We start from the raw sequence: 115343 nt of genomic DNA on the forward strand, positions 1-115343 counted from the left end.
CTACGCATCGTCGCCTTGGTGAGCCGTTACCCCACCAACTAGCTAATGCGCCGCGGGTCCATCCATAAGTGGCAGATTGCTCCGCCTTTCCCGATCCGGTCATGCGACCGTTTCGCGTATCCGGTATTAGCATTCGTTTCCGAATGTTATCCCAGTCTTATGGGCAGGTTACCCACGTGTTACTCACCCGTCCGCCGCTAACTTTACCCGAAGGCAAAGTCCGCTCGACTTGCATGTATTAGGCACGCCGCCAGCGTTCGTCCTGAGCCAGGATCAAACTCTCCATGAATGGTGTTTGACTTGTTCATTACTTGTTTTATCGCTTTTCCGTTATTTCTAACGGGGCAGTTTCGCTCGTTGTTCAGTTTTCAAAGAACAATTTGTTTTTCGTTCATCACCGTATTTCTCAGCGGCGACAAGAGATAATATACCATGAACGCCTAATGGATTGCAAGCATTTTTTAAAAGTATTTTATAAAAACAAAATTAATAAGTTTTACATCCCATAATCAAGCTAAAAGCCCTTATAAATCATCCATATTTATAGAGCGTTTATCCTGGAATAAATAATAAAGATCTCGCCAATTTCCAAGGCAAGATCTTTATTGTTAACCCATAACTTCTTTTATATGAAGATGTCTTTCGATGGTCAAGTTGATAATCGTGCCGCCAACAGAAACCCATGGTCTTGTAGGGTGTACGGAATCGCTAAACACAATCTCTCCAACGCGATCATCGCTAAGCTTCACGATGTTGCCATTGTGGAATTGCGTTACCTTCTCCACAAATACCCTGACGTATGCAGGATCCAGCTTTCCGAAGGAATCGCTCTGGATCTGTTCCAGAACGAAATACGGAGAAGCGGCTTTGCGGTAGAAGCGATTTAAAGTCATTGCATGATAGATATCCGCAATGGCGACGATTTTGGCATAAGGATGAATCTTGGTTGAATCGATGGCAAGCGGATAGCCGCTGCCGTCAATACGCTCGTGATGCTGAAGCGCCGTCAGCTTCACTCCCTCGTTTAAAGAGGCAATGTTCTTCAGCAGCTGGTACCCGAATACCGTATGACGCTTCATCTCTTCATTCTCTGCAGTCGTTAAAGCCGATGGTTTTTCCAATATGTCCGCATCAATCTTAACGTTCCCGATATCGTGAAGCAGACCGGCAAGCGCAACCGGCATCCAATCCTTGCGCGGCAGTCCGCACCATTGGGCAATACGATAGGAGGTTAGGCTTACCAGTACACTGTTGTGCAGCAAGTATTCGCGCTCCGAAAATTGTCTCGGCACAAACGTAAGCACTTGATAGCTGCCTTCATACTGCATCATCTTCTCAAGCTGATTCCGGATATCCATTACCGGTATCGGCTGACCGGACCGAATTTCGTTGATAACCCGCTTCAGGACAGCGATCATCTGGTCGTACTCATCGTGCAGCGGAGTAGAAGAGACAGCAGGAGCTGCTGTCTGCGGCTCCTGCTTTACGTTGTCCTGCGTCTTATCCGCTTGATTAGCCGGCTGTTCAATCTGTATCTTGGGAACCATGAACGCCTGCATAATATCCAACTCTCTAGGCGTAACGATGCGCCCCTTCTGCAATAGCACTCCGCCTAGCGGGGTGAGGACATCTTCGCTGATTTTGTCGCCTAACTTCACCTGTGATAAAGCCACTGTTGCCACAACGGTCCCCTCCCGATGTATGCCTATCCTCTATGGTCTGTTTTACTCTTCTGCCGGCTCAGTGCCTGCATTCGGTGCTGTATCTTCCAGTCCTTCGCCTTCTTCAAGCGCCTCGTCAGCTTCTTCGCTGCGTGCTACGCGCGTCACAGTCGACACCGTATCATCCTCACGCGTATTGATCAGCTTGACGCCTTGCGTATTGCGGCCCATTGTCGAAATGCCTTCCATGCTCGTACGGATCAGTGTGCCAAGCGCGGTCATAATCATTAGGTCCTCGTCATTCAGAACAACCTTCAAGCTGACGATTGGTCCGTTCTTGTCAGTAACGTTCAGGGTCTTGATCCCTTTACCGCCCCGGTTCTGGATCCGGTACTCGCTCATTGGCGTACGTTTGCCGTAGCCTTTGGCCGTTACGATAAGCACATCATTCTCCGGATTAACGACATCCATGTCAATGACGGTATCGTCATCGTCCAGCTGAATGCCTTTTACGCCTGTAGCGGAACGTCCCATGGAACGAACATCCTGCTCGGAGAAGCGGATCGACATGCCTTGCGCCGTACCCATTACGATCTCCTGGTTGCCGTCTGTCAGCTTCACGCCGATCAGTTCGTCATCCTCGCGGATCGAAATCGCAATCAGGCCGACCTTCCGTATATTCATATAATCGTCAAGCGGCGTCTTTTTGACGATGCCCTGGCGAGTCGCAAAGAACAGGTAGCTGTCCGCATCGAAGCTTTCTACCGGAATAACCGCATTGATCGTTTCTCCTTGTTCAATCTGAATCAAATTGATAATCGGCGTCCCGCGGGCTGTCCGGCTTAGATCCGGAATCTCGTAAGCCTTCAGTCGGTATACCTTGCCCTTGTTCGTAAAGAACAGCAAGTAATGGTGCGTGTTAGATACGAACAGATGCTCAACGAAATCATGTTCTTTCGTATCCATGCCAACGACGCCTTTACCGCCGCGCTTCTGGCTGCGGTATGTGGTTACCGGAAGACGCTTGATATAGCCGGTATGCGTGATGGAGATGATAACATCCTCGCGAGGAATCAGATCCTCGTCCAGAATCTCCTCGTCGCTCACGGTAATTTCTGTGCGGCGTTCATCGCCGAAACGCTCCTTGATCTCGTCAAGCTCTTCGCTGATGATGTTGAGCACAAGCTGCTCATCGGCCAAGATCGCCTTGTACTCGGCAATCTTCTTCATCAGTTCCGCGTACTCGGCTTCGATCTTGTCGCGTTCCAGACCGGTCAGCCTTTGGAGGCGCATATCAAGAATAGCCTGCGCCTGCTCGTAGCTGAGCGCGAAACGCTCGATCAAGCCTTCGCGGGCGATATCCGCCGTTTGCGAAGCACGGATCAGCGCGATAACTTCGTCCAAATGATCAAGGGCAATACGCAGGCCTTCGAGAATATGGGCCCTTGCTTCCGCTTTTTTCAGATCGTACTCGGTACGACGGCGAATAACTTCGATCTGATGCTGCAAATAGTAATACAGCATTTCGCGAATATTCAACGTCTTAGGCTCGCCGTTAACCAGCGCGAGCATGTTAATCCCGAAGTTGGACTGCATCTGCGTCTGTTTGTACAAGTTGTTCAGCACTACGCTTGGTGTTACGTCGCGGCGAAGCTCGATAACGACCCGCATGCCGTTACGGTCGGACTCATCGCGAAGGTCGGTAATTCCCTCAATTTTTTTCTCGCGGACGAGTTCTGCGATCTTTTCTACGAGACGTGCTTTATTGACTTGATACGGCAGCTCGTAAACGATAATACGGGCTTTGTTACCATTCTCTTCGATCGTTGCGCGAGCGCGCATCGTTACCGTGCCTCGTCCCGTCAGATAAGCCTGACGGATGCCGCTTAGTCCCATAACAATACCGGCCGTCGGGAAATCCGGGCCTTTTACGTAATCAATCAGTTCAACCGGCGTAATCTCCGGATTACGGATCAATGCCTGGATGCCGTCAATAACCTCGGTGAGGTTGTGCGGCGGGATATTGGTTGCCATACCTACCGCGATACCTGTTACCCCGTTAACGAGCAGGTTCGGGAAACGCGACGGCAGAACGGCCGGCTCTTTCTCCTCGCCGTCGTAGTTCGGAACAAAATCAACGGTTTCTTTATTTAAATCGCGGAGCATCTCCATGGCGATTTTCGACAGACGCGCCTCGGTATACCGCATCGCCGCCGCCATATCTCCGTCAATCGAGCCGAAGTTGCCATGCCCGTCCACGAGCATGTACCGCATGGAGAAATCCTGCGCCATCCGTACCATCGCTTCGTAAACCGACGAATCGCCGTGCGGATGGTACTTACCGATTACTTCCCCTACGATCCTCGCAGACTTCTTGTATGGCTTGTCCGAAGACATGCCTAGCTCCGACATTGCGTACAAAATACGACGATGCACCGGCTTAAGACCGTCCCTTACATCCGGCAATGCGCGGCTTACGATAATACTCATCGCATAGTCCATGAATGAATCGCGCATTTCCGTACCGATGTCGCGGTCTTTAATTTGCGAATGCTGTTGTTCTTCCGCCATGTTTTACCTCCCTGACGTCATCAATCTGCAAACCTTGTCAAACATGATAACCATTATATTACTTTCACAAAAAAGGCACGGCTAAACGCCCTGCATCCGTTTCATCTATGAAACCGGCAAATTGCCTAAAAAAATAATGAAAAATAGGCAAATAACTCGTATCTTTTCGTGCCCGGTCCGCCATAAAATAAACAGACCCAAATTACATTATACCACTCATTCCAAAGTCTGTCTTCTTCTTGATGCGCAATCTTCACCGCTTAATACCCGTTCCCAAGGGAAAGGAGCAACAACATTGTCTATTCAATTGGTATACAGCAAATGGGAGAAAACCAACGTACTTCTACACTCGCCAGCTCTCCGTGAATATATACCTTCAACCAAGCTTTTCAACAAGGAAAATCTGCAGCAGATGCTTGCCGAATACGGGATGGTCTACGTCAAGCCGGTAAACGGCACCTTCGGCAAAGGCGTGATGCGCGTAGAACGGCTTAAGCAGGCTGCCAAGGGCTACAAGTATCAACTGAACACCACGATCCGGACTTTTCCTACCCTTGAGCTGCTGCACCAAAGCCTTGTAAAAAGAATTAACGGCAGGCGTTATCTTGTTCAAAGGGGCATCGATCTGCTCCGTCACAAAAAACGGCGCTTCGATATCCGTGTGATGGTACAGCGCAACGAGAATAACCATTGGGAGGCTACCGGCATTATCGGCCGTCTTGCCCATCCTGCCAAGGTAGTGACTAACTACCATAACGGCGGCACCCCGATGTCCTTCGAACGCTTGCTTTCTTCTCATCAATCGCCGACCCAGAAGATGATATACGCCATGCGCCTTAAACAAATCAGCCTGGATATCGCAAAAGAGCTGGAGAAGCACTACCCCGGCATCAAGGAGCTTGGAATCGATATCGCCATTGACCAGCAGCATCGGCCCTGGATTCTTGAAGTAAACACAAAGCCCGATGCCTTTATCTTCCGGAAGCTCGAGGACAAGACGATGTTCCGCAAAATCTATCAGTATGCCGTCTCTTACGGCCGTTACAAAAAGAAATAGCCGCCCGCAAGGACGGCTATATTTTTGTTAAATATCCAGGTTCTTAACGTCTTTCGCAAATTGCTGGATGAAATCACGGCGCGGTTCAACGTTGTCTCCCATCAGCGTGTCGAAAATAACGTCTGCTTCAATCGCGTCTTCGATCGATACCTGAAGCATAGTCCGGCTCTCCGGATCCATCGTTGTCTCCCACAGCTGCGTGGCGTTCATCTCTCCTAGACCTTTATAACGCTGTACGTTTACTTTGGCGCCTTCGCCGAATTCCGCGATAATCTCATCGCGTTCCTTCTCGGACTGCGCGTAACGGATAACCTTATTCCGCTCGATCTTGAAAAGCGGCGGCTGCGCGATATAAATATATCCTGCTTCGATAATCTTCCGCATGTAACGGAAGAAGAAGGTCAGCATCAAAGTCCGGATATGCGCGCCGTCGACGTCGGCATCGGTCATAATAATGACCTTATGGTAACGCGCCTTCGCCAGGTCGAAATCGTCGCCAATGCCTGTGCCAAGCGCTGTAATAATCGCGCGGATCTCGGCATTGCCGAGAATGCGGTCAAGTCTGGCACGCTCAACGTTCAGGATCTTGCCGCGCAGCGGCAGGATCGCCTGGAAATGACGGTCGCGGCCTTGCTTCGCCGATCCGCCGGCGGAGTCGCCTTCGACGATATACAGCTCGCTGATCGAGGCGTCCTTGGAGGAGCAGTCCGCCAGTTTACCTGGCAGGGAGCTTACTTCAAGCGCGCTTTTGCGGCGTGTTAACTCGCGTGCTTTGCGTGCCGCTTCGCGTGCTCTTGCCGCTTGCAGACCCTTTTCAACGATTTTGCGGGAAACCGAAGGATTCTCATCCAGGAACTCCTGCAGCTTCTCGGCAAAGAACGATTCGACAATACCGCGTACTTCGCTGTTGCCAAGCTTCGTCTTCGTTTGCCCTTCGAACTGCGGCTCGGGAATTTTCACCGAAATAATCGCCGTTAAGCCTTCGCGGACGTCATCGCCGGAGAAGTTGGAATCGTTGTCTTTGATTAATCCCGTCTTGCGGGCATAGTCGTTAATAATTCGCGTTAACGCGCTCTTGAAGCCGGATTCGTGCGTACCGCCCTCATGCGTATTGATGTTATTGGCGAACGAATGGATATTCTCGCTGTAACCGTCGTTGTACTGCAGCGATACCTCAACCTGGATATGGTCCTTCGAGCCCTCTACATAGATCGGCTCCTCATGCATGACTTCCTTGTTGCGGTTCAAATGCTTAACGAACTCGATAATGCCGCCGTCGTATTTGAACGTATTCGATGCGCCTGTACGCTCGTCAACCAGTTCAATCTCGAGGCCTTTATTCAGGAATGCCAGCTCGCGGATCCGCGATTGGAGCGTTTCGTATTCGTAAACGGTGGTGTCGGTAAAAATCTCGGGATCCGGTTTGAACTTAACTGTCGTACCGGTCTCATCCGATTCTCCAACAATCTTAACGTCGTACTGCGGTACGCCGCGGCGGTATTCTTGTTGGTAGATATGGCCATGAAGCTTAACGGTAACCGTTACATGCTCGGACAACGCATTAACGACGGATACACCTACACCGTGCAATCCGCCTGATACTTTGTAGCCCTCGCCGCCAAATTTACCGCCTGCGTGAAGAACGGTCATAACGACTTCAAGAGTCGATTTCTTCAGCTTCGCGTTCTCGCCGACCGGAATGCCTCGGCCATTATCGATAACCGTGATGCTGTTGTCCTCGTGGACGCGAACCTGGATTTTCGTGCAATACCCGGCCAGCGCTTCGTCGATACTATTATCGACAACCTCCCACACGAGATGGTGGAGGCCCTTGCCGCTCGTAGAGCCGATGTACATCCCTGGACGCTTCCGTACCGCTTCTAAGCCTTCGAGGACCTGTATCTGACTTTCATCATACGTATTCTGCTGACTCAACTGCTCACTACTCCTCTCATACCTGTTAGCCTAGGCTGCTTCTAGCCATTCGCCGCAAAATGATGGGCCCGTTTCTTCAAAGTAGAGGATGAAATCGGCGAATAATAGATTTTCTGCTTCGTCACAACAATGGATTTGGGCTCTTCTTCACCAATTGTTTCGACATCTTTGCGTTTACGGGCTCCTGCCACAAACTGCTTGGATAGCTTGGAGGATTGCTCTATCGATATATCAAAAATGGCTACCAGCTCGGCAGCCCGGATAATTTTCTCGCCGCCCAAATGGATATACATGTCCTCCGCCTCCCGTTTAAATGCCCGTTATCAGCGCATCACTCGGCCTTCCCGCACATCGTAGATCCCGGCGCCCTGGAGTTTGCTCACATTCACGCTCTCGAGTCCGGTCGTTGTAATAAACGTCTGAACCTTGCTCTGAAACGTCTCGATGAGCTGCGTCTGCCGGTTCTGATCCAGCTCAGACAAGACATCATCAAGCAATAGCAGCGGGTATTCCCCAATTTCCTCGCAGATCAGCTCTATCTCGGCAAGCTTGAGAGACAACGCGGTTGTGCGCTGCTGTCCCTGCGACCCGTACACAGCCGCCTCCTTACCGTTGATAAAGAAAGCCATGTCGTCGCGATGAGGCCCCACGAGCGACATTCCTCTGCGAATCTCCTGATCTTTCACCTGTGATAACTTTAACATAAATTGCTCAAATAAAACAGTTTCATCTTCGGAGGCGCCGCCGTCGAAGGACGGGCGGTACTCAATGGTGAGGCGCTCGCCGCCCGCCGTAATGCCGGAATGAATGTGCTCCGCCCACCGTTGTAATTTATGAATAAAGTGTTTCCTTTTTTTCATAATTTTAACACCGTGCTCGGCAAGCTGCATATTCCAAATATCCAGCATGGCCTGCTGTGAGCCTCCTGGGGAGGCGGTCTTCAGATAATTGTTTCGCTGCGCAAGCACCTTGGTGTATTGCGTCAGGGTATGCAAATAACCGGGCTGTACTTGGCCGATTTCCATATCGAGAAACCGTCTTCGTATGCCCGGCGTTCCTTTTACAATTTCCAGATCCTCTGGCGCAAACATGACGACGTTCAGCGATCCGATGAAATCGCTGAGCTTGCGCTGCTCCAATCCGTTAATCTTTGCCTTCTTGCCTTGCGAGGAATACATCAAATCAAGCTTAACCGTGCCGTAACGCTTCTCCACCTCGCCATGGATGCGGGCCGAATCGGCTTCCCAGCCGATCAGCTCCTTATCCTTGGAAGTGCGGTGCGACTTGGTGAGGGCAAGCGCAAAGATCGCTTCCAGCAAATTCGTCTTCCCCTGCGCGTTAGGTCCGACAAACAAGTTGACCTTATTGTCCGTTTCGAGCTCAAGCTCTTTGTAGTTGCGATAGTTTTGCAATTGAATGCTTTTTAAAAACACGTTCGTTTGTCCTCCCGGCCTGGCCGCTTCTTAAGCATTTATGCCCCGGTCACCGTAAAGACGCCGCAGCCTTCCACTTCAACGCGGTCACCGACGTACAGCTTTCTGCCGCGGCGGTTATCCACAACTCCGTTTACGTGAACTTCGTTTTCCTGCAAGAAAAATTTCGCGTGTCCACCTGTGGATATACAATCAGCCAGTTTTAAACACTGTCCAAGCGTAATGTACTCGTCGCGAATGGCGATTTCCTTCATCACTTGCTCACCTGCCTTTCACCCGTTATTGCATCAGCTTGACTGATCTTAATTCGTTGTTCGATAAGGCAAGATCACATACGTATTGTAGGAATGGTCGGTCGGACGAATAACGATTGGGCTCATTGCCCCGGTAAAGCCGATAAAGATCTGCTCGCTGTCAATGACTTTAAGCACGTCCAGCATATATTTGGAGTTGAACGCAATCTTAAGCGGCTCGCCGTCGAATTGCTTCGCGTCCAGCTGCTCGGTAACACGGCCAAGCTCCGTCGAGCTCGAAGAAATTTCGATCGCGCCGTTATCCAGCGTTGTCAGACGAACGATGTTGGTTTTCTCTTCTCTCGACATCAAATACGCGCGATCGATGGCATCCGTCAAATTTTTCGTATCAAGAACGAGTTCTGTTTTGAACATGCTCGGAATAATTTTAGAAGTATCCGGGTAAGTCCCGTCGAGCACGCGAGTGTAGAACAGGACATTGCCGATCTTGAACAAAACCTGGTTGTCGGCTACGACAATGTCAACGAGCCCGTGCTGATCCGGAACCAGCTTCGACAGCTCGACTAACGTTTTCGCTGCGATTACAACATTGTTGAACCGATAGTCGGCGGCGGTCTCCGCCTGCGCGATACGGCTGGCCAGACGGTGGCGGTCGGTCGCCACAAACTTCAGCTGCTTGTCCTGCAGGCTCCAGAGCACCCCGGTAAGAATAGGTGTCTGCTCATTAACGGAGGCGGCCAGAACCGTCTGGCGGATCATTGCCTTCAGAAGATCGCCAGGCATTTGGAACAGTTCATTTTGCTCGATGGATGGAAGCACGGGGAATTCCTCCGGATCCAGACCAACCATTTGAATATCCGTCGAACCGGAACGGATCAGGGTTTGGAAATGAGCGCCTACTTCAATTTCAACATTGTCAGACGGAAGCTTCTTCACGATTTCGACAAAAAATTTGGCGGGAAGAACGACATTGCCCGGTTTATCCACATTCGCAATAACGAGGTCATCCCGTTCTACAGGGATGAAGCTTTGAATAGATATATCGGTATCACTTGCCGTTAAGGTAACTCCTTGATGGGTAACTTCAATCTTGATGCCGCCGAGAATAGGAATTGTCGGACGGGAAGAAGCCGCTTTTGCAACCTGTTGAATGGCTTCGTTCAGTTCATGTTTGGAAATCGAAAGTTTCATGGTTTCACTCCTAAGTCCGTTTCGGATCGATGGTTGTTGGATTTCGTGGTTTTAAAAAATCGGCGAAGCCGTAATGGGCGTTTTCGCCCTATTTTGATGATGTTTTTTTAAAAAAATATAGTAGTCGTAGTAGTAGGCGGCGTTAATATGTGGATAACCGTCTAAAACACGGATAAAGCAAGCCTATCCACATGTGTATAGCTTGTGCATAGGCTTGCTTGGTTGTTCATATAGAAGTGAATAACTTTTACGTGTGATTTTTGATCTTTTCGGTCAGGTTCTGCAAAATCTTGTACAAGTCCTGGTCTTGCTTGAGCTGCTGCGAAATTTTCTCATGCGCGTGGATGACTGTCGTATGATCACGCCCGCCGAAAGCCTCGCCGATCTTCGGAAGCGAATAATCGGTTAGCTCACGCGAGAGATACATGGCGATTTGCCGCGGATAGGCAACCGCTTTGGTCCGTTTCCGCGCTTTGAACTCCTCGAGACGCAGCCCGTAGAACTCGCCAACCTTTGTCTGGATATCGTTTATGGTAATCATTTTGGGACGGCTGGACGGAATAATATCCTTTAACGCTTCGGCAGCCAGATGGGACGTAATGTCCTGATTAATAAGCGAGGAGTAAGCGACTACGCGGATGAGGGCGCCTTCCAGCTCGCGAATATTCGTATCGATCTGGTTCGCAATGTAGACCATCGCTTCATTCGGAATATCAAGGTTCTCCGCTTTCGCTTTTTTTCGCAAAATCGCGATCCTTGTCTCCAAATCCGGTGCCTGAATATCCGTTATTAATCCCCATTCGAACCGCGAACGCAGTCTTTCCTCCAAAGTCGGAATTTCTTTTGGCGTACGGTCACTGGAGATGACGATTTGCTTCCGCTCTTCATGCAAGGCATTAAAGGTATGGAAGAACTCCTCCTGCGTACCGTCTTTACCGGCCAAAAACTGAATATCGTCAATCAGCAGCACGTCGATATTGCGATATTTGTTGCGGAAGCTCTCGCCTCTATTATCCCGGATCGCATTAATGAACTCGTTCGTGAATTTCTCGGACGAAATGTACATGATCTTCGTGCTTGGATTGTGATCCATGATGTAGTGGCCGATGGCATGCATCAAGTGAGTCTTGCCGAGTCCTACGCCGCCGTATAAAAAGAGCGGATTATAGGCTTTCGCCGGCGCTTCCGCCACGGCAAGCGATGCCGCATGCGCAAAGCGGTTGTTGGCCCCGATGACAAACGTATCAAACGTATATTTCGGGTTAAGCATATGATTGAATGTCTCTTCTTGTATGATTGGTACTTCCGCAGCCTTTGGCAAAGCAGGCGGCGCAAGATCAGCCGGCTTCGCCTCTTCGATCGAAAAGCGTACGTCTACCTGTCTGCCGAGAAACTCAAACAAGGTGTTGCGAATTAATTTGGTATACCGGCCTTCCAGCCATTCAGCCGCAAATGTTGTCGGCGCCGTCACTTCCAGGAGCGAATCGTTCACAAAGGAAGCTTTGGTCGCTTTAAACCAGGTATCGAAACTGGGTTTGCTTAGTTTCGTCTGAATGATTGACAACACTTGCTGCCATAAATCATAGGTATGGCTGTCCACAGACGTCACTCCTTATCAAAAATCGCCGAATAGGCGCAATTAAGCCAAATCATGTCGAATGAATGGTGATTATTACGAAATACCCACAATATGAAGAATAATAGGAACATGAGTTATGAATAGGGGATGAGTTTGTTCACATTGTTATCCACAGGCTGTTGATAAAAGATGCTAAATCGATGAGGTATTCACACCGAAAACATAATAATCATAGCAAAAGATCCCTTGTATTTCAACGAATTGTGAGATTTTATCCACAAATTCAATAGCTTGTGCATAAAAGTTATCTACACCACTACATATTGTTAATATCTTGTTACCATTTCGACAAAGTTCGTCTAAAGTTCCGAAATTTTATGCACATGTTATTAGTTTTCCGACAAGAGTGCTCATTCCATACATTTATCCACAATATTTGGATGGCAGCGGTTTTAATTGACTTTTTGGGCTCGGCGTGGTTTAATAAAAAAAGCGTGTTTCAAAATCAGCTGTTTATAGAGAACAAGCAGATCGGCGCTATGCCGTACTGTTTTGGGTACTTGATATACGGGAGGTGCAGTTCAGATGAGACCTACATTTAAACCGAATGTAAGCAAACGCAGCAAAGTACATGGCTTCCGCAAACGGATGAGCTCGAAAAACGGACGTAAAGTTTTGGCAGCGCGTCGTCAAAAAGGCAGAAAAGTTCTTAGCGCATAAGCAAAAGACCACGTCGGGTGGTCTTTTTTTTTGCCCTGCGGGCGATACTGATAAGTAGGTTCCGCAGGGCAAGCGTACATAAAGGGTTATTAATATGAAGAAAGAACGGTGAGCCTGGTCGTGCAAAGAAAATTGCGTCTGCGTAACCGCGCCGACTTCAATCGGATCTATCGTTACGGCAAATCGTTTGCCAATGGACAGTTTGTTGTGTATTGGTCGAGGCAGCCGGTAGCGGAGCCATTCCGGTTAGGCGTCTCCGCCAGCAAAAAAATCGGTAACGCGGTTGTGCGCAACCGGATGAGGAGAGTTATTAAGGAAATCATCCGCTTGAACGGAGACAAAATCGTGCCGAATACCGATTTTATATTAATAGTAAGAAAACCTGCGGTCGAGATGGAGACGAAGCAGCTGGAGAAGAGCGTTTTCCATGTGCTAAAGAAGGCCGGTTTGCTGAAGAAGGACGCGCGTTATTAGCAATAGTGGCCAGCATTGCCAAGTTGTTTCTTTGTCCTAGTATTTATGGTATAGTTTAGTCAATAAAATAATGCTTAGTATGGAGTGTTCAGAGAGGAGATTTGGTGTTGGTTTTAAAAGGAAACCGCAAGTGGCTGCTCGTACTGGGTATGGTGCTGATGGTTGCTCTGCTATCGGGCTGCGCACCGCATAACGCAACGACGAGTACAGCCGATTTGCAGCACGGCAACTTCTGGGAAAAGAACGTTGTTTATTACTTCGCCCTTACCCTCGACAAGTTCGCAGACTGGTTCAACGGTTCGTATGGACTAGCTATCCTGCTCATTACGATTATTGTTCGTACGGCTATTTTGCCATTAACGCTCAAGCAGTATCGCAGTTCCAAAGCGATGCAGGCGATCCAGCCGCAGATGGCTGAGATTAAGAAGAAATACAAAGACAATCCGCAGAAACAGCAGGAAGAGACCATGAAGCTGTTCCAGGCGAACAAGGTCAATCCTATGGCCGGCTGTTTGCCGCTTCTCGTTCAGATGCCTGTGTTTATGGCGCTTTATAACTCGATCTACTGGAATCCGGAGGTTCGTACGCATGAATTCCTGGGTTTGCAGCTTGGCGAACCGGGACCTTGGTATTTCCTCCCGATCATTGCGGCAGCTACGACATTCGTTCAGTCGAAGATGATGCAGAAGCAGCAAACGCAAACGATGCCGGGCATGGGAGCGATGCTTATGATCTTCCCGGTCCTGATTTTCGTAATGGCGCTCAACTTCCCGTCGGCGCTTCCGCTGTACTGGATATTCAGTAACATTTACACCATTATTCAAAACTACTTCCTGTACGTTCGTTCATCAAACAAGGGTAAGGAGGCCCTCGCGAAATGAAGAAAATCGTAGCATCAGGAAAAACGATTGATGATGCTGTACGGAGCGGTTTGACACACTTAAATGTAACCAAGGATCGCGTCAAGGTGCTTGTCATGGAACAGCCTTCCAAAGGTCTGTTCGGACTCATTGGCGTAAAGGAAGCGAAGGTAGAACTGGAGCTTATTCCCGATCCAACGATTGAAGCAGAGCAATTTCTTCGTGATGTGTCAGAAGCGATGGGACTTACGATCGCTATCGAACGTAAAACAACGAAAGAAGCGACTTATCTGTCCGTTTCGGGCGGAGGAGATATCGGCATGCTGATTGGCCGGCGCGGTCAAACGCTTGACGCGCTGCAGTATTTGGTTAACATTGTGGCAAATCGTTACTCGGACAGCCATCTTCGGATCGTGCTTGATGCGGAGGATTTTCGCGAGCGTCGCCGCAAGACGCTGGAGGAATTATCGGAACGCCTTGCCGGCAGGGTCGTCCGCACGAAGAAAGAGGTCGTGCTGGAGCCGATGTCGTCGCATGAACGCAAAGTGATTCATTCCCAGCTTCAAAACCACCCTAGGGTAAAAACTTACAGCAAGGGCGACGAGCCAAATCGGCGAGTTGTTATTGCTTTAAAGGAAAAGCAGATGTAAAGTTAGATCCATACGTTATTAAATTCGCAGCAATGGCTCTTGTGGTCATTGCTGTTTTTCCATTTGAGAGGTGCATACAAACTGATGGTACACGATACGATTGCGGCGATTTCGACAGCTGTCGGAGAGGGCGGCATTGCCATTATTCGCGTCAGCGGTCCCGATGCAATTGAGGGAACAGCGCGAATATTTCGTTCAAGAACCGATTTGCGGGATGCGGCTACGCATACCGTGCATTACGGTCATATTATAGATCCGAAGAATGGGGAACAGGTGGAAGAGGTTATTGTTACCGTTATGCGCGGTCCCCGTTCGTTCACGGCAGAGGATGTCGTTGAAATTAACGCCCATGGCGGCGTTGTGGCGGTTAAGAAGGTGCTCGATCAGGTGCTCCTGCAGGAAGGTATGCGACTTGCGGAGCCGGGCGAGTTTACGAAGAGAGCTTTCCTGAACGGCCGGATTGATCTGATGCAGGCGGAAGCGGTTATAGACCTCATCCGTTCGAAGTCCGACCGGGCGTTCTCCGTTGCGCGAAAGCAAGCCGAGGGGACTTTGTCGAAGCGGATTAAAGCTCTTCGGCAGACGGTAATCGAGCTGCTTGCTCATATTGAGGTCAATATCGATTATCCCGAGCATGATGTCGAAGATCTGACAAGTGCTTATATCCGCGAACAGAGCGGATCCGCGCTGGAGGAGATCGGCAGGCTGTTAAAAACGGCGAATGAAGGTAAAATATTGCGAGAGGGTATTATGACCGCAATCGTGGGACGCCCGAATGTGGGCAAGTCCTCCTTGCTTAATATGCTGGCACAAGAGAATAAAGCGATTGTGACGGATATTCCCGGTACAACGCGGGATGTTATCGAGGAGTATGTGACGCTTAATCATATTCCCCTTAGACTGCTTGATACGGCGGGAATCCGCGAAACTAGCGATGTCGTGGAACGCATTGGCGTCGAGCGTTCGCATAACGCGCTGGAAGAAGCGGATTTGATCTTGTTTGTGCTTAACAATAATGAGCCTATTCACGAGGATGACCGTGCGCTCCTGGAGAAGGTGAAGGACCGCCAGCTTATTCTTATTATTAATAAATCGGATTTGGAATCGAAGCTCGAGATGGCCGAGATTGAAGCATTAATCGATGAGGAGCGGATTGTCCGCATGTCGGTGCGCGAAGAGGAAGGACTTGACCGGCTCGAGAAGGCGATCAGCAAGTTGTTCTTCGAAGGTCAGCTCGACTCCGGAGATTTGACATATGTCAGCAACGTTCGGCATATTTCGTTGCTGAAGCGGGCGCAGCAGTCGCTTACGGATGCCATCGATGCGTCGAATGCAGGCATTCCGATTGACTTGATCCAGATCGATGTGCGTTCCGCATGGGAATCGCTTGGCGAAATATTAGGCGATGAGGTTGGCGATTCGTTAATCGACCAGATCTTCTCGCAGTTCTGCTTAGGCAAATAAAGTTTAACGATAACGACCGGCAGGGTTAGTATTCCGTGCGCGGTTCGATGAATTGGAGGGATAAAGAAATGACCTATGAAGCTGGGCAATACGAAGTGATTGTAATTGGAGCGGGCCATGCCGGCTGCGAAGCAGCTCTTGCTTCGGCTCGGATGGGGTGCGAAACGCTTTTGCTTACAATCAACCTGGATATGGTGGCCTTCATGCCATGCAACCCGTCAATAGGGGGACCGGCAAAAGGACATGTCGTCCGCGAAATTGATGCGTTAGGCGGAGAAATGGGCCGCAATATCGATAAAACATTTATCCAAATGCGGATGTTGAATACCGGCAAAGGACCGGCTGTTCACGCGCTGCGCGCGCAGGCGGATAAATTCTCTTACCAGCACACGATGAAGAAGACAATCGAGGAGACGGATCATCTGACGCTTCGCCAGGGCATGGCGGAGGATCTGATTGTCGAAGACGGTAAAATTACGGGTATCGTCACCAAGACAGGCGCTATTTACCGGGCAAAAGCAGTTGTGATTACGACGGGCACATACCTGCGCGGCAAAATTATTATGGGCGAGCTGATGTACGAGAGCGGCCCGAATAACCAACAGCCATCGGTGAAGCTGTCAGCAAGCCTGAAGGAGCTTGGCTTCAAGCTTGCGCGCTTCAAAACAGGTACGCCGCCTCGCGTTCATAAAGACACGATTGATTTTTCGAAAACGGAAATTCAGCCAGGCGATGATAATCCTAAGTTTTTCTCTTACGAAACCAAGTCCTCCGATAATGAACAGCTGCCTTGCTGGCTTACCTACACGTCGGAAGCAACGCATAAAATCATTAACGACAATTTGCACCGTGCCCCTATGTTCTCGGGAGCAATTGAAGGTACAGGTCCGCGATATTGCCCTTCTATAGAAGATAAAATCGTCCGCTTCGCGGATAAGCCCAAGCACCAAATCTTCCTGGAACCGGAAGGCAAACATACGTCGGAGTACTACGTACAAGGTCTTTCGACAAGCATGCCTGAGGATGTGCAACTCGGAATTTTGAGATCTATTCCAGGTTTGGAAAATGTTGAGATGATGCGTAACGGCTATGCCATCGAATATGATGCGGTTGTCCCAACGCAGCTCTGGCCGTCTCTGGAGACGAAGCTGGTTGACGGATTATTCACAGCTGGACAAATCAACGGAACTTCCGGTTATGAAGAAGCAGCGGGTCAAGGGATTATCGCGGGTATCAATGCAGCGCGCAAAGTACAGGGGAATGACCCGGTTATTATCGACCGCTCCCAAGGCTATATCGGCGTTATGATTGATGATCTGGTGACGAAAGGGACAAACGACCCTTACCGTCTTCTGACTTCCCGTGCCGAATATCGCCTGCTGCTTCGTCATGATAATGCGGATCTCCGCCTTACCCCGACAGGCTATGAGATTGGACTTATTTCGGAAGAACGTTATCAAGCCTTCCTTAATAAGAAGGAGCTTGTCGCTCAAGAAATTGAACGGCTTGCGACAGTAAAAATTAAACCGGAGGTTGCTCAGCCGGTATTAGATGCGGCGAATTCGGCTCCTATTGCCTTTACAATGGATGCCCTGTCGTTGCTGCGCCGTCCGGAATTATCATACGCGTTGCTCGAGCAGTTTTCTCCTTCGGAGCTTCCGTTGACGGAAGAAATGAAGGAGCAGGTTGAAATTCAAATCAAGTATGCCGGATATATCGAGAAGCAGCTTCATCAAGTTGAACGCTTGAGCAAGATGGAGAAAAAGAAAATTCCGGATGATATCGTGTACAGCGAAGTGCATGGCTTGGCATCGGAAGCCAAACAAAAACTGGCGGATATCCGTCCGTTGTCGATCGGCCAGGCATCCCGGATTGCAGGCGTTACACCGGCGGACATCTCCATTTTACTTGTTTATTTGGAACACTATAACCGGGTAACGGCAGCGAGAGGACAATGATGACAGAGACGCATGTATGGTTTGAAAAGCTGCTGGGGGAGAACGGTATTCCGTTATCCCCGAAGCAGCTCGAACAATTTGATTCCTATCATCGCTTGCTTGTGGAATGGAATGAGAAAATGAATTTGACGGGCATCACCGAAAGGGATGCCGTATTCGAAAAACATTTTTACGATTCGATCTCGTTGTCGTTCTTCGTTGATATGAAAGAGATTGGCAGCATTGCCGATATCGGGTCCGGAGCGGGGTTCCCAAGCATTCCGCTCAAGATCTGTTTTCCGCATCTGAAAGTAGTTATTGTTGATTCGCTTAATAAGCGGATTCAATTCCTGAATCATTTGGTTCAAGAGCTCGGGCTCGACAATGTAAATTGCGTTCATGGCCGTGCCGAGGATATTGCAAGAATGCCGGAGTATAGAGATGCCTTCGATCTTGTAACGGCAAGAGCGGTAGCGAGGTTGAATGTATTAAATGAATTTTGCCTCCCATTCACTCGCAAGAATGGAACCTTTGCCGCAATGAAGGGTTCACAAAGTGTCGAAGAGGTGAAGGAGGCTGCTGTAAGTCTGCGTGAGCTTAAAGGGAAGGTTCATGCGGAGCATGCCTTTAAATTGCCGTTCGAGCAGTCGGAACGCTATATTGTACTTATCAACAAGACAGACGCTACGCCAAAAAAATATCCGCGTAAAGCAGGCACTCCTCTAAAACAGCCGCTTGTATAGGCACATTTCGAACCTCTGTATGTTTCACGTGAAACATACAGAGGTTTATTTGTATCTATCCGAAATATTACGAAGATCAAGCAGGAAAAAACCAGAGGGAAGTCGAAATAATGTAGTAGAGACGGCAGCCCGTTTTGGCATTGTTATTTTAATGGGGTCTGGCACGTTCGCTAGACTCATAAACGAGGTTGTCTACAAGAAACAATATAGATAAAATGGTAGTAACGGGAATTACACCGTTAATGCATAGCAGCACATCTTGGAAACCAACCGATTTAGCGGTAATGGTTTCTTGGTCGGGTGGTAGAGTAGATAATATGAAAGAATCATTTTCCCGTTTGTTCGGTCTAAGTGATCAGCGGAGCGGTCAAGAAGAGGTTCGGCAGATTCCTATTCAAGATATTGATACGAGTCCATTCCAGCCTCGGACAATCTTCGATGATGACCGTATCGATGAGTTGTGCCAAACGATCAAAACGCATGGCGTTATTCAGCCGATTGTTGTTCGCGCACGAAATGGCAGATACGAGATTATAGCAGGCGAACGTCGCTGGCGCGCGGTTACAAAGCTTGGATACGATACAATTCCGGCTATCATCCGCGAGTTTAACGATTCGCAGACGGCGTCTATCGCACTGATTGAAAATCTGCAACGCGAGAATTTGACGGCAATTGAGGAAGCGGTAGCCTACCAGAAGCTGATTGAGCTTCATGAGCTGACGCAGGAGAGCTTGGCTCAGCGTTTGGGCAAAAGCCAATCTACAATTGCAAACAAGCTGAGACTGTTGGGATTAAATGACACTGTCAAAGAAGCGCTTGCTAGTCGTAAAATATCCGAGAGACATGCGAGAGCGTTGCTTTCTCTTGATACGGAAGAGCTTCAGAACCAAGTGCTGGAAGAGATCATTACGAAGGAACTAAACGTTAAACAGACGGAGAATCGTATTGCTTCTCTGAAGGAAGAACCGAAGTCGAAGCAAACGAAGCGTTTTGCGATGCCGAAGAACACGCGTCTTGCTTTCAACACCATTCGTCAGGCTGTACAGATGGTGTCCAGCACAGGGATGGAAATCAAAGCAGACGAAAAAGATCTTGGCGATTTTTATGAAATTACTATTCATATACCGAAAAATTAGCTTTGCGTAAGTCATCCATGATGAACGTAATAGTACTAATCCGGGCCGTCCTCTCTGAGGACGGCGAAACCGTTTATAGCGATACGTTTCACCGTTAGATCATCAGGGCATTAAAAGTTTGGACACAGAGGTGAACAAGTTTGTCTAAAATCATTGCAATAGCCAATCAAAAGGGCGGTGTTGGTAAAACGACAACGTCTGTTAACTTAGGGGCGTGCCTTGCAACACTCGGTAGACGAGTGCTGCTCGTTGACATTGACCCTCAAGGTAACACGACAAGCGGAATTGGCATCAACAAAGCGGATGTAAATAATTGTATTTACGATGTGCTTATTAACGACGTGCATCCAAAAGATGCAATGTTTGAAACGAAAATTGACGGTCTTAAGATTATTCCAGCGACGATTCAACTCGCCGGTGCCGAGATTGAAATGGTACCAACGATTTCGCGCGAGCTTCGTCTAAAGAAAGCATTGTCCCTTGTTAAGGATCAATTCGATTATATTCTAATCGATTGCCCGCCGTCGCTTGGTTTGCTGACGATTAACTCCTTGACAGCGTCCGACTCGGTTATCATTCCAATTCAATGCGAATATTACGCGCTGGAAGGATTAAGCCAGCTCTTAAATACAGTAAGACTTGTACAGAAGCATTTGAACACTTCTCTTCAAATCGAGGGCGTATTGCTTACTATGTTGGATGCTCGGACAAATCTGGGTATTCAGGTTATCGAAGAAGTGAAAAAGTATTTCCAGCAGAAGGTGTATCAAACCATTATTCCGCGTAATGTTCGTTTGAGCGAAGCGCCATCTCACGGCGAGGCTATTATTACGTACGACCCAAGATCCAAAGGTGCTGAAGTATATCTTGAACTTGCTAAGGAAGTGATTATGTATGAGCAAGCGGCTAGGTAGAGGACTTGATGCGCTTATTCCATCGCTTTCGGTAAGCGAAGACGATAAAGTCATTGAAATTCAGTTAACGCAACTGCGTCCGAATCCATACCAACCTCGCAAAACGTTTGATGACGAGTCCATTAAGGAATTGGCAGAGTCGATCAAGCAGCATGGCGTTATTCAGCCGATCATTGTTCGGACGGTATTAAAAGGCTATGAAATCATTGCGGGGGAGAGACGGTTCCGTGCTTCCCAGCTTTGCGGCAATGCAACCATACCTGCCGTGGTTCGGGCATTTTCCGATCAACAGGTCATGGAAATTGCTTTAATTGAGAACCTGCAACGCGAAGATCTTAATGCAATTGAAACGGCCATGGCGTATCAAGGGTTAATGGATAAGTTCAAGCTGACTCAGGAAGAACTATCGATGAAGGTGGGGAAGTCCCGTTCTCATATTGCCAACTTCCTTCGACTGCTTGCTCTGCCTGCTGAGATCAAGGACAATGTTTCACGTGGAACAATCTCGATGGGACATGCTAGGGCATTGGTAGGGATTAAGGACGCAGTGGTCCAGAAGGATATGGCTAATCGAACCGTTAGCTTGGGCTGGAGCGTACGCGACCTGGAAGAAGCGATTCAGAAGCTGGAAGTGAAGGAAACGGCAGAAGCGGTAAAAGCAAAAGCGAAGTCGAAGAAACGGGATCCGTATATCGAGAGCTTGGAAGAGTCGTTAAGAGACCGATTCAAAACAACGGTTAAAATTAAACAACAGAAGGAAAAAGGGAAAATCGAGCTGCAATACTACAATAAGCAGGATCTCGAGCGTCTGCTCGAGCTGCTTCAAAATATGGCGTAATTTAGACAAATTGCTAGCATACCAAAGTTGTAATCTTTGTACTGAAAGATTAAACTAAGGTATGCTATTCTTATGTTCTGTTAGGGTATTTAAGAGAGAGTTTTGATAGTTAAGAAAGAGAGAGGAGGTTGGAACAAGGTGGAAAGAATCATCTATTTGGATCATGCTGCAACATCGTGGCCGAAGCCGCCGGCAGTTCTGGAGGCGATGCAACATGCCATGCTGCATGAAGCAGCAAATCCGGGACGAGGCAGCCATCGGATGGCGGTTAAGGCAAGCCGGGTCTTGTTTGAAACGAGGAAGCAATTAGCGAAGCTGTTTCGGATTAAAAATCCGAATGATATAGCATTTGCCGCCAATACGACAGCTGCATTAAACATGGCGATAAAAGGCTGGGTAAAAAGCGGGGATCATGTAATTGCCACTTCAGTGGAACACAATTCGGTTAGAAGACCGCTTGAGTATTTGAAGCATGCTCTAGGTATTCAGATTACGTATGTAGAAGCAGACGAGGCTGGACGGATACAGGTGGAGCAAATTGCTTCGGCAGTAACCGCTCAGACTTCTTTGATTATCGTTAACCATAGCTCCAATCTGCTTGGCACAATTGCGCCGGTTGCCCAGATTGGCGAATTGGCTAGAAGCAAAGGCATAAAACTTCTTGTTGACGCAGCTCAAAGCGCCGGAATTCTTGAGATTGATGTTGAGGCAATGGGGATTGATATGCTGGCCTTCCCTGGTCACAAAGGGTTGCTTGGTCCACAAGGCACAGGAGGCCTGTACATTCATCCTGGCGTTGATCTCGTTCCTCAACTCCACGGAGGGACTGGAAGCCAATCTGAGGCCCCTGAGCAGCCTAATGTGCGTCCTGACAGATATGAGGCGGGAACGCAAAATACACCCGGCCTGGCAGGGCTCAAAGCGGGTGTCGAATATGTTCTGCATGAGACGGTTCATAACATCCATACTAAGGAATGGGCATTAACCCAGCGGATTATGGATGGGCTTTTATCGGTGGACGGGATTAAGATTCTTGGTCCGAAGCTTGGCGAGCAAAGAACGGGGATTGTCGCATTCGTTGCGGACGGAATCGATCCGTCTGAAATGTCCTTTATACTGGACCAGCATTATCAAATTGCGGTTAGAGCGGGCTTTCATTGCACACCGATGGCCCATGCCTGTGCAGGGACGACCGCGACAGGCGCAGTACGAGCAAGCGTAGGTTGTTTTACAACAGAGCAAGAAGCGGATGCCCTTGTCGCAGCAGTGAAAGAAATACGGAAGCAATATTCTTAGCATAATTTTCTGGGGGCGGAAGTTCGAAATGGATGAGTGGACAAATAACCCGATGAATGGGGTTACGGTTGTACTGGCATTGTTGGTCATCGTGTTATTGATTAGAATTTCAATTGTTGGCAGAAGACTGAAAAAGCTTAGAAAGCAATATGTGGAGGTCATGGGCAACACGGGCGTAACGAATCTGGAAGAGGTCATTATCGATCTGAAGCAGTCTATTACCGCACAAGAGCTTCAAAGCGAAAAGATCTTAAAGCAAATAGAGCAAATGAAGGAAGTGCAGCAGCAGGAAAAAGGCCGCGTTGGAGTACTGCGCTACAATGCATTCGCCGACCAGGGCAGTGATCTCAGCTTTTCGATAGCAGTTGTGAATGCGGCGCAGGATGGGGTAGTGATCTCTGGGCTGCACAGCCGGGAGAATACTTATGTGTACGCCAAGCCGGTAAGCAAAGGCGAATCGAACTATACGCTTACGCCGGAAGAGCGCAAAGCCATAGCTGAAGCGAAGTGATTAATTGGTGCCCGGATGTTCCAAAGCAGCAGCCTGTTCCCTGGAACGGGCAGAAACATGGATGCTGTTCATGATGGAGGAGAATACGCTGGAAGCGATAATGTCTGCCATTTTCATAACCAGATGTAAACGCGTGTTCTGCAGGACAAAATATTCCATAAATCCGCCGACATTAACGATGCCTGTAATATGGATATCGCCAACGGGAGGCAGCTCCTTGTTTACTCCGGCGCCAGGTCTTACCGGGCCAGTTCCTACTTGAATCGAGCCAATGCTGGATACTTGCCCAAGGCAGGCATCAATGCCGATAACAAACGGTTTTTGGTAAGTGCGATTGATCAGATGAAGTGTCTCTTCGAGGTTCATGGCATGTACAGGCTCTTCTAAAGTGCCGTAAAGAGAGAAGTAGGGGCTCTGATATTTGGAAAGGGTCGTGCCGATCAGTGGACCAAGGGAATCGCCTGTTGAACGGTCAGTTCCAACGCATACGATTACGATAGGACGCCCGGCGGACATCTCATCAATCATCAGGGAAAGCCGGTTGACGATCTGGCCAACAGCATTCGCTTCCGTGTATGGAACCTTTAACGGTACATCCTTTAGAAATGATAGTTTCATAGAATCCCCTCCGTAAATGCCAATATGATACTAGTATATGGATGGGACAACCATTTTATACGTCGCGAAGCCAATAGTTTCGTTCTATGAGGTGAGGGAGAGGAGAATTCGCGATGTTGATCGCCTTTGATTCGACGCAGCAGGCGCTGCGCGCCGAGATGCTGCTGGAATACGCGGAGGTTGAAATCGATATATGTCCGACTCCGAAGGAGATTACGGCAGGCTGCGCGTTATCGATTCATTTTCCGGGGGAAGAGCTGGAAACAGTCAAGCATGTGATCGAAACGGAAAACGTAGAAATAAGAGGGGTTTTTAAACCGGTTCAGGACGGGTATGAACAAGTGGACCTCTAGGTATGGCAAGGATGGTGCGGTGGAATGGATATTCAAGCCTACTATAAAGACATTGCAGCATGGATAACAAGCGAGACAACATGGGAAGGTTTTGGACGATCGGTCTTGCGCATAGCGCTTATTATTATCATAGGACAGGTCATCGTCTGGATTGCGAACAAAACGATTGACCGGGTTGTACTAAACCGCTCGGAAAGCCGAATGGTTCTTCAAACCAGAAGAATGACAACCGTAGGCAAGCTGGTCAAAAACATAATCTCCTACGCGGGATATTTCATTATCGGCATGCTTGTGCTGGACGAATTCGGCGTACAGCTTGCGCCGCTGCTGGCTGGAGCCGGCGTCATTGGACTGGCTATCGGCTTTGGCGCACAAAGTCTTGTCAAAGATATTATCACGGGTTTCTTTATTATATTCGAGGATCAATTTGCGGTTGGCGACGTTATTCAGACGGGCAACTTCAAAGGAACCGTTGAAGTAATCGGACTCCGGGCGACCCGGATTCTTAGCTGGACGGGAGAAGTTCATATTATACCGAACGGCATGATCAACGAGGTTACGAATTTCTCGATGCATAATTCCATTGCGTTTATTGATGTATCGATCGGATACGAGGAGGATGCGGAAAAGGCGATCGCCCTTATCCGCCGGGAACTCGAGCGGTTTGAGAACGAAAATCTCGTTAAGCCTCCCGAGGTGCTTGGCATACAGACCATGCTTTCCACCGAGGTCAAGGTGCGCGTAACGGCAGAATGTCTTCCTAATACGCAATCCATCGTAGCAAGGTCATTAAATGCTTATATCAAGAAAGTGCTGGACGGTCACGGAATTGACATTCCGTATCCGCGAATGGTAACGTATCATCGCAATGAAAGGGGCGGCGATCCGAATGGAGCGTAAACAATTCGAGCTGAACGATATCGTTCAAATGAAGAAGCAGCATCCCTGCGGATCCAATGAAATGGAAATTATCCGCATGGGGATGGATATCCGTATCAAATGCGTAGGCTGCAAGCATAGCGTTCTGATTCCTAGAGCAAAGTTCGAGAAGAATATGAAGAAAGTACTGCGTTCCGCCGCGGATTCCGGGCAAAACGAATAGGCTTAATATTTTTTTAAAAAACAGTTGCATTAGGACAGGGCCTGTGATAATATAGTTTTTGCTTGACACAAACGGAGAGGTACCCAAGAGGCCCAAGGGGGCTGACTCGAAATCAGCTAGGCGTGTCAAAGCGTGCGTGGGTTCGAATCCCACCCTCTCCGCCATATTCTGTCCATAACGCTTAGGCGGTTACATAAAGAACAAAGCTCCTACGAGATTGCGTAGGAGCTTTTTTTATCTTCAGATAAAGCAGGTGAGTGGAATGAGTCAGTATGACATTACGATTATCGGAGCAGGAGTCAGCGGCATATTCGCCGCCCACGAACTGGCTTCAAGCGGACTGAAGGTTCTAATGCTGGATAAAGGCAAGAAGCTTGGCGAACGGAGCGACAGTTATATCGGTTTTGGCGGACTTGGCTTGTCGGAGGGCAAATATAATTACACAAATGATTTTGGCGGAGAGTTGGAACGGAAGACCGGTTACGACGCTGCGCTGCGGCTGATGGATGACGTGGATACGATCCTATGCAAGTACGGGGGAGGTGCAGCGGAGCTGTACAGCACCTATGATCCCGAATTGGCTGAACGGGCACGGGAGGCTGGTTTTGGCGTGCTGACGACGAAAACCCGGCATCTGGGAACGAAATTGTCAAAGGCCGTTCTGGAATGCCTGTATGATTACTTGGATTCCCATATCACGATGAGATTTGAGGCAGAGCCCGTCAGGATCCTTCGGAAGGAAGACAAACGGTTCACAATTGAGTTGGAGGATGGAAGCGTTATTGATTCCGGGCAAGTTATTGTAGCTACCGGCAGAAGCGGGAATGAGTGGTTTAACGGTCAATGCGAGAGCCTTGGAATCGGCAGAGGAGAAGCAAGGGTTGATCTTGGGCTTCGGATCGAAATGAAGGGCGACCAGTTGGCTTCGATCCTGCAGCGATCCTTCGAGACCAAGCTTAGCTTCGAGGGCGAAGACTTCACGGCTACGACTTATTGCATGAATCCGCAGGGCAGGGTGGTGCTCAAGCTTCAGGAAGGACTGGCGATGCCGGACGGGCAAAACTTCCGCGAGAAGGGAGAAAACAGCTCCAATCTGAACTTCACGCTATTTGTGCCACACCGGTTTGCGACGCTTGAAGAAGCGGATACATATTTCAAACGGATTGTCGGCGCAATTAACAGAGGGAGAGACCGGATTGCTGCTCAAAGGCTTGGTTCGCTCCGGAGAGGAGCGGAGTACCACTGCTCTGACGGCCAAGCTTCCGATAGGAGCGTTAAGCCTACGCTGGAGGCGGAATTTACGGAACTGAGGGAAGAGGTGCCGGAACGGTATATAGAGGCTACACTGGCGTTTTTGGACGCTTTGGAGAAGCTGTTAGGGGTACCGATTGACGAGGATACCATTCTGTACGCCATTGACGGAAAGCTGTATTCGCCGGCAATCGAGACAAACGAGAGGTTCGAGACGATTATTCGAGGGTTCTACGTTATCGGGGACTGTTCCGGGACTACGCATTCCTTATCTCAGGCAGCGGCAAGCGGAATTTATGTCGGACGGTTGCTGGCCGGTCAATGCTCTTTGGAGAGCTTGTAATTATTAGAATGAAAAAAGGGACTCTTGCGAGTCCCTTTTTCGACGGTGTTGTAAGTTTCGATGAATTCCCAACTTCATACAACGGAAAACCAGGTGCAATCTTCACAGATCGGTACACAATTCCATTAGGTATCGCTTTTCCGATCGCGATTGCTCGTGTGTTACAGAAAAGTTTCTTTAGCACAACGCCTCGCTTCTTAAGTGATGAGCAGTAAAATTCTCTAGTAGTCCTTGCCCCTATACAGGTCCAATGGAACCACACCTCTCTTCACCGTCGATAATTATGATGTCCGTGCAGCAAAGAACTTATGCATGGTGATTTAAAATTAATTGTGGCCCATTCGTTTCCATCTGCGCTCATGATTAGAGGTCTCCGGAAACTTTTCTCCGCGTTTGAGTCGTACCTTCTGCGGATTGGTGATACCCATATGGAAAGAATTATCGCCGGTTTCGATATAGACGCCATCATTTGGAGCGCTGTCGCCAGGGGAAAACAATGTCCATTCGCCCATACTTGCTCACCTCCTTGTCGGAGTAGTATTTACCGGAGAAGGGGCGGACATGAAAGGCAGAAATCGGGAGCTGCGGATGACTTGTCAATGAGTAGGCGATTTGCTATACTGTGTAGATGCGAGTAATAATCTCGCTCCTTGCCCTTTCGGGGGCCGCTTAGTCCAAAAGGAGGTGAAACACAATGCGCAAATATGAAGTGATGTACATCATTCGTCCGGACGTTGAGCAAGAAAACGTTCAAGCCATCGTCGACAAATTCAATGGCATCATTAACAATGGCGGGGAAGTCACGAAGCAAGATGTGATCGGTAAACGCCGTCTTGCGTATGAGATCAATAAGATTCGTGATGGTTACTACGTTCTGGTTCATTTCAACGCGAACAACGAAGTTGTTAATGAGCTTGACCGCATCATGAAAATTACGGATGAAGTTATCCGTTTCTTGATCGTCAGAGACGTTGCTTAATCCACGCTAGATGTTCGATTGGGAGGTCCAGAGGCGATGTTGAATCGTGTAATACTGATTGGCAGATTAACAAGAGACCCCGAATTGCGTTATACGCCTGCGGGTGTAGCAGTTACGCAATTTACGATAGCAGTAGACCGGCCGTTTACGAGCGGTCAGGGCGAGCGCGAAGCGGATTTTATTCCGGTCGTAACTTGGCGGCAGTTGGCTGAGACATGCGCTAACTACTTGCGTAAAGGTCGCTTAACCGCGGTAGAAGGACGCATTCAGGTGCGTAACTACGAGAACAACGAAGGTAAACGCGTCTATGTGACGGAAGTGATTGCCGATAACGTTCGCTTCTTGGAATCTAACCGTGAAGGCGGAGCTTCGCAAGAAAGTGGCGGTTATGCCGGAGGCAACAACAGCGGCGGAGGATCTTTTGGCGGCGGCGGCGGTAACGCTCCTTATGGCGGCGGTAACGGCGGCGGCGGAAGCCGGCCTAGTACTCCACGCAACAACAACAGCCGTGATCCGTTCTCGGATGACGGTCGACCGATCGATATATCAGAAGATGACTTGCCATTTTAATTGAAAGGATGGGTTCGAATGAGCTTCAAGCAAAGAGAAGGCGGAGACGGAGAGCGTCCAGAACGCAAATTCGGCGGCCGCAAAGGCGGACGCAACAAACGCCGTAAAGTATGTTTCTTCACTGTGAACAAAATCACTCACATTGACTATAAAGATACTGATCTGCTCAAAAAGTTCATCAGCGAGCGCGGCAAAATCTTGCCACGTCGTGTAACTGGAACTAGCGCGAAATACCAACGTCTGCTGACTGTTGCTATCAAGCGTGCTCGTACTGTAGCATTGCTGCCGTACACTACGGAGTAGTTCTTTAGGAAGGAAGCCTATTGGGAAACCAATGGGCTTTTTTTCTTTTATTTTATAAAATAGGAATTGATCATTTGGCGGAAGAGGAATACAATAAGATGTAGTGCGAGCATATAAGTCGGCGATGATGTTGGGTCTTCATTGTGAATAATTTCACTTTAATTGTTAGTTGTGGAATAACGGCTTATGCAAGTCAATCATTTGATCGATTACAGATGGAAAGAGGGATGCATTCGTATGTCTGAAACCGTAACGAAATTACCTGAAGAATCCGGTTCTGTGCGTGAACTGGACGTGCTTGAGCAACTGTTGAAGCCGGAAATTCAGCAATCGCTGACTCAATTGGTGGAAAACCTGCCTAAACTGGCAGAACTGGTGACTCTGCTCACTAAAGCTTACGATGTAGCTACTACTGTAGCGAACGACAAAGTTCTTGTGAACGATATGGTTCACGGTTTTGGCGAATTCGTTAAACCAATCGTAGACACGACTAAAGGCATCGCTAACGCAGCTGTTGAAGCTGGCGACCGCGCGCAAGCCGACAACTCTACAATTGGTCTCTTTGGCATTCTGAAAATGCTAAAGGATCCGCAAGTACAAGCAACGCTTCGTTTCGCCCAATCGTTCCTGAACGTATTGGCTGAGCGTAAAAACGGTTAATCATACAAGAGCGGAGGGTAAACATGGCTAAGCAAATTTTAATTCTTGGCGGCGGTTACGGCGGTCTTCTTAGCGCACTGACAGCTCGCAAATACATTTCGGCTGAAGAAGCGGAAATTACATTGATCAACAAAACTCCTTACCACCAAATCATTACCGAGCTTCACCGTCTGGCTGTTAGCGGCGTAAACGAAGGAAACGTAGCTCTTCCTTTGGATAAACTGCTGAAAGGCAAATCGATCAACCTGGTTATCGACACTGTAGATAACATTGATCCTGAGAAAAGACAAGTGAAGCTGGCTGGCAACGGCACAGTTCGATACGATCAGCTGGTTGTCGCTCTTGGCGGCGAAACGGCATTCTTCGGCATTCCTGGCCTGGAAGAAAACAGCCTGACGCTGAAATCGGTTGAAGAAGCGAAAGCCGTTAGCGCGCATATCCAAAACCGCATTGCAGCTTACGCGCAATCGAAAAACAAAGCGGACGCAACAATCGTTGTTGGCGGCGGCGGCCTGACTGGTATCGAGCTGATCGGCGAAATCGTTGACATGCTTCCGAAATGGTGTGAACAGTATGGCGTTGACAAGAGCGAAATCTCCCTGTACAACATCGAAGCTGGTCCAACTATTCTGATGGGCTTCCCGGCCGATCTTCTTGAGCGCGCGAAATCCAGCCTGACTAACCGTGGCGTAAACCTGATCATGGGTGTAGCGGTTACGGAAGTTCAAGGCAACAAAGTTATGCTCAAAGACGGCAGTTCCATCGAAACGAATACGTTCGTATGGACAGGCGGTGTTACAGGCAACCCTGTAGTCGCTAACTGCGGTATCGAAGTAAACCGCGGCCGTGCTTCGGTAACGGAATTCCTGCAATCGACATCCCACTCGGATATCTTCCTGGCTGGCGACAACGCGTTCGTTATGGGTCCAGAAGGCCGTCCATACCCGCCAAGCGCGCAAATCGCATGGCAAATGGGCGAGTGCATCGGTTACAACCTGTTCGCGCAGTTGAAAGGCATTCCGATGAAATCGTTCGAATTCGTTAACTCCGGCGTACTTGCTAGCCTTGGCCGCAAAGATGCAATCGGTACGATTGGCGCTAGCCAGCTGAAGCTGAAAGGCACAGCAGCTACGCTGATGAAAGAGGCAAGTAACGTTCGTTACCTGACTCACGTTAACGGTCTGTTCTCGTTCTTGAAATAATTTTATTGAAAAGCGAAACCGTTCCTTGGTTCGCGCGTAGTAATAATAAAATAAGCATGAACTTGGAGGAGCCTGCCACAGCGGGCTCCTTCTGTCTATTTCAAGGAGTCTGCATAGAAGCAGGCTCCTTTTGTTATGCTGAAAAGAAGGAGGAAGGAGCGAAAATGGAATTTATTCTATATTTGGCCATTATTATCGTATCCACCAAACTGGCTGGTGCTTTATCAGTTAAACTGGGACAACCGGCCGTGCTGGGAAAGCTGGTGGCGGGCATCATTATCGGTCCGGCGGTGCTTGGCTGGGTGAAGCCGGATGATTTTATCGGCCATTTCTCGGAGATTGGCGTACTGCTGCTGATGTTCATAGCCGGGCTTGAGACGGATTTGGAGCAGCTGCGAAGAAATTGGCAGCCATCCTTCGCCGTAGCGATTGGAGGCATTATTCTGCCGTTTCTCGGAGGGTACGGGATTGCGGCAGCGTTCGAATTATCGAACAACGAGGCGTTGTTTCTGGGGCTTCTGCTCTGCGCAACCTCGGTGAGCATATCGGTGCAGACGCTAAAGGAACTGGATAAGATGCAGTCGAGGGAAGGAACAACCATTCTGGGCGCCGCAGTGGTAGACGATGTGCTTGTTGTCATTCTGCTCGCGGTCATGATGGGCTTCTTGGTACCGGCTAGTGATGTATCGTTGGGACTATTGATCGGCAAGAAGTTATTATTCTTTGTTGTTATCGGTCTAGCGGGCTGGCTGCTTGTACCGCGCTTTTTAAAATGGCTTGCACCGCTCAAAGTAACGGAGACGGTCATGAGCGCCGGTCTGATCATATGCTTCGCCTTCTCCTACTTCGCGGATGAGATGGGCATAGCCGGCATTATCGGGGCTTTTGCCGCCGGCATTGCCGTATCGCAGACGCCTTTCAGGCATGAAGTGGAGTCCAAGGTGGAGCCGATTGCGTACACATTATTCGTGCCGGTCTTCTTCGTAAGCATCGGACTGCATATAACCTTTGACGGGGTAGGGGAGCAGCTGCTCTTTATATTGCTTGTAACGCTTGTTGCGGCGGTTACGAAGCTGCTTGGTGGCGGTCTCGGCGCCCGGCTGACGGGCTTTAACAACCGGTCTTCCATAGCGATTGGAGCGGGGATGGTGTCGCGGGGCGAGGTGGCTTTAATTATAGCCGCATCGGGGCTGGAGTCCGGATTATTGCCGGAAAAATACTTTACGTCGGTTATCCTGGTTGTTATTCTGACGACGCTTATTACTCCGCCGCTCCTCAAGCAGGTGTTCAAAGAGAGACAGACGGCATAACAGAGAAAAGGAAAGGGCAGCCTTCGCAGGCTGCCCTTTCCTTGATATAATTTACGCCGTTTCCACTTCGGCTTCATGAGTGCTTTCGTCAGCTTCTTCTTCGATAATAAGCTCGACTTTCTTAATGCGGTGCTTGCCTACTTCACGGATGATAAAACGGAGATTCTCGTATTGCATTTCCTTGCCCGGCTTCGGATCGGTAAATTCCGAGAACAGCCAGCCGCCGACCGTGTCGACATCTTCCTGATCGATTGCAACGCCAGTGATTTCGGATACATGATCAAGCGATACTTTGCCATCAAGCAGGTAGCAGTTATCCGCAAGCTTCTCGATTTCCTTCCGTTCATCGGTATCGAATTCATCCCGAATCTCGCCGACGATTTCTTCCAGAATATCCTCGATGGTAATCATACCGGAAGTACCGCCGTATTCGTCCATCAGAATCGCGATATGAACGCGTTCCTGCTGCATGCGCTTCAGGAGCGTCTTAACCGGCAACACCTCGGAAACGGTCAGTACCGGATGAACCAGCTTCTGAAAATTGAATTCTTTGTTTTCCTGGAATTCAAGGAACAGCTGCTTCGTGTTAATCATGCCAACGATGTTGTCTTTGCTGCCCGTTGCTACAGGGAAGCGGGTATACTGCTCTTTGCGGATGATGTCCATATTCTCCATCATCGAGTTATTCGTATATAAGCAAATCATATCGGTACGAGGAACCATGATTTCTTTGGCGAGCATTTCGTCAAAGGCGAAGATCCGGCTTACGTAACCGTATTCGGTGTTATTGATTTTACCGCTTTGGAAGCTGTCGTTCAGAATGATCTGAATTTCTTCTTCGCTATGCGCTTCTTCATGCTCTTTCACAGCCTTCAATCCGAACATGCGGATCAGGCTTGTTGCGGAACCATTCAGCACCCAGATGAACGGGTACATGATCTTGTGGAAGTAGATAATCGGTTTGGCTACGGCAAAGCTGATAAATTCGGCTTTTTGGATGGCCCATGTCTTCGGAGCGAGTTCACCCATGACCACGTGCAGGAATGTAACGGCAACGAATGCTATAACAAAGGAAATAATATGATTCAAATCGCTGTGTACGCCCAATTTCTCGAATAACGGATGGATTATTCGTTCAACGGTCGGTTCACCTAACCAACCAAGTCCGAGGGCGGTAATCGTAATACCGAGCTGACAAGCCGACAGATAAGCATCAAGGTTGCTTGTCACGCGTTGTACGGCAAGCGCGTTTTTCTTGCCTTCGAGCACCAGCTGATCCACTCGGCTCGCGCGAAGTCGGATAATCGCGAACTCCGTAGCAACGAAGAAGGCGGTCAATACAATTAATACAGCAATCATAAACAAATTAAATCCTATACTACTGTCCATTTGGGTTCTTCACAATCCTTTATGAAATATTATAAGTTCCTATGATCTACTATAACGAACTTCAGCTAGCAGATGCAAACTTGCTATTTTACTTTACGGGCGCAATACCATCCATTATGGCGAAAAATTCGGAGCTAACATTACAATTTTGGCAAATACCTCGTCTTTACAAGGGTCTGTACAGGGGCGTATGATAAGTTCAGATGAGCTTGTAATGATCAAGCCAATCCCTTTAAGTCATAAGGAGGTAAGCGATATGGAAGCTTTTACGCTTACCCGCAAAGAGATGGCGGATTTGCTGCTTGCGATGCAAGGCCAAAATTGTTGTGGTCCTCTACAGGTTCTGCAGCAGGCTTGGAAACAATCGCACCGTGATGCGTATGAATCCGGATCGTCACTGCCGGCTTTCCTGTCGACGGCGCTTCCGCCTGTCCTGGTAAAGCTGATTAAAGGACGCGAGGTAAAAGGATTCTCTTTGCAGGAGATATCCGCGTTGGGCGGATTAATAGATTTTTCGCAAATGTCGATTACGTCGATGCAAAACTGGGTAAAGAGAGATTTCAAGGCTTATTTCGACTGTCCGAAAATCGGCAAGAAATATTCTCTGAACCAGACTGCGCTCTTGTTTATTATCGAAGATCTGAAATCCAGTCTCGATTTCGGTTCTATAAGGAAGCTGTTCGACCGGTTGTTCAATAAGCCGGAAGACGAAACGGACGATCTGATTGGCCCGCTTGAGCTGTATGCGGCATATACCTCGATGTACGATGAACTCGCCGCAAGCGGCTACCGGCTGCTTGATATGGCTCGTCCTTATGCGGATGCGAAGGACAGGGAAGTCATTATGGAGCAGATGCTTCACATCGCTTCGGAGCCGTTCCTGCAAGTTTTGCCGAAGTTAAACGAAGAGCAGACAGAGGCGTTGCGTCACATATTGTTCATCGCGGTCATTTCGATTCACACCTCTTACTTTCATTCGCTGGCCAAACGGTACTGTCACGCCACCCTGTTCCTGAATTCATAAACGATTCATAAACATAGGAAGGTGATTCAAAAAGGCAGCAACGAAAGCCATGCGCTTCCGTACTGCCTCAGCTAATCAGAAATTATGTGATTGCTGTTCCGCCCAATCGCCGATATACGGCAGCTTGAAGCGCTTGCCCTGCAGGGCAAGCAGCATAAGGGCTATCCATAGAATAAAGCCAAGGGGTGTCAGAACCAAGCCAAGAAGCCAGCCGATAACGGGAATGAAACCAAGCACGATATTGAGTACAATAAAGACAACGGAAATCGCGATCGACTGAAGGGCATGAAATTTTACGAACCGGCTCTGTTTCTCCACGACCAGGAATATAATACCGGTGATAAAACCCAGGAAATAAGCAAGCAGTGCTGCCACTTTGGGGTCTATACCTGTTGAGGAACGATCAGGCTCGAAGGAAGCGCTGGACATGAACGGATCTCATCCTTTCTATAATCGACTCTCTCGAGAAGATTGTATTCATGTCCGAAAAGTTATATGTCATTACGTAAGTTATAATGAAGTCACTAGGAAAGATTGGAGTTGAATGACGGATGAATATTGCGTTTTTTCTGCTGCCCAAGCAGGAGGTTATTACGGTAACGCAAGATGCAACGCTCAGGCAAACCCTCGAGAAGATGGAGCATCACCGCTACTCTGCGGTCCCGATTATTAATGAAGAAGGGGGCTACGCGGGTACGGTAACGGAAGGCGATCTGCTCTGGTACATGAAGAACACGCCGGGCGTAAGCTTTGAGAACGCGAATAAGGTGAAGCTGCAGGATGTGCCGCTCCGCATGATGAACCGCTCGGTTCGGATTGACGCGGATATGAAGGATTTGATTGCCCTTGCGAAGGTTCAGAACTTTGTTCCCGTCGTGGACGACCGAGGTCACTTCATCGGCATCGTCCGCAGAAGCGAAATTATCGATTACTGCCAGTCCTTTATTCCGGGTTCCCCATCGGTTGCGATGGAGGCTTGATTGTTCCATTTAGGCATTATGAAATAAGCATATCCAGCAGCTCCAAAAAGGATGGCTTGCGCGGCTATATTTTCAGATAGGTTAGGAGAAAATAGGCCAAGCGCGAGCATGACTTCAGGAGGGGCTTCATGAATAGGAATGAGCACCAAAAAGACGGAGGCCGCAAACGGTACCGTCTTTTTGTTTTATTTTTTGCGATGGCGATCTCGGTAACGGGGCTGGCGGAAGGCGGCACGGCAGCTAAAGCGGAAGCAGCTTCGGAGACGGTCTATGATACGGTAATTGCAGGCGGCAGGGTGATGAATCCGGAAACCGGGCTGGATAAGAAAGGCTGGAATGTCGGCATAAGCGGCGGCCGGATTGCTGTTGTTACATCCAAGCCATTGAAGGGTAAGCATGTTATAAACGCGACTGGTCTTGTCGTGGCGCCTGGTTTTATCGACAATCTGTCCTACAACCCGAACCCGCTTGGCGTCTGGAACAAGATTGCGGACGGGGTCACGACCAATATTGCCATGCATGGCGGAACCTCAGCGCCGCAGGAATGGTATAACTATTATGCAAAAAGCACGACGCCGGTCAACTTCGGAGCTTCGTTCTTCTACACCGAAGCCCGCAACCGTTATGAGCTCAGCCGTTATGACAGCGCGTCGCCGGATCAGATCAAGGAGCTGGTCAAAGAGGCGGAGCAGGCTCTCAATAACGGAGCGCTTGGCATTTCCTTCAGCCTTGAATATGTGCCGGGTATCACCGCCGCCGAGATTTTGCCGATGATGAAGCTTGCCTATGACTACAACGTGCCGGTCTATTTTCATGCCCGTTATTCCGATATGGAGGAACCGGGCACCAATATGGATGCCCTTAACGAGCTGATCGGGTATGCCCGAAAAACAGGAACAGCCGTCCATATTGATCATATCAACAGCACGGGGGGCACTTTCTCGATGAAGAGGTCCTTATCCTTTCTGGAGGCTGCCCGCAGACAAGGGCTCGATATGACCGCCTGCGTTTACCCCTACGATTATTGGGGGACCTACCTGAACTCGACTAGGTTTGACGAGGGCTGGCAATCGAGATTCCGGATTACGTTCCGTGATCTGCAGATTGCGGGTACCAATCACCGTCTAACGGAAGAGACGTTTAGCCGTTACCGCAAGGAAGGCAAGCTGGCGGTAGCTTACGCCATCCCCGAGCAGGACGTCGTAAAGGCGCTCAAGGCGCCTTACGTGATGATCGGAAGCGATGCGATCCTGGAGCCGGGCAACAACAATCATCCGCGCGCCTCCGGGACTTTCGCGAGAACGATCGGACGGTATGTCCGGGAGAAGCATACCCTTACCTTAATGGACGCCCTCTCGAAGATGAGCCTCATGCCGGCCCAAAGGCTTGAGAAGCAAGCCCCGTCACTACGCAAGAAGGGCAGGCTCGCCAAAGGAATGGATGCGGATATTGTCATCTTCGATTACAAGACGATTAAAGACCGCTCCACCGTTGAGCATCCGGAGCGATTATCCGATGGAATCCGCTATGTGCTTGTTGGAGGCCGGCTGGCTCTCGACAACGGCAAGCTGAATAAAGAGGTCCAGGACGGCCAGCCGGTTCGCAGCGAATTCGCGAGGGTAAAGAGCGGAGCGGGGCTGCTCAACTGGGGTGCCCGTCAATATGCGGTGGTTGATTATAAAGGCATGCGGTACGTGGATGTCCGCTCGCTTGAGCAGCAGGGCTACAGGCTGGAATGGGATAAAACGAGCCGCAAGGTCATAGCCCGGCGAAGCAATAGCCAGGCTATTCCCGCGGTCAGCGGTGCCGAGCTGGCTCCCTCGGAAGGGATGCTTATGCTGGAGCGGGGATACCGGCTGGAGGCAGGGAACGCAAAAGCGGCCTTAATCTCGATCGGAACCCGGACGTTTATGCCCTTAACCTTGCTGGACGAGCTTGGGTTTAAAGTAACCGCGGCGGGCGATGCGATATGGAAGGCAAGCTGAACCCGCCGGTAGCAGCAGGGGCAGCGCCGGGGGCGGGATCGGGACTTCGGCGCTTTATCCTCGATAAGCGTGCGGCAAGCGCTAAAGGATGTGCGTGATCTATTTTGCTTTTATGATATAATGAAATTTGAATGTTTGTTTACTGATTATGTACGCAAGAGGTGAACGGCTTGAAAGGTAAGCCCGGTATGAAAGCAGTTCTATGGAGCGGCGCGTCTCTGCTTCTTATTTTGTCATTGGCAGTACCTGTGTTTAACATGCTGACCATTATGCTGCTGATGGTGCCTTACGTCATTTTGTATACGACGCTGTCAACGCGGTCCTTTTTACTGCATCTTGTACCGGTATGGATCATCGCGGCCGTTATCCTTGGGCCGTCGGTTCTTATTATCGCGTTATTCTTCCTGATCCCCGCCATGGTGATGGGGCAGATGTACCGGAAAAGGGCGTCGGCACCGTATATATTAAGACGGACGACGCTGGCGATTCTGTTCTGTCTGCTGGCGGAGCTGCTTATTTTCGAAGGGGTCCTGAACCAATCGTTTATTGACCAAATCGGTGATTTCGTCCGCAGCCTGGTGGCTGACCTCAACTCGGAGCATGTGCTTCCGAAGGAGTGGAACAGCGACTACACGGAATCGATCATCAAGGTTATGATCCATTCGATCCCGCAGGCGATCATCTTGATCTCGTTCGTCTATGCGGTCATTACGCAGTATTTCGCCCGCAAGGCGTTGGTGTCTTCCATCGAGGATATTCCGACCATGCCTAAGGCAAAAGATTGGATGCTTCCGCGCATTCTGGTCTTCTATTACCTGGTCGTTTATATCCTGGAGATGTTCGCAGACAGCGGCAGCAGTTCCTTCTATTCCGTAGCGCTTATGAATTTGGTGCCGCTTATGAAGTACGCGTTCACGATTCAGGCGATCGGATTCTTCTTCTACATTGCGCATCAGCGGAGATGGAACAAGGCGATCCCGGTTATTATCGCGATTCCCCTTCTGTTCTTCCCGTCGCTAAGCTTGATTGGCGTACTTGATGCCGCTTTTCCGATCCGTAAGTCGTTTTCGAAATCATCATAAGCAATAGGAGCGAATAGGAAATGCCGAAGTTTCTTGTCACGCGATGGCATGGCATGCATCAGGTCTGGTCTATCGCATTAATGGTTCTTATGACCGTTGTGCTCACCTGGTTTTGGTGGGTGCTTGGGCTTATCGCGCTTCTTCTCACTATAGCCGTTGCCGTCTATACGGTTCTTGCGGAGAGGGCTTTCCGCAAGGATTTGAAGTCGTATCTGGGGACGTTATCCTACCGGGTGAAAAAGGTCGGCAATGACGTTATCGGAGAGCTTCCGTTTGGCGTTATTCTGTATAACGAAGACCGCACGGTAGAATGGCATAATCCGTATATTGCGCAAATTGCGGGTGAGGAGTCGGTGATCGGGATGCCGCTCACCGAGCTGTTCCCGGCTCTGCAGCAGGTTAAGGACAAGGAAGGAACCGTTGAAGCGACGGTTGACGGGCATGTCTACCAGCTGCTCTTCAAGCAGAAGGAGCGGATACTGTACGTACAGGACATTACGCTCCTCTGGCAGCTCAGCAAGCGGTACGATGAAGAAAAGCTGGCAATGGGCGTCGTGATGATCGACAGCCTGGAGGAAGTAACGCAAGGGATGGACGACCATCAGCGGAGCTCCCTCCAGTCGAAGGTGACGACCGAGATAACCGAGTGGGCGCAGCGGTATCAGCTGTACCTGAAGCGGGTAACCTCGGACAGGTTCCTTCTCATTACCGATCAGAAGACGCTAAGGCAGCTGGAGCAGTCGCGGTTCGTCATTCTCGATGAGGTGCGGGAGATGACAGCCGACCAGAAAATCCCGATTACGCTCAGCATTGGCTTCGCGGCCGGAGCGGAAAGCATCGTCGAGCTTGGCCAATGGGCGCAATCCAGTCTGGACATTGCCCTTGGACGCGGCGGCGACCAGGCTTCGGTGAAGGTCGGCGGGCGCCAATCGTTCTACGGCGGCAAGACAAACGCGGTAGAGAAGCGCACCCGCGTCCGCGCCCGCGTCGTTGCGCACGCGCTTCGCGACCTGATCAAGGAGAGCGGCAACATCGTCATCATGGGTCATAAGATGCCGGATATGGATGCGATAGGGGCGGCAATCGGTATTCTGAAAGCGGCTCTGATGTTTGGCAAGGAAGCCTATATCGTGCTCGAAGGGATTAACCCGGCGATTCAGAAGATGATGGAAATGCTGCGCGAGGACGAGAAGTTCACGAAGCGGTTCATTACGCCGGAGCAGGCGCTTGGCATCACGGACGGCCGGACGCTGGCCGTTGTGGTGGATACGCATAAAGCATCGATGGTGAAAGAGCCGCGCATTCTGTCGCAGACGAATAAAATCGTAGTGGTTGACCATCACCGACGCGGCGAGGAATTTATCTCGAACGCGATTCTGGTCTATATGGAGCCTTACGCCTCTTCAACCTGCGAGCTCGTAACCGAGCTGCTGCAGTATATTCATGACCGGGTGCTGCTGGATGTACGCGAGGCAACGGCGCTACTGGCAGGCATTACGGTGGATACGAAAAACTTCTCGCTCCGGACGGGGGCCCGCACGTTTGACGCGGCATCGTTCCTGCGCCGCAACGGCGCCGATTCGATGATGATCCAACGGATGCTGAAGGAGGATCTTGAGGAGTATGTACGCAAGGCCGAGATTATCAAGCATGCCGAAGTGCACTACGATCATGTAGCCATTGCGGTGACGGAGCCGGGCCGGAAGGTGGCTCAGCTGCTGATCGCGCAATCGGCGGATACGCTGCTAAACATGACGGATATTTATGCCTCGTTTGTTATTGGGGAAAGGCCGGATGGACTTATCGGCATAAGCGCCCGCTCGCTCGGGCATATGAACGTACAAGTCGTCATGGAACGAATGGGCGGCGGCGGCCATCTGACGAATGCAGCGGCTCAATTAGAGGGCACCGTACAGGAAGTGGCGGCCAAGCTCAAAACTGTACTTGCACAAATTGAAGCGGAAGAGGGGTTATTCGAATGAAAGTAATTTTCTTGAAAGACGTGAAGGGTCAAGGCAAAAAAGGCGATGTGAAGGATCTGTCGGAAGGCTACGTACGCAACTTCCTGCTGCCGCAAGGACTTGCGAAGCTGGCATCCGACGGCAACCTGAAGACGCTGGAAGTGCAGAATGCATCGGAAGAGAAACGCAAAGCGAAGGAAAAAGCGGACGCGGTTGAGCTCGGCAAGAAGCTGGAAGAGCTGAAGGTTGTTATCAAGGCTAAGGCTGGCGAAGGCGGCCGGTTGTTCGGAGCGATTACCAGCAAGCAAATCGCAGAGGCACTTGCCGCTCAGGCAGGCGTTAAAATCGACAAACGCAAAATCGAGCTGGAAGATGCGATCCGCACCCTCGGCGTCACTCAAGTACCGGTGAAGCTTCATGTAGACGTTAAATCGAAGCTTAGCGTACAAGTTACCGAAGAATAAGCAAGAGCTCTTATTAAGCGTAATAGAAGCAAGACGACAATGGCGATGTGAGAGCATCGCCATTGTTGTCCAATCAGACAGGCCGATGCTGGAACTTTCCATAGCTTTCGGCGGCCTGCAACTGCTACACTGTTCGTTGTAGCATGAACGGAATCGGAAGCATTTCAGCATTCATTGGAAGGGAGCCTAAAGCATGAGCATGAGTAGTACGGAGCTGATGTTTGATCGCGTTCCGCCGCAAAACCTGGAGGCGGAGCAAGCCGTAATCGGCGCGATCCTGCTTCAGTCGGAGGCGCTGATCACCGCGATGGAGCGGCTGCGCAGCGAAGACTTTTATAGCGTTCCCCATCAACATATATACGAAGCGATGGTTGAGCTTGGGGAGAGCGGGCAGCCGGTCGATCTAATCACGCTGACCGCTTATCTGCAGGACAGGCAGCTGATCGAGGAGATTGGCGGCGTATCCTATCTGGCGAAGCTGGCCAGCGCCGTGCCAACGGCGGCAAACGTCGATTACTACGCGCAGATCGTGGAAGAGAAATCGATGCTTCGAAGGTTGATCCGGACAGCCACGAATATCGTATCGGACGGTTACGCAAGCACGGATGAAGTCGGTATTCTTCTGAGCGACGCGGAGCGTAAGATTCTGGAGATTTCGAACCGCCGTTCAAGCAGCGGCTTCATCTCCATCCGCGATGTTCTGATGGAAGTATTCGAGAAGGTTGAGACGCTCTATAATCAGAAGGGTGCAGGAACAACGGGTATTCCTTCCGGGTTCGTCGATTTGGATAAAATGACGGCCGGCTTCCAGCGCAGTGACTTAATCATTATTGCGGCCCGTCCTTCCGTAGGCAAAACGGCGTTCGCGCTGAACATTGCCCAGAATGTGGGCGTCCGCGCCCGCGAGACCGTCGCGATCTTCTCGCTCGAGATGTCCGCTGCGCAGCTCGTTCAGCGTATGGTCTGCGCCGAGTCGAACGTAGACGCGACCCGGATGCGTACCGGTCAGCTCGAAGGCGACGATTGGGAGAAGCTGACGATGGCGATTGGCGCCTTGTCGGAAGCCAATGTATTTATAGATGATACGCCAGGCATTACGGTTGCGGATATCCGCGCGAAATGCCGTCGGCTGAAAAAAGAAAAAGGTCTCGGCATGATTCTTATTGATTACTTGCAGCTCATTCAAGGCCGCGGTAAAGCGGGCGAGAACCGTCAGCAGGAAGTATCCGAGATTTCACGTACTCTGAAACAGATCGCCCGTGAGCTGGAAGTGCCGGTTATCGCCCTGTCGCAGCTCAGCCGCGGCGTTGAGCAGCGTCAGGACAAGCGCCCGATGATGTCCGACCTTCGGGAATCGGGTTCGATCGAGCAGGATGCCGACATCGTAGGATTCCTGTACCGTGACGATTACTACGACAAGGAATCCGAGAAGAAGAATATCATCGAGATCATTCTTGCCAAACAGCGTAACGGCCCTGTCGGAACGGTTGAACTGGTCTTCCTTAAGCAATTCAATAAATTCGTAAGCTTAGACAGGACCCACGAGGACCCGTCGCAGGCATCATAAGGTTATGTATAATATCCGAACAATTGTATGGGCGACTGTGCAATTGTTCGTTTTTTTGTTTGACTTCTCTATACGAGACTGCTACACTGTTATTGCTGTCTTTTACGCGGTCGGACCATTTTTGAGTAAGAAGCTCCGATCCGGTTAATGCTAAGACGGTAATTTTCGGTGTGCAAAATCACCGGACGGGGGTATGTTTATGTCTACGGTTGTTGTTGTCGGTACGCAGTGGGGAGACGAAGGGAAAGGCAAAATTACCGATTACTTGGCGGACGGAGCCGACGTCGTCGCTCGCTATCAAGGTGGTAACAATGCCGGACACACTATTCTCATTGACAACAAGAAGTATAAATTGACGATGATTCCATCTGGTATTTTTAATCAAAATAAAATTTGCGTCATCGGTAACGGGATGGTTATCAACCCGCAAGCGCTGATCGACGAAATTAACTATATTCATGACAATGGCTTCTCCACGGATAACCTGAAAATAAGTGACCGCGCCCATGTCATTATGCCTTACCATCTCGTGCTGGACGGCCTCGAAGAGGACCGCAAGGGCGACAACAAAATAGGTACGACGCGCAAAGGCATCGGCCCATGCTACATGGACAAAGCTGCGCGCAACGGTATCCGTATCGCCGATCTTATGGATGCGGAAGAATTCACGGAGAAAACACGCCGCCTCGTGGTGGAGAAAAACCAAGTGATTCAGCAGGTATACGGCGGAGAGCCGCTTGATGCCGAAGCAATCATTGCGGAATACTTAGGCTACGCCGAGACGCTTCGTCCTTACGTGACGGATACTTCGGTTGTTCTGAACGATGCGATTGACGCAAACCGCAAAGTGCTGTTCGAAGGCGCGCAAGGCGTTATGCTAGATATCGACCAAGGTACTTATCCGTTCGTTACTTCTTCCAACCCGTCGGCTGGCGGCGTATGCATCGGTTCCGGCGTGGGTCCTTCGAAGATCCAGCAGGTTATCGGCGTAGCGAAGGCTTATACGACGCGTGTTGGCGACGGACCGTTCCCGACGGAGCAAATTAACGAAATCGGCGATCTGATCCGCGACAAAGGTCATGAGTACGGTACGGTTACAGGCCGTCCGCGCCGCGTTGGCTGGTTCGACAGCGTAGTTGTCCGCCATGCACGCCGCGTCAGCGGCATTACCGGTCTGTCCCTTAACTCGCTGGACGTGCTGAGCGGCCTCGAGACCGTGAAGATCTGTACGGCTTACAAATACCGCGGCGAAGTCATCGAGCACTATCCGGCAAGCCTCAAAATGCTGGCGGAATGCGAAGCGGTATACGAAGAGATGCCAGGCTGGAGCGAAGATATTACGGGCGCGAAAACACTGGAGGATTTTCCGGTTAACACGCTGAACTACCTGAACCGCGTATCCGAGCTGACTGGTATTCCGATTGCCATCTTCTCGGTTGGACGCAACCGCGAACAAACGAATATCGTTCGTCCAATCTACGAATAGAACGTAACTTAGAATTCAAAGAAAAGGATAGTCCAAGGCGGAATGGCCGGGACTATCCTTTTTTGTCGTTTTCATAGTTTGCTCGCCCTAATCTTTGACCATAATGATAGATAGCAGAAGGAAAGGGATGAGCGCAAATGTGGTTAAAAGCAGCCGTATGGATCGCGAAAATCGTAGCGGCGGGTCTCATTGTCAGCTTTCTCTCCATATGGACAACCGGCTATATCGTTAATAGTTATGTACAGACGCTGCTGAAGCAGTATAACCTGCCGCTGGAGGTACAGCCGATGGCTTTGTCCGGCGTATGGGGCAAGCTGTGGGGCGCGGAGGAGCCCGTTCAGACGGAGGATACCGAGAAGACGGGCACGGAAGGGGCGGACGGGGATAAGGTCGCGGTAGACGCGTTTGCCGACCAACCGTCCACCGCACCGCTTACGGATATCGGCATTGGCGGAGGCTCGAAGGCGGAGGGCGGCACGACCGGTCAATCGGAGGAAGCGGGCACGAGCACGGGTCAGACCGAGGGCAGCAGCCAGACGGACGATGATGAGGCGCCGTCGATCGACGGTGAAGAAACGGCGATTACAACCGAGGACATGAACAGCATGAAGGGGCAGATGAGCGAGGCCGATAAGGATCAATTATTTGGTCTGCTCATGAGCAAGCTGCCGCAGGAGGCCATGCAGACGATCTCCGGATACATGGAAAACGGGCTGACGGACGAGGAGCTTACGCAGATTCAACAGCTGATGGCACAGTATCTCGACCGGGACCAGTATGAACAAATGATGGCAATTCTGAAAAAATATTAATTTCGGCTCTTGACAAGAATGGTTGCCGCGTTTATTAACCATATGTTAAAGTATTAGGCGAGTGATCCGACAGGACATTCGTCTTTTTTCATGTCGGATTCCGTATTTTATTGCAGTAAAAGTGCGAAAAGGAGACCATCATGACCGTTTTCAGCCCCAAGGATCGTTTCCGGAAGACTTGGAATCTTGTAAACCAGTACTTTCGGCCTAGTGATCCGCAAGACTCGAAAGGCAAGAAGCAGCCTCCTTCGACAGGAGAAGGACCACATACTCCAATGTGGAAGAAAAAGCCTGTCATGCTTACAGCAGGAGTGCTGGTAGTCCTAGCAGCAGCCGGTATCGGCGGTACCGGATACGTACAAGCGAATACAGTCGATTATTACAACGTATATAAAGACGGCAATATCGTGGGTTCCGTCAGCGATCCCGCAGAGGTGGAGCAGCTGATTCAGCAGCGGACCGAAGAGGTAAAGAAAGCAAATCCCGAACTCAATATGGTGCTCGACACCGGCGAAATTACGTACAGCGGGGAAAGCGGCTTTAAAGCGGACCCTGAGACGGAAGAAACGTTAGGCAAGCTGAAGGGTCTGCTGACCTCGCATGCGGAAGGCGTCGAGCTGGTCATCGACGGCAAGGTAGCCGGCGTGGTAAAGAATCAGGAAACGGCCGATGCTATTTTGAACCGGGTACAGAGCAAGTACGCACCGCAGCTTGCGGCAGCGAAGAAGCAGAACGAAGTGAAAACTTTGTCTTACTCGAAGGCGGAGGCTGAGAAGAAGAAGACGGAAGCGTCCAGCGGCAAAAAGCTGACCGGCGTCAAATTCGTAGAAGAGGTTAAGATAGACGAGGTAGAGGTTGATCCAAGCAAGATTATGGACGCTAACGAGCTGTACCTGAAGCTGGTGAAGGGCAGCGTCAAACCAACGAAGTATACGGTTCAGAAAGGCGATTGCATCGGATGCATTGCCGATAAGTTCAATATCTCCGAACAGGTCATTTACGATAACAACGGCTGGATCGAGCAGGATATGATCAAAGAGGGCGACGTCCTGGATCTGACCGTGCTTCAGCCGGAGCTGACGGTGAAGACGGAAGAACGCCAGTCCGAAACGATTACTTACGATGCTCCTGTCGAGATCCGCAAGAGCGATTCCATGAAGCTTGGGGAATCGAAGGTGCTGACGGAAGGCAAGAGCGGCAAGAAGACTCTTACATACCGGGTTGTGAAGCAGAACGGTAAGGTAGTTACGGAAGAGCTCGTAGATAGCCAGGTTATCGTGAAGCCGGTAGCCGAGGTTATCATCCGGGGAACAAAGGTTATTCTTGGCGAAGGGACAGGCCATTTCGCATCGCCGGTATCCGGCTGGTCGCTGTCGAGCAAGTTCGGACAGCGCTGGGGACGGATGCATAAAGGCATCGACATGACCGGCGGTAAAACCATCATGGCGGCGGATAACGGTGTTATCGAGTTTGTTGGCCAGAAGACAGGCTACGGCAATTGCATTATCGTCAACCATAAGAATGGCTACAAAACGTTATACGGACATCTGAAGTCCATCGGCGTGAAGAAAGGCCAGATTGTCGAAAAAGGCGACAGTCTGGGCATTATGGGAAGCACCGGCGAATCGACCGGCGTGCATTTGCATTTCGAAATTACGAAAAACGGCGTACTGCAAAATCCGTTAAAGTACTTATAATATACTTTTTATCCAGGAAGGCTGTCCTTAAGTGGGCAGTCTTCTTTTTTACCTTTTTTACCCCCAATCTCTCGGGAATGAAACATGCCTCGTTAACCTTAATTATGAGTTTTATTGGAAAAGGACTGAACGAACTTTAATTGGGAACTTGACGACGCACTATGTTAAAATAGAAGAGTAAAAATAGGACGAGCGACAGGCGGGTGTAACGATGCACGGGAAAATTTTAGTGGTCGACGACGAACAGCCCATTGCAGATATATTGAAATTCAACTTGGAGAAGGAAGGGCATCAGGTCATTTGCGCGTTTGACGGCGGCGAGGCGGTTCGACTCGCGTTCGAAGAGCAGCCGGACCTGATTTTACTTGATTTGATGCTGCCCGTGAAGGATGGAATGGACGTTTGCCGCGAGGTGCGCACGCGTCTGCATATGCCCATCATCATGCTGACGGCAAAGGATACGGAAATAGATAAGGTGCTGGGTCTTGAGCTTGGCGCCGACGATTACGTAACGAAGCCGTTCAGCACGCGGGAGCTGCTGGCCAGGGTGAAAGCCCATTTGCGCCGGCAGCAGAAAACCTCGGAGGCTGCGGCTTCTTCGCCTGACCATGCGAACGCGGGCGACAACGGCCATGGTGCCGGGGACGAGAAGCAGGGGCTCAAGCTGTTCAACCTGTTTATCGATACCGATATGTATGTCGTCTATAAGGACGGGGAGCCGCTTGACCTGACCCACCGCGAATACGAGCTTGTTTATTACATGGCGCGCAACAGCGGCAAAGTGATGACGCGCGAGCATCTGCTGCAGGCGGTCTGGGGCTTCGAATATTTCGGCGATGTGCGGACCGTGGATGTCACGATTCGCCGTCTTCGCGAGAAGATCGAGGATGATCCAAGCCGTCCGGAATATATTATGACCCGCCGCGGTCTTGGTTACATGATGCGCAATCCGAAGTCGGGAGGGCTCGGCTACGCATGAGCGGGCGGAGGTTTTTTCGCACCATTCAAGTCAAGCTGGTCATTATTTATCTCTTGCTCATTCTTGTCGCAATGCAGCTCATTGGCGTGTACTTCATCAGCACGGTAAAAGCGTCATTGACCGACAACTTCACGACGAATTTGAAGGAGCAGGCCGATATTCTCTCGAAGCTGGCTGCAAAGGAGCTTTACGAAAAGCCCAATAGCGATAGCGAGACGGATACGAGCAGCACGGAGGATTTAAGCCTTGTCGTTCGCAATTTGTTCAGTATCAGCGGGACGGAGGTACAGGTGCTGGATGGCAACGGGCGGGTTGTTGCAACCTCGCTTCAGGTGCCGGAATCGTACATCGGGAAGAAAAACACGTCCCTTGCGGTAAGCCGCGCGCTAACGGGCATTTCCGAAAATGAAGAAGAGATTATCGACGAGAACGGCACCCGCAAAAAAATCATTGCCCTTCCCGTTACGTACAACGATAACGATAAGGTAGTTGGCGCAGTCTACATGCTGGCGTCCATGGACAGCCTGTACGATACGGTGAACCGGGTTAACCAGATCTTTTTCTCCGGCACGCTTATCGCGCTTGGTCTTACCGGTATTCTTGGCATCCTGCTTGCCCATACGATCACGAGTCCGATACAGGGACTGACGCGGCAGGCGGCGGCCGTCGCGGACGGGAAGTTTGATCTGCAGGTGCCGGTGCTTGGGGACGATGAGATAGGGCGGCTAAGCTTGGCCTTTAACGATATGACGATCCGGCTGAAGGAGGCGCTCTCGGTCAACGAAGAGGAGAACGAGAAGCTCGCCTCCATTCTGTCGAATATGAGCGACGGCGTGATCGCGGCCGACGAGAACGGCAAGGTGATCGTCTGGAACCGCCGCTCGCAGGAGATGCTTGACGTGCGTACCTGCGAGGGCTGCAGTCTGCCCGAGCTGCTGGGCATGCCGGTGCAGAAATACTTGGAGCTGCAGAATGGCCGGGAACAGACCGTCATATTGCCGCGCAGCGAAGAAGAAGCGGAAATGGATGACGAAGAGGGGGTTCTCCGCGTCACGTTTACGCCGATTCACCGGCGCGACAAAGGGATTACGGGTACGATTGCCGTCCTGCAGGATGTGACGGAGCAGGAAAAGCTCGAGCAGTCGCGCCGTCAATTCGTCGCGAACGTCTCGCACGAGCTGCGCACGCCGCTCACCACGATCAAGAGTTACGCGGAGGCGCTTAACGACGGGGCGCTGGATGAGCGGGAGCTGTCCGAGCGATTCGTCGGCGTTATCCGCAACGAAACGGAGCGGATGATCCGCTTGGTTACGGACCTTCTGCATTTGTCGCGCCTGGACTCCAATCAGGCGCCGCTGCGGCGGCGGAAGACCAACATCCACGAGATGCTGGACGAAGTGGCCGACCGCTTTTCCTTCCAGCTTCGCCAGAAGTCGATCCTGGCATCGATTGTCGTAGACCGCGATCTCAAGTCGGCATGGCTTGACCGCGACCAGATTGACCAGGTGCTCGATAATCTCATATCGAACGCCATCAAATATACGCTTGAGGGCGGAGCCATTGAGTTAAGCGCCCATAAACAGGATGCCGCTACGATTGCGATTAGCGTAAAGGATACGGGCATCGGTATTCCGAAGAAGGATTTATCCCGTATTTTCGACCGCTTCTACCGGGTGGACAAGGCCCGATCGCGCAATATGGGCGGCACGGGGCTTGGTTTATCCATTGCCCGGGAAATCGTAAAAGCGCACGGCGGCACGATCTCGCTCAAGTCCGAGCTGAACGAAGGCACCACGGTTACCTTTACGCTGCCGGCCCTGCAAGAGGAAGGTGAGACGGCATGATAGAGAAAGCGAAGACGCTTCTGCTCGTAATGCTTGTCGCGCTCAGCTTGATTCAATCGTACTTCCTCGCGTACAGCATGCCAGGTCTTGGCGCAACGGTGAAGACGGGACAGGATTTATCTAATGCCGATCCGCTCGGGAAGAAATCAAGTGTGGAAAGCGTCGTTTTTCCGGAGGAGATTGTCCTTCATTTCGGCGGCAATGAGCATACGGTGCTGTACCCGGGAACAACGTTCTATAATATGATCCTGAAAGACCGGATTCAAGGCCGCGAATTCAAGGGTTTTCAACGCAATCCGGCTAACTTGCTTAATTGGGATGAAGTCAGAAAGAACGATATCGGCGTTGAGCTGCGCTTCCAGAACGGCATTCCGGTAGAGCTCTTGAAGAAGCTGCTCAAGGTGCAGGGAGATTTGCTGTTCCTGGGCGAGACGATCGACCGAATCTGGATCTTCAAGGCGACCGATTCCGAGGAGGTCAGGACCTTCTTCTTCAGCGCCGACGGGCAAAAGGTATACGAATCGACGCAGGCCGATTTGACGGTACGCGACGTTCAGGATTACGTCGGCTTTGGCGAGTACCAGCCGAAGTACCAGATGACCTCCGACGGTATCTATTTGCCGAAGCAGCCGATTCAATCCGTGGAGATGGTCTTCCCTTATGAGACTTACTCTTCGGAGCTGATGCAGCAGAACTTGTTCTTTGACACGGCTACGACCAAGGCGCTCTACGACCGGAGCGGCTCGCAGATTTTTACGGACGGCAAGCGCGGATTGCAGATTGAGCAGAAGGGCAAGTGGATGATTTATACGAACCCTGCCGCCTCGCAGAGCGAGGAAAATCCGCTTAGCGAGAATGTTTTTGCCTCCATTGAATTTATTAACGATCATGGCGGATGGGACGGCGTACACCGTTTCGTTAACCCGGGAATAAATCTAGAGGGCAAGACGGGTAAATACGCGGAGTTCCAGCAGTATGTCGATAACTATCCGGTTATCGAGAGCAAGGATTTCGAATACGGAAGCATGCGGCTTACGCTGCAACAGGGAGTCGTAACGGAGTATAGCCGTTCTCTCATTACGCTTGCCACTCGGTCGAAGACGAGGGAAGCCAGATGGCTGCCGGGCGGTGCCCAGCTGCGCAGCGCGCTGGATCATTATGACCGCCGTTCGGAGGTTGTCCGTTTATTCCCGGCTCTTAAGGCCGAACCGCTTGAAAACAATGAATTAAAATTTATTCCCGTATGGGCGGTTCAGCTCGAAGACGGAACGCAGGAAGCACTCACCGAAGCGTATCCGACAGGCTTTGTTCCGCAGGAGATAAAGGACAGCCTAAGCTCCGCCCATGATTCGGGTGAAGGAACCGGCACGGATAAAGGCGGAAGGGAAGCTTCGGGACAGGAGACGGCATCCAAGGATGGCAATGATCTATTCGGAGGCTCGGATCCGCTGCAAAATTCGATTGCGCCGGATAAAGAAAGCAAGCAATAAGCCGTAACGAACGGAGGCGGAAGATCAGGTGGATTGGGGCAGGGCCAAAAGCGTGCTTATTATCTCGTTTCTGCTGCTCAATATTTTGCTCGGTTATCAGGTATGGTCGAACATCGGCGAGCAGCTGAACGCCAACAAGAATACAGCAGAGCTTCCGAGCGAGACCTACGCCTTCATGAAGCAGAAGGGCATTGAGCTGTCCGCCAATCTGCCGGTCGAAACCCCGAAGCTGCGGGATTTAACGTACATGCTGCGCAGCGGCACCCTTGAGGGGCTGCCGGAGAAAAAGCTTGCTACTCCGGTCGACAGCCGGATTATTTTCTCCGAGAAGGATCTCGTCAAGACGCTGGGCAGCCAGATTGCCGATCTGGACAAGTATAAGTTCGATCCGGCGATGACAAGGGACGGCGTATACGTGCTGTACCGGATGGCGGATAACCGTCCCATGTTCGACGTAAAGCTGGAGCTCTATTACAGCAATCAGAAAATAACCGGCTTCCGCCAGGTTCGGGTAGATCTGACGGGCCCGGGGGAAGCCAAGGAACAGACCGTGCTGCCGGCCTCGAAGGCAATGGCGCCGTTTATCGAGCGGAACCTGCCGGACGGAGCGGTCATTACCGACATCCAGCTGGGCTACCATGGTCAGATGTTCGATACGGAGACGCAGGTAGCGGCGCCTTATTACCGGGTGCTGCTGGAGGACGGGAACGAGTATTACATTCACGCGATTAACGGGGAAGTCGCGCAGGTGAAGGAAGAAGTACCGCTGGACCGCGTTCGTTAGTTTGGGGAAGGGCGCGGTTAGGCAGACGCATAGAATGGTTTTTGTGTTCATGGGAGCAGGGGAAAGGATAGAAGTTAAGCGATGGGACTTACGTTTACGGTATTGGGAAGCGGATCTACGGGCAATGCGACGATAGTAAGCAACGGGGATAAAATGGTGCTGGTGGATGCCGGACTTAGCATGAAAAAAATAGAGGAGCTAATGCGCGAGCAAGGCGTGTCCGGCCATCAGCTGTCCGCTTTGTTCGTTACGCATGAGCATTCCGACCATATTAAAGGACTGGGCGCATTCGCCCGCAAGTACGAGCTGCCGATCTTTGCGAATGAAGGGACCTGGGGCGGAATGGAGCGTCACGTTGGCACCATTGAGCCGGAGAAGCGGGTCATTATGGAGACGGGCGAGTCGCTGCGGTTCGGCACGATGGAGGTCTCCTCCTATCCGATCTCGCATGATGCGGCGGAGCCGGTCGGCTATACGTTTGTCGACAACGGGGAAAAGCTGAGCCTCGCGACCGACCTTGGTTACATGAGCGACAAAGTGAAGCAAGCCATTATTGATTCGGACGTGCTGGTGCTTGAATCGAATCATGATACGGAGATGCTTCGCATGGGCCGTTACCCGTGGAACATCAAACGCCGCATTCTAAGCGATGTCGGGCATTTGTCGAATGTTGCAGCCGGGGAGGCATTATGCGAGCTGTTAACGGATCGGACGAAGCGGGTGTATCTGGCCCATCTCAGTCTGGACCATAACCTGATGGAGTTGGCTATGCTGACGGTGCGGAATGTCATGGAGGATAACGGAATCTTTTTCAAGCAAAACGAGAATCCTCTGCGCGCGACTTATCATGACCGGCCTACGGCATGGGATGAAGTGAAGCGGAAATAAACGACTCCAGCTGGTTGTCCAGCTCGTCCGCTTTGGCGGTCAGCTCTTCGCGGGTGATCAGACCCTTGTCCACAAGCAGCTCAAGCATAGCGCTGAGGGTAAGGACGGTGCGGTAGTGGTCCTCCTTCAGATCGGCTAATTTGGCTGCAATCTCTACTTGTTCCCAGGGGGAGAATGGTTTTGTTTTCATAGATACGGTTCGCTCCTTTTTCGTTATGATGGAGGAGTGCGCAAGTGAATCTATTATTATTGTAGTCTAATCTTCCGAAAACATTCTTAGAATGTAAAAATAGTTTTTGTTCCATTTTCAAAGGCAAGCATAAGCATCGAAAGGAGCGGTAACGATGGGATTATTTGATGACGATTTCTACTCGACCAAAGTATCAAGACGTGCTCGTTCCACTTCTTCGGGGGATGAATTCGCCTTCTCCAATAAAAAGGGAATGCGCAGCTGGTCGAATGTCCGCATCGCATTTGTAGCTTCTTTCACCAGCGCGGTAGCAGCGGTATTGTTGTTTGTGCTTGTCTTTGGCGGCGGGGGCATCGCTCCGGGTTCCCATGCGGCAAGCGTATCGGCTTCCGGAAGCGCCTCGCTGGAGCAAAGAACCATTCAAGCTTCGGCAAAGGTTCGGCCGGCGGTCGTCAGCGTTATTAACGAGCAGACGGTTCCCTATGGACTGGTTCCCGGTGACGGCACCCAGGGTCAAGCAGCCAGCGGAGATGAAGGGCAGGCCGAGGGCTCGAAGCAGGAGGTTGGCGTTGGCTCCGGCGTAATCTTCAAGCTGAAGGACGGCAAGGCCTACATTATTACGAACCATCATGTTATTGCAGGCGCCGAGTCGGTGAAGGTGATGCTCGTGAACGGCGAGAAGCGCGAAGCAAAGCTCGTTGGCAGCGATCAGATTACGGACCTGGCGGTGCTCGAAATGGACGGCAAGGACATTAAGACGGTAGCCGAGATCGGCAAATCGTCGAAGCTGCAGCCGGCCGAATTCGTGCTTGCGATCGGCAATCCGCTTGGACTTGGCGATTCGCTGTCGATGGGGATTGTGAGCAAGACGCATCGGGTCGTACCGGTTTCCCTGAACGAGGATGGCGTGTATGACTGGCAGCAGGAGGTCATTCAGGTGAACGTCTCGATTAACGAAGGCAACAGCGGCGGCCCTCTGATTGATATGGACGGTAAGGTTGTAGGCATTAACAGCATGAAGATTGCCGAAGTAGGCGTCGAGGGATTAGGCTTTGCGATTCCGATCGATAACGCGATGCCGATTATCGACAGCCTGATGGAGAAGGGTTATGTATCTCGTCCTTATCTGGGTGTCTATACGGTGGATCTGGAGCAGTATTTCGCGCAGAAGCAGCAGGAAGATCAAGCGGCTGGCAGCGATGGCAAGACCGATCAGGGTACCGGCGCCGCTTCTGGAAGCGAGGAATCCGGGCTGCCAGAGCTGAATCTCCCCGACGAAGTATTCAACGGAGTTATCGTGCTAGAGGCGGTAGGTCCGGCGAAGGACGCGGGCATGAAGCTGAATGACGTGATCGTGAAGCTGGACGAGAAGAGTATAAGCAGCACCTTGGAGCTGCGGCAATATCTATACCAGAAGAAGCATATTGGCGATGAGATTAAAGTAACCTTCTATCGCGACGGCAAGCTGCAGACGACATCGTTCAAGCTGGCGGAGAAAACGAAGGATGAATAAATCGTAATGGAAGCTGTGCTGACGGGAAACCGTTGGCGCGGCTTTTTTTGCGCCTTTGCGCCATACCCCGACTAAAGTCTAACCTTCGAGCCATCCTCTGGAAGGTTTCTGGCAAATGTCCGCTGGCGTAAACTATACTCAAGAAGCAAGAGAGCAAAGAGGGAGAGAAATCAACCATGCATAGACGATGGGTCAGAAATACGATAGGAGTGGTTCTTGTGGCGATCGGGATTATCGCGTTGTTGCAATACCAATTCGGCGGAGTGAAGAGCAAGGAATATGCCCATACCTTGCAGCTCGAAGATAAAATGCACGAGCTTAGCATCACATCCGAAAGCCTTGGACTTGAAGTGGATTTTGTTCCAAGCACGGACGGAAGCAATTCGATCCATATAGAAGGGAAGGCCAAACCCGAGGTTATTGAACAAATCAAGAACGCGAGAGTGGAGAACGGGAAGATGGATCTGCGCTTGAAGGAGAAATGGCGCTTTGGTTTATTCGATTTCTCCGGCTGGAACGAGAAGCAGGTCGTAACGGTATCGCTGACGGAAGAAGCTATGTCATCTCTTGAATCGTTGAAAGTAAAAAGCGATTCCGGTTCGGTGAGGGTAGATGGCGCAAGGGCGGCTGACAGCCAAGTGGAGACGGATTCGGGAAGCATCCGGCTCGGCAGCTTCGAGGGTGGCACGCTGTCGCTGGATGCCGATTCGGGAAGCATTAAGCTGGAAAGCTTTAAAGGCAGCAGCTTGTCGATCAAGTCGGATTCGGGAAGCATTCACGCGGGGACGGTTGCCGCGGAGCTGAAGGCTTCGTCGGATTCCGGCAGCATTACGATCGATCATCTGAGCGGCAAGGCAGTCGTACGTTCCGATTCAGGAAGCATTCGTATCGTAAAGAATGACACAACCGGCGCGGACGTGAAGAGCGACTCCGGCAGCGTGAGAATCGAGATCCCTTCTACGTACGGCGGCATGTATGATCTGGATTCGGATTCCGGCTCCATTCATAAGCCGGATCGGCAAGGCACCTCGGGAGAAGTTATCAAGGTTCGTACGGACAGCGGCAGTATTCGAATCAGCCAACCGTAACATAGAAAGCCGCACGGGCAGGAGGGATGCCCGTGCGGCTTTTATTTATTTAATAAGATTAGCTGCCACGCGGGGCGTAGAGCATGATGGCAACGCCTGCGATGCAGACGGCGGCTCCGATCCAGTCGTAGAGATCGGGAGCTTTTTTATCGATGAGCCATCCCCATAGAACGGCCAAAATGATAAAGACTCCCCCATAAGCAGCATAGACACGGCCAAATGAGGGGAAATTTTGCAAGGTGGGAATAACGCCGTACGCGATCAGGATGATGCCGCCTAGGATGCCGTACCAGAGCGGCTTAGCTTCTCGCAGCCATAACCAGACCAGATAACCGCCGCCAATCTCGGCTAGGCCGGCAATCACGAACAGAACAATCGCAATAAACACGGATAGACTCCTTCTTCGTATAGACTTGTAATCATTATAAAGGGATGGCGAGCAGAAGGAAATGAGAGGAAGAATTGACCGGATTACTTCACATCGGCAGGCTGGTTTGTTATGCTAGCTGTATAATAAACAACTTTGAAGAGGAAGCGAAATTCGAATGTATTGTGTGTGCAAGCAGCATGTCGAGCTGGCGATTGATAAATTTGTGGACGAATACGAGGACGCGCCGGATATTGTCGATTTGAAGGAAACGGAATTTGCCGATTGGGATCCGCCTCGCAGCTGCGATCTTTGCGGGGAGGCAGCAGCCGAGTTTTTGGTGGTATAGGAAGAGGAGCTAGTTGAAGGGCGCTTGCCGCATCGCGATGCGGGGCGCTTTTTTCATAAGGCAGGCGTTGGCCTTTCGAAGGGGGGTACCCTATGAAGAGATGGATGCTTGCATGCCTCCTGTTGCTTCAAGGATGCGACAACGATGCTGAAGGCAAACGTCATATTCAAGAAGAGGAGAGTGTAAGCGTAATGGAGACGATTGACGAACAGCTGCTTCAAGCCGCCGAGGATGGACAAGCCGATAAAGTCCGGCAACTGATTCAAAACGGCGCAAACCTGGACGTTCAGGATGCAAAAGGACGCACTCCTCTCATGATTGCGACCTACAAGAAGGATTTTGCGGTGGCAGAGGTACTGACTGAAGCGGGAGCGGATGTGAATATACGGGATGAGATGTTAAATTCGCCATTCTTGTATGCCGGAGCCGAAGGATACTTGGATATATTGAGGCTTACGATTGATGCCGGGGCGGATACGAAGATAACGAACCGTTACGGGGGCATAGCCATCATTCCGGCCTCGGAGCATGGTTATGTGGAGGTTGTTCGGGAGCTGCTTGAGCGGACGGATATTAATGCGAATCATGTCAATAATCTGGGTTGGACGGCATTACTCGAAGCCATTATTCTCAATAACGGCAACAAGCGCCAGGTAGAGACCGTGAAGCTGCTGATCGAGCATGGGGCAGATGTCAATCTGGCCGACAACGACGGCGTTACGCCGCTGCAGCATGCCCGCAAGAGAGGGTTTAAAGAAATCGAGCAGCTGCTGGTTAACGCGGGAGCGAAATAGCAAAAAGAGTTCCACGTGGAACGTAAAAGCGACTTAAGTGGCTACCATTGAGGTCGCAGCGCGGGAAGTTGAGCGGTTTTTTTGGTATGCTTAGAGGAGCAGGTATACCATTATACATAAGGGATGAACATTCATGCATATACAGATTGCTTCGGTAGGAAAGCTTAAGGAAAAATATTTGGTGCAGGGCATCGCGGAGTATGCCAAGCGGCTCGGGCCGTACGTGAAGCTGACGCTCACGGAAGTGCCCGACGAGAAAGCGCCGGAGACGATGAGTCCGGCGGAGGAAGCGCAGGTGCGCGAGCGGGAGGGGGAACGGCTTCTGGCGCAGCTGAAGCCGGACGCCCATGTTGTGGCGCTCGCGATTGGCGGCGAGCTCTGGTCCAGCGAGGATCTCGCGGACCAGCTCGATAAGCTGGCCACGTATGGGCGGAGCCACGTGGCTTTTGTCATTGGCGGGAGCACGGGGCTTGCTCCCGCGGTGTTGCAGCGCGCCCAGCAGAAGCTCAGCTTCGGGCGCATGACGCTGCCGCACCAGCTGATGCGGCTGGTGCTGATCGAGCAGATCTACCGCGCGGTAAAGATTAACCGCGGTGAACCGTATCATAAGTGACGGCGAAAAAGTTTTGTTATTATAGGTGATTACCGCTTTTAATAATATGTTAGATATGCCTCGTCTACGCTTGTTTCTCCAGTTCTCATAGCGGTTATATCGAAGGCTTCTTTAAATTTCTTTTGCATATTCAGTATTTTCAAATGCCATCGTTAGACGTGGCAAAGGTATGCTTGCCTTTTTTGCTTCTCTCACAACTTCAAGTACCGCAAAACCTGCTTTACTATTGTTGTATTCCACAAAAAGCCGAGGTAAGCTGCCTTTTGCAAAAATAACCTTGTTAAAAAGTGTGCCGAGAAGTCCAGGTGGAATTTTAGTCAGCAGGAGAGAAATGGCATCAAGCTTTGCACCTCTTGCTTTAAGTACAGGAATCAATTCCCTCATATTCAACCCAACATTGGAAAATGAATCATTATGGTTCATGAGCGCTGAAAAACTTCCCCGTTTTAACACCTCGGCTTCCATCGCTGCATTCATGGCAAAGTGGTTCCATAGCCAGTTTTGCATATCCTTTATCCAACTAATTTTAAAATGGGCACTTTCAAATAGTTCTCTGACCTTGTTATTAATATGCTCAGTGCCTGCCCGTGGTTTTTCTAGAAATACCATTTTCAAAAAGCCGCCCCTAAGCTTATTGTCCGCTATGCCACCTCCTGCTCCGGGGAAGCCAAAGACAACATTGTTCATAGACAATGGTGCGATCGATGATTTCAAATCTTGCCAAATGTTATTGAATAGGAGGATAGGGGCATTTCCTGCAGCAGTTGATAGGAATTGTGCTGCTCCTGGAAGCTGTTCCGTGTTGACGCTCACAATAATGAGATCATAATTTGGAAGGATCTCCTCATGCAGTGTAACGTTCCAGCTTTCTTTTATTAGCTTTTTCCCTTTTCGAGCGTCCCACATTTCCAGCTCTATACTGCTTCCGAAGGTTTCTATCCTCCCCTTTCTAACGTAAAAGTCTACTGTATGCCCTGCCTGTTCGAAAGCCCACGCATATTGGGTCGATATTACACCTCTACCGAAGAATAAAATTTTCATGTTAGACTCCCCCAAAGAGTTGATAATCCTTATTGATGATCAAACAACGTGTTGTATGATAATATTGTATGGATTCACTATACGGTCATCAACCATCAGATTTTTAATATCTGTCGGATCATCAATTGAACCGGAAAGGGAGGAAATTATGAATAAGCAGCCTGAAATTACGGACAAAACCAGGCAGACCTTTATAAATGTGTTCTGTGATTTATATAGCCAAAAGCCAATTGAAAAAATATCTATTCAAGAGATTGCCAACAAGTCAGGATATAACCGCAGTACATTTTATCAATACTTTACAGATATTTATGAGTTGCTGAACTACGTTGAAGAGAAGGTTTTGAAATCCATTAACGAGGAAATGGCAAGCAGGGAGCTTTCTGCGAATACTTTCCAAGATGCGCTTCAATGCTTGGAAAGTACAGAAGATATTTCTGTCTTAAAAGCCCTCCTGGGTGACTATGGTTCTGTTCATTTTGTTGAACGCCTGAAAAGAGAAATTCCCTTTGAGAGATTGATTGTGAATCTTCCAACAAATGATATCTTAGCGCCTTACCTGATTGAGTTTTACATATCAACATTAATATCTCTGTTTCGCCTTTGGATACGCAACGGCAAAGATTTATCGTCGGAAGAATTGGTGAAGCTGATAGATAGCCTATTCGCAAATGGGATAACGCCGTTTCATATCTTTGGCACCGTTCAAGCGGACGCCTCCCAGAATGGGATGTGTTGATGGTGCCAGGTTGCGGCTATAAGTGACATTCGGCTCTCTATTCAATACGTTCAAAGGATGGGCGGCTACAGGGCCGCACTTTGTTTTCGCCGATAGACCCGTTAAGCTGAACCTTATCACAAGTAGGGAGAAATCATACGAAGTGCTTAATTAAAAGGGGTTTTCTCTTCAACAGGGAAAGCCCCTTCATCTATGTTGCAATCCTTTTATGTTTGCTGTGATTTCCGATTAACATGCCTAGGGGTGTTTGAAATTTATTCACTTAAATCCCACGTCCCCCCAAAATCTAACGTTTGTTGACTGCGGTCTCATGTTTTTAGTCTGGAACTGGGGAGGCGGTTTTCTATAAAATGACATCAAATAGATGAATCAGCACGATTAAATGAATGCGCTTACGGGGAAATGAGACCGTGTATATGCTGAAGCGCAAACAAACGTAAGGGGTGGCGAACATGGACAAGAAGAGCGGGCGAAGACGCTTGCGAACACGCTGGCGCACACAGGATACCGAACTGACGTTTCTGGCTTTACCAACCACCATCTGGTATATCTTGTTTTGTTTCTTGCCAATGTTCGGCCTTATTCTCGCCTTTAAGGATTTCAAGATCCACGGGGGATTTCTGAGCAACGTCATCCATAGCGATTGGACCGGCTTCAAAAACTTCGAATTCCTGTTCAAGTCGAACGACGCCTGGGTCGTAATCCGCAATACGCTTGGCTACAATCTGATTTTCATCGTGCTGAGCATTGCGGTGCCCGTCACGCTGGCCCTGATGATCGGTCAATTGCATAGCGGCAAGGCCGGAAAAATCTATCAAACGCTGATGTTCTTGCCGTACTTCCTCTCTTGGGTCGTGGTTTCCGCCATTGTATGGGCATTTCTAAGCTTCGATAAAGGGATCGCCAATCAATTCCTGGCCACCCTGGGCAGCGATCCGGTGAACTGGTATATGGAGCCGAAATACTGGCCGTACTTTCTGGTATTCATGAACGTATGGAAGGGACTGGGCTACGGCATGGTGGTCTACTTAGCGACCATCGCCGGCATCGACAGCACGTACTACGAGGCTGCCGTTATCGACGGCGCGTCCAAGTGGCAGCAGGCGCGATATCTTACGCTCCCGCTCATGAAGCTGGTCATTGTGATGATGTTCATCTTGGCCGTAGGCCGCATCTTCTACACTGATTTCGGCTTGTTCTTCCAAGTGCCGCGGGATTCCAACTCGTTGTTCAACGTAGCGACCACAATTGACGTTCTTGTGTATAAGCAGCTTAAGACCGCTACGCTAGGCATGGCATCGGCTTCCGCATTCCTGCAATCCGTGATGGGTTGCGTGACCATTCTGATTGCCAACTGGGTCGTTCGTCGCGTGGACCGAGAGAGCGCAATGATGTAGAGGAGGAAGCGGGAAATGTCATCAAGAGAGAGAGCGAAATTCGAAAACGGTCTGGACAAGTTCAACCGGATCCGAACGGGCACGAACGTGATTTTTCATCTGATTTTTATCGTATTGGCGCTGCTTTGCCTTATACCTGTCCTTGTCGTGCTGTCCATATCGCTGACCAGCGAGGATGCTATTCGAAGCAGCGGGTATCATCTTTTCCCAACGGCTTTCTCAGGTGATGCTTACCGCTATATTGCGCAGCAGGGGACGATGATTGCGAAGGCGCTTGGCATCTCCGTGCTTGTTACCGGTGTCGGGACAGTGCTGGGCGTGCTGCTTACAACGTCGATGGGGTACGTCCTTTCCCGGCCGAATTACAAGCTGAAAGGGCTTCTGACCTGGATCGTATTCATTCCGATGGTGTTCAACGGAGGCTTGGTATCCAGCTATTATATTAATTCGAATATGCTGGGCCTGAAAGATACGGTATGGGCGCTCATTCTGCCGCTGGCCGTCTCCTCCTTCAACGTTATTATTTGCAAAACCTTCTTCCGGAGCACGATTCCGGACGCGCTGATCGAATCCGCCGAGATCGACGGCTCGAGCCAATTGCGCATCTTCTTCTCGATCGTGCTGCCGATCTCGCTGCCGGTCCTGGCAACCATTGGATTGTTCCTCTGCTTCGCCTATTGGAACGATTGGTTCCAATCCATGCTGTACATCGACAACCAGAGCCTGTACTCGCTGCAGGCGCTCTTGAACAGCCTGATGACCAACGTGGACGCCCTGGCGAAAAATGCTTCCAGCATGGGCATCAGTTACGCGGAGCTTGTCGCAACAATGCCCAAGGAATCCGCGCGCATGGCCGTGGCCATCGTCATTGTGGTTCCCGTGGCCGTCGCCTATCCATTCTTCCAGAAATACTTTATTTCCGGGCTGACGGTAGGCGCTGTGAAAGGTTAACTGAAATAAACTCGGATTCGTCCGGTTTATGATATTCACCGCGCAATTTAAACGGTGGGAATGCAGTGGGCTATATCAAAGGGAGGTAATGTACATGAAAAGGACGAAGAAAAAATGGCTTGCAATCAGCGCCGTGGCGCTTTTGACAACCGCTCTTGCAGGCTGCGGCAACTCGAATTCCAATTCCGAGTCAAGCACCAGCACGCCTTCGAACACCAACAAGGCAGAAAGCACGCAGACGGAAACGAGCAAGCCCGCCGATTCGGGCGATGTGCCTACGCTGGTATGGTGGACGATCGGCGGTCAGACTCCCGCCAACTTCGACAAAGCGATCGCCGCGATGAACGATTACACGGCCGAGAAGATTGGCGTGAAAATCGACATTAAGGTAGCAAGCTGGGGCGACTGGGATACGAAGATCAACACCGTCGTGAATACCGGCGAACCGTTCGACATCATGTTTACGAACAACTCCAAGTATAGCCAGCAAGTAACCATGGGCGCGTTTGCCGACCTGACCGACTTGGTGCAAAGCGAGTCGCCCGAGCTCTACAAGCTTATTCCCCAGAAGGTGTGGGATGGAACAAAAATCGGAGGGAAAATCTACTCCGTGCCGACTTACAAAGACTCGTCTTTAACCCAATACTGGGTGTTTGACGACAAGTACGTGCAGAAATACGGCATCGACACGGCCAGCATCAAGACGTTGAAAGACCTCGACAAGCCGTTCCGCGATATGAAGGCAGGCGAAGGCAAAAGCTTCTACCCGCTGTCGCTCACCCAAGGCGACGGATTTAACGGATTCTTCAACGGCTACGACGATATGACGCTTGGTCTGCCGCCGATCGGGGTGAAAGTCGACGACGCATCCCGCAAGGTCGTCTCCGTGCTGGAGCAGCCGGACATCATGGATGGGCTCAAGCAGCTGCACCAATGGTACCAAGACGGCATCATTAATCCGGACGCACCGACGAAAACGGAAGCGGACAAAGGCCGTCCATTCTTCGCGGCGCAGGCATTCCCGGGCGCGGAAGCGAGCTGGCAGATTACGGAGGGTGTCGAGAAGTACGACATGTTCCAGATCTTTGGCCCGATTTATACGACAAGTACGATCCAAGGCTCCTTAAACGCTATCTCGGCGAACTCGAAATATAAGAAAGAGGCGTTGAAATATTTGCAGCTGGTCAATACGGATCCGAAGCTGCGCAATATGCTGGCCTTCGGCGAGCTGGGCGTCGATTACGACAACGTGGATGGGGAGAAAGTAATTGAGCGCAAGTCCGATACATGGCCGCTTGCCGCTTATACGCAAGGGACGTTCTTCGACCTGGCTGTAACGAAAGGCGCTCCGGTCGATCAGTGGGATCAAGTTCGCAAGCTGAACGATCAGGCGACCTCCTCCACCAACTTGGGCTTTGCGCTGGATATCGGCAAGCTGAGCACCGAAGTGGCCAATACGAAAGCGGTATGGGACAAATACCGGTATGAGCTGCTGACTGGCGCTTCCGATCCGGAGAAGATGGTGCCGAAGATCGTTTCGGAATTGAAGGCCGCTGGCATGGATACGATTATGAAGGCCGCCCAAGAGCAAGTCGACGCGTATTTCAAATAAGTCTTGCCTGTCATCAACATCCGGAAAACCCGAACGGAGATCGCCGTTCGGGTTTTCTGGCACAAAATTTAGGATTGCTTTTCCCGATAACAACGTTATATGTTGGAGCAGTGGGGTGCGACAATAGCCTATTGCAAAGGAGACGCCGCATGCGTTCATTCATGCAAATCAAGATTTATCGCGGCAAGTTCATTGCATATGCGGTATTTGTGGTGTTCATCGGCCTGACGCTCGGCGTACTCACCTGCGCGGTACTGCTGGACCAATGGGTGGGAAATTCCAGGAACGAGGCCGCCGGAGCGTTCTCTCGGGTGGAAAACAGCCTTCAGTACGATGCCGACCGTATCGAAGCGTTCATGCAGCGAGTGTATTCCAACAGCGGATTGGTTTCCGACATTCGCAGTTTCTTGGGAAACAACGCGGAAGGCTATCTGACGAGCAGATTGCAGGGCAGTCAATATAACCGGCCGCTCGTCTCTTTTCCCGACGATATGAAATCCTTCCTGAGCAACGGAGGGAAGGGAGACATCACGCAGATCAGCCTGCATACCGAACAAGAGGGCAACGTGGTAAGCTTTGACGATAACGGCAATACGAGTTATCTGTTCCGTCTGCCCAATTCGGATGAAACGTTCCGCGAGACGATCCGGAAAGGATTCGTCTATCACAAAAAACTTTCGGATCCGAACCAAATCTCCCGCCAGCTGGGCGAATTCCGATTCCTGGTCAGCAGCGACAGGATTTTTAAAACGGTGCAAATTGACCATCTAAATGAAGCTGCTGCAGTCAGCGATTCCGGAGACGTGTACCTGATCGCCGGCAACGGCGGCGGCTCGGAGGAGCTGATTCGCCGGATCGTGGCGGATGGACGCACGCATGGCTTTCTGCCGACGGGGTTACTGAACCGTACGTATTTCGTGACATTCCATTCCAACGAGTTCGATTACCGGTTCGTCAGCACCGTGGATTTAGCCACGCTGATTCGTCAGAAAGCGAATGTGCTGCTCATCGTGTTTCTCATCGTACTCGCCGCGATGATCTGCGTCCTGCTGCTCATCGTTTACAATCTGCGCGAGGACGCGAACTTCCTGCGGCGCATTATCGTGTCCATCGGACGCGTGAAAACGGCGGATTTTACGCCGGCTAACCCGGCCCGCTACCGAAGGAACGAATACGGCATGATCGCCAGGGAATTGGACGATATGATTCGTCAGCTCGACCGGCATATCCGCACCAATTATCTGCTAAAGCTCAAGCAGCAAGAGACTGAAATGAAAGCGCTTCAGCATCAAATTAACCCTCACTTTCTGTACAATACGCTCGAGGTGATTCGTTCCTCCGCGCTGGTGAACAGCCCCGACCATACATCCGACGCCATTGCCACCTTGGGCGCCCTGTACCGTGATATCGTAAAAAACGAGAATATCATTTCGCTTGGCAGCGAGCTAAACTTGCTTCAAAAATATTTGAAAATTATGGAATTCAAATATTCGGGCCGATTTTATTATCAGTTTAATGTGGAAGAGGCGTTAATTTCCTTGCCGACCGTCAAATTTTGGCTGCAGCCGCTGGCGGAAAACTTCTTCATTCACGGCTTTCATCCGGAGAGCGAGTTCAACCTGCTCCTTGTGAGCGGCTGGGAGGAAGAAGCATGCTTCGTGCTGGAGATCGTGGACAACGGCAATCGGATTTCCGAGGAGCGTCTGGCCGAAATCAGGAAGAGGCTCACCAGAGGCGACGACGCCCCGGCGGACAGCATTGGTCTGCGTAACGTTTATACCCGGCTGCGCTTTTTCTATGGGAAGGGTTTCTCCATGACAATCGACAATAACGAGGAAGCCGGCGTTAAAATAACCGTAATCCTATCCAAGGAGGCGACTAACGATGTACAAGCTGCTGATCGTAGATGACGAGCCGCAGATTTTGGAGGGAATGAAGCGAACGCTGGATTGGGAGAAATACGGCTTTGGCCGTATCGAAACGAGTGAGACGTATGAGGGCGCGATTTCGAAGGCGGTGGAGATATTGCCGGATTTGGCGATCTTCGACGTATGCATCGGCAAGCAGCGCGGTTACGATGCCATTCATAGGCTAAACGAGCTGCGTCTTCCTTCGAAATATATTATTATGAGCGGCTATGGCGAGTTCCAGTATGCGCTGGAGGCGATTCGCTGCGGAGCCAAGGACTACCTGCTTAAACCCGTCGATCGTTCGAAGCTGCAGCAGCTGGTCGAGAAGATTATCGTAGAGGATCTGAACGGTAAGCTGGCGGATAGCAATGATCTGGATCTGGACCCGGTACTCGGCGTACGCTATGACAGCCTGTCCAAGCTGACCAATCGCATTCTGCTCATCGTAAAGGCGGAGTATGCCCAGAACCTCAGCTTGAAGTCGGTTGCGGAACGTTTCCGCATGAACGGAACGTACCTCGGGCAGCTATTCCTCAAGGAGACGAAAAAGAAGTTTTCGGAATATTTAATGGCCTACCGGATGCTTCGCGCCAAGGAGCGCATACAGTCCACGGACGAGAAGATCATCAGCATCGCGTTATCCGTCGGATATCCCAATCTGAACTATTTCTATTCTCATTTCCATGCTTACTTCGGCAAGTCACCCTCGGATTTGCGGAGAAAGGAATAACGATGCCATGAGGGATCAACGGAATCTGAATCGTCTCGCTGCATCCTTCGTGCTCGTCATGATGCTGACGCTGCCTTTATCCGGCTGTTTCTCTGCATCCGGCAATGACGAGAAAGCCGCATCGACGGGTAATACGGTGAATTTGATCTATTACACGATCGGGGATCCAGACAAGGACCTGAAGATGGTCAACGACAAGATCAACGAGGTCCTGGCCAAGAAAATCGGCGTTACCATTACGTATATCAAAGTGGGCTGGCAAGAGTACGAAGACCGTCTGAACACCCTCGTGTCGGCGGGAACACCCTTTGACATCGCTTTTGCGCCGGAGTACGCAACCTACGCGCAGCGCGGCGCATGGCTGAGGCTGAACGACTACCTGTCGAAAGCGGGGAAGGAAATGTATGACGCAATCGACCCCATTTTCTGGCGAGGCGTACGGATGGATGACGGCGGCATCTACGGCGTTCCGACCAATAAAGAATTAGCCGTTCGCGACCAGTGGATGTACCCGGATGCGCTGGTGAAGAAGTACCGTATCGACATCTCGAAGTACACAACGCTTGCTTCACTCGAACCGCTGCTGCGGATGATCAAGGAGAAGGAGCCGGCTTATCTGCCGATGGAGCTCGATAAGGAATCTCAAAACTTCTTCGCCTTGGACGGCTATGAATACGTATCGGATAAAACGCTGCCGCTCATGAGGAATGTCCTGGATCCCGATTCCCCGGTCGTGAATATTTTCGAGACCGACGAAGCCCGGAAAGTGCTTGACCTTCTTCGGCGCTACTATGTGGAGGGCTATATCAATGAGGACGCAGCCATGCGGGAAACCGAAGGGCTGAAGCGGGGCGCGCTGGTGTTCTGGAAAGCTGCGGGTGGGGGCCCGCTGGCGGAAAATAGCTGGAGCAAGGATCGCGGTTACAAGCTGGCAGCTTACCCTGTAACCCCTGCGATCATCACGACGGAATCCATTCGAGGGGGGATTATGGCCGTCAGCGCGGAAACGAAGCATCCCGTCGAGGCCGTAAAGTTTCTCAATCTGCTGAACACGGATCCCGAGGTGCGCAATCTGTTCAATTTCGGAATCGAGGGCGTGCACTACAGCCTGGATCATAACGGCCAGGTGGTGCCTATTCCGTCCAAGGATAAAAACGGCAATCCGATCCCGGACGCGATGCCGAGCTATGGAGGCGTGCAGTACACCCAGGGCAATTGGTTTATCCTGAAGACCATGGGTGGAGAATACCCGGATCCCTTGGACAAATGGAATCAATTCCGCGCCAGCAACAAAGAGGCGGTTGTATCGAGTACGCTGGGCTTTACCCCGGACTTGTCCCGGATGCCCATTCAGATGCAGAACATCCAGATGGTGTGGGAGAAATACTTCCCCAGCCTAATGACGGGCAGCGTGGACGTGGATTCGGTGCTGCCGAAGTTTAATGAGGAGCTTCGGCAGGCGGGCATTGACGAGGTGCGGTCCGAGGTGCAAAAGCAGCTTGACGCCTGGCGAGCCGCTCATTCGAAACTTGTAGGAGCTGCGGGCGGCTAATCGTTTTTAATACTCTCGTTCGACAATTTTCAATGAGAGAAACCTAATCTATCGTAGGACTATGGCATGATGCTCGCCAACACCTGGTATGGCAAAGTAATACCAAGGCATGCAAACCTATTGATAGGAGGATGTAAGGATGAACTATCACTTCTTTATAGGTAACGATAATGGGAATAGCGAGCATGATTTGATGATTGACGGTAGATTAATTCAGCAGCCCAATGTGAATTGTAGAGTGGACGAACTTCCATGGCGGGAGGAGCAAGCGCCGGAGGGCTTCATTAAGAACCTGCAGGATCAGTTGGTTGTTACTATCGACTCACCGTCTGCGCAGCCGGGCATGTACTACATAGGGAAGTTTGCTCTGGAGAGCGGTGAAATTCTCGATAATATTCAGATCGGCATCGACTCTAAGAGCGAGATGGACTTGCCTGTTGTGAACACACTGGCGCAAATCGCCGCGGTCGCGGTACAAAAAGCCTATGAAGAGGAGAAGCATATCCCGGCCCAGCTCGACATTGAGGCCGACATGGCGACGGCGCTGCCGGTTACGCAGCATACGGATGAGACCTCCGCGAAGTTCGAGAAGCGGTTCACTTCGGGGAGGCATCACGTGACGGTACACCTCGGCATTCTCCGGGTATCGGTTAACATCGTATTTCCTTTCGTGAAAGTCGTTCCGGAAGCAACGCCAGTTATTTTTACTTTGCAAAAGGACGCTTCTGGCAATTGGCGGGAGGGCGAGATTTTTGCCGAATTTGCTGCTTCATACGGAATGGAGAAGAAATTCAATGGGAGTTTCTTCAAAGATAAAAGGATTCTCCATGTCGATATTGGCGACGGATCGACGGAGTATCCCATTACGGAGGGCAACCGGTTCTTGCGGCAATTCGTGCATGGCAGCCATCATGGAGCGGGCTATGCGATTGAAGAAGCGCTGCAGGAGTTCAACCGGTTGATCCATCTTCCGGACAGCCCTAGGCAGTTTTTCAGCGACGTGCTTAAGAACCCCAGGCATAAGTACCATGCCAGGGCGCTTAAAACACTTCGGAGACCACTGGAGAGCCAGGTTAAGCAAATTGTCCAGCATGTGAAGAAGCAGCTGACAAAAGCGCGTAACGAGATTGACTTGATCTGCGTTTACGGAGGCGGCAGTATTCTCATGCAGACCACTTTATACGCCTACTTGAAAGAGCTGTGCGACGTGCGCGAAATCAAGCTGTTCTATATTCCGGCCGAATTCGCTGTGGAGCTCAATGCGACGGGATTGGATGCTTTTGTACGCGGCAAAATCTACGAGGCGCTGAAAAATAAAGCGGACCAGCCCGCTTAATCTAACGGAGCAAGCAGGTGAAGGCGATGAAGAAGACCAAGCTGGCGGGCGATAACATTAGCCTGAAGACGAGGAAGAATGAGGATCCGCTTGTCATGGCATGGCTGAACATGCAGTCGAACCTGATGGATTCTCTTCGTTATCTCGTGGAGAACGAAATCATGCAGCATGGCGTCCGGAATTTGCAGATGTTTATCCCGATGGAGCGGGCTGGCATTTACGGACATGGCTCGTCAATTTCTCAACAAATGGCTGCAGCTGTAGAGGCAGCAGCCGAGGATCCAGCAGAAGCAGCAAAGGTTGCCATCTACGAAGATGAACAATCCATTATTCAAGAGGAAATTGACGATGAGGATATTGAAGCATGGAGCTAGTAGGAAGCGGTGGATGCGGTCTCACTTTGTGCGACAAGGTCATACGAAGTGAGACCAGGTAACACTCGGTAATACTAAGTAATATCAAGTAATACGCAGGATGACAAAGGTGTGCGCGGCATGGAAATGATAGAAAAGAGGGATGCAGGTATGTTGGAAATCATAATCATGACCTTTAATCTGCGCTATCCGGAAATCAATGACGGGTCTAATTATTGGCCGGAACGGATCGACCGAGCAACCGCCGTTATCAAAAATCATCATCCTATGCTTATCGGCACTCAAGAAGGCTACCACTCGATGCTCGAAGATTTGGAGACCCGTTTAAAGGAATACGATTGGGTCGGTCAAGGTCGGTTCGGCGAACATGAGAACGAGCACAATGCCATTTTTTATAACCGCGACGAGCTAATTGTTGAGGACAACGGACAGTTTTGGCTGTCGGAGACATCAGATTTGGAAGCTTCCGTTAGTTGGGGGAGCGCGTTTCCGCGGATCTGTACGTGGGCTCGGTTCCTTCATCGAAAATCCGGCCAATCGTTCTATCTTTACAATACCCATTTAGACCACCATAGCCAGGAAGCGAAAGACCGCGGAATCCAGGTAATAGGAAAATACATAGCCAAGCAGCGCGTTTTGAATGGACTTCCGGCTTTGCTCACAGGGGATTTCAACTCGTTTCCGGGTGAATTCCCGATACGCTTTTTGCGCGGCGAGATCGAGATGGATGGCAAGACAAGCGATTTGACGGACGCTTACTCCCGGATCAAAGGAAAGCCCGGTCTAACGGCCCATGACTTCAAAGGCGGGGATGACGGAGAACCGATCGATTATATTTTTGCTACTGCCGAATTCGAATTCTTGTCGGTGCAGGTTGAGCGCTGCCAAGTAAACGGAGGATATCCGTCAGACCACTATCCGGTTGTGGCAAAAACCAGACTCCTGTCAGGCTTATAACTTTTTAATGAATAGATCGCGATGCATAGAAATGATATTTAAGTTGGGGCCATCCGCAGAGGATGGCCCTTAAACTTGCTGTTATTTCGGAAATGTATATTTTTAGTGGTTGCCAAATTTAAGGCGATTATGGATAATAAGCGATATCTTTGTTTATTTAATAAACAAACAAAGGGGAGAGGCATAACATCGGCAGGGCGAGTATAACGAAGCAAAGGACGGGTATTTTATATTAGAAATTGTTTTTTTTTATTCTATTTACCTGAACTTTAAATGAATTCTCGAAAATGTAAGGGCTTTTATTAAGTCTCGTAGACTAATGTTTAATGGAGAAAGTAAAGGAGCATTCATCATGAGTGATAACACACAGGTTGTTCAGCAAGAAGAGTATCGCAAGCTCAATCTTATAGAACGTATGGGCTACGGCTTCGGAGATTTTGCTCAAAATCTTGTTTTTGGTACTGTCGGAGGCTTTCTGGCCCTCTTTCTGACGACTGTCAATGCGATCGGTACGGCAACTGCGGGATTTATCTTCCTCTTTGTCCGTATCATCAATGTAATATGGGATCCGATGGTCGGGACTTATGTCGATAAACGCTCATCAAGAGCAGGTAAATACCGTCCTTGGTTACTTCGTGCAGGTATTCCGCTGGTTATCTTGGGTGCGCTGCTGTTTGCGCCTATTCCCGGCGTCCGTGGATCTATTCCTTTTATCTTTATTACTTATTTGTTGCTCGACTTGGTATATTCCGTCGTTAATATTCCGTACGGCTCGCTGAACGCCTCGTTGACTCGTAACCCTGAATCTGTTGACCAAATCACAACGACTCGCATGACGCTTGCAAATATTGCCAATCTTCTTGTTTATACTCTGTTTCCCATGTTTGTGCAAATGGTGGCGCCTAAAGATCGTTCACTTAAAGACACGGGTCTGTTTGGATTAAAACTGAACATGGGGACGTATACGGACCCTTCAGCAGATCATGCATGGTTTGGTGTTTATGCCGTTTATATGGTTATTGGCGCCATTGCGCTTTTCCTCTGCTACAAGTTTACGAAAGAACGCGTTGTTGCCAACGCCGAACAATCGGCGCAAGTCAAAGTCTATGATTTCTTTGTTGAATTTAAGAATAATAAACCATTGATCATCTTGGGCATTTTCTTCATGCTGGCATTTACATTTATGTTTTTCATGAATACGGTTAATGGATTTTTCTATCAATATACGGTTGATCATTCCGACTGGATGGGTGCTGTGGGGCTGATTGCCTCGATACCTGGTATCGCTTTTACCGTATTCTGGCCAAAACTCAAGAAAATCTTCGGCAAAAAGGGCTTTTTCCATCTCTTCCTCGGTATGTTTGTTGTCGGCGAAATTCTGACTTGGATTTGGAGTCTCGATGGTATGCAAGATCAACTTTGGTTGGCCTATGTTTCGACATTCATCAAGCAGTGGGGCTTGTCCTCAGCGACAGGTTTCATGTGGGCGCTTGTTCCCGAAGTGGTTTCGTATGGCGAATTGAAGTCTGGTAAGCGCAATGCTGCTATCATCAACGCGATTATGGGGCTCTTCTTCAAGATTGGTTTTACGCTAGGCGGTGCCGTTCCATTGTGGTTCCTTGCAGCGTATGGATTTAATGGAGATGCTGAGCACCAGACGGCTAACGCCCTTTCTGGGATTAATATGACGGCTATTTGGATACCTGCTGTTCTTGCTATTGTTTCAATGATTGTCATGCAGCTCTATCCGCTGTCTGATAAGGACGTTGACAACATTAATAAAGAACTTGACGCAAAACGCGCTGAAATGAAAGAAATAGAAGCTTAAATCTAAAGAAGCCGATGATTGAACTCGAGAGAGTATTGAAAGGGCCATCCCCCAGGGGATGGCCCTTTTTTGTGATGAATCGGCTGAGATTTTTGATTTATTTTGATCGTTCCGTTGACAAATGAATGAATCGTTCATACACTATAAATAAATGAACGATTCATTCAACGTATGAGGAGGAACTTTAAATGGGTGAAATTAATCAAGCCGAGTGTCAAAACGCAAGAGGAAAATATGTGGTAATTACAGGTGCTACGAGCGGGATCGGGTTAGCGGCTGCACAAGAGTTAGCCGCTAGAGGGGCGAATTTGGGCATCGTTGCGCGCAATGCGGCAAAAGCGAACGAGATTGCGGATAAACTGCGGGCGGCTTCCGGCAATCGGATAACGGTGGACGTATTCATCGCCAACATGTCCTCCCAGCAATCCATCCGCCGGGCGGCAGACGAGATATTGGCGAAATGCCCAAGGATCGATATTTTAATCAATAATGCGGGCGCCATGTTCGTTGACCATAAGCTGACGGAAGATGGACTAGAGATGTCCTGGGCGGTCAACCATATTGCACCTTTCTTGTTAACGACACTGCTCCTTGATAAACTGATGTTGAGCGAACATGCCCGCGTCATCACGACGTCGTCCCATGGCCACAAGATGGCCAGGAAGGGCATCCGATTCGATGATTTAAACGGAGAGCGTTGTTTTGGATTTTGGGGGAAAATGAAAGGCGGCCCTAACTTCCGATACGGCGAGACGAAGCTGGCAAACATATTGTTCACTGCTGAGCTGGCGAAACGATTGCAAGGCACCAATGTTGACGCGTATTGCTTTGACCCGGGACTGGTCGACACGAATTTCAATCAGGATAACGGAAGGCTGGCCCGCATGACGATGGCTGTCATGAAGCGTTTTTCCCGAACTCCCGAGAAGGGCGCGGAGACGCTTGTATGGCTGGCAGATACTGACGCAAAGAATCTGGAAAGCGGACGTTATTACGCCGACAAGCAAATGACGACGCCGTCGGAGCAAGCCGGCAGCATGGAAGCGGCGAAGAAGCTGTGGGAAGTGACCGAGGAGCAAATCCGTATATCGTAGACTTAAGCCGTGGGTCGACGCGCGAAAAGGAAGAAGGATAAATGATGCCAAGAATAGCAAAAGCGCAAGCCGAGCAAGCGTTCGACGGACGCAAGGATCAGATCAAAAAGGCGGCTCTTAAAATATTTGCGGAGAAAGGGCTCGCCGGCACGAAGATGAGCATGATCGCGGAGGAGGCCGGCATCAGTCAGGGCTTATCTTACCGCTATTTCGAGTCTAAAGACGAGATTTTCGCGCTTCTCGTGGAAGAGGCGATCGAGGAATCCCGGAACGCCGTAGGGGATATCAAAAAGCTGCCAGGTTCCCCTCTTGAGCAATTAAGAGCGTTCACGCTTCGAATGTTGGATGAGAACCACAAGCTCTATTTCCTGCTTGTTCAACAGGCGCAAACGTCGGAGGGCGTTCCAAGCAGGGCGAGAGAAGCCATCGGGCGGTATTCTCCCCAGGACACCATCGAGCAGATAATCCCAATATTCGTCCAAGGGCAGCAAGAAGGACAATTTGCAGAAGGCGATGCCTACAAGCGTTTGATATTATTTCTATCGGTTGTGAACGGTCTAATGCTTCAAGATGCAAAGGCCGTCGGAATGGATTGGACGCAAGAAGTTGACCGTCTGATGAACATCTTGACGAGATAAATGAAACAATGAGGAGAACCATAGTAAAAATAACGTAATATCGGGGCATAGCAACAATATTTCCCCCATAGACGTATGAACTTGCGAGCGCTACACTAGGGAAGGCGACAGAGAATAAACATAGTGGGAGCTTGTAAACGTGACTTTATCAGACCATACTCCATCCTGGAAGAAGCTTAGTCTTTATGCCGTAACCTGGCCGATTTTCGTGGATTCCGTACTCCGGATGCTGCTGGGCACGGTTGACGTGTTTATGTTAAGCCGCATCTCCGACAAGGCGACGGGCGCAGTCGGCTTAGCCAATGAAATTATTTATTTCTGTATCATGATGTTCGGCTTTGTTGGCATAGGCACAAGCGTTGCGGTTTCTCAGTATATTGGTGCCGGTCGTGCGAAAGAAGCGGGCCGTATTTCCGCGATGGCGATCTCGATGAACCTGATCTTCGGGATACTCGTCAGCATCGTTCTCGTATGTTTTGGGGAAGCGCTGCTGCGTCTGCTGAACTTAAACCCCGAACAAATCGGAATCGCAAACCGCTATTTAAAGATTATCGGCGCATTTATTTGGGTCGAGGCGCTTTCTTACGCGGTTTCGTCGGTCATCCGTTCGACCGGAAACACAAAGAGCGTTATGTTTGTAACGTTAGGCGTCAACCTCCTCCATATGGGAGGCAATTATTTGCTTATTTTCGGCAGCCTGGGCTTCCCGGAATGGGGAGTTACGGGAGCCGCCATCTCAACGGTCGTCAGCCGTTTGCTTGGCATCGTTGTTCTTTTTATCCTTTTGTACCGCAGATCGGCCGCACCGATTCGAAGGAAGGATTACGTGAGCTGGAACGGTTCTTACGCCAAAAAAATCCTGAGCATCGGCCTGCCTGCCGCGGGGGAGCATCTCTCTTACCAATCGCAGTACTTGATGATCATTGGCTTCGTCAATATGATTGGCATTACCGCGTTAAACACGCATGTGTACGTCATGAATGTATCGAACTATTTTATGGCGCTGGCGCTGGCGATTGGGATGGGGACGGAGATTATCGTCGGACAAATGGTCGGCGCGGGAGAAATGAAGGAAGCCTACCGCAGACTGATGAAAAGCGTAAGAGTCAGCTTCTTGTTGACCTTTGCTGTCGTTGGCGTGGCTGCGATATTCCGGCATGAGTTGATTGGAATGTTTACGAAGGACCCTGACATTATTGCGGCCGGAGCGGGTATATTTTTGCTTTCCATTATACTTGAGCCCGGCCGAACCTTTAATATGGTCATTATCAATTCGCTGCGCGCCGCCGGGGATGCGCGATTCCCCGTTTTAGCGGGCGTCATTTCCATGTGGGGAGTCTCGGTACCGCTTGCTTATTTGCTGGGCGTTCATTTCGGGATCGGCTTGCTTGGCATATGGATTGCTTTCACGGTGGACGAATGGCTGCGCGGAGTTATGATGCTGCTTCGCTGGAGAAGCAGGGTATGGGAGAAGAAAGCATTAGTAAAACCGGTTTCCGTCGCTCCGGATAACGGCGCGGGAGCACAGGCATAAGCTGAAATATTGCATATTGTCACACCGCACGAAACCCGGTCATTTAGACCGGGTTTCGGTTTTGTAATGCAATCCGCATTACTTTGAATTGTTTTGCATCTTAGGTTTTCCTTGATCGTTCGGGTCGTTAGACCGTGAAGGGCTGCTCTTTGGGGTGTTGTTATCGGGCTTTGCCTTTGTGCTCACTGTACATTCACCTCCTGTATGATCCATAAAGAGTATTCCAACAAACCGATTTTCTTATTAAATTGGACTTAGAGCTGTCGTTTCCAGAAACGGCCCTGCGCGATTCCGTTAATGAACGCTTCAATCGTGGAATGAGTTAAATCGTACACTCCGGCCTCGTCCAATTTCACCCTTGCCGACGCTAACGCTTGATCATCGCTGACAGCGAGCGCCAACGGTTTATAGTGCTTATACGCCGTTTCGATGAAGGCCAAGGCGGGTGCCGGAATCGAAGGCCCGCTGCTAACCAATAATACGGCATCGTAGAGAGTAGGGTCGGTCGTCTCAAAGGTAGCCGTTACTTTCAGCGGGTTAGGCAAATCATGGAGCTTACGGCCGACAATCGTATAATTAACGTTTTGTTCCGTCAGAGCCGTCGTCCATTCGGCAAACCGTTCCACATCAGGATCGCCAACCCGGACGATTGCGACTTTTTTCGTATCCGGGAGAAGGACCGTGTCGGCCATGCTGAGAGCGGGAGATTTTTTGTCGGATTTCACTTCCATGTTGTCCTCGGGAAGAGGGGCACCGATTTGGTCTGCCACTTCTTGCGCCAGGCTGCGATCGATATGATTCATCAGGGCAACCGCGTTTGCTTTTACGGGATCGGATTTGCACTTGCCCAGCTCAAAGCAGAAAGCCTTCTTTACATGCTCTCGTTCGTAAGGAGCCAGACTATTGTAGAAAAGTTTCGCTTGCGAATAGAAGTCCAGGAAGCTTTCGCTGCGTCCTCTGATTTTGCGTCCGTCAATCCGCTCTTGATAATGCGCATAACCCCCGTGCTCTTCGGGGACCGGTGCGGGCTGATTGGCGTTCAAGCCGTTCCGATGGTAGCTGGTTTGTCCCTGATGAATGTTCATCTGATGCATGCCGTCGCGTTGATTGTTATGGAAGGGGCAAACAGGCCGGTTGATCGGAATTTGGTGGAAATTGGGGCCGCCTAGCCGAGATAGCTGCGTGTCGGTATAGGAGAATAACCGCCCTTGCAAAAGGGGATCGTTCGAGAAATCGATACCGGGCACGACATGACCGGGGTGGAAGGCGACCTGCTCCGTCTCCGCGAAGAAATTGCTGACATTCCGGTTTAATGTCATTTTGCCGACCCGTTTCACGGGAACTTCCTCTTCGGGCCACAATTTGGTGGGGTCCAGCAGATCAAAATCGAATTTATGCTCATCCTCTTCCGGAATAAGCTGCAAGCCAAGCTCCCACTCCGGATATTGGCCTTTTTCGATCGCTTCGTATAAATCCTCTCTGTGAAAATCCGGATTTTTGCCCGCGATTTGCTGAGCTTCATCCCAAACCAAGGCATGCATCCCCAAGACAGGCTTCCAATGAAATTTGACGAAATGAGATCGCCCTGCGGCGTTCACGAGCCGGAAGGTATGCACGCCAAAGCCTTCCATCATGCGAAGGCTGCGCGGAATGGCCCGATCGCTCATGACCCACATTACCATGTGGGCCGTCTCCGGATTTTGCCCGATAAAATCCCAGAACGTATCATGGGCGCTGGCCCCTTGCGGGATTTCGTTATGCGGTTCGGGCTTCACGGCGTGGACGAAATCAGGGAACTTGATGGCATCCTGAATAAAGAAAACGGGCATGTTGTTGCCTACCAGGTCATAGTTGCCCTCATCCGTGTAAAACTTGGTGGCGAAGCCGCGCACGTCCCGAACGGTATCGTTTGATCCCCTTGATCCTTGCACCGTTGAGAAACGCACGAATACAGGCGTGATTTTGGAGGGATCCGTAAGAAAATCGGCCTTGGTGAACTCCTCCAAGGACTCATAAAGCTGAAAAAATCCGTGAGCGCCAACGCCGCGCGCATGAACGACTCGCTCGGGGATGCGCTCGTGATCGAAGTGAGTCATCTTCTCGCGAAAGTGGAAGTCCTCCATCAGAGTAGGGCCGTGTTGCCCTGCCTTTAGGGAGAACTCGTCCTCGGCCATTTTGAGCCCCTGGTTGGTGGTCAAATCATGCCTACCCTCACTGTTAACGGTATATTTCTTTAATTGCTCCGTTTTCTTATTGTCCATATGATAATTCCTCCTAGCCGTGTATAAGAACCCTACGTTCAAATACCCTATTTGCTAGGATTTAATCTTGGCAGACGAAGAAAATAGCCCTCAGCCTTTGTTTCTTTCCATAAACGCTAGAATTTCATGAAGGGATTGATTCTGTTTTTCCGTTGTCAACGGCTGAAACAAATCGCCTTTTTCGCTTATTCTTCCCGCTATATTCAACATCGTAAAGTCCGTAGGCTGAACCCCTTCCGCTAGTTCCGACCATGTTAACGGGGCGGCAACGGTTGCATTCGGCTTGGCTCGCGGGGAGTATACGACAGGCATGGTTCTTCCTCTCCACAGCTGCAAGTAATCGAAATAAAGCTTGTCTCCTCTTTTTGAAACGACTCTTTCAAGCGTAATCCGCTCCGGCATTTGCTCTCTAAAATAATTTGCAATAAAGGCCGTTATTTTTCTAGTTTGTTCAAACGTATAAACCGGCTCAATAGGTACAAAAACCTGAAGCCCTGAAGAGCCCGAGGTTCTCGGTACGGAAGACAATCCAAGGGATTGAAGAAGCTCCTTCAGCATTAATGCTACCTCGATGACGCGATGAAAGCTTTTGTCATCGGGAGGGTCCAGATCAAAAACCATTTCCATGGGGTAATCGGTTTTATCGTAACGGTCAAATGGAACGTGAAATTCAACAGCACCGTAATTTGCGGCCCACACCAAGGTAGACGTATCGTTTAATAGGATTCGCTCCTTACTTTTATAGAAAACTTGGCTTACCCATTCCGGTGCGGACGCGGGGACGGACCTTTTTTCAATTTTCTTTCCGGTTATTCCATGCGGATAGAGCCACACCATTAGCAGTCTATTTTTTGCATGCTGAATCATGTAAGGCGACACACTGACCAAATAGTGAATATAGTCGAGCTTTGAAATCCCCTGCGCCTTCCAAATGATGCGGTCAGGATGGGTAATTTCAATTCTTTTGCCATCAACGACGACTTCCTCCACGCGCCAAAAGCCCCCAGTGTTTTTCTATATTTTCAATCCTTTTTGCTCAAACTATGTATTATCCAAAAAACGGAGTGATCAGTGTGGAGCCTATTTTACCGATGGAGCCCATGAAGAGCGCCGCCATTCCAACAGGAGAAGAATGGATCGCACAGGTAAAATGGGATGGTGTCCGGATTTTAACCTATGCCGATCGCGGCGAAGTAAAGCTTTATAACCGCAAGCAGAATGAGAGGACCATGCATTATCCGGAGATTACAAACCTGCGCGAATATTGCAGCAGTCCATCCGTCATTTTAGACGGTGAGGTGATCTCCTTAGGCGATCATGGCAAGCCATCCTTTCAACGGGTGATGAGGCGGGACGGTGTAAGGAACGGGGATCGGATAAGAAGGGCCATCGAGACAGTGCCGATTTTTTATATGATATTCGACATTATCTACTTCAATGGGGTGTGGATTCATGATAAGCCGTTTCATGAAAGAGTTGAGTTATTATCTCGAGTCATTACACCCAACAAGCATATACAGCTGGTTCCGTCGGTTCCCCATACCGAAAGCTTATTTGACGCAGTAAAACGGCAAGAAATGGAGGGGATTGTGCTTAAAAGAATAAATTCCTCCTATGCTATCGGGAAGAAAAAGGATGACTGGCTAAAGGTGAAAAATTTTCAGGATCTCATCGCCGTCATTGGCGGATTTACTCTAGGCCATAATACGATTAATTCGATTTTGCTCGGATTATACGATTCCGTTGGAAGGCTGCATTATGTGGGGCATACCGGCACAGGGAAAATGACGGTTAAGGATTGGAGAGAGCTGACTGAAGAATTGAGCGGAAGCGTTACCGGCGATCACCCTTTCGATCATCTCCCGCCGCGTCATAAGGATGCCATATGGGTACGGCCGGAGAAGACCGTAAAGATCAAATATGCGGAATGGACGGAAGGCGGATCGCTCAGGCAGCCGAGTATCGAGGGATTTGTTGAATTTCCGCCGGATGAATGCTTGCTTGATAGAAGTTAAAAAAGGAGCCGATGAACGAGAAATGGATCATTCCTTTGTCATCTTGCCTGAAGAGCAAGCACCTGAAGGCTTAGAGCATTGCGCGCTATGCGAGTTGTCCAAGCAACGGACTCGCGTCATTTGGGGGGAGGGAAATCCGGATGCTCCCCTTATGATGATATTGGATAATCCGGGAGCCCGGGAGGACAGGGAAGGCAATTCGTTTCTATGCGGCACAAGGGAAGCGTTACAGCTTGGGCTAAGGGAGGCAGGGATAGACAAAGACGATGTATATGTAACCTTCTTGCTCAAATGCCGGCCGAGGCGCGCCTACAATAAGCCTGAAGCGAGAACGGCCTGCCTTTCTCATTTACGGCAGCAGCTACTCCAGAAGCAGCCGACTGTTCTGTTTGGATTCGGTAATGTCGTTGCGGAAGCCTTATTTCCGGACAAGGAGATTGCCAGCGTCAAGGAAATGCGAGGCAGCTGGCATGAGTTTCAGGGTACGCCGATCAGCTTTACTTACCATCCGCTGGCCGTGCGAAGACGGCCTAACTTATTCAAGTTCTTTATAGAGGATTTGAGATTCTTGAAGAAGAAGTGGACGGAAATTAGTCAGACCAAACAAGGCTGAGCCGAAGCGGATCGGTTCAGCCTTGTTTGGTTGTCTTCCATACGAGAGGCAAATAAATCGTGTCCACGATCTCAAGAACAGCCTCGTCGGTCAGCGGCGTATGCGTGGTGAGCAGCTCGTACCGCACAAGGTCAACCGGAAGGGTGATCACGCGCTCCGCCAGCCCTTCGAGAACGACCTCGCCCCGCTTTTCGGCGTTCTTCAAAATATTCGTCATGGCGATGGACAGCGGATCCTCCGCTCTTGGCGACAACGTCATCTTGGCGTGAAGCTCGTCCCCGTGCAAATCCACCATCAGGCCATGAATGGTCTCGGCCCCAATCAGCTGCATGGGCTTAATAATCCGATCCATTAAGGAAAGGACGTCATCCCGCAAGCTGCCCGTATCGGGAGTGTCGAGGGAGGGCTTGGGGATATTCTTGATCATTGCGGCGATGACCAGCTTCGCCTTATTCGGCCACCTGCGGTAGACGGCGGTCTTATTGGTCTTGGCCCGGGTTGCAACGGCCTCCATCGTCATCTTGGAGTAACCGGTTTCCCGCAGCTCCTCCCATGCAGCGGTCAATATGGCGTTCTCCAGAACGTCCCCGCGTCTCCGCGATCCTCCCGCTTGTTGTTCCTCGTCGTTCGTTTTTCGATCTTGCCGCGAATCCGTCATATCTTGTTCCAACTCCCGCGTTGTGTTAGGACAACGTCCTTCTAGACTCTTTGTAAATAGTATATTGCATTTTCGCTAGAATTATAATATTGTATTCCAATAAGGTACGGTACGTACCGTACCCTAAATGGCAGAGAGGTGAATAACGATGGTCAAAAGCCAAGCGGAGGCAGTCAAAGCACCAAAGGAAAAGATGGATCCCGGCATTTTAAAAATCGCGCTTATTCTTGTTCTCGGAGCTCTTGTTCCCTTGCTGGACTCAACCATGATTAACGTGGCAATCGATACGCTTGCGGTTGATTTGCACAGCACGGTATCGACCACGCAATGGGTAATAACGGGATACGTACTCACGATGGGACTTGCGGTTCCGGTATCGGGATGGGCTATACAGCGATTCGGCGGGAAGAACTTATATCTGTTCTCCCTGGGGCTGTTTCTAGTCTCTTCGCTCCTATGCTCGCTGGCATGGAACACCGAAAGCTTGATTGGCTTTCGGCTATTGCAAGGAGCTGGCGCGGGGCTGCTCGTCCCTACGATCACGAACGTGCTGGTTCAATCGGCTGGCGGAAGCGGGCTCGGAAGGCTAATCGCGCTTATTAGCATCCCAACGCTAATCGGTCCGATTCTTGGACCGGTAATTGGCGGACTCATTATGGACAACATGAGCTGGCGTTGGATCTTCTACGTTAACATCCCGGTTATGCTGGTCGCGTTATGGCTGTCCTGGCGGCACATTCCCAAAGGCGAGGCTGCCGCAAAGAAACCGAAATTCGACATTCTTGGACTTGTGCTATTGTCTCCGGCATTCGCGGCCCTAATCTACGGGATTTCAGAGATCAGCTCCGACGGGCTTTCTTCGGCGGAGGCCATCATTCCGCTTGCGGCGGGTATTGTGTTGATGGCCGCTTATATCGTATATGCGTTGCGAACGAAGCAAGCCCCATTGCTTGATTTGCATCTTTTCCGTTCCCGGCACTTCCTGGCATCCAACATCATTTTGTTCTTCTCGGGTATGGTCATGAACGGCGCTATGCTGCTGCTCCCGCTCTATTACGAGCAGGTTCGCGGCGAAAGCGTTCTGACGACGGGGCTTCTCTTGATTCCTCAAGGGGTTGGGATGCTGCTTACGAGGAGCTGGATCGGAAAACTGGCAGACCGCGTGGGTTCAAGAAACATTGTGCTTGTCAGCTTGGCGGTCACGCTGCTGTCCAGCATTCCGTTCGCTTTGGCCGGAACGGATACGAGCCATATCGTGCTTGGCGCGGCGCAGCTTGTACGCGGGGCGGCGATGAACGGGATCTTTATTCCGATTATGGTATCGGCTTATGAAGGACTGCAGAAGGAGCAAATTCCGCATGCAAGCATCTCGACGCGGATTTTCCAGACGATTGGGGGAGCATTCGGTTCGGCTGTCTTGGCAACGGTTATCGGACATCAGCTGAAAAGCGGAACCGGCGGGAGCCTCGCTTCGCTTGCCGATGCTTATCAGGTTGCTTTCTGGTGGTCGGCCGGGTTTGCGGCCGTGTCCTTTCTTCCTGCTTTATTATTATCCAACCGCAAGAAACAAAAAGCGGATTAAACTTATCCGCTAAAAGGCCATCTGGCAGGATGGCCTTTTTATTTTTGTTCATTTGTCCGAATCGGCCAGGAGCACCAGCCTAAAACTAAAATTAAGGCGTCGAAATAATGGACGGCTGCTCGACAAAAGTATCAAATATATTACATTTATCGGCGAAATGTTCAGTATATTCAGTATAGTAAAATTACTTGCGCAGTAGGTATACTAGAAGTATGCCTATTCGTGTACATACAATATAAACGGCCAGTATTATAATAAGCTGCAACGCAGAACAATTGCAGCAGATCGGGGATAAGTACGGATGCAGGAAAAGGAAGGCGCCGCAGGAATCAAAAGAAATGACATCCATCTGAGTCAGCTGGCTTCCGTGGGGCAAATAGCCGCGGGAATCGCTCATGAGGTTAAAAATCCCCTGACTGCCGTTAAGGGCTTTTTACAGCTTCTCAAAGAAAAGAACGAACGCAAGTACATAGAGATTGCCGAGTCGGAGCTGGGTAACGCGATTAATATCCTGCAAAATCTTTTGCATGTATCCAAGCCCGATTTGGAGGAAGAGCCGTACGTTGGGATCGATCTGTCGGTAGAACTGGATTCGTTAACCCAGCTGTTTCAGGATCAAATGTACCGGGTTTCGGTTCATACGAATTTACGAGATCCGGGCTCTTACATCAAGGGCAAAAAGAATCAGCTTAAAAAGGTTTTTTTCAATTTGCTTAAAAACGCCTTTGAGGCGATTCCGGGTAACGGATCTATTTCGATTGAACACATGGCGACGGAGAATGAAGTGATCGTCTGTATTCAAGACAGCGGGGTCGGTATTCCCAAAGAAAAGCTTGGATTGCTCGGAACGCCATTCTATACGACGAAGGAAAACGGAACGGGCATGGGATTAACTCTCGTTTTCTCCGTCATTTATCAGCATAATGGAGCAATCGAAGTGCAAAGCTCGGAAAATGAAGGCACCAAGTTTACCATCACATTTCCGAAAGGAACAAACCATATAAAATGGAAAGAGGTAGTTTATGTGGAATTGGAAGCCACAATGAATATGAAAGACTTCTTTATCATTAACCGGGATAATTTCGAACAAAGGCTGTTGCTCGAAGCAGTTAACGTGCGGGATAAAATTGAGGAGATCCTCACCATCGGCAATATCAATCTGCTGGATAACGCGCACAAGCTGGTCCTCTTCATCATCGACGGGAAGGAGCACGAGACGATTGCCTTTGCCAAGCAGGAGGGAGTCACTTGGGCAAAGCATTCTTTAACCCTCGCATTCAAGCTGGAGTGGGTTCAGGCAGTACGGCGTGTCATGTGGGACTTCCTGTACAATTACGACCGTCTGAACAATCATAACGATAGCAAAGAACATTATTACAGCATGGAGAAGAGCATTAACCAACTGATGGATCAATTCCTCAATCAGTTTTTTATAAGCTACTCTTTATTCAAGGATGATCTCATCCAGGCGCAGCGGGCAATGGTAGAAGATTTGTCCGTTCCGATTATTCCGCTAACGAAAGCAACCTCCATTCTGACTCTGATCGGGACGATTGACGAGATCCGGGCCAACATCATTGAGGATAAGGTTATATCGCAAATCGGCAACAACCGGATTGAAACGTTAATTATAGATATGTCAGGCGTCATGGGGATGGAGGAGAGCGTCATCAGACAGCTTATCCATGTCTTCGACGGGATTCAAATGATGGGCTGCCAGCCGATTGTGACCGGACTTAGGCCGGAGATCGTGAAGAGTATGATCCGGTCAGGCATATCCTTTGAACATAAAGCCATAACCAAAGGAACGCTTCAACAAGCACTGGAGGATTACCTGACTATCAGGTAAGCGAATCTGCGGAATTGTCATGAACAAGTTCCTGATTAGAGGCTGTCTGCCAAACATTTTTTGGTATAATATCTGATAGATTAGGAATCCTGTAAATAGGAAAATTTCGTGAGAGAAGAGGAATGGGAATGTCCTACACCGTTGATTTTAAAAATGTGTCTACCGTTGGCCTGGAATCCTCGCCTGTGGCCGAAGCGCTGGCCGGTCTTCGCGCCAACGAAGCCCGCTATTTCATGACCAAGTACAAGCATGAGTTTACGGTTGTACCCGCCAGCGAAAGTCAGGAAGCACTGGATTACGTGAACCGGATCTTGCAGGAACGCAATATCGAATTCTCGGCAAAACCGTTGGAGACTTCGCAGTTCCAAGTAGAGAACATCAAATTTACCTACGTCTTTTATGAAGACGGACTAGCACTTAACGTGATGTACACGGTAGACGATGCGAAGAAGCGGGCCGTTGGGTTCAAGCTTTCCGAAGGCATGGAGATTCCGCAGGAGCTGGAAGGGAAATTCAAATTCGCCAGACAGAAATCCAAGCTGGCCGGCACGATTCGCGGCTCGTTTTTCGTCATTAAAGGCGAATACTAAGAGAATAACTGGAAGAACGGATTCACGAACGGGTTAGAAGGCTTATAACGGCCATCCGCTCAAATCCAACAGGCTGCTCCTTTTATAAGGGGTAGCCTGTTTGCCGTTCATAATCTAATAAAATGTTGTCAACAGTATGATTGACAAAACCTCGTTTTCCTTTTGTTGTTCTGGCGCGAGGCATCATTTACGATGATAGTAACCCGGGCGGCACTGCCGGCCCGGGTAAAAAAGAAAGCGATTTTATAGAGGAGGAACCCAAATATGCAGCACGTGCAAAACAGTTCTCCGACCGGGGGAATTCGTGTGGGAGTCCAGAAATTCGGACGTTTTCTCAGCGGTATGGTTATGCCCAATATTGGTGCTTTTATAGCATGGGGGATCATAACGGCGTTGTTCATTCCTACGGGATGGCTGCCCAACGAGACCCTTGCAAAGCTTGTTGATCCGATTATCAAGTACCTGCTTCCGCTTCTGATCGGTTATACGGGCGGTACGATGATTCATAAACAGCGCGGCGGCGTTATCGGCGCTCTGATGACGATGGGCATCATCGTGGGTACGGAAATCCCGATGTTCCTTGGGGCTATGATTTGCGGTCCGCTGGCCGCATGGGTATTGAAGCAATTCGATAAATCGATCGAGGGGAAAATCAAATCCGGCTTCGAAATGCTGGTAAACAATTTCTCGCTTGGCATTATCGGCGCGATTCTTACTTTGATCTCTTATTCCGGCGTTGGTCCGGTAATCGAGCAATTAACCAAGATTCTTTCTAACGGCGTAGAGTTCCTGGTTAATCATAACCTGATCCCGCTGGCCAACATTATTATTGAACCTGCAAAAATTCTGTTCCTCAACAATGCCATTAACCATGGCGTATTGAGTCCGATTGCATTGGAAGAAGCGTCCCGGACAGGGCAATCGATTCTCTTCATGCTGGAATCGAACCCGGGTCCAGGCCTCGGCATTCTGCTTGCTTACATGATCGCAGGCCGCGGCTCGGCGAAGCAATCGGCTTCCGGCGCGGCGATTATTCACTTCTTCGGCGGTATTCACGAGATTTACTTCCCGTACATCCTGATGAATCCGCGTCTGATTCTGGCGGTTATCGCCGGCGGCGTTACCGGTACCTTCACCTTCTCGCTGTTTGGAGCGGGTCTAGTTGCTCCGCCTTCGCCGGGCAGTATCTTTGCTTACATTGCCATGGCTCCAAAAGGCGGCCTTCTTGCGGCTCTTAGCGGTATCGTAACCGCTGCTATCGTATCGTTTGTTATTGCGGCTCTGCTGCTCAAGACAACGAAGAAAGAGGCTGCGGACGGAGACGATCTCGAACAGGCTTCGGCAAGAATGAAAGAAATGAAGGCGGCGGGCAATACGGCGGCAGCGGCAACAGCGGTTGCGGCTCCGGCAGCGGCTTCGCAAGCCGCTCAGCATGCTGAGGCAGCAAGCGAAACGGTCAAAGCGAAAGAGGATGTCCATAAAATCGTCTTCTCCTGCGACGCCGGCATGGGCTCCAGCGCAATGGGCGCATCGATTCTTCGCAAGAAGATGAAAGCCGCAGGCTCGGACGTTACGGTCATTAATACGGCAATCAGCGATATTCCCGGCGATGCCGACATCGTCATTACGCACAAAACGCTGACGGACCGCGCTAAAATCCAGGCGCCGAAAGCCGAGCATATCTCAATCGATAATTTCTTGAAAAGTCCGGAGTATGACAAACTCGTAGACCGGCTTTCGTAAGAATCCTTTCTCATCAAGGCTGCCAGCGCTGGAGATTATTTTCCGGCGTTGGGGCCATTCTATCGTTATAGGAAGGGTTGTGTGAATGCGTATATCCAGCCGGTCCCGCCGAATTCTAGAGCTGCTGCTGCGGAATGATCACGAGCTGACGGCGGCCCAAATCGCAGAAGAAATTCAGGTGAGTTCGAGAACCGTACACCGAGAGCTTGCAGCGGTCGAAGAGATCCTGCGTGCCGAAGGCGCAAGGCTGCTTAAGAAATCGGGCTCGGGCATACGGCTTCAGGGCGATCAAGCGGCGCTTGAGCGATTAGCCAGTCTCGTTACCGTATCCGAAGAGATCGAATTCTCGCCCGAGGAAAGACAACTATATCTCCTTTGCCTCCTTCTCGAGAGCGAGGAGCCGGTTAAGCTGTTCACTCTTGCGCATGAGTCCAAGGTGACCATTCCAACCGTAGCCAATGATCTGGACGATCTGGACCAATGGGTGCAAAGGTTCGGGGTTACCCTGACCCGCAGAAGGGGCTACGGGATTGAACTTACCGGCCAAGAAGAGCAATTGCGGGAGATGATCCGTCAGATCATCAGGGACCGGTTCGAGGATACGGAGCTGATCTCCAGCCGCAACGAGCTTCCGGTTCATCCGCTTGACGGCCGGCTGCTTACGCTTGTTGGTCAATCGGAAATGGAAGCCGTCGAGAAGATCTTATGGAGCTGGGAGGAATACGGGGGCAGCCGCTTAAGCGAAAATGCCTATACGGATCTGCTAATCAGGCTGTCTATCGCGCTGCGGCGGATCCGGGCGGGCAAGACGGTTGAAGCTGCATCCGTCCCGGCATTACGTCAGGAATCCGATGCGGTGTATTTGACGGAACGTTTAGCCGCCCTGACGGAACGGACTTTTCCGCCGGCAGAGACGGCATATATCGGCAGGCTGCTGCGTTCAGTCCAGAGCGAAGATCTATCCGTGCTGCCTGCGGATGATTTGATTTTAACCGATACGGTACGTTCCTTGATTGAGCATGTGCAGCAGGCCATGGATGCCGAATTCAACAAAGACCGTTCTCTGCGCGACGGGCTGTTCCTACACTTGAAGGATGCCTTGCAGAGGCTGAGCGAAGGCACGAATATCCGTAATCCGCTGCTGGATCAGATCAAGAAGGATTATGCGTCTTTATTCAATATCGTTCGCAAAGCGGTAAACCGCGTCTTTACCGATAGGGCTGTGCCGGATGAGGAAGTCGGATTCCTCGTCATGCATTTCGGAGCATCGCTGGAACGGCTGAAGCAGCTGCGGCATAATGTCCGGGCCATTCTCGTCTGTTCAAGCGGCATCGGCTCCTCCAAGCTGCTGCAGATCAGGCTCCAGAAGGAGCTGCCGGAAATTCATATCGTCGACCGGGTATCCTGGTACGAAGCATCAAGGACGGAGAAGGATAAGTACGACCTGATCATCTCCACGGTAGACCTGCCTATCAACGGCGAGCCGTATATCAAGGTCAGCCCTCTCCTGACGCAGGCAGAGACGGACCGGTTGAGGGCTTTCGTCCAGACGGGCTTAGTCCAGAAACGGGACGGTGCTCCGACCAAGGAAGAGAAAGCGGGAAGCGAAGCCTCTACCTTCGAGCAGCTGGTCAGCCTTAAGACGACGCTCGATGAGATGGTCAGTCTGATCAGGCGCTTCGAGGTTGTGTTGATTAAGGAGAAGAGCGGAGACTTGCCGGCTATTCTGGAAGAAGCCTGCGCGCGGGAAGAGGCCAAAGGCGTGCTAACGGATGCCGGTCTAGTTGCGCAGCGGCTGATGCAGCGGGAACAGAGCGGCAGTCAGATGATACCGGGAACCGCAGTAGCGTTGTTTCATACGCGCGGGGAAGAAATCACGAGGCCGTCGTTGTCCCTATACCGATTGGACGATCCGCTTACGGTGGAGATGGCATCGCCGTCAAGGTTAAGCCATTTTTTATTAATGCTGGCGCCCCGGACCTTAACGAAGGAAGCGCTCGAGGTATTAAGCGAAATAAGCGCCATGCTGCTCGATACGGTCATGATTGATTTGCTCGAGGCTGGCGATGAAGCGGAAATTAAGGATTACCTAACCATACATCTTAGAATGTTTTTCAATATTAAAGCGGAAGCGAGTGACGTACAATGAGTATTTTGTCTACAGATAAGGTGAAATTGAATGCTGCGGTAAACGATAAATTCGAAGCGGTTCGCCTGGCTGGAGAGCTGTTGGTTAATGCCGGTCATGCTGATCCAAGCTATGTGGAGAGCATGGTTGAACGCGAGCAGTCCCTATCCACCTACATGGGCGGCGGCCTTGCGATCCCTCACGGAACAAACGAATCGAAAGGCTCCATCAAGTCGACGGGCCTGTCCATCGTTCAAATTCCGGCTGGCGTTGATTTCGGCGAAGGGAATATCGCGCATCTGGTTATCGGCATTGCGGCGGTTGGCGACGATCATCTGGACATCCTGACGAACGTAGCGATGGTTTGCTCCGACGACGACAATCTGGAACGGATCTTGAAGGCTTCCACGGCCGAAGAGATGATCGAGATCTTCGAAAGCGGGATGGAATAATGAAGGCTTTGCATTTCGGAGCGGGCAACATCGGACGCGGATTTATCGGACTCCTTCTTTCGCAATCGGGTTATGAAGTTATTTTCTCCGACGTCAACCAAGCGCTTGTTACGGAGCTGCGAAAGCGCGGAGCTTACACGGTAACGCTGGCGAACGAAGCCAAGGATCGGCTGCAGGTGACGGGCGTAACCGCCATTGACGGAACAAAAATAGACGATGTTGCGGCGGCAGTGGCGGAGGCCGATCTGGTGACCACGGCCGTAGGCGTCAACATCTTGAAGCATATTGCGGCGGGCATCGCCCGCGGGATCGAGAAGCGGATTGAATCCGGAGGAGGCCCGCTGCATGTTATCGCCTGCGAGAACGCGATCGGCGGCAGCACCCAGCTGAAAGAGCATGTATTCGGACATCTTGATGAAGAGACGAAGGCAAAGGCAGCGAAGCTGGTTGCTTTTCCCGATGCGGCCGTTGACCGGATCGTTCCGATTCAGCATCATGAAGACCCTCTTGAGGTAACGGTTGAGCCGTTTTACGAATGGGTTGTAGACGAATCCGCGATGTTCGGGGGATACAAACCGGTTGCCGGCGTCCATTACGTACGCAATCTTATGCCTTATATCGAACGCAAATTGTTTACCGTAAACACGGGGCATTGCGCCGCGGCTTACCTGGGAAGTCTTCGCGGTTACGAGACGATCCAGCAGGCGATGGCCGATGAGGCTATCGTTCATGAAGTGAAGGCGACCTTGAAGGAGACGGGGGCCGTACTTGTTGCGCAGTATGGCTTTGACCAAGCCGAGCATAACCAATATATCGAGAAGATTATCGGACGGTTCCGCAACGACCAGCTGACCGACGAGGTTACCCGCGTTGGACGGTCGCCGATCCGCAAGCTGTCGCCCAATGACCGCCTTGTGAAGCCGGCTTTGCAAGCCCATGAGCGAGGAATCCAGCCCGTTCAGCTGGCAAAAGTAATGGCGGCGGCGCTTCGCTTCGTTAACGCCGATGATCCGGAAGCGGTAGAGCTGCAGCAATCGATTCATGACAAGGGTATCGGGCAGACCGTGTCGCATTATACTTCGATTCCGGAAGGTCATCCGGTATACGGGCTGATCATTGAAAGCTACGAAGCTGTTGCAAATCAGCGTTAAGAATCACGCTTGAGAAAAACAAACTTTAGTGAGGTACGCAGTATGGCTAATATAATAACCGGTGTTGCCGCATCTCCCGGAGTGGCTATCGCAAAGGCATTTCGGTTCAACCATTCCCCCTATATCCCGCAGCGGCAGACGATTACGGATGCTGAGGCGGAAGCCGGCCGTTTCCGGCAGGCTATTGAAAAATCCAAAGGCGAGATCGAAGAGATCCGCTTAAAGACCGAGCAAAGGTTAGGCGCGCAGAAGGCCGAGATTTTCGAAGCGCATCTTTTCCTGCTGGAAGACCCGGATCTTGTGGACTCGGTGCTGGACAAAATCGCAGACGAGAAGCTTAATGCGGAATACGCTTTGCACGAAGTGACGACAGCCGTTGTCGAGATGCTTCTTGAGCTGGACAATGAGATGGTCCGCGAGCGCGCGGCCGATGTCAAGGACGTCTCCGGGCGGGTGATGAGCCACCTGATCGGCAAGCCGTACGCTTCGCTGTCCGGCATTTCCGAGGAGACCATTATCCTGGCAGAGGATCTGACGCCGTCGGATACCGCGCAGCTCGACCTGAATTATATCCGCGGCTTTGTAACGGAGATCGGAAGCCGTACTTCGCATTCCGCTATTATGGCGCGATCCCTTGAGATTCCCGCGATAGTAGGCGCAGGCCCTTCGGCAGCAGCCGTTGAGGATGGCGCGCTCGTCATTATGGATGCGACGGAAGGCAAAGTGATTGCGGATCCTTCGGAGGAAGTGCTGGCCGAGTATCAGGCGAAAAAGAAGCAATACGATGAACGCAGAGTACAGCTGAAGCGTCTGGCCGAGCAGCCGTCGGTAACGGCCGATGGCGAGCATCTCGAGCTTGCGGCCAACATTGGCAGCATTGAAGACCTGGACAAAGTGCTGGAGAACGGCGCCGACGGCGTTGGATTGTTCCGCACGGAGTTTCTCTATATGGGACGCAATACATTCCCGACGGAAGAAGAGCAGTTTCAGATTTACAAGCATGTGCTTGAGAAATTAGACGGCAAACGCGTCGTTATTCGTACGCTGGATATCGGCGGGGATAAGGAGCTTCCTTATCTGGAGCTGCCGAAGGAAAGCAACCCGTTTCTGGGACTGCGCGCGCTTCGTTTATGCCTCACGCGGGAGGACTTGTTCCGTACCCAGCTCCGGGCCTTGCTCCGGGCAAGCGTGCATGGCAAGCTGAACATTATGTTCCCGATGATTGCGGTGCTGAGCGAGCTTCGCGAAGCGAAGCGTATCCTTGAGGAAGAACGCGCGAAGCTGGAGCAGGAAGGGGTTCAGGTGTCCGGTACGATCGAAGTGGGCATGATGATCGAAATTCCGGCAGCCGCGATTGGCGCCGATATTTTCGCGAAGGAAGTCGATTTCTTCAGCATCGGTACAAACGATCTGATCCAATACACCATGGCAGCCGACCGCATGAACGAATCGGTGGCTTATCTGTATCAGCCTTATCATCCGTCTATCCTGAGACTCGTGAACATGGTCATCAAGGCAGCTGAACGGGCCGGCATTTGGGCCGGCATGTGCGGCGAAATGGCGGGCGACCAGACGGCCATTCCTCTCCTTCTCGGAATGGGATTAGACGAGTTCAGCATGAGCGCGGGCTCCATATTGCCCGCCCGAGAGCTGGTGGGGCAGCTGTCCAAGCCGGAATGGGCGGCTCTGGCGGAAGAAGCCCTTGCCATGAGCACGCAGGAGGAAGTCCAACAATTCGTTAAGCAAAGGAGACCACAATAATGCTATCGCAAACCTATACCGTTATCCATCCATCCGGGTTCCATGCCCGTCCTTCGAAGCTTTTTGTTCAAGCGGCATCGGAGTTCCCTTGCAGTGTTAAGCTGATCAAAGGGACAAAAAAAGTGAACGGCAAAAGCTCGCTTGGCCTGTTAACCCTAGGTCTGGCAAAAGGCGACGAGGTTACGCTGGAAGTGGACGGCGAGCGCGAGGAAGAGGCGCTTAACGCCCTAGGCGCTATGCTGACTAAGATCTACGAAGAATAGCGTTCATGATAGGAAGGCCCGCTGCAGCAGCTGCAGCGGGCCTTCCTTGTTTTTACACCGGTTACTCCGTTTCAGGAACTTGATTAAGCTTTTTCTGTTTTGATAGCCTCACTCCATGACAAGGCCGCCGGCAACGGGCGTGTAAGTACCCGTCAGGAACCGCGCGCCATCCCCGGCGAGAAAAGCAATCACGCCGGCTACATCCTCCGGCTCGGCTATTCGGCCAAGCGGGGTGAAGCCGCCGATCACGCGGCTCTCTTCCTCGGAGATCATGAAGGCCTCATCGGACCTGACGAATCCGGGTGCCACAACATTGGCGGAAATCCCGTAAGGGCCATATTCTTGCGCAATATACCGGGCAAAGGAATCAAGGCCTCCTTTTGCTGTGCCAAAGGCGATATAGTGCGGGGTAGGGTCCTTGCCCTCCGTGCCGGACAAGTAGATAATCCGGCCGGATTGCTGCTCCGTCATTACTCCTATTACCGCTTTCGTTGGCTCAAAGACTGCCTTTAATTCGTTGGTCAATTCACGTTTGAAGGTTTCCCAGGAGTGCTCGGCGAAGCTGGCCGTCCCGGCTATTTGTCTTGCGCCGCATACGAGTACATCGATTCGTCCAAAGGTACGAATGACGGTCTGGGCCAGCTGTTCCATTTGCTCCTTGCTGCGGGCATCGGCCGGAATGGCTACGGCTTCGCCACCGTTTGCCTTAATTTCGGAGACCGTCGCGGTTAAATCCCTTTCGAAATCACTCACTGCAACCTTCGCTCCCTGTTTGGCGAGCTGTATGCACGCCGCTCTCCCAATCCCCTGAGCGCCGCCTGTAACAATCGCTACTTTTCCTTGCAAGGGCATAACGGGCAAACCTCCTTCAGAGTGACTATTCCTGCTCCAACCCGCCGTATTGGCACGCGATAGAGAGAGCAGTTTGCCTGATCTTTGCCGCAACCGAAGCGGGCTCAAGCACAATAACATCGGTCGTATAATGAAGCACGTTGCGGATCAGCCAATGCTCGCTTGAGTAGGTCATGCGCACAATAAGCTGTCCGTCCGGCAGCCGTTCGATATTTTTTTCGTCGAAATGGTCCATTACGGATAGGGCAGCCGCCGCTTTAAACTGCAGGACGACGGGAATTCCCTCGCCTGTGTCTCTTCTCCCCGGTGAATGCCACCTGTCGTTCAGCTGCTCCAGCGACTCTGTCCGTCTTGTAAAGGTGCCTGCCTGGACCTTTAATTGCCGGATCCGCGTCAGCTTGAAGATGCGAAAATCCTCCCGCAAGCGGCAATAGCCGTGAAGATACCAGGAATAATTTTTCAGGACAAGCCCCATGGGCTCGATCTCGCGCTCCTGCTCGCCGCCGGTTCTGCTCGTATAATGAAACCGGATCAGCTTACGGTCATTTACCGCCAGGCGGAGCTGGTCGTACCGCGCTTGATCCTCTTCGCTGTTCTTCCAAGGGGTGAAGTCGACCTGAATACGGTCTCCCTCACCTGTCCGGCCCTGCTCGGCCTGCGCCACCATGGCTCCGACCTTGCTCAGAAGGAGATCCATATTTGAGCGGTCATAGGCGTTTGTCGACTCCAGACCGCGAAGCGCCGTGAACAGAGCGGACAGCTCGTCAAAGGACAAGAGCTGCCGGTCCAGCCGGAAGCTGTCCATGATCTCATAGCCGCCCTCCATGCCGGTATAGGAGACAATGGGAATGCCGGCCTGACCGAGCGAATCGAGATCGCGATAGATGGTCCGCAGGGACACTTCGAGCTGGTCCGCCAGCTCCTGCGCTTGCACCCGCTTTCGATTAAGCAGCAAAATCGTAATGGCCATTAACCGTTCCAGCTTCATCGTTATCTCTCCTAAGCCGGCATGCCCGAGCCTGCCGTTATATGATTAATGTGCGGCCGCGTATTCTTCTCCTTCGGCAGCCGCCTCCATTTTGTCCTTCGACATCAGAAATGCCGCAACTAACGCTAATGCCGCAGGAATCAGGCTCCAGGCAAAGGTAGCGCCAATCGAGCTCGACAGCCCTGCCGTTATCGTATCCAGAAGCTGGGGATCGACGGTCTGCCGGAATGCCGGATTCAGCAAGGAATGCGGATCGTCTAAATTCAAGCCGGCCGGAACCGCGCCATTGCCAAGCGACTCGGTAAGCTTCGAGAGCATGCTGTGGCTTTGGATAATTCCGAAGACGGTAATGCCAAGCGACATGCCAAGCGAACGGTTGAAGTTCAAGGTCGAGCTTGCCGCGCCCCGCTGAGCCGCAGGGAACGAATGAAGCACCGAGCTGCTTAATACCGAGAAGGAAGCGCCGATTCCAAGTCCGATCAGAATCATAATTCCCGTGATGAAAAGTCGAGAAGATTCTACCGTAATTTGCGAGAGCAGAGCAAGGCCTATGAGCAGGATGGACAGCGTTCCTATCATAATCGTCCGGTATTGCAGCTTCGTCATGAGGAATCCGCCGAGCGTTGCGGTGATAACCGATCCAACCATCATGGGCAAAAGGGTCAGACCGGAGTTAGAGGCGGATCCGCCAATGACGCCCTGCACGTAGATCGGAATAAAAATCGCTGCCGTCATGTAAGCCGCGCCGCTAAGCATAGCAACCAGATTGCTTGTGGTGTACAGTCTGCTGCGGAATAAGCCGAACGAAATAATCGGTTCGGGCGCTTTTCTCTCGACCAGAACAAGCAGGAAGGCAAGCACGGCAAATCCCGCGAACAGACCGACAATTTGCGGTGAATCCCAGGCATAGGTCTTGCCGCCGAGTTCTAGAGCGAATATGAAGCAGACAACGGCTCCAACGAGCAGAATAGATCCGGCCCAGTCGATACGCTGCTTCGAGTGGGCAGCCGATTCCTTGTAGAACAAAGCGATCATCAGCAGGGCAATGAAGCCAAGCGGAAGGTTAATATAGAAGATCCACGACCAGTTGAGGTGATCGGTCATATAGCCGCCGAGCAAGGGGCCGACTACGCTGGATAAGCCAAATACCGCTCCGAACGCCCCCATCATTTTGCCGCGGTCCTTCGGGGACACCACATCAAACAAAATCGTAAACGCAATGGATACCATCGCGCCGGCTCCAACCCCTTGAACAGCGCGATAGATGCTTAGCTCGATAATGGAATGGGCCATTCCGCAGAGTGCAGAACCGATCATAAACACGATAATCCCAAAGATGAAAAACCGCTTGCGGCCGTACATATCGGAGAGCTTCCCGAAGATCGGCATACAGGCCATTTCCGCGACCATATATGCGGTAGTGACCCAGACGAATTTATCGAGTCCCCCCATCTCTCCCACGATAGTGCCGATCGCCGTAGACACAACCGTGTTGTCCATCGATGCCATTAGAATGGCCGGCAGTAGTCCTCCAATGATGGCGCCTAGTTTATTCTTCATTCCATACCAGTCCTTTCTTCTCCCTAATGGATTGCTGAACAATCATCTGAGATCATCATAAGCTACCCTTGTTGACAACAGTGTGTCAGGGAAGAAAGGCTTCCTGATATATTTTTATATAAAAAAAGACGCTACATCAGCAGCGCCTCGTGAATTTTACATGCAGAATGGACCCGTTATGTCAATTTTGAGGGATACGCCGGTTACGGCGTCCTGTAGTCTTGAACGATAACGTCGATAACACGCTTGCCCCAATTCGAAGCCTCCGAGCCCGGCTCATTCCAGGCGTACGTAATAAGCGCTTTCCATAAGGCCCAGCCGCGTGCGCGGTTAACGGTATCCCGGTCTGCCTTCATGGCGTTCAGAAATACTTTGCGGCTGGATTCGTCGAAAAAGTTCCATGCCATCACCAGATCGCTGGAGGGGTCGCCAACCCCCATGGTTCCGAAATCGATGACGCCGGACAGCCGGCCGTTCCGAGCAAGCAGATTGCCTACGGCTACGTCGCCATGAAGCCATAATGGGGCCGCTTCATATTTCGTCGCAAGGGAAAGCTCCCAAATCTCGGTGAGAAGCTTCCGGTCGTACTCCCCGTCCAGCTTCTCAATGACCGATCTGGAATCTTGATCGTATACGGATAAGTTTCCCCCGCGATGGAAGTTTTGTATGCCTGCCGGGATGCCGTCCGCAGCATCGATGGCTTGAAGCTCCTTCAGAAAACCGGCGAGGTCCTCGGCGAATTCGTTAAGGTCGCGGATGTTGGCATGCGTAACGGTATCGCCTTCGATCCAGCGGTTAACCGACCATGGCAGAGGGTATTCCGCGGTAGGCATGCCTTGCGCCACGGGATCGGGTATAGGCATAGACAGAAGAGGCTTGAACACGGGAAGCCAGGTTAACTCCTTGGCAACGGCCGAGGCGTAACGTTCATGGCTCGGCAGGCGCACCGTCATTTCGCTGCCCAGCCGGTAGGTACGGTTATCGTGTCCGCTTTTTTCAACGGGCCTTATTTCCAGGTCCCTCCATTCCGGAAATTGACCGCTAATCAATCTACGAACCAGTTCAGTCGTCATTTCAATCATGTCCTCGCCTCTTTCTTGATTGGTTCCTGCGTCGTAATGTACCTTAATCATAACAACCCGGCTCACCCCTTTCAAAGGAGAGAACGGCTATAACATAAAAAACGCCTTATGCATGCCGTCTAGCGGAATGGCATGCATAAGGCGTTTCGTTATTTTGCTTGGAGCAGCAGCTCGACGGCTTTGACGACGGATTCCCGCAGAGCATCTTGATTCTTCGCCGCATCCGGGTTAAGGCCGGGGCCAAACGGATTGGTTGCCGCCCAGGAAGTCGCAATCGTCATGATGGACGTAAGAAGAAAGGCAGGGGGAAGGGCTGAGTTTATACGTCCGTTTGCTTGCGCTTCGCTTATTTTGTCTATCTTCCGTTCATGGGCGACATCGCGTACGGGAAGGCTGCTGACCGTATTCTGCTCCAGCGTGTACCACATAAGCAGCCGCATAATCTTCGGATTCGCCATAGCGAAATCGAATACGGTGACGGCAAACCCCGGAATATCGTCAACCGAGAAGGGAATGCCTTCAAATGCTTGGTCGAGATGCTTTTGAAGAACCGTGGTGAAGAGCGTTTCCTTATTTTCAAAATAAATATAGATCAAGTTTTTGTTGCAGCCGGCGGTTCTTGCAATGCGGTCGACCCGCGCCCCCGCAATGCCGAATGTGGAGAATTCGTCCATGGCGGCTTCCAGAATCCGTTCGCGCGTCGCTTCGGCATTTCTCATCGGTAATCATCCTTCGTTCATTTTGCCCCAGTATATCATACTTGACTAACCGGTTAGAAAGGATTATATTTGACTAACTGGTTAGTTATAAAAGTTGATGCTGATCAGAACCTCAACGAAAGAAGGAATAAACAATGGCACAACGGACTTGGTTTATTACGGGGATTAGCAGCGGCTTTGGCCGGCATATGACCGAGCAGCTTCTGGAGCGGGGCGACCGCGTGGCGGGTACGGTGCGTAAGCTGGACGTGGTGGATGATCTTAAGGAAAAATACGGCGACCTCCTATGGGTGGCTCGCCTTGACGTGACGGACACCCCGGCTATCTATACGGTTGTTAACCAGGCCTTCGATCAATTGGGCACGATCGACGTTGTCGTCAGCAATGCGGGTTACGGCCTTATCGGCGCGGCGGAGGAATTGACGGATGAACAGATTACCCATCAGATTAATACCAACCTTGTTGGTTCCATCCAGCTGGTGCGGGCTTCCTTGCCCCACCTGCGCTCGCAGGGCGGCGGACGAATCATACAGCTCTCTACGGTAGGCGGACAAGCCGCTTTTGCGGGCGGGTCGCTCTATCATGCGACGAAGTGGGGGATCGAGGGCTTTATCGAAGCCGTTATGCAGGAAGTAGCTCCTTTCAATATCGGCATTACAATCGTGGAGCCGGGCGGAGCGCGTACGAACTTTAGGCATCACAGCATAAAGCTTGCCTCAAGAATGGAGGCTTACGATATCTCTCCGGCAGCGCATGCCAGAAGGATCGTAGAGGATAAAACAGCCGTCTCCATCGGCGATCCGGCCAAGATGGCCGCTATTATGATCGACAGCGTTGACCAGCATCCCGCGCCCAAAAGAATCGCCCTTGGCAGCGACTGCTACCAGGTCATTCATCAGGCGCTGACCAGCCGTCTTCAAGAGCTGGAGTCGCAGAAGGAGCTCGCCTTCTCGACTGATTTTCCGAAAGAAAGCTAAGCCAAGGAACTTATCATTGGATAAAATCGCCGTCTACCTGGGCTGCCCCCAGGAGGAGGGCGATTTTTTGCGGCGCCGGATGACGCAGCTTAGAAACGGCCAATGGCAACCAACGCGGCTAGCAGGAAGAAGACAAGGTTGACGCCAAGTTCCCGGTACTCCTTGCGCGCAAGATGGAGTGCCGCTCCAAGCAAGACAACAGCGGCAAGCGCGGCAGCCGCGCTTGGCGTCAAGATCGGCGCGATACCGAGCGCTTCGGGAAGAATAACTCCGATGGCTCCAAGCAGCTCCGCCAGTCCGATAAAGGCGACAAGTCCCTTCGGGAGGTCTTTTACCCAACCCCAGGAGGCCTTGGCTTTTTCGTATTGGAAAGCCTTCAACCACCCCGAGTAAATAAAGCCTAGGGCCGTAAGCCCTTGAATAATCCACAACGCCATATTCATGATTTATAACGTCCTCCTGATCTCTATTAGCTGTCCTGTAAGGTATAATAGACCTGTTAAGCCATAGAAGGAAGTAGGCACTTTATCTAGACAAAGTAAATAAAAAGTTACCTATCGCAGCATAAGGGGTGGAGAGATCATGAAGCAATATTGCAAGTTCGAATCGGCGCTCGATATATTGATCGGCAAGTGGAAGCCGGTTATTTTGCTCCAGCTTATCGCCAACGGGACAATGCGATTCAGCGAGCTTCTTAAAGCCATACCGGACATTAACAAAAGAATGCTTACCCAACAATTAAGAGAGCTTGAGCACAACGATATCGTTCACCGCGAGGTATATAACCAGGTTCCCCCGAAGGTGGAATATTCCATATCGGAATACGGCCAAGGATTAAGCAAAGTGCTGCAGGTAATGAACGACTGGGGAGAGGCTCATGCCGAGCATATGGAATTACTGCATGGGGCAGATCGTTTAGAGAAGAAGTCCGAGTGATCCGCGTGCAACTGCAACTATCTGTCGATGCCGTAACGCAGTTGAACGACACCGCCGCCCAGCGGCTTGCAGTCCAACAGTTCCACAGGCTTGAATTGGTACCGATCTTTGTCTATGACAAGATTTAACCCTTTACCCTCTAATACAGGCGCCACGTTAAAGATCAATTCGTCTACCAGACCCGAAGCCAGAAACGAATTGTGGATATCCGCCCCACCGCTGATGAGAGCGGTATGATGCCCTCGCTCCTGCAGGTATTCCAAGGCATCTTGCGGCGATTTCGCCACCTTTACCCCGGGGATCTCCGCCGTGTTCCTGGAGATGACCACGATGTCGATTTCGCCGAATGGGCCGGGGTTGCCGCTGCCCCGCATTCCTTCGAAGGTCCGGCGTCCTACAATAAAGTTCCCTGCCGCTCCAGCCTGCGCCGCGAAGTCTTGCAAGGCTTCCTTGGTTGGCGGGTTTTCGGGACTCGATTGCGCGTAATTTCCGTTGGCGCTTAACGTTGCCCATAGAATCGTTTTCATCGTAATACTCCTCCTCTTGTTCTGTTCATAACTCCCCGAATGGATGCCGCTACCCGGTCCGGCCGGTCCTCCTGTACATAATGCGAGGCATCCTCCAGAATTTCGGTTTCATTTAAAGGCAAATAGCGCTGCCATTTGACCATTTGCCCGAGCGGGAAGCCCGCGCTGTCCTTTGTTCCCCATAGAATATGGGCGGGCAAATCGGCCAAGTTCGACAGTTTCGATTCGATACCGGCGAGCCACGCCCGCGCCTTGCGGATCTGTCCCGGAAAGACCCAGGTAGGTATTCTGGATTTCGGGGTAGGGAACGGGTCGGTGTAAGCTTTTCGCAAGCTGTCCGTCACTTTGCCGGTCTGGTAAATCCCGTGTGGCACAATCGCTTTGGCGAAAAAATTGCGGCGTGTCTGAAGCCAATACCCGATTGGCCATCCCCCCATAACAAGCGAGAACAGTTTCATCGGTAAAATGGTCGCCGGCCAGGCCCATGTATTCATCACGACGATCCCGCGAAGGTTCGCGCGGTGCTGTACGGCGTAGTTCAACCCGATTGGACCTCCCCAATCCTGAACGACAAGAACAAAGTCCCGTAGGTCCAAATGGCGAATGAGATATTGAATGGCTTCCGACTGCTCTTGCGGCGTAAACCGATAGCCTTCGGGAGCCGTCGACATGCCAAACCCCGGGTAATCCGGAGCAACGAGACGGTATTCCCCGCGAAGCTCTTTGATCACATTCCTGTACAGGTATGACCAAGTCGGATTGCCGTGCAGCAGAAGAACCGTTGGTCCTTGCCCTTCATCCAGGTAGTGAATGCAGCCGTCACGGTAGGGCAGCCAATGATCGGTAAACGGATACTCTGCAGGATCTAACTTAAAAGGTCTTTTCAACGTTCAGCCTCCTCTTCGAACCCATTTATTAACTTTTTTTCTCTTGCTTGATTCACATCATAAGGGAGGTATGGTACATTTGAAAAGTAGTTACATTAATGTGCAATAGTTTCAAAAAATGAACTATGGGAGGGAAGCAGGATGATGGACCAGTCCTGTCCGGGCACGGTAGAACCGATTCTGGGGATTTTAGATGGCAAATGGATGCTTCTTCTTCTCTTCGAACTGTTTAACGGGACCCGGCGATTTGGAGAATTGCGCCGCAAGCTGGAGCCCATCAGCCCCAAAACCTTAACGGACCGCCTGCGGTTGTTAGAGGAGAAGGGAATTGTCACCCGCACGATTTATCCGGGCGTACCCCTGCATGTCGAATATGAACTGACGGAGAGCGGCCAGGGCCTGAAGCCGATTTTTGAAGCGATGTGGACGTGGACCCAGCAGTATGGCGCCTATTTGGCACAGGAGAAGAAGGAGAGCAGGCAGGCATAAAAAAAGGCTTGCTTTTCCATTTCATACATCTTAAAATTGAGATAATTAAATTAAAGATATATAAATCTCGTACACTTTACATAGAGGAGGCGGGCGAAATGACAGATTTCGTATCCGTAGTAACCGAGAGAAGATCGGCAAACAAATTTATTAAAGGGATTTCGATTGAGGATAAAGAGCTCAATGAGATTTTTGATCTTGTCAAATACGTTCCATCGTCCTTCAACCTGCAGCATGCGCGTTATATTGTCGTGAGGGACGAGGGAATCAAGCAGAAGGTGTATGAAGCGGCGAACAAGCAGTATAAAGTGCAAACCGCTTCGGCCGTTATTCTTGTTCTAGGCCATCTGGATGCGCATCATAATGCGGCGGAGATCAATGAAGGGCTGCTGCATCTCGGCGTTATTAATAAACAAGAGTTTGATCATACCGTCGAGTCCGTTCAGCAGTTCTACGAAGAGCGCGGCGAGGCTTTCAAACGGGATGAGGCCATCCGCAACGCGAATCTATCCGCCATGCTGTTTATGCTCGCAGCCAAAGAGAAAGGCTGGGACACGAGCCCGATGATCGGCTTTGATCCGGATGCCATGATGAAGGCGCTGGACGTGCCGGATCGTTATGTTCCCGCATTGCTCATAGGCATCGGGAAAGAGGATACGTCGAACCGCCGGGTACGTGGTTACCGCAAGCCGGTTGGCGAGTTCGTGAGCTTCGAACGCTTCTAATACACGGTAAGGGCGTCCGCATTTGGACGCCCTTTATTTTTGCTTCAGAACGGTACTCCCGTTGGAGGTAAAATGATAAAGTTGAGCATAGGAGGCGATTCCAGGCTATGCAGAATGAGGAGAAAATTTTCAATACCGCGGTCGAAGCTACTCTTGAAGCGATCGGAGGCAAATGGAAGCCGGTTATTTTGTTCCATCTTACGTTCGGCAAGAAGCGCAATGGAGAATTTCTGCGCCTGATCCCGGACATATCGCAAAAAGTGCTGACGCAGCAGCTGAACGAATTAACGAGGGATGGCATCGTCAACCGCATTTCTTATAATCAAGTGCCTCCGAAGGTCGAATACGAGCTAACGGACTATGGGTGGAGCCTGAAGGATATCCTGCATGCCATGTGCCGGTGGGGCGACGGGTATATCGATAAAAAATACGGCGGCAAAGGCAAGGTTCTGTTCCAGCCGCCGGCGATAAACGAGGGAATCAAGGAATGACCCTGCGCTTGCGGAAGTCTTCGAAGATGTCTATAAACATCTGTTCGGTATCGATGAAATCATGGAAGCCGAAACGGCGCGCTTTCGAGCCGTCCGCAAAGAAGTCGTAATCCCAGGAGAACACGAAATCCCCGAAGCGCCAAGAGGATACGTCTTTGTAGCTGATGTTCCGCAAATCGTATTTATCAATCATAGCATTCCAGAGCGGTTCTTTGTCAGCCATAACGAGCTCGAGCGACATTGGTAACGGAGGGGCGGTCTCAAGGTCGAAATAGGCCGCGATCTTCGGCCAAAGCTCGTTCCACCTAAAGAGGTCGCCGTTTGTAATATTAAAGGCCTGATTGGCGCAGCGCTCGTCGGTAGCCGCCCATACGGTCGCGCGGGCAAGCAGGTTCGCATCGGTCATTTCCAGCAAGCTGTGATAAGCACCTGGCTTTCCCGGGAAACGAAGCGGCAGTCCAAGCTCCTTGGACATAGAAGCGTAGACGGCGATAACCATCGCCAGATTCATGGGATTTCCAAGCCCAAAGCCGCATACGACCGAGGGGCGCAGGGCCGACCAGGTCCAGCTGCTTCCGGGCTGCCGCCGTTCCAGAAATTGCTGCTGATCGACGTTAAATTCGGGCGGCATATGATAGGCGTCCGTCTCGCGCGCCGGCGTCTTGAAGGGACCCAGATGCGCCCCGTACACTTTATAGCCTTGCATGAGGCTGATATGCCGCAGATTCGGCGCGATGGGTTCAATAGCATTGACTGCATTTACGAGCATGGCAAGGTTAGGAGCCACAAGTTCGGCCCATGTAGGCCGGTCCTGATAGGCGGCATAAAAGATATGCGTAACGTCGGTCAATCCGCTCAACCTCTCCCGGGTATCCTTTTCGTCCAGAAGATCAACCGCGATATATCGCACCCGTTCTGAATCCTCTCCGCCGCGGCGCGACACTCCGATAATATCCCAATCGGAAAGCGTACCAAGATGATCAATAAGGTTTCGTCCGATCACGCCGTTCGCCCCAACGACCAGAGCGGTTTTTGATGTGACTGTTGTTTTCATCTCACATTCCTCCTCTGCTTCTGAACACTATTGTGAAACAGAAAGGAGAAGCCGTGAAGTACGCACTTTCAACTCCTATACGCACTTTCAAGTAACGATGAGCAGGGCGCTGGATCGTTATGCCGAAGCCTTCTGCTATCGTTTTATGGTATATTCAAGGAAGACGGCAATGGACTTGGACAACAAACCACTCCAAAGGAAGTGCGAACAATGAATCTAGAAGAGGTCATGCAGGAGCTTGAAGGGCTTGGCAAGGAAAGAACCAAGAAGATTTATATGGGGAACGGCGCGCACGAACCGTTGTTTGGCGTGGCGACAGGCGAGATGAAGCCTATTTTCCGCAAAATCAAACATAATCAGGCGCTGGCCGATCAGCTGTACGCAACGGGCAATTACGATGCAATGTACTTCGCCGGGATCATTGCCGATCCGAAGGCGATGACGGAGGCCGATTTCGAACGGTGGATCGACGGCGCCTATTTCTATATGATCTCCGACTATGTGGTCGCGGTCACCTTATCCGAGACGGATATCGCCCAAAAGGTGTCGGATAAATGGATTGCAAGCGGCGAAGAGCTGAAGATGTCGGCGGGCTGGAGCTGCTACTGCTGGCTGCTTGGCAATCGCAAGGACAGCGAGTTCTCCGAAGACAAAATCGCCGGTATGCTGGAGCTGGTCAAAAATACGATCCACGGTGCTCCCGAGCGGACGAAATATTCGATGAACAATTTCCTGTACACGGTGGCGATATCCTACAAGCCGCTTCATGATAAGGCGGTTGAGATTGCGAATGAAGTAGGTCCCGTAGAGGTCGGCCAAGGGACGAAAAAAAGCAAGCTCATCAACGCTACCGTCAACATTGAGAAGTTTTTGGGAAGAGGGCAGGTTGGCTTCAAACGCAAGTATGTAAGATGTTAGGCTGAGCTTTAGGGGGTATGGAAATGAGTGAAGACAATATCCATGAAACCCAGCCGCAAAGAGAGCAGATTCATCCTCAGTATGTTGACGAGCAGCTTTATCCGCTTCAAAACGGCTTCGGTCATTATTGCCGCTTCGGTGATACTGGTCGATCTCTTTCGTTAAATAGTGATAAAGGCATCCGGATTCCGGGTGCCTTTTTTACTGAGGTAAATTGGATTATATTCTCCCCCTTGCGGATACTAGTTCACGGAACTTATGGACATAAGGAGGAAGAACATGATCAAGTTTTGGCTTTCCAGCATCTTGTTAATACTCATTCTGCTTCAAGCGTGCCCCGCTGAGGCTATGCCCGCGGATCCCGCCTTGCTGAAGTCTCTTCAACAAGGCGGCTATATCCTATATGTCAGGCACGGAGACGCAACCGTTGGCACGGACTCGCCAAGCGTCAACCTCGACGACTGCTCAACCCAAAGAAATCTATCGGAAGCCGGCAGAAGCCAGGCTATAAGCTATGGAAATGCCCTTCGCCAATGGCATATCCCCGTTCAGATGCCGGTTGCTGCAAGCCCGTTCTGCCGAACGAAGGAGACCGCTGAACTCGCTTTTGGAGCTGGTAATGTCCGTACGGATTCGTTCTGGGTTCAGATCTATCGATTAAGCGGTTCCGCCCCTCCTGCCCAGCAGGAAGCTGTTCTGCAAGCATTATCATCCCAATTAGAGATCCCCCCTGCTCCGGGGACTAACAAGGCTATCGTTGCCCACAGCTTCCCGCCCGGCATTGGATTAGGGGAGATTAAATCATTAGGAACGGTTGTGATTAAGCCAAAAGGCCAAGGCAATGGTTACGACATTGCGGGGCGCTTTGATTTGGATGAGCGGAACTCGCCTTAGCCGTGTTCCGCCGGTCTGATTTCCTGAACTGTCCAAAGGGCAGTTCGGTAATTCCTGTTTTGCTCGGCTGCTTCCTCCAGGTTCACGACAAGCGGGCCTGCTCCGTAGTCCTTCAGAGCAAGGTCCCAGCCGCCTACTGAAAGGGGATGAAGCTTCATTGAGCTTCACGGATACAGTCCCGAATAGCTTGAATGACGAGGTCCGGTTCCGTGAATTGCGGGAAGTGTCCGCTGCGCGCTGCAAGGAGCTGTTTGCCATGCGGGCTTAATTGAACGAGCTGCCGCTGATTGTTCATTCGAATCTCGTAGGCGCGCTCCGGCATCATCGGGGGTCTGCTGGCTCCGGAAATGACAAGAAGCGGCTTGTGCGGGAACGGACCGGCCTGCTCGATTTGTCTGGCTGTCTCCTTAACAAAATGAACCTCGCCCCACTTCTTTGCTGGGGAAATAGCGTCAAGGCTGCCTAACACGCGGTTCATATAACGGATAATGGCCGGCTGGGTATCGTTAATAGCCAGATCCAGCGGATGGCTTGATTCGAGCAGGACAACCCCGGCAATGAGGTCGGGGAAGAGGCGTGCAAATAAGTTGGCGTACAAACCGCCAAGGGAATGGCCAACGATTAAATAGGGAGGCGGTACCTTGAGTCCGTCGATCAGCTGCTTCAAAGCCGCAGCGATGGCTGCTCCATGCTGGGGGCCGGTCGGCTTGTCGCTTTTTCCCACTCCCAAACGGTTATAGGCGAGAATCGTGAATTCTTCAGCAAGCTTATGATAAATTTTATGCCAGCCTTCAATTGGGCCGCTTCCCCCATTAAGGAGGATAATAGCGGGCAATGACGTTTCTTTTACGGATAACGCGTATTCCAGGGCGCCGAGTTTCTTTTTTGCGATTGGTTTCATCCTTTACCTCCGTCATGTGTCATCTACCTTTGCTGATACGAGTTTTTAACCCATTCGTTTCCAATTCTTTCTTCTTGAGAAAAAAGTGAACTCCTTTGAGCATTTCTTACGTATATGCATTAACGGACAAGAGAAAATTACTTTTACCGATTATGTTCGAAGAGAGGGGAATCCACGTTGGAATCGATTTGGCTGGAATATGCGTGGGCATTGCTAATCCTGATAGGATTGGAGGGCTTGTTATCCGCCGATAACGCACTGGTGCTTGCGGTAATAGCCAAGAATTTACCGGACGATCAGAAGAAAAGAGCGATTAACTACGGAATTATTATGGCATTTGTTTTCCGTTTTGGCGCTCTATTCGCAATCTCTTTTATTGCGAATGTCTGGCAGGTACAAGCGATTGGCGCAGCCTATCTGCTATACCTGGGTTTAAAGCACATTATTCAAGCGCGGTTCGGCAAAAAGAACGAGGATGTTCATAAGGATGAGAAGCAAAAGGCGGGTTCGGGCTTCTGGCCTACGGTAAGCAAAATCGCTATAGCGGATCTGGCGTTTGCCATCGACTCCATTCTGGCTGCGGTAGCTCTTGCGCTTGGTTTGCCGGATTCTCCGTTTGGCGAGTTTGGCGGTATGGACGGAGGCAAATTCGCTGTCGTCTTGCTTGGCGGTATTGCCGGCCTTATCTTAATCAAATTCGCGGCTACCTGGTTTGTGAAGCTGCTTGCCGACCGCCCGGCACTCGAGACTACGGCGTATGCCATCGTAGCTTGGGTTGGGGTCAAGCTGGCCGTCATTACGCTGGCCCATGAGGACATCGGCGTCCTGGATCATGATTTCCCTCATAGCACGGGTTGGACGATTGTGTTTTATGGCGTGTTGGTCGCCATTGCGCTTCTTGGCTGGTTTGCTCCAGGGAAGAAAACACAGAAGGCGGAAGCCTCTTAAGCGGGATGTGACCCTAAGTTTCGTAAAATGCCTTCTATTAAGGTAATATAGAAGGTATTGTTCGAAGTACAGAAAGCAGGGTTAAGAATAGATGACGATTTCAAATACGCAGCGCTACCGCTTTAGCGAAGCGCCAATATGGGAAATAAACAGGCAATATTACGAAGAAGAAGGCTTGAGGGCCTGGAACAACGACCAGGTTCCTCAATACATTACGAGCAATCCGATGATCGCGGCGGCTTATGCCGAGATGCTGTTCGGATTTCTTCAGGACAGGGCTAATCGGGGTCATAACCTGGAGCCTGTTCAGATCTTGGAGCTTGGAGCAGGGGCGGGCCGGTTTGCCTTCCATGTGCTGCATGAGTTAGGTCGGTTAATAGACTACGCGGGAATCGCGGTTCCGCCGTTCCGGTATATCATGACGGACCTTGCGGCGAACAATGTGGAGGCATGGCGGAAGCACCCTGCTCTTCAGTCTTTTATCGAGCGGGGAATGCTCGACTTTGCCCGTTTCGATGCTGTTCAGGACAAGGAAGTCGTGCTGACGGTATCCGGAGAAACCATCCGGGAGGGGGATTTGCGGCAGCCTCTCGTCATTGTGGCGAACTATTTCTTTGACAGTATTCAGCAGGAGCTGCTCTATGTGGGAGAAGGCCGGATTTACGAGGCTGACGTACTGGTAGAGTACCCCAAAGACAAGGATTCGCTGAAGCCTTCGGAGCTGCTGGCGCAAATCGCTTTGAGCTATGAGCTGCGGCGCGCGCCGCAGTACGAGGATGCGTCATATCCGTACCGTGACGTCATCGCCGTTTATCAGGAGCAGCTGGAGGACTCGCATATTTTGTTCCCTGAGGCTGCACTGGCTTGCCTGGACCGGCTGAATCGGCTGTCGCAGGCGGGAACCGTCCTGATTACGGCGGATAAAGGGGATCACCTGCTCGAGAACTGGAAGTTTGCCGAGCCGCCGGAGCTTGTCTTTCATGGCAGCTTTTCACTGACGGCCAACTATCATGCCATCGGGGAAGGGTTGGAACGTAGCGGCGCCCTGGTTATGTTCCCTTCCCATCACTATGAGAATATCAATATCGGCTGTATGCTCCGGGTGAATTCACCGCAGGATTACCACCAGACAAGGCTGGCGTACCGGAGGTGCGTGGAGCGTTTCGGACCGGATGACTTTTACAGTCTGAAGTGGTGGATGGACCGTCATATCGACGACATGGAGCTCAGGCAAATCTTGAGTTTCTGGCGACTTGGCGGATACGACGCGGAATTCTTTATCCAGAGCACGAAGCAGATTTCGAGTCTGCTGCCGGATGCCCTGGATGAGGAAAAGGAGGATATTCTGCTCGGAATCGAACGGATGTGGTCGTCGTATTACGTGATGGAGCAGAAGTACGATCTGGCGCTTGAAGCGGGTCTCGTGCTGTTCGAAATGGACATGTATGCCGAGTCCAAGCGGTTCCTGGAGATTTCCGTGGAGGAAGACGAAGAGGAGATTGTATCTACCGTCTTTTATTGTCTGGCAATATGCTGTTTCGAGCTGGAGCTGGAAGAACAGGCTTTGCATTACCTAGGGGAGCTGCTGAGGCTCGAACCTAACCATGAGGAAGCAAGGGCTTTGATGAAAAATTTTGAGCTCGCATAAAAACCTCTTGAACCTTACGTAACGTCATCTATTATGCTTAGGCTACCGGTAAACAGTTAGCGCTAATATTTGAGGGATGAATATACGGAAGGTGGAGTGGATTGTTATGGCTGCTATTCTTGGCGAGAATGAGATTGTTTCGACGCGCGAGTTCGATTTTGCCCGTGAGCGGGTGTTTGAAGCATGGGTGAATCCGGAGCTGCTCAAGCGCTGGTGGGGGCCTAACGGCTTTACGAATACGTTCCATGAATGCGAGATCAAGCCGGTCGGCAATTGGCGGTTTACGATGCATGGCCCAAATGGCGTGGACTACGAGAATCATAACGTCTTCGAGGAAATTGTACCCTTGGAGCGGATTGTTCTTAGGCATACGTCCAATCCCGAGTTCCAGCTGACGGCTATATTCGAGGATCTGGACGGCCGTTCGAGACTGACGTTCCGTCAGCTGTTCAAGGACAAAAAGACGTTTGAGGCGGTTAAGGCTTACGCGGTCGATGGCAATGAGCAAAACTTAGATCGGTTAAGCCTTGTTTTGCTGGAAGGATGAACGGAAACCCGGCGCTTCGGGAGAAGCACGGGTTTCTTTTTTTGTTAAATTCCGCCTAAGGACGGCGAAGCCGTTCCGCTTTGCCATCCAGGCATTACAACGTATAATGAGAGACAAGTAGATTTCAGATGAAACGTGAGAGGATGGTTGTCATGTCAGTCGGAATTTTAGCTCATTTGCTTGGAACCTTGCCTTATAAGGAATTGGCGGCCAAGATTGCCGCGAACGGATTTCCGTATGTTCAATTAGCGCTGGCGAAAGCGTTCTCCGATGTGGACTCGCGGCTTGGCAAGCTAAGCCCGGGGCTGGCCCAGGAGGTGGGCGGCGCCTTCGCGGAGAAAGGCGTCCGTATCGCCGTGCTTGGCTGTTACGCGAGTCTGGTCGATCTCGATGACGAGGTATACCGCCATAATGTAGACCGCTTCAAGGAGCATCTGCGGAATGCGCGGCATTTCGGAGCGCCGATTGTGGCGACCGAGGTAGGCGGAGTAACGGATCCGGAGCGCCGCGGCGAGCATATGGACCGGTTAAACCGCGCGCTTGAGGAGCTTGTTGAAGAGGCGGAGCGCTGGGGCGTAACGATTGGGCTGGAGGCGGCCCAAGGACATATGATCGATACGGCTGAAACATTGGCCGAGACGATTGAACGTTTTCCATCCTCTTGCGTTGGCGTTGTCATGGACCCTTGCAATTTGATGAATCCGGCCCGATTCGAGAATCAGGACCATACGGTCCGCGAAGCCTTCCGCCTGCTTGGCCCGCGTATTGTCAGCGCGCATGTGAAGGATTTGAACCGCGCGGCGGACGGTGCATTAATAGAGACCGCAGCCGGTCTTGGCGAGCTGAACTATCCGTTATTCTTCGAGCTGCTGGAGCAGCACAAGCCGTATGGATTTGCCACAATGGAAGCGGTAAACGAGTCGAATATAGCGGAAGCCGCAAGGTTTGTACGGGAAGGCCGGCTGGCTGCTAGACAGCGTTAAAAATCAGATTAGAGGAACACTCCCTTTGCCGGGAGTGTTTTTTTATTCCATAACAGGCGAGAGGCTTGCCGCTGCCACGACCAATACATCCTGCACCATCGCATCCTTTTGTCGTTTTTGAGGGCTGCGGCTCCACTGTACGGCGGATCCGAAGATTCCCCAGCTGACAAGAAGCGCGGTAGTCTCCACGATTGTCTGCGGGGCAGAGGAGTCTTCTTTTTTCAGCCAATCGAGGAGCAGCCGGTTTAGCTCTTTTTGCATGGCAACCTCGAACAGCGGCTCAAATTGACTGTCCGCGGGGGTCATATATTGCCGGGTACGGGAAAGGAAGTCAAATACGGATGCAATAAGGGCTTTTAAGCTTAGCATGTCGGATAGAGCGCCGTTTGGCAGCTCGTTCTCCAGCTTTTTCTGGAATTTTTCCCTCATCCAGCTTTCGAGGAACGCGTACTTATCTTCGAAATGGGCGTAAAAGGTGGCACGGTTTACCGTAGCCCGCGTTGCAATATCCTGTACGGATATGGAGTAGATATTTTTCTTTTCCTCGAGAATTTGCATAAAAGACTGCATTAGAAGCTGACGCGTCCGTTTGACGCGAGGATCGTTCACGTTGACAGGCATCTTGCGTTTCCCTCCTTCATTAGGGGTAAACCAACAAAAACAGCTCCGTGTTGCGTAAGCAACCAAAAGGCTTCATTGCTGATTGTTAGGGCTGCCCGGACCGCCTAATATAATGATTACATGTAGTATACACAACGATGTTATTTAAACAACATTGTTGCATTGAATTTTATGGGACGGAGGATGTTTATTATGATTATCGTTACGGGAGCAAGCGGCCAGCTTGGCCGAATGGTGGTAAATCAGCTGCTTGAGCGTGTTCCGGCCGGGCAGATTGGCGTTAGTGTCCGGGATATAGACAAAGTGAAGGAGCTTCAAGAACGGGGGGTCCGCGTCCGCAAGGGGGATTATAACGACGCGGAGAGTCTCGCCCATGCTTTTGAAGGGGCATCCCAGGTGCTTATCGTTTCCTCCAACAGTCTCGGGGAGAAGGCATTCCTGCATCATCGAACGGCCATAGAGGCTGCCCGAAAATCCGGCGTTCAACGTATTCACTATACGAGCCAGATGGGATCCTCAAAAGCCTCTTATTTCCCTCCCATGGTCGACCATGCGGCTACGGAGGAGCTGCTGAAAGCTTCGGGTACGGCCTTTACCTCGCTGCGCAACGGCTTTTATGCGGGCTCGGCGCTTATGATGCTCGGAGATGCCGTTCAGACGGGGATACTGGCGGCACCGGAAGACGGGCCGGTAGCTTGGACGGCTCATTCCGACCTGGCCGAAGCTGCGGCTATCGCGATGACCGAGGAAGCCCTGGAGGGGGTTACCCCGGTCCTTACAGCTTCGGAAACCGTCGACCTCGCCGGTATTGCAGCGCTGGCCTCGGAATTAACCGGCCGTCCGATTAAGCGGGTTGTCATATCCGATGAGGAGTATAGAACAGGACTTATTGCGCGTGGACTTCCCGAAGAGCGAGCGGATATGTTCGTTGGGCTCTTCCGGGCAAGCCGAAACGGCGAATTCGCGCGTACGGACGATACGCTGGGCCGACTGCTTGGCAGGGAGCCTGTTGGCATGAAGGAAGTTCTAAGCACTTCGCTTGCAGGCCGCTCTTTATAGTTCATTTTATAAAAAGGCACATTCTTTAACCTGTTCCGCAGGCAGGAGGAATGTGCCTTTTTGGCGTTTGGGCTATTTTACTAACCGAATAATTGCATTCACTTCACGTTCTCATTGCGTCTATAAAAAAAATATCGCATGAATGAAAAATAATTGGGCACTCAGTTGTATTACAAGTGAAAGGAGGTGCTGAGGTGTACAATTCATATGAGCTCAATGAATCTGTGCGACGGGCCTTGGATCTATATTCGCAAAGCATGATCAAGATTGCTTTCGCTTATTTGAAAAATATAGCTGATGCGGAAGAAGTAACGCAGGAGGTATTCCTGACGTATCTGCAGAAGCGTCCTGTCTTCGAGAACAGCGAACACGAAAAAGCATGGTTGATTCGAACAACCATCAATAAAAGCAAAAACATGCTGAAGACCGGCTGGTTCAAAAGCAGAAACCCTGTTCCCGAAGACCTGAGCTACCTCCCCAAGGAAGAAAACGACGTTCTGCAGGCGGTGCTCTCCTTGGACAAGAAGTATCGGATTCCGATCCATCTTCATTATTACGAAGGATATTCGATCCAGGAGATTGCCGTTATCATGCAGGCGAAGGCCGCAACGGTAGGAACCTGGCTGGCCAGAGGACGCGCACTCTTAAAAGATAAGATTGGAGGCCTGGAGAATGAAGAAATCTGTCTATAAGTCCGCGATGTCTCAATTGCGAACCAGCGACGACTTCAAAGAGGCAACCTATCAGAAGTTAATGCTGGAATTAGAGAAGACTTCACATAATCACGCAAATCAAAAGGAGCCGATTAGAATGGAAAAAAGCAAAAAGAAATTGACAGGTTGGACAGTAGGCATCGCAGCAGCAGCAATCTTGGCGGTTGGCGTAATTAGCGTAAACCAAAATCAAAACAGCCCGGCTTCCACGCCAACGAATCAAGGGCAAACGGCTGAAGCAACAACTAAGCCTCCAATCATGGGCAAAGTTGCGGTGAACATCGATGGCGTGATCTCCGAAGTAAGCCAGGATGGCAAAAGCTTCAAAGTAGGCGATCTGTGGGTAGAAGTAACCGACAAAACGCAGCTGGGAAGCAGCGAGCCAACAGCTGCAGCGCCTTCCCAAGAGCTGCTCAATAAAGATTTTAAAGTGGGCGACATCGTATCCGGTTATACTTCCCAGGATGTAAGCACGGGCAAAGTTACGGCTGACGTGATCTACAACCTGATCGCGCCTGCGAAAGAAGATGCAGGCAAGCCTGCTACGACAGGGAAAATGGCCGTTAACATTGACGGCATTATCTCCGAAGTAAGCGCGGACGGCAAAAGCTTCAAGGTTAACGACGTATGGGTAACGGTAACTCCGGACACCATCATGGGGATTACGGAGCCAACAGCCGGCGAACAATCCGACGAGCTGCTGCAAAAAGAATTCAAAGTGGGCAACGCGGTATCCGGCTTTACAACGGAAGATCTGAGCTCCGGCAAAGTAAATGCGACTCGCATTTACAACAACTTTGCTCCGCAAAAATAATAACGAGTCCGGGAAGAGGCGCCTGTTTGCAGGTGCCTCTTTTTTTTTGAATGCTAAGGGTTTACGTTTTTTCACGTGAAACAATGGCAAGGCGGATTGCTAACTGAGGACCGATCGGCCGGCTGCGGATAAATCGGCATATCCTCCTGGATGACCACTTCTTTAAGCCTAGTTACACGGGCGCAATTAGGTACTTTAGCCCCGCATATAAACTTGGAAAATTAATCTATAATGAAGGAAACATTTTTCGATATTAATCGACATATTTTCTCAGAAAAGGTGAGTTGATCTATGTTTTCTCCTTTCCAAAAGAAGAAAGAGCAGCAGCAATCGCGAGAGGATCTTGGGATAAGGAGGGACGTAGAGGAGACTCAGGAGGAAGTGTCCTCAGGCCTAGCCAAAGCGGAACCGAGCGAAGAGTCTTCCGGCGCCGTTCTCATTAATAAGGGCCACTTGGACAAGCGGTCGCTTGATCTCGTATTCGCCGTTGAGCAGATGATTAAGGCCAAGCAGCATGTCGAAATGAGCCATAACGACCTGCAGGACCGGCTTGGGCATGCAAACGGCCAGATAGACAGGCTGAACAGAGATTTGAAGAACCTCGGCAAGGTGATCGAGGAGCGGGAAAAAAGCATTCTGGATCTGGAAAAGCGGTTAAGCGACAAGAATCTGAAGGTTGATCAGATGATGGACGACTACCGTGAGCTTCATGCCGCCTTATCCGGCGAAATTGAGGAGCTGAAGAGCGTTATCGAGCTTGAGCGCCAGAACTATGCCGGCTTGCTGCAGAAGCACAATGAAACAACCGCGGACAAGAACAAGAAGATTAACGAGCTGGAGGAGAAGAATACGCGGCTGGAAGCCGAGCTCTCCCAGATGAAGCAGAAATTTGATGCCCTCCGTCAGGAGAAGACGCATCTTCTTAACATTGTAAACGACTTTACGAACCGGCTGACGTCTCCGTTTGCGCCAAACACAGGCTCTATCGATGGTGGTTCATCCGATTAAAGTCATGCCGGGAACGGGAGAAGAAGGACGATATGGGGATGGAGACATACAGCACGCAGGTGATGGAGCTGCTGTCTCTTGGGAGGACCTCCAGCGGTATTAGCCAGATGAAGATCGGCGTCACCCAAGACGACAAGTATGCAACCTGCGTAATCGAAATTGACGAGTTTACGTTTCTTGAACTTGAAGCACTGGGGCCATTGCATGGGGACAGGATTCGAATCTCTCCCTACTCCAAGTGGGATCCTTACCGCAATTCGCATTACAGCTCTTTTATCCGGACGACGGGCAGTACCCGCGTTCCGTTATATTTTGCTTGCAGCGAGGCCTATATCGCGTTGATTAAACAAATCCGCCAAGGGGAGCTTCCGCCCGTATCGCCGGCAAAGGAAGAGCAAGTGGTCCAAGCGATATTGATGCCCGTGCCCAACCGGCCGGATCCGAGAAACGGCTTCGTTTCCCGCCTGTCGAAGATTGCGGTTGCCATTCTTATCATGATTGGCCTGCTGGCCATACTCTCTGTCGCTACCGGAGGCAAGGTGGATTCCGCGCGCTTGCTTGGCGGTCAAGTAGCGAAGGCCGAGGTGACAAAAAGCGATTCCGGCTTGCCGGTTGCCCATGCTTCATCCTCGGTGAGCGATGCGGCCGTCACTCAGGACGCTGCGGCTGTAGTACAGGCTGATCAGCCTGTTGCGGTGCACAACGCGGTACGGACGGAGTCTCATGAGGAGAAGCCGGCCTTCAAAATCATCGATATCGACGATGACAAGAAGTTTTTTGGCTTGCCCAAGGAGTACGTCGCTTTAACCTTTGACGACGGGCCGTCCAAGCTGACGAAGGATATCGTTGATATCCTGACGGAGCAGAACGTGCCAGCAACCTTCCTGTTTGTCGGGCAGAATGTGGCTCATTATAAAGAAGCGGTCACATACGCAGCCGGGCATGGCATGTCCATCGGCAACCACTCCTGGGATCATAGCGT

The 115343-nt window shown here is 50.9% G+C and carries 114 protein-coding genes, 1 tRNA gene and 1 rRNA gene (1 of these 116 running past the window's edge); 86 read left to right on the forward strand and 30 right to left on the reverse strand.

The annotated features are described in order from the left end of the window. From EV294_RS14795 to gyrA, 3 genes are all read right to left on the reverse strand, one after another. A 16S ribosomal RNA gene (locus EV294_RS14795) occupies positions 1 to 289 on the reverse strand; the annotation flags it as partial. Between the two features lie 319 nt (positions 290 to 608). Next, positions 609 to 1682 (reverse strand): HD-GYP domain-containing protein, encoded by a 1074-nt coding sequence (locus tag EV294_RS14800; RefSeq protein WP_132308051.1) that lies wholly within the window; start codon positions 1680 to 1682, stop codon positions 609 to 611. Positions 1683 to 1724: 42 nt separating this feature from the next. Beyond that, complete coding sequence (gene gyrA, locus EV294_RS14805) at positions 1725 to 4232, reverse strand: DNA gyrase subunit A (protein ID WP_132308053.1); 2508 nt, start codon at positions 4230 to 4232, stop codon at positions 1725 to 1727. Between the two features lie 295 nt (positions 4233 to 4527). Between gyrA and EV294_RS14810 the strand changes: the two genes are divergently transcribed. Next, on the forward strand, positions 4528 to 5289 hold the full coding sequence (locus EV294_RS14810; protein ID WP_132308055.1) for a YheC/YheD family protein: 762 nt from the start codon (positions 4528 to 4530) through the stop codon (positions 5287 to 5289). 27 nt (positions 5290 to 5316) lie between these two features. Here EV294_RS14810 and gyrB read toward each other — a convergent pair whose 3' ends face one another. The 6 genes from gyrB to dnaA all read right to left on the reverse strand — a co-directional run bounded on the left by gyrB (position 5317) and on the right by dnaA (position 11702). Further along, positions 5317 to 7224, reverse strand: coding sequence for a DNA topoisomerase (ATP-hydrolyzing) subunit B (gene gyrB / locus EV294_RS14815; RefSeq protein ID WP_132308057.1), 1908 nt, complete (start codon positions 7222 to 7224; stop codon positions 5317 to 5319). 41 nt (positions 7225 to 7265) lie between these two features. Further along, on the reverse strand, positions 7266 to 7517 hold the full coding sequence (gene remB / locus EV294_RS14820) for an extracellular matrix regulator RemB (protein ID WP_012772007.1): 252 nt from the start codon (positions 7515 to 7517) through the stop codon (positions 7266 to 7268). Positions 7518 to 7547: 30 nt separating this feature from the next. Beyond that, positions 7548 to 8657 carry a DNA replication/repair protein RecF gene (gene recF, locus EV294_RS14825; RefSeq protein WP_132308059.1) on the reverse strand — a complete coding sequence of 370 codons (1110 nt, stop codon included), beginning with the start codon at positions 8655 to 8657 and terminating at the stop codon, positions 7548 to 7550. Between the two features lie 38 nt (positions 8658 to 8695). Then, on the reverse strand, positions 8696 to 8911 hold the full coding sequence (gene yaaA / locus EV294_RS14830; protein WP_132308927.1) for a S4 domain-containing protein YaaA: 216 nt from the start codon (positions 8909 to 8911) through the stop codon (positions 8696 to 8698). 48 nt (positions 8912 to 8959) lie between these two features. Further along, positions 8960 to 10102 (reverse strand): DNA polymerase III subunit beta, encoded by a 1143-nt coding sequence (gene dnaN / locus EV294_RS14835; RefSeq protein ID WP_132308061.1) that lies wholly within the window; start codon positions 10100 to 10102, stop codon positions 8960 to 8962. A 247-nt stretch (positions 10103 to 10349) separates the two neighbouring features. After that, positions 10350 to 11702: a chromosomal replication initiator protein DnaA gene (dnaA, locus tag EV294_RS14840; protein ID WP_132308063.1), complete on the reverse strand. Its 1353-nt coding sequence runs from the start codon at positions 11700 to 11702 to the stop codon at positions 10350 to 10352. A gap of 564 nt (positions 11703 to 12266) precedes the next feature. Between dnaA and rpmH the strand changes: the two genes are divergently transcribed. From rpmH to EV294_RS14900, 12 genes are all read left to right on the forward strand, one after another. After that, entirely contained in the window at positions 12267 to 12401 is a 135-nt protein-coding gene (gene rpmH, locus EV294_RS14845; protein WP_015847830.1) for a 50S ribosomal protein L34, read from the forward strand. A 120-nt stretch (positions 12402 to 12521) separates the two neighbouring features. Continuing rightward, entirely contained in the window at positions 12522 to 12875 is a 354-nt protein-coding gene (gene rnpA, locus EV294_RS14850; RefSeq protein WP_132308065.1) for a ribonuclease P protein component, read from the forward strand. Positions 12876 to 12979: 104 nt separating this feature from the next. Then, complete coding sequence (locus EV294_RS14855) at positions 12980 to 13756, forward strand: YidC/Oxa1 family membrane protein insertase (protein ID WP_132308067.1); 777 nt, start codon at positions 12980 to 12982, stop codon at positions 13754 to 13756. Continuing rightward, positions 13753 to 14385, forward strand: a complete 633-nt coding sequence (jag, locus tag EV294_RS14860; RefSeq protein ID WP_132308069.1) for an RNA-binding cell elongation regulator Jag/EloR — start codon at positions 13753 to 13755, stop codon at positions 14383 to 14385. The genes EV294_RS14855 and jag overlap by 4 nt, the downstream gene beginning before the upstream one ends. 84 nt (positions 14386 to 14469) lie before the next feature. After that, the gene (gene mnmE, locus EV294_RS14865) at positions 14470 to 15849 is read left to right on the forward strand and encodes a tRNA uridine-5-carboxymethylaminomethyl(34) synthesis GTPase MnmE (RefSeq protein WP_132308071.1); all 1380 of its coding nucleotides are present in this window, start codon (positions 14470 to 14472) and stop codon (positions 15847 to 15849) included. Between the two features lie 68 nt (positions 15850 to 15917). Beyond that, entirely contained in the window at positions 15918 to 17807 is a 1890-nt protein-coding gene (gene mnmG, locus EV294_RS14870) for a tRNA uridine-5-carboxymethylaminomethyl(34) synthesis enzyme MnmG (protein WP_132308073.1), read from the forward strand. After that, on the forward strand, positions 17807 to 18529 hold the full coding sequence (rsmG, locus tag EV294_RS14875; RefSeq protein ID WP_132308075.1) for a 16S rRNA (guanine(527)-N(7))-methyltransferase RsmG: 723 nt from the start codon (positions 17807 to 17809) through the stop codon (positions 18527 to 18529). The genes mnmG and rsmG overlap by 1 nt, the downstream gene beginning before the upstream one ends. Positions 18530 to 18846: 317 nt before the next feature. Next, positions 18847 to 19665 carry a nucleoid occlusion protein gene (gene noc / locus EV294_RS14880; RefSeq protein ID WP_132308077.1) on the forward strand — a complete coding sequence of 273 codons (819 nt, stop codon included), beginning with the start codon at positions 18847 to 18849 and terminating at the stop codon, positions 19663 to 19665. 140 nt (positions 19666 to 19805) lie between these two features. Then, positions 19806 to 20579, forward strand: a complete 774-nt coding sequence (locus EV294_RS14885; RefSeq protein WP_132308079.1) for a ParA family protein — start codon at positions 19806 to 19808, stop codon at positions 20577 to 20579. Beyond that, complete coding sequence (locus tag EV294_RS14890; RefSeq protein WP_132308081.1) at positions 20560 to 21417, forward strand: ParB/RepB/Spo0J family partition protein; 858 nt, start codon at positions 20560 to 20562, stop codon at positions 21415 to 21417. The genes EV294_RS14885 and EV294_RS14890 overlap by 20 nt, the downstream gene beginning before the upstream one ends. Before the next feature lie 138 nt (positions 21418 to 21555). Beyond that, complete coding sequence (locus EV294_RS14895) at positions 21556 to 22713, forward strand: aminotransferase class V-fold PLP-dependent enzyme (RefSeq protein WP_132308083.1); 1158 nt, start codon at positions 21556 to 21558, stop codon at positions 22711 to 22713. 28 nt (positions 22714 to 22741) lie between these two features. After that, positions 22742 to 23224 carry a DUF4446 family protein gene (locus EV294_RS14900; protein WP_132308085.1) on the forward strand — a complete coding sequence of 161 codons (483 nt, stop codon included), beginning with the start codon at positions 22742 to 22744 and terminating at the stop codon, positions 23222 to 23224. Here EV294_RS14900 and yyaC read toward each other — a convergent pair whose 3' ends face one another. Then, positions 23225 to 23842 (reverse strand): spore protease YyaC, encoded by a 618-nt coding sequence (gene yyaC / locus EV294_RS14905; RefSeq protein ID WP_132308087.1) that lies wholly within the window; start codon positions 23840 to 23842, stop codon positions 23225 to 23227. A 113-nt stretch (positions 23843 to 23955) separates the two neighbouring features. On the opposite strand from yyaC, the gene EV294_RS14910 reads away from it, so the two are divergent. The 5 genes from EV294_RS14910 (at position 23956) to EV294_RS14930 (ending at position 26891) form a co-directional block, all read left to right on the forward strand. Continuing rightward, the gene (locus EV294_RS14910; RefSeq protein WP_132308089.1) at positions 23956 to 24195 is read left to right on the forward strand and encodes a putative Se/S carrier protein; all 240 of its coding nucleotides are present in this window, start codon (positions 23956 to 23958) and stop codon (positions 24193 to 24195) included. Positions 24196 to 24219: 24 nt separating this feature from the next. Then, positions 24220 to 25095 carry a mechanosensitive ion channel family protein gene (locus tag EV294_RS14915; protein ID WP_243711673.1) on the forward strand — a complete coding sequence of 292 codons (876 nt, stop codon included), beginning with the start codon at positions 24220 to 24222 and terminating at the stop codon, positions 25093 to 25095. Then, positions 25085 to 25297 carry a DUF951 domain-containing protein gene (locus EV294_RS14920; protein WP_132308091.1) on the forward strand — a complete coding sequence of 71 codons (213 nt, stop codon included), beginning with the start codon at positions 25085 to 25087 and terminating at the stop codon, positions 25295 to 25297. Before EV294_RS14915 ends, EV294_RS14920 begins: the two co-directional genes overlap by 11 nt. Positions 25298 to 25370: 73 nt before the next feature. Next, positions 25371 to 25461, forward strand: a tRNA-Ser gene (locus tag EV294_RS14925). 98 nt (positions 25462 to 25559) lie between these two features. Further along, the gene (locus EV294_RS14930) at positions 25560 to 26891 is read left to right on the forward strand and encodes an NAD(P)/FAD-dependent oxidoreductase (RefSeq protein WP_132308093.1); all 1332 of its coding nucleotides are present in this window, start codon (positions 25560 to 25562) and stop codon (positions 26889 to 26891) included. 326 nt (positions 26892 to 27217) lie between these two features. Here EV294_RS14930 and EV294_RS14935 read toward each other — a convergent pair whose 3' ends face one another. Next, positions 27218 to 27403: a YjzC family protein gene (locus EV294_RS14935; RefSeq protein WP_132308095.1), complete on the reverse strand. Its 186-nt coding sequence runs from the start codon at positions 27401 to 27403 to the stop codon at positions 27218 to 27220. Between the two features lie 182 nt (positions 27404 to 27585). Between EV294_RS14935 and rpsF the strand changes: the two genes are divergently transcribed. The 6 genes from rpsF (at position 27586) to EV294_RS14965 (ending at position 31915) form a co-directional block, all read left to right on the forward strand. Next, positions 27586 to 27870, forward strand: coding sequence for a 30S ribosomal protein S6 (gene rpsF / locus EV294_RS14940; protein WP_132308097.1), 285 nt, complete (start codon positions 27586 to 27588; stop codon positions 27868 to 27870). A 36-nt stretch (positions 27871 to 27906) separates the two neighbouring features. After that, positions 27907 to 28440 carry a single-stranded DNA-binding protein gene (ssb, locus tag EV294_RS14945; protein ID WP_132308099.1) on the forward strand — a complete coding sequence of 178 codons (534 nt, stop codon included), beginning with the start codon at positions 27907 to 27909 and terminating at the stop codon, positions 28438 to 28440. Between the two features lie 18 nt (positions 28441 to 28458). Continuing rightward, on the forward strand, positions 28459 to 28743 hold the full coding sequence (gene rpsR, locus EV294_RS14950) for a 30S ribosomal protein S18 (RefSeq protein WP_015847810.1): 285 nt from the start codon (positions 28459 to 28461) through the stop codon (positions 28741 to 28743). 237 nt (positions 28744 to 28980) lie between these two features. Further along, entirely contained in the window at positions 28981 to 29403 is a 423-nt protein-coding gene (locus tag EV294_RS14955; protein WP_116394506.1) for a DUF1641 domain-containing protein, read from the forward strand. 23 nt (positions 29404 to 29426) lie between these two features. Further along, positions 29427 to 30605, forward strand: a complete 1179-nt coding sequence (locus tag EV294_RS14960) for an NAD(P)/FAD-dependent oxidoreductase (RefSeq protein WP_132308101.1) — start codon at positions 29427 to 29429, stop codon at positions 30603 to 30605. A 164-nt stretch (positions 30606 to 30769) separates the two neighbouring features. Further along, the gene (locus EV294_RS14965) at positions 30770 to 31915 is read left to right on the forward strand and encodes a cation:proton antiporter (RefSeq protein WP_132308102.1); all 1146 of its coding nucleotides are present in this window, start codon (positions 30770 to 30772) and stop codon (positions 31913 to 31915) included. A 51-nt stretch (positions 31916 to 31966) separates the two neighbouring features. On the opposite strand, the gene EV294_RS14970 is transcribed toward EV294_RS14965, so the two are convergent. Next, complete coding sequence (locus EV294_RS14970) at positions 31967 to 33274, reverse strand: hemolysin family protein (protein ID WP_243711674.1); 1308 nt, start codon at positions 33272 to 33274, stop codon at positions 31967 to 31969. 286 nt (positions 33275 to 33560) lie between these two features. Here EV294_RS14970 and EV294_RS14975 point away from each other — a divergent pair, with 286 nt between their 5' ends. Further along, positions 33561 to 34328, forward strand: a complete 768-nt coding sequence (locus tag EV294_RS14975; RefSeq protein ID WP_132308105.1) for a DUF1836 domain-containing protein — start codon at positions 33561 to 33563, stop codon at positions 34326 to 34328. A gap of 75 nt (positions 34329 to 34403) precedes the next feature. Here EV294_RS14975 and EV294_RS14980 read toward each other — a convergent pair whose 3' ends face one another. Continuing rightward, positions 34404 to 34757, reverse strand: a complete 354-nt coding sequence (locus EV294_RS14980; RefSeq protein WP_132308106.1) for a DUF4870 domain-containing protein — start codon at positions 34755 to 34757, stop codon at positions 34404 to 34406. Positions 34758 to 34879: 122 nt separating this feature from the next. On the opposite strand from EV294_RS14980, the gene EV294_RS14985 reads away from it, so the two are divergent. From EV294_RS14985 to EV294_RS15050, 14 genes are all read left to right on the forward strand, one after another. Next, on the forward strand, positions 34880 to 35308 hold the full coding sequence (locus EV294_RS14985; RefSeq protein ID WP_015847803.1) for a CBS domain-containing protein: 429 nt from the start codon (positions 34880 to 34882) through the stop codon (positions 35306 to 35308). 128 nt (positions 35309 to 35436) lie between these two features. Continuing rightward, on the forward strand, positions 35437 to 37293 hold the full coding sequence (locus tag EV294_RS14990; RefSeq protein WP_132308108.1) for an amidohydrolase family protein: 1857 nt from the start codon (positions 35437 to 35439) through the stop codon (positions 37291 to 37293). 188 nt (positions 37294 to 37481) lie between these two features. After that, positions 37482 to 38375, forward strand: a complete 894-nt coding sequence (locus EV294_RS14995; RefSeq protein WP_243711675.1) for a DUF2232 domain-containing protein — start codon at positions 37482 to 37484, stop codon at positions 38373 to 38375. 20 nt (positions 38376 to 38395) lie between these two features. Next, on the forward strand, positions 38396 to 40357 hold the full coding sequence (locus EV294_RS15000) for a DHH family phosphoesterase (protein WP_132308111.1): 1962 nt from the start codon (positions 38396 to 38398) through the stop codon (positions 40355 to 40357). After that, the gene (gene rplI, locus EV294_RS15005; RefSeq protein ID WP_132308112.1) at positions 40354 to 40800 is read left to right on the forward strand and encodes a 50S ribosomal protein L9; all 447 of its coding nucleotides are present in this window, start codon (positions 40354 to 40356) and stop codon (positions 40798 to 40800) included. Before EV294_RS15000 ends, rplI begins: the two co-directional genes overlap by 4 nt. A gap of 193 nt (positions 40801 to 40993) precedes the next feature. Beyond that, complete coding sequence (gene dnaB / locus EV294_RS15010; RefSeq protein WP_116394517.1) at positions 40994 to 42367, forward strand: replicative DNA helicase; 1374 nt, start codon at positions 40994 to 40996, stop codon at positions 42365 to 42367. A 199-nt stretch (positions 42368 to 42566) separates the two neighbouring features. Further along, the gene (locus EV294_RS15015) at positions 42567 to 43853 is read left to right on the forward strand and encodes an adenylosuccinate synthase (RefSeq protein ID WP_132308114.1); all 1287 of its coding nucleotides are present in this window, start codon (positions 42567 to 42569) and stop codon (positions 43851 to 43853) included. Positions 43854 to 43990: 137 nt separating this feature from the next. Continuing rightward, positions 43991 to 44665 (forward strand): hypothetical protein, encoded by a 675-nt coding sequence (locus EV294_RS15020; protein ID WP_132308116.1) that lies wholly within the window; start codon positions 43991 to 43993, stop codon positions 44663 to 44665. A gap of 140 nt (positions 44666 to 44805) precedes the next feature. Beyond that, positions 44806 to 46362: a LysM peptidoglycan-binding domain-containing M23 family metallopeptidase gene (locus EV294_RS15025; protein ID WP_132308118.1), complete on the forward strand. Its 1557-nt coding sequence runs from the start codon at positions 44806 to 44808 to the stop codon at positions 46360 to 46362. Positions 46363 to 46573: 211 nt separating this feature from the next. Then, on the forward strand, positions 46574 to 47341 hold the full coding sequence (gene yycF, locus EV294_RS15030) for a response regulator YycF (protein ID WP_132308120.1): 768 nt from the start codon (positions 46574 to 46576) through the stop codon (positions 47339 to 47341). After that, the gene (gene walK, locus EV294_RS15035) at positions 47338 to 49185 is read left to right on the forward strand and encodes a cell wall metabolism sensor histidine kinase WalK (RefSeq protein WP_132308121.1); all 1848 of its coding nucleotides are present in this window, start codon (positions 47338 to 47340) and stop codon (positions 49183 to 49185) included. The genes yycF and walK overlap by 4 nt, the downstream gene beginning before the upstream one ends. Further along, the gene (locus tag EV294_RS15040; protein WP_132308123.1) at positions 49182 to 50675 is read left to right on the forward strand and encodes a YycH family regulatory protein; all 1494 of its coding nucleotides are present in this window, start codon (positions 49182 to 49184) and stop codon (positions 50673 to 50675) included. The genes walK and EV294_RS15040 overlap by 4 nt, the downstream gene beginning before the upstream one ends. 28 nt (positions 50676 to 50703) lie before the next feature. Further along, positions 50704 to 51459, forward strand: a complete 756-nt coding sequence (yycI, locus tag EV294_RS15045) for a two-component system regulatory protein YycI (RefSeq protein ID WP_132308125.1) — start codon at positions 50704 to 50706, stop codon at positions 51457 to 51459. Positions 51460 to 51540: 81 nt separating this feature from the next. Next, a complete protein-coding gene (locus EV294_RS15050; protein ID WP_132308127.1) occupies positions 51541 to 52347 on the forward strand; it encodes an MBL fold metallo-hydrolase in 807 nt (268 codons plus the stop codon). On the opposite strand, the gene EV294_RS15055 is transcribed toward EV294_RS15050, so the two are convergent. Beyond that, entirely contained in the window at positions 52316 to 52537 is a 222-nt protein-coding gene (locus EV294_RS15055; protein WP_132308129.1) for a hypothetical protein, read from the reverse strand. The two genes, EV294_RS15050 and EV294_RS15055, sit on opposite strands and share 32 nt — an antisense overlap. Positions 52538 to 52691: 154 nt before the next feature. Here EV294_RS15055 and EV294_RS15060 point away from each other — a divergent pair, with 154 nt between their 5' ends. Next, on the forward strand, positions 52692 to 54050 hold the full coding sequence (locus tag EV294_RS15060) for a S1C family serine protease (RefSeq protein ID WP_132308131.1): 1359 nt from the start codon (positions 52692 to 52694) through the stop codon (positions 54048 to 54050). Between the two features lie 176 nt (positions 54051 to 54226). Then, positions 54227 to 55138, forward strand: coding sequence for a DUF4097 family beta strand repeat-containing protein (locus EV294_RS15065; protein WP_243711676.1), 912 nt, complete (start codon positions 54227 to 54229; stop codon positions 55136 to 55138). A gap of 58 nt (positions 55139 to 55196) precedes the next feature. On the opposite strand, the gene EV294_RS15070 is transcribed toward EV294_RS15065, so the two are convergent. Next, complete coding sequence (locus tag EV294_RS15070) at positions 55197 to 55526, reverse strand: YnfA family protein (protein ID WP_132308133.1); 330 nt, start codon at positions 55524 to 55526, stop codon at positions 55197 to 55199. 157 nt (positions 55527 to 55683) lie between these two features. Here EV294_RS15070 and EV294_RS15075 point away from each other — a divergent pair, with 157 nt between their 5' ends. The 3 genes from EV294_RS15075 (at position 55684) to rlmH (ending at position 57261) form a co-directional block, all read left to right on the forward strand. Continuing rightward, a complete protein-coding gene (locus EV294_RS15075; RefSeq protein WP_015847785.1) occupies positions 55684 to 55854 on the forward strand; it encodes a CxxH/CxxC protein in 171 nt (56 codons plus the stop codon). Between the two features lie 92 nt (positions 55855 to 55946). Next, on the forward strand, positions 55947 to 56648 hold the full coding sequence (locus tag EV294_RS15080) for an ankyrin repeat domain-containing protein (RefSeq protein WP_132308135.1): 702 nt from the start codon (positions 55947 to 55949) through the stop codon (positions 56646 to 56648). Positions 56649 to 56781: 133 nt separating this feature from the next. Further along, positions 56782 to 57261 (forward strand): 23S rRNA (pseudouridine(1915)-N(3))-methyltransferase RlmH, encoded by a 480-nt coding sequence (gene rlmH, locus EV294_RS15085; RefSeq protein ID WP_127496882.1) that lies wholly within the window; start codon positions 56782 to 56784, stop codon positions 57259 to 57261. Positions 57262 to 57372: 111 nt separating this feature from the next. Here the strand turns inward: rlmH and EV294_RS15090 are convergent, their stop codons facing one another. Further along, a complete protein-coding gene (locus EV294_RS15090) occupies positions 57373 to 58302 on the reverse strand; it encodes a ketopantoate reductase family protein (RefSeq protein ID WP_132308137.1) in 930 nt (309 codons plus the stop codon). A 148-nt stretch (positions 58303 to 58450) separates the two neighbouring features. Between EV294_RS15090 and EV294_RS15095 the strand changes: the two genes are divergently transcribed. The 14 genes from EV294_RS15095 to EV294_RS15160 all read left to right on the forward strand — a co-directional run bounded on the left by EV294_RS15095 (position 58451) and on the right by EV294_RS15160 (position 74954). Next, the gene (locus tag EV294_RS15095) at positions 58451 to 59041 is read left to right on the forward strand and encodes a TetR/AcrR family transcriptional regulator (RefSeq protein ID WP_132308139.1); all 591 of its coding nucleotides are present in this window, start codon (positions 58451 to 58453) and stop codon (positions 59039 to 59041) included. Between the two features lie 452 nt (positions 59042 to 59493). Next, positions 59494 to 60438 (forward strand): ABC transporter permease, encoded by a 945-nt coding sequence (locus EV294_RS15100; RefSeq protein WP_132308141.1) that lies wholly within the window; start codon positions 59494 to 59496, stop codon positions 60436 to 60438. Between the two features lie 15 nt (positions 60439 to 60453). Further along, the gene (locus EV294_RS15105) at positions 60454 to 61389 is read left to right on the forward strand and encodes a carbohydrate ABC transporter permease (protein ID WP_132308143.1); all 936 of its coding nucleotides are present in this window, start codon (positions 60454 to 60456) and stop codon (positions 61387 to 61389) included. 94 nt (positions 61390 to 61483) lie between these two features. Further along, positions 61484 to 63001 (forward strand): ABC transporter substrate-binding protein, encoded by a 1518-nt coding sequence (locus tag EV294_RS15110; RefSeq protein ID WP_132308145.1) that lies wholly within the window; start codon positions 61484 to 61486, stop codon positions 62999 to 63001. Between the two features lie 149 nt (positions 63002 to 63150). Then, a complete protein-coding gene (locus tag EV294_RS15115; RefSeq protein ID WP_132308147.1) occupies positions 63151 to 64911 on the forward strand; it encodes a sensor histidine kinase in 1761 nt (586 codons plus the stop codon). Then, positions 64886 to 65641: a response regulator transcription factor gene (locus tag EV294_RS15120; RefSeq protein ID WP_132308149.1), complete on the forward strand. Its 756-nt coding sequence runs from the start codon at positions 64886 to 64888 to the stop codon at positions 65639 to 65641. The genes EV294_RS15115 and EV294_RS15120 overlap by 26 nt, the downstream gene beginning before the upstream one ends. Positions 65642 to 65648: 7 nt before the next feature. After that, the gene (locus EV294_RS15125; protein ID WP_132308151.1) at positions 65649 to 67193 is read left to right on the forward strand and encodes an ABC transporter substrate-binding protein; all 1545 of its coding nucleotides are present in this window, start codon (positions 65649 to 65651) and stop codon (positions 67191 to 67193) included. A 139-nt stretch (positions 67194 to 67332) separates the two neighbouring features. Continuing rightward, a complete protein-coding gene (locus EV294_RS15130; RefSeq protein WP_132308153.1) occupies positions 67333 to 68529 on the forward strand; it encodes a ParM/StbA family protein in 1197 nt (398 codons plus the stop codon). A gap of 26 nt (positions 68530 to 68555) precedes the next feature. After that, a complete protein-coding gene (locus EV294_RS15135) occupies positions 68556 to 68903 on the forward strand; it encodes a hypothetical protein (protein ID WP_132308155.1) in 348 nt (115 codons plus the stop codon). A 150-nt stretch (positions 68904 to 69053) separates the two neighbouring features. Continuing rightward, entirely contained in the window at positions 69054 to 69860 is an 807-nt protein-coding gene (locus EV294_RS15140; protein ID WP_165930690.1) for an endonuclease/exonuclease/phosphatase family protein, read from the forward strand. A gap of 352 nt (positions 69861 to 70212) precedes the next feature. Next, the gene (locus EV294_RS15145) at positions 70213 to 71688 is read left to right on the forward strand and encodes an MFS transporter (RefSeq protein WP_132308159.1); all 1476 of its coding nucleotides are present in this window, start codon (positions 70213 to 70215) and stop codon (positions 71686 to 71688) included. A 188-nt stretch (positions 71689 to 71876) separates the two neighbouring features. Next, positions 71877 to 72782, forward strand: coding sequence for an SDR family NAD(P)-dependent oxidoreductase (locus EV294_RS15150; RefSeq protein WP_132308161.1), 906 nt, complete (start codon positions 71877 to 71879; stop codon positions 72780 to 72782). Between the two features lie 41 nt (positions 72783 to 72823). Further along, positions 72824 to 73420, forward strand: a complete 597-nt coding sequence (locus tag EV294_RS15155) for a TetR/AcrR family transcriptional regulator (protein WP_243711677.1) — start codon at positions 72824 to 72826, stop codon at positions 73418 to 73420. A gap of 139 nt (positions 73421 to 73559) precedes the next feature. Then, positions 73560 to 74954 (forward strand): MATE family efflux transporter, encoded by a 1395-nt coding sequence (locus EV294_RS15160; protein WP_132308163.1) that lies wholly within the window; start codon positions 73560 to 73562, stop codon positions 74952 to 74954. A 254-nt stretch (positions 74955 to 75208) separates the two neighbouring features. Here EV294_RS15160 and EV294_RS15165 read toward each other — a convergent pair whose 3' ends face one another. Together EV294_RS15165 and ligD are read right to left on the reverse strand one after the other, a co-directional pair. Beyond that, entirely contained in the window at positions 75209 to 77215 is a 2007-nt protein-coding gene (locus EV294_RS15165) for a catalase (protein ID WP_132308165.1), read from the reverse strand. 90 nt (positions 77216 to 77305) lie between these two features. Beyond that, a complete protein-coding gene (ligD, locus tag EV294_RS15170; RefSeq protein ID WP_132308167.1) occupies positions 77306 to 78205 on the reverse strand; it encodes a non-homologous end-joining DNA ligase in 900 nt (299 codons plus the stop codon). An 83-nt stretch (positions 78206 to 78288) separates the two neighbouring features. On the opposite strand from ligD, the gene EV294_RS15175 reads away from it, so the two are divergent. Next, the gene (locus EV294_RS15175) at positions 78289 to 79230 is read left to right on the forward strand and encodes an ATP-dependent DNA ligase (protein ID WP_132308169.1); all 942 of its coding nucleotides are present in this window, start codon (positions 78289 to 78291) and stop codon (positions 79228 to 79230) included. Between the two features lie 22 nt (positions 79231 to 79252). Further along, a complete protein-coding gene (locus tag EV294_RS15180) occupies positions 79253 to 79843 on the forward strand; it encodes a uracil-DNA glycosylase (RefSeq protein WP_132308171.1) in 591 nt (196 codons plus the stop codon). 16 nt (positions 79844 to 79859) lie between these two features. Here the strand turns inward: EV294_RS15180 and EV294_RS15185 are convergent, their stop codons facing one another. Next, a complete protein-coding gene (locus EV294_RS15185; protein WP_132308173.1) occupies positions 79860 to 80501 on the reverse strand; it encodes a TetR/AcrR family transcriptional regulator in 642 nt (213 codons plus the stop codon). Between the two features lie 148 nt (positions 80502 to 80649). On the opposite strand from EV294_RS15185, the gene EV294_RS15190 reads away from it, so the two are divergent. The 9 genes from EV294_RS15190 to EV294_RS15230 all read left to right on the forward strand — a co-directional run bounded on the left by EV294_RS15190 (position 80650) and on the right by EV294_RS15230 (position 92020). After that, the gene (locus EV294_RS15190; RefSeq protein WP_132308175.1) at positions 80650 to 82083 is read left to right on the forward strand and encodes an MDR family MFS transporter; all 1434 of its coding nucleotides are present in this window, start codon (positions 80650 to 80652) and stop codon (positions 82081 to 82083) included. A 301-nt stretch (positions 82084 to 82384) separates the two neighbouring features. Beyond that, positions 82385 to 83932, forward strand: a complete 1548-nt coding sequence (locus EV294_RS15195; RefSeq protein WP_132308177.1) for an ATP-binding protein — start codon at positions 82385 to 82387, stop codon at positions 83930 to 83932. A gap of 128 nt (positions 83933 to 84060) precedes the next feature. Then, a complete protein-coding gene (locus tag EV294_RS15200; RefSeq protein WP_132308179.1) occupies positions 84061 to 84522 on the forward strand; it encodes a phage tail protein in 462 nt (153 codons plus the stop codon). 264 nt (positions 84523 to 84786) lie between these two features. Next, positions 84787 to 86265 carry a PTS mannitol transporter subunit IIBC gene (locus EV294_RS15205; protein WP_132308181.1) on the forward strand — a complete coding sequence of 493 codons (1479 nt, stop codon included), beginning with the start codon at positions 84787 to 84789 and terminating at the stop codon, positions 86263 to 86265. A gap of 85 nt (positions 86266 to 86350) precedes the next feature. Beyond that, positions 86351 to 88414, forward strand: coding sequence for a BglG family transcription antiterminator (locus EV294_RS15210; RefSeq protein ID WP_132308183.1), 2064 nt, complete (start codon positions 86351 to 86353; stop codon positions 88412 to 88414). Next, on the forward strand, positions 88411 to 88845 hold the full coding sequence (locus EV294_RS15215) for a PTS mannitol transporter subunit IIA (protein WP_132308185.1): 435 nt from the start codon (positions 88411 to 88413) through the stop codon (positions 88843 to 88845). Before EV294_RS15210 ends, EV294_RS15215 begins: the two co-directional genes overlap by 4 nt. Then, entirely contained in the window at positions 88845 to 89996 is a 1152-nt protein-coding gene (locus EV294_RS15220; protein ID WP_132308187.1) for a mannitol-1-phosphate 5-dehydrogenase, read from the forward strand. The genes EV294_RS15215 and EV294_RS15220 overlap by 1 nt, the downstream gene beginning before the upstream one ends. Before the next feature lie 42 nt (positions 89997 to 90038). Then, positions 90039 to 91757 carry a phosphoenolpyruvate--protein phosphotransferase gene (gene ptsP / locus EV294_RS15225; protein ID WP_132308189.1) on the forward strand — a complete coding sequence of 573 codons (1719 nt, stop codon included), beginning with the start codon at positions 90039 to 90041 and terminating at the stop codon, positions 91755 to 91757. After that, complete coding sequence (locus tag EV294_RS15230) at positions 91757 to 92020, forward strand: HPr family phosphocarrier protein (RefSeq protein ID WP_127494712.1); 264 nt, start codon at positions 91757 to 91759, stop codon at positions 92018 to 92020. Before ptsP ends, EV294_RS15230 begins: the two co-directional genes overlap by 1 nt. Positions 92021 to 92128: 108 nt before the next feature. On the opposite strand, the gene EV294_RS15235 is transcribed toward EV294_RS15230, so the two are convergent. The 5 genes from EV294_RS15235 to EV294_RS15255 all read right to left on the reverse strand — a co-directional run bounded on the left by EV294_RS15235 (position 92129) and on the right by EV294_RS15255 (position 97221). After that, complete coding sequence (locus tag EV294_RS15235; protein ID WP_132308191.1) at positions 92129 to 92872, reverse strand: SDR family NAD(P)-dependent oxidoreductase; 744 nt, start codon at positions 92870 to 92872, stop codon at positions 92129 to 92131. 25 nt (positions 92873 to 92897) lie between these two features. Beyond that, entirely contained in the window at positions 92898 to 93860 is a 963-nt protein-coding gene (locus EV294_RS15240; RefSeq protein WP_132308193.1) for a helix-turn-helix transcriptional regulator, read from the reverse strand. 45 nt (positions 93861 to 93905) lie between these two features. Next, complete coding sequence (locus EV294_RS15245) at positions 93906 to 95420, reverse strand: MDR family MFS transporter (RefSeq protein WP_132308195.1); 1515 nt, start codon at positions 95418 to 95420, stop codon at positions 93906 to 93908. A 203-nt stretch (positions 95421 to 95623) separates the two neighbouring features. Then, complete coding sequence (locus tag EV294_RS15250) at positions 95624 to 96502, reverse strand: aminoglycoside phosphotransferase family protein (RefSeq protein ID WP_132308935.1); 879 nt, start codon at positions 96500 to 96502, stop codon at positions 95624 to 95626. A 149-nt stretch (positions 96503 to 96651) separates the two neighbouring features. Next, on the reverse strand, positions 96652 to 97221 hold the full coding sequence (locus tag EV294_RS15255) for a TetR family transcriptional regulator (protein ID WP_132308197.1): 570 nt from the start codon (positions 97219 to 97221) through the stop codon (positions 96652 to 96654). 134 nt (positions 97222 to 97355) lie between these two features. On the opposite strand from EV294_RS15255, the gene EV294_RS15260 reads away from it, so the two are divergent. Further along, on the forward strand, positions 97356 to 98198 hold the full coding sequence (locus EV294_RS15260; RefSeq protein WP_132308199.1) for an SDR family oxidoreductase: 843 nt from the start codon (positions 97356 to 97358) through the stop codon (positions 98196 to 98198). A gap of 89 nt (positions 98199 to 98287) precedes the next feature. Here EV294_RS15260 and EV294_RS15265 read toward each other — a convergent pair whose 3' ends face one another. Further along, complete coding sequence (locus tag EV294_RS15265) at positions 98288 to 98641, reverse strand: DoxX family protein (RefSeq protein ID WP_132308201.1); 354 nt, start codon at positions 98639 to 98641, stop codon at positions 98288 to 98290. Between the two features lie 139 nt (positions 98642 to 98780). Here EV294_RS15265 and EV294_RS15270 point away from each other — a divergent pair, with 139 nt between their 5' ends. Further along, positions 98781 to 99134 carry a winged helix-turn-helix transcriptional regulator gene (locus tag EV294_RS15270; protein WP_132308203.1) on the forward strand — a complete coding sequence of 118 codons (354 nt, stop codon included), beginning with the start codon at positions 98781 to 98783 and terminating at the stop codon, positions 99132 to 99134. 17 nt (positions 99135 to 99151) lie between these two features. Here EV294_RS15270 and EV294_RS15275 read toward each other — a convergent pair whose 3' ends face one another. Continuing rightward, a complete protein-coding gene (locus EV294_RS15275; RefSeq protein WP_132308205.1) occupies positions 99152 to 99661 on the reverse strand; it encodes a dihydrofolate reductase family protein in 510 nt (169 codons plus the stop codon). Further along, entirely contained in the window at positions 99658 to 100548 is an 891-nt protein-coding gene (locus EV294_RS15280; RefSeq protein ID WP_132308207.1) for an alpha/beta fold hydrolase, read from the reverse strand. Before EV294_RS15280 ends, EV294_RS15275 begins: the two co-directional genes overlap by 4 nt. A 141-nt stretch (positions 100549 to 100689) precedes the next feature. Between EV294_RS15280 and EV294_RS15285 the strand changes: the two genes are divergently transcribed. From EV294_RS15285 to EV294_RS15295, 3 genes are all read left to right on the forward strand, one after another. Continuing rightward, positions 100690 to 101037, forward strand: coding sequence for a winged helix-turn-helix transcriptional regulator (locus tag EV294_RS15285; RefSeq protein WP_132308209.1), 348 nt, complete (start codon positions 100690 to 100692; stop codon positions 101035 to 101037). 98 nt (positions 101038 to 101135) lie between these two features. After that, on the forward strand, positions 101136 to 101762 hold the full coding sequence (locus EV294_RS15290) for a nitroreductase family protein (RefSeq protein ID WP_132308211.1): 627 nt from the start codon (positions 101136 to 101138) through the stop codon (positions 101760 to 101762). A gap of 107 nt (positions 101763 to 101869) precedes the next feature. Then, on the forward strand, positions 101870 to 102253 hold the full coding sequence (locus tag EV294_RS15295) for a winged helix-turn-helix transcriptional regulator (RefSeq protein ID WP_132308213.1): 384 nt from the start codon (positions 101870 to 101872) through the stop codon (positions 102251 to 102253). On the opposite strand, the gene EV294_RS15300 is transcribed toward EV294_RS15295, so the two are convergent. Further along, entirely contained in the window at positions 102243 to 103307 is a 1065-nt protein-coding gene (locus EV294_RS15300) for an SDR family oxidoreductase (RefSeq protein WP_132308215.1), read from the reverse strand. The two genes, EV294_RS15295 and EV294_RS15300, sit on opposite strands and share 11 nt — an antisense overlap. A 210-nt stretch (positions 103308 to 103517) precedes the next feature. Between EV294_RS15300 and EV294_RS15305 the strand changes: the two genes are divergently transcribed. From EV294_RS15305 to EV294_RS15315, 3 genes are read left to right on the forward strand one after another with little or no spacing between them, the layout of a single operon-like run. Then, positions 103518 to 104225, forward strand: a complete 708-nt coding sequence (locus EV294_RS15305) for a DNA alkylation repair protein (protein WP_132308217.1) — start codon at positions 103518 to 103520, stop codon at positions 104223 to 104225. Between the two features lie 23 nt (positions 104226 to 104248). Beyond that, positions 104249 to 104569: a hypothetical protein gene (locus tag EV294_RS15310; RefSeq protein ID WP_132308219.1), complete on the forward strand. Its 321-nt coding sequence runs from the start codon at positions 104249 to 104251 to the stop codon at positions 104567 to 104569. Beyond that, entirely contained in the window at positions 104505 to 105119 is a 615-nt protein-coding gene (locus tag EV294_RS15315) for a histidine phosphatase family protein (RefSeq protein WP_165930691.1), read from the forward strand. The genes EV294_RS15310 and EV294_RS15315 overlap by 65 nt, the downstream gene beginning before the upstream one ends. Before the next feature lie 154 nt (positions 105120 to 105273). On the opposite strand, the gene EV294_RS15325 is transcribed toward EV294_RS15315, so the two are convergent. Further along, the gene (locus tag EV294_RS15325; RefSeq protein ID WP_132308221.1) at positions 105274 to 106020 is read right to left on the reverse strand and encodes an alpha/beta fold hydrolase; all 747 of its coding nucleotides are present in this window, start codon (positions 106018 to 106020) and stop codon (positions 105274 to 105276) included. Positions 106021 to 106197: 177 nt separating this feature from the next. On the opposite strand from EV294_RS15325, the gene EV294_RS15330 reads away from it, so the two are divergent. From EV294_RS15330 to EV294_RS15345, 4 genes are all read left to right on the forward strand, one after another. Further along, positions 106198 to 106968, forward strand: coding sequence for a TerC family protein (locus tag EV294_RS15330; protein WP_132308223.1), 771 nt, complete (start codon positions 106198 to 106200; stop codon positions 106966 to 106968). Positions 106969 to 107059: 91 nt separating this feature from the next. Beyond that, complete coding sequence (locus tag EV294_RS15335) at positions 107060 to 108616, forward strand: tetratricopeptide repeat protein (RefSeq protein WP_132308225.1); 1557 nt, start codon at positions 107060 to 107062, stop codon at positions 108614 to 108616. A 106-nt stretch (positions 108617 to 108722) separates the two neighbouring features. Further along, the gene (locus tag EV294_RS15340; RefSeq protein ID WP_132308227.1) at positions 108723 to 109163 is read left to right on the forward strand and encodes an SRPBCC family protein; all 441 of its coding nucleotides are present in this window, start codon (positions 108723 to 108725) and stop codon (positions 109161 to 109163) included. Positions 109164 to 109315: 152 nt separating this feature from the next. Continuing rightward, entirely contained in the window at positions 109316 to 110146 is an 831-nt protein-coding gene (locus tag EV294_RS15345) for a sugar phosphate isomerase/epimerase family protein (protein WP_132308229.1), read from the forward strand. Positions 110147 to 110188: 42 nt separating this feature from the next. Here the strand turns inward: EV294_RS15345 and EV294_RS15350 are convergent, their stop codons facing one another. After that, on the reverse strand, positions 110189 to 110767 hold the full coding sequence (locus tag EV294_RS15350) for a TetR/AcrR family transcriptional regulator (RefSeq protein ID WP_132308231.1): 579 nt from the start codon (positions 110765 to 110767) through the stop codon (positions 110189 to 110191). 192 nt (positions 110768 to 110959) lie between these two features. Between EV294_RS15350 and EV294_RS15355 the strand changes: the two genes are divergently transcribed. The 5 genes from EV294_RS15355 to EV294_RS15375 all read left to right on the forward strand — a co-directional run. Next, positions 110960 to 111826 (forward strand): SDR family oxidoreductase, encoded by an 867-nt coding sequence (locus EV294_RS15355; protein ID WP_132308233.1) that lies wholly within the window; start codon positions 110960 to 110962, stop codon positions 111824 to 111826. A gap of 194 nt (positions 111827 to 112020) precedes the next feature. After that, a complete protein-coding gene (locus tag EV294_RS15360; protein ID WP_127494802.1) occupies positions 112021 to 112518 on the forward strand; it encodes an RNA polymerase sigma factor in 498 nt (165 codons plus the stop codon). A gap of 118 nt (positions 112519 to 112636) precedes the next feature. After that, the gene (locus tag EV294_RS15365; RefSeq protein ID WP_132308235.1) at positions 112637 to 113353 is read left to right on the forward strand and encodes a Ros/MucR family transcriptional regulator; all 717 of its coding nucleotides are present in this window, start codon (positions 112637 to 112639) and stop codon (positions 113351 to 113353) included. Between the two features lie 381 nt (positions 113354 to 113734). After that, on the forward strand, positions 113735 to 114361 hold the full coding sequence (locus EV294_RS15370) for a hypothetical protein (protein ID WP_243711678.1): 627 nt from the start codon (positions 113735 to 113737) through the stop codon (positions 114359 to 114361). Positions 114362 to 114393: 32 nt separating this feature from the next. After that, positions 114394 to 115343: the 5' portion of a polysaccharide deacetylase family protein gene (locus tag EV294_RS15375; RefSeq protein WP_132308239.1), read on the forward strand. The gene runs 349 nt beyond the window's last position; only the first 950 of its 1299 coding nucleotides appear in the window; its start codon is at positions 114394 to 114396; the stop codon falls past the right edge of the window.

Source organism: Paenibacillus sp. BK033, assembly GCF_004345425.1.
Classification (GTDB): Bacteria; Bacillota; Bacilli; order Paenibacillales; family Paenibacillaceae; genus Pristimantibacillus.

Excerpts from the sequence above, each read along its gene's own strand:
- EV294_RS14920 (WP_132308091.1), top strand. The coding sequence starts at position 25,085 with ATGGAGCGTAAACAATTCGAGCTGAACGATATCGTTCAAATGAAGAAG.
- EV294_RS15215 (WP_132308185.1), top strand. The coding sequence starts at position 88,411 with ATGAGTATTTTGTCTACAGATAAGGTGAAATTGAATGCTGCGGTAAAC.
- dnaB (WP_116394517.1), top strand. The coding sequence starts at position 40,994 with ATGAGCATGAGTAGTACGGAGCTGATGTTTGATCGCGTTCCGCCGCAA.
- EV294_RS15265 (WP_132308201.1), bottom strand. The coding sequence starts at position 98,641 with ATGAATATGGCGTTGTGGATTATTCAAGGGCTTACGGCCCTAGGCTTT.
- EV294_RS15115 (WP_132308147.1), top strand. The coding sequence starts at position 63,151 with ATGCGTTCATTCATGCAAATCAAGATTTATCGCGGCAAGTTCATTGCA.
- EV294_RS15150 (WP_132308161.1), top strand. The coding sequence starts at position 71,877 with ATGGGTGAAATTAATCAAGCCGAGTGTCAAAACGCAAGAGGAAAATAT.
- EV294_RS15245 (WP_132308195.1), bottom strand. The coding sequence starts at position 95,420 with ATGAAGAATAAACTAGGCGCCATCATTGGAGGACTACTGCCGGCCATT.
- EV294_RS15000 (WP_132308111.1), top strand. The coding sequence starts at position 38,396 with ATGCCGAAGTTTCTTGTCACGCGATGGCATGGCATGCATCAGGTCTGG.
- EV294_RS15230 (WP_127494712.1), top strand. The coding sequence starts at position 91,757 with ATGCTATCGCAAACCTATACCGTTATCCATCCATCCGGGTTCCATGCC.
- EV294_RS15220 (WP_132308187.1), top strand. The coding sequence starts at position 88,845 with ATGAAGGCTTTGCATTTCGGAGCGGGCAACATCGGACGCGGATTTATC.
- EV294_RS15145 (WP_132308159.1), top strand. The coding sequence starts at position 70,213 with ATGAGTGATAACACACAGGTTGTTCAGCAAGAAGAGTATCGCAAGCTC.
- EV294_RS15080 (WP_132308135.1), top strand. The coding sequence starts at position 55,947 with ATGAAGAGATGGATGCTTGCATGCCTCCTGTTGCTTCAAGGATGCGAC.
- EV294_RS14955 (WP_116394506.1), top strand. The coding sequence starts at position 28,981 with ATGTCTGAAACCGTAACGAAATTACCTGAAGAATCCGGTTCTGTGCGT.
- rpmH (WP_015847830.1), top strand. The coding sequence starts at position 12,267 with ATGAGACCTACATTTAAACCGAATGTAAGCAAACGCAGCAAAGTACAT.
- EV294_RS15015 (WP_132308114.1), top strand. The coding sequence starts at position 42,567 with ATGTCTACGGTTGTTGTTGTCGGTACGCAGTGGGGAGACGAAGGGAAA.
- EV294_RS15055 (WP_132308129.1), bottom strand. The coding sequence starts at position 52,537 with ATGAAAACAAAACCATTCTCCCCCTGGGAACAAGTAGAGATTGCAGCC.
- EV294_RS14915 (WP_243711673.1), top strand. The coding sequence starts at position 24,220 with ATGGATATTCAAGCCTACTATAAAGACATTGCAGCATGGATAACAAGC.
- EV294_RS15095 (WP_132308139.1), top strand. The coding sequence starts at position 58,451 with ATGAATAAGCAGCCTGAAATTACGGACAAAACCAGGCAGACCTTTATA.
- EV294_RS15120 (WP_132308149.1), top strand. The coding sequence starts at position 64,886 with ATGTACAAGCTGCTGATCGTAGATGACGAGCCGCAGATTTTGGAGGGA.
- ssb (WP_132308099.1), top strand. The coding sequence starts at position 27,907 with ATGTTGAATCGTGTAATACTGATTGGCAGATTAACAAGAGACCCCGAA.
- EV294_RS14995 (WP_243711675.1), top strand. The coding sequence starts at position 37,482 with ATGAAAGCAGTTCTATGGAGCGGCGCGTCTCTGCTTCTTATTTTGTCA.
- EV294_RS15325 (WP_132308221.1), bottom strand. The coding sequence starts at position 106,020 with ATGAAACCAATCGCAAAAAAGAAACTCGGCGCCCTGGAATACGCGTTA.
- EV294_RS14965 (WP_132308102.1), top strand. The coding sequence starts at position 30,770 with ATGGAATTTATTCTATATTTGGCCATTATTATCGTATCCACCAAACTG.
- EV294_RS15210 (WP_132308183.1), top strand. The coding sequence starts at position 86,351 with ATGCGTATATCCAGCCGGTCCCGCCGAATTCTAGAGCTGCTGCTGCGG.
- EV294_RS15110 (WP_132308145.1), top strand. The coding sequence starts at position 61,484 with ATGAAAAGGACGAAGAAAAAATGGCTTGCAATCAGCGCCGTGGCGCTT.
- EV294_RS15270 (WP_132308203.1), top strand. The coding sequence starts at position 98,781 with ATGAAGCAATATTGCAAGTTCGAATCGGCGCTCGATATATTGATCGGC.
- EV294_RS14985 (WP_015847803.1), top strand. The coding sequence starts at position 34,880 with ATGAATATTGCGTTTTTTCTGCTGCCCAAGCAGGAGGTTATTACGGTA.
- EV294_RS15135 (WP_132308155.1), top strand. The coding sequence starts at position 68,556 with ATGAAGAAGACCAAGCTGGCGGGCGATAACATTAGCCTGAAGACGAGG.
- EV294_RS15240 (WP_132308193.1), bottom strand. The coding sequence starts at position 93,860 with ATGAAGCTGGAACGGTTAATGGCCATTACGATTTTGCTGCTTAATCGA.
- EV294_RS15355 (WP_132308233.1), top strand. The coding sequence starts at position 110,960 with ATGATTATCGTTACGGGAGCAAGCGGCCAGCTTGGCCGAATGGTGGTA.
- EV294_RS14910 (WP_132308089.1), top strand. The coding sequence starts at position 23,956 with ATGTTGATCGCCTTTGATTCGACGCAGCAGGCGCTGCGCGCCGAGATG.
- EV294_RS15275 (WP_132308205.1), bottom strand. The coding sequence starts at position 99,661 with ATGAAAACGATTCTATGGGCAACGTTAAGCGCCAACGGAAATTACGCG.
- EV294_RS15075 (WP_015847785.1), top strand. The coding sequence starts at position 55,684 with ATGTATTGTGTGTGCAAGCAGCATGTCGAGCTGGCGATTGATAAATTT.
- jag (WP_132308069.1), top strand. The coding sequence starts at position 13,753 with ATGAAGAAAATCGTAGCATCAGGAAAAACGATTGATGATGCTGTACGG.
- EV294_RS15345 (WP_132308229.1), top strand. The coding sequence starts at position 109,316 with ATGTCAGTCGGAATTTTAGCTCATTTGCTTGGAACCTTGCCTTATAAG.
- gyrA (WP_132308053.1), bottom strand. The coding sequence starts at position 4,232 with ATGGCGGAAGAACAACAGCATTCGCAAATTAAAGACCGCGACATCGGT.
- EV294_RS14970 (WP_243711674.1), bottom strand. The coding sequence starts at position 33,274 with ATGATTGCTGTATTAATTGTATTGACCGCCTTCTTCGTTGCTACGGAG.
- EV294_RS15065 (WP_243711676.1), top strand. The coding sequence starts at position 54,227 with ATGCATAGACGATGGGTCAGAAATACGATAGGAGTGGTTCTTGTGGCG.
- EV294_RS15195 (WP_132308177.1), top strand. The coding sequence starts at position 82,385 with ATGCAGGAAAAGGAAGGCGCCGCAGGAATCAAAAGAAATGACATCCAT.
- EV294_RS15340 (WP_132308227.1), top strand. The coding sequence starts at position 108,723 with ATGGCTGCTATTCTTGGCGAGAATGAGATTGTTTCGACGCGCGAGTTC.
- rsmG (WP_132308075.1), top strand. The coding sequence starts at position 17,807 with ATGACAGAGACGCATGTATGGTTTGAAAAGCTGCTGGGGGAGAACGGT.
- EV294_RS14990 (WP_132308108.1), top strand. The coding sequence starts at position 35,437 with ATGAATAGGAATGAGCACCAAAAAGACGGAGGCCGCAAACGGTACCGT.
- EV294_RS14960 (WP_132308101.1), top strand. The coding sequence starts at position 29,427 with ATGGCTAAGCAAATTTTAATTCTTGGCGGCGGTTACGGCGGTCTTCTT.
- EV294_RS15165 (WP_132308165.1), bottom strand. The coding sequence starts at position 77,215 with ATGGACAATAAGAAAACGGAGCAATTAAAGAAATATACCGTTAACAGT.
- EV294_RS14975 (WP_132308105.1), top strand. The coding sequence starts at position 33,561 with ATGGAAGCTTTTACGCTTACCCGCAAAGAGATGGCGGATTTGCTGCTT.
- EV294_RS15335 (WP_132308225.1), top strand. The coding sequence starts at position 107,060 with ATGACGATTTCAAATACGCAGCGCTACCGCTTTAGCGAAGCGCCAATA.
- EV294_RS15130 (WP_132308153.1), top strand. The coding sequence starts at position 67,333 with ATGAACTATCACTTCTTTATAGGTAACGATAATGGGAATAGCGAGCAT.
- walK (WP_132308121.1), top strand. The coding sequence starts at position 47,338 with ATGAGCGGGCGGAGGTTTTTTCGCACCATTCAAGTCAAGCTGGTCATT.
- EV294_RS15185 (WP_132308173.1), bottom strand. The coding sequence starts at position 80,501 with ATGACGGATTCGCGGCAAGATCGAAAAACGAACGACGAGGAACAACAA.
- mnmG (WP_132308073.1), top strand. The coding sequence starts at position 15,918 with ATGACCTATGAAGCTGGGCAATACGAAGTGATTGTAATTGGAGCGGGC.
- EV294_RS14935 (WP_132308095.1), bottom strand. The coding sequence starts at position 27,403 with ATGGGCGAATGGACATTGTTTTCCCCTGGCGACAGCGCTCCAAATGAT.
- EV294_RS15100 (WP_132308141.1), top strand. The coding sequence starts at position 59,494 with ATGGACAAGAAGAGCGGGCGAAGACGCTTGCGAACACGCTGGCGCACA.
- rlmH (WP_127496882.1), top strand. The coding sequence starts at position 56,782 with ATGCATATACAGATTGCTTCGGTAGGAAAGCTTAAGGAAAAATATTTG.
- rplI (WP_132308112.1), top strand. The coding sequence starts at position 40,354 with ATGAAAGTAATTTTCTTGAAAGACGTGAAGGGTCAAGGCAAAAAAGGC.
- EV294_RS15180 (WP_132308171.1), top strand. The coding sequence starts at position 79,253 with ATGGATCATTCCTTTGTCATCTTGCCTGAAGAGCAAGCACCTGAAGGC.
- EV294_RS15260 (WP_132308199.1), top strand. The coding sequence starts at position 97,356 with ATGGCACAACGGACTTGGTTTATTACGGGGATTAGCAGCGGCTTTGGC.
- EV294_RS15300 (WP_132308215.1), bottom strand. The coding sequence starts at position 103,307 with ATGAAAACAACAGTCACATCAAAAACCGCTCTGGTCGTTGGGGCGAAC.
- EV294_RS15090 (WP_132308137.1), bottom strand. The coding sequence starts at position 58,302 with ATGAAAATTTTATTCTTCGGTAGAGGTGTAATATCGACCCAATATGCG.
- EV294_RS15285 (WP_132308209.1), top strand. The coding sequence starts at position 100,690 with ATGATGGACCAGTCCTGTCCGGGCACGGTAGAACCGATTCTGGGGATT.
- EV294_RS15315 (WP_165930691.1), top strand. The coding sequence starts at position 104,505 with ATGATCAAGTTTTGGCTTTCCAGCATCTTGTTAATACTCATTCTGCTT.
- EV294_RS14900 (WP_132308085.1), top strand. The coding sequence starts at position 22,742 with ATGGATGAGTGGACAAATAACCCGATGAATGGGGTTACGGTTGTACTG.
- EV294_RS14980 (WP_132308106.1), bottom strand. The coding sequence starts at position 34,757 with ATGTCCAGCGCTTCCTTCGAGCCTGATCGTTCCTCAACAGGTATAGAC.
- EV294_RS15190 (WP_132308175.1), top strand. The coding sequence starts at position 80,650 with ATGGTCAAAAGCCAAGCGGAGGCAGTCAAAGCACCAAAGGAAAAGATG.
- EV294_RS15290 (WP_132308211.1), top strand. The coding sequence starts at position 101,136 with ATGACAGATTTCGTATCCGTAGTAACCGAGAGAAGATCGGCAAACAAA.
- EV294_RS15105 (WP_132308143.1), top strand. The coding sequence starts at position 60,454 with ATGTCATCAAGAGAGAGAGCGAAATTCGAAAACGGTCTGGACAAGTTC.
- EV294_RS15140 (WP_165930690.1), top strand. The coding sequence starts at position 69,054 with ATGTTGGAAATCATAATCATGACCTTTAATCTGCGCTATCCGGAAATC.
- EV294_RS15025 (WP_132308118.1), top strand. The coding sequence starts at position 44,806 with ATGACCGTTTTCAGCCCCAAGGATCGTTTCCGGAAGACTTGGAATCTT.
- noc (WP_132308077.1), top strand. The coding sequence starts at position 18,847 with ATGAAAGAATCATTTTCCCGTTTGTTCGGTCTAAGTGATCAGCGGAGC.
- EV294_RS15155 (WP_243711677.1), top strand. The coding sequence starts at position 72,824 with ATGATGCCAAGAATAGCAAAAGCGCAAGCCGAGCAAGCGTTCGACGGA.
- EV294_RS15365 (WP_132308235.1), top strand. The coding sequence starts at position 112,637 with ATGGAAAAAAGCAAAAAGAAATTGACAGGTTGGACAGTAGGCATCGCA.
- yaaA (WP_132308927.1), bottom strand. The coding sequence starts at position 8,911 with ATGAAGGAAATCGCCATTCGCGACGAGTACATTACGCTTGGACAGTGT.
- EV294_RS15310 (WP_132308219.1), top strand. The coding sequence starts at position 104,249 with ATGAGTGAAGACAATATCCATGAAACCCAGCCGCAAAGAGAGCAGATT.
- EV294_RS15250 (WP_132308935.1), bottom strand. The coding sequence starts at position 96,502 with ATGATTGAAATGACGACTGAACTGGTTCGTAGATTGATTAGCGGTCAA.
- EV294_RS15020 (WP_132308116.1), top strand. The coding sequence starts at position 43,991 with ATGTGGTTAAAAGCAGCCGTATGGATCGCGAAAATCGTAGCGGCGGGT.
- EV294_RS15040 (WP_132308123.1), top strand. The coding sequence starts at position 49,182 with ATGATAGAGAAAGCGAAGACGCTTCTGCTCGTAATGCTTGTCGCGCTC.
- EV294_RS15295 (WP_132308213.1), top strand. The coding sequence starts at position 101,870 with ATGCAGAATGAGGAGAAAATTTTCAATACCGCGGTCGAAGCTACTCTT.
- EV294_RS15350 (WP_132308231.1), bottom strand. The coding sequence starts at position 110,767 with ATGCCTGTCAACGTGAACGATCCTCGCGTCAAACGGACGCGTCAGCTT.
- rpsF (WP_132308097.1), top strand. The coding sequence starts at position 27,586 with ATGCGCAAATATGAAGTGATGTACATCATTCGTCCGGACGTTGAGCAA.
- EV294_RS15305 (WP_132308217.1), top strand. The coding sequence starts at position 103,518 with ATGAATCTAGAAGAGGTCATGCAGGAGCTTGAAGGGCTTGGCAAGGAA.
- EV294_RS15235 (WP_132308191.1), bottom strand. The coding sequence starts at position 92,872 with ATGCCCTTGCAAGGAAAAGTAGCGATTGTTACAGGCGGCGCTCAGGGG.
- yycF (WP_132308120.1), top strand. The coding sequence starts at position 46,574 with ATGCACGGGAAAATTTTAGTGGTCGACGACGAACAGCCCATTGCAGAT.
- EV294_RS15050 (WP_132308127.1), top strand. The coding sequence starts at position 51,541 with ATGGGACTTACGTTTACGGTATTGGGAAGCGGATCTACGGGCAATGCG.
- EV294_RS14890 (WP_132308081.1), top strand. The coding sequence starts at position 20,560 with ATGAGCAAGCGGCTAGGTAGAGGACTTGATGCGCTTATTCCATCGCTT.
- EV294_RS15205 (WP_132308181.1), top strand. The coding sequence starts at position 84,787 with ATGCAGCACGTGCAAAACAGTTCTCCGACCGGGGGAATTCGTGTGGGA.
- yyaC (WP_132308087.1), bottom strand. The coding sequence starts at position 23,842 with ATGAAACTATCATTTCTAAAGGATGTACCGTTAAAGGTTCCATACACG.
- rpsR (WP_015847810.1), top strand. The coding sequence starts at position 28,459 with ATGAGCTTCAAGCAAAGAGAAGGCGGAGACGGAGAGCGTCCAGAACGC.
- EV294_RS14930 (WP_132308093.1), top strand. The coding sequence starts at position 25,560 with ATGAGTCAGTATGACATTACGATTATCGGAGCAGGAGTCAGCGGCATA.
- remB (WP_012772007.1), bottom strand. The coding sequence starts at position 7,517 with ATGTATATCCATTTGGGCGGCGAGAAAATTATCCGGGCTGCCGAGCTG.
- EV294_RS15060 (WP_132308131.1), top strand. The coding sequence starts at position 52,692 with ATGGGATTATTTGATGACGATTTCTACTCGACCAAAGTATCAAGACGT.
- EV294_RS15200 (WP_132308179.1), top strand. The coding sequence starts at position 84,061 with ATGTCCTACACCGTTGATTTTAAAAATGTGTCTACCGTTGGCCTGGAA.
- EV294_RS15255 (WP_132308197.1), bottom strand. The coding sequence starts at position 97,221 with ATGAGAAATGCCGAAGCGACGCGCGAACGGATTCTGGAAGCCGCCATG.
- ptsP (WP_132308189.1), top strand. The coding sequence starts at position 90,039 with ATGGCTAATATAATAACCGGTGTTGCCGCATCTCCCGGAGTGGCTATC.
- mnmE (WP_132308071.1), top strand. The coding sequence starts at position 14,470 with ATGGTACACGATACGATTGCGGCGATTTCGACAGCTGTCGGAGAGGGC.
- dnaN (WP_132308061.1), bottom strand. The coding sequence starts at position 10,102 with ATGAAACTTTCGATTTCCAAACATGAACTGAACGAAGCCATTCAACAG.
- EV294_RS15125 (WP_132308151.1), top strand. The coding sequence starts at position 65,649 with ATGAGGGATCAACGGAATCTGAATCGTCTCGCTGCATCCTTCGTGCTC.